We start from the raw sequence: 115343 nt of genomic DNA, 5'->3' as shown, positions 1-115343 counted from the left end.
CTTAAGTCGGGCAAAAGGTGGAACCTTGCGTATTCACATCGAGACACATGCGGAGGCTGTTCATTTTATCATTGCAGATACGGGGATTGGAATGGATGAAGCTCAAGTCAGCAAGTTATTACAGCCAAAAAGTCTTAAGGATCAAGGAATTGGTCTCCTTAATACCGATCGGAGATTAACACAATTATATGGACAAGGCTTGAAGATTCAAAGTATTTCTGGGGTGGGAACTACGGTGTCTTTCATTATTCCTGATTAGGATGGTTGTAAAACCATCCTTTTCTGTCTAGCTGTAATTGAGTGGATGTGATTTGAATGATCAATTCTTCCACGGCGGATAAGGTTGCAACTATACAGACAATGGTTGTCCAAATGGTGTGGTTACTATGGGAAAGCCATATAGGAGTTACAAATAGGAGGAGCCCGGTGAGTTTATTGCCGTAGGTATGGATGCTTGCGTAAGTTTTGAATCTGCGAAGGGCAATCCCTATCGCTGTTAAGCGGATGACCGCGATCAAGAAGATCCATAGGATGAATTCGAGTGTGAGACTTAGAAGCGGATACAAAGTAAATAAGCTGATCCCGATTAGTATTGTGTCGGCAGCAGAATCCAGCTTTGCTCCGAGATGACTTGTTGTGCCTGATTTTCGGGCAATTGGACCATCTATCAGATCGGTGACTCCGCAAAGGATATAAATTGCAAGAAAGGGCGAACTTAGGGGCTCGAAGAATAACAGCATGATTGCCAAAATAATTCTGCCAAGTGTAATACAGTTAGTTATAACTTTCAACTTCAATCCCACCTTTGTTCATGACCTCATTTAATTCTATTGTACCAGAGGCAGAGTATATGCTATATGCTATATGCTATTTGGAAAAGGATTATAAGATAGTATTGAAGAAGTAGTGAAGTAGAAGTGTAGATTAGGATTCTAGTAGTAATTTAGGAGGGATTTTATGAAGCAGAATACAAACTTAAAGGTACATACATTAGCTGATATCGAACATCTGAAAATTCACGGCAGAACAACAGGTTTACTTTCTCCACTAACGTTATTTTGGACAGGCAGTGCGGTCGAATTAAATGTTAAAAGTTCTGAGCTATGGCTTGAAGTAGAAGCAGATTATGATGTTTATGAACCTTGGATTAGCATCCTGATCAACTCCGTTCCTGTTAGCAGACAAATGTTAGTAGCAGGCCGGTACTGGATTTGTGTATTTAGAGGCATGAATGATCGTGTTGTGAAAAATGTCCGTATTGTAAAAGATGTGCAGGCAATGAGTGGAGACTCTGGCTGCTCTTTGCAGATACATGCGGTGAAGATGGATGGGGAATTTCTGCCCGTTGCGGACAAACCCCACAAGATAGAGTTCATAGGTGACAGTATAACATCCGGAGAAGGAAGTATAGGTGCCAAGGCTGAAGAAGACTGGATTCCAATGTGGTTTAGCGCCATTAACAACTATACTAGTATGACGGCAGATGCTTTAAATGCAGAATATAGAGTTATTTCTCAAAGTGGCTGGGGTGTCCTTACTAGCTGGGATAATAATCCGCATGGTAATATCCCTGATGGTTATGAACAGGTTTGTGGTCTTCTAACTGGAGCAAAAAACGAAGCTTTAGGAGCTTTTCAAGAACATTCTTTTGAATCCTGGCAGCCAGATGTTGTGGTAGTTAATCTAGGAACCAATGATGGGGGCGCTTTTCAATCGCCAGAATGGAAAGATGAGGTAACAGGGGAGAGCCATAAACAACGCTTAAATGAAGACGGGACCTATCATGAGGATGATATACAAGCTTTTGTCGATGCCGCCGAGAAATTTCTGATGAAGCTTAGAAAAAATAATCAACATGCACATCTCGTATGGGCATACGGGATGCTTGGTATCCCCATGATGCCGGCGATCTACCGAGCGATCGATGTTTATAGCAAGAAAACAGGGGACAAGCAGGTTTCTGTGTTGCAGCTTCCAAATATGACGGATGAGACCATAGGGGCAAGAAGTCATCCGGGAGCATTAGCTCATGAACAAGCGGCAAAAGAGTTGACGGGGTATTTGAAAGGGATTCTAGCGGGCGAAAGTTAATGATGAATTCATAAAAAAACAAGCCGGAGCGAAAGGAACACGCTCCGGCTTGTTTTATTTACTTTAGTCTATTTGGTGGATACAGACTTGAACCATTCGTTAACTTCTTTGGTGATTTGGTCACCACCATTTGCTTTCCAGTTGGAAACAAAGGAGTCAAAGGCATCTACTGGAAGCTTGCCGTAAATGATTTTGTTGAAGGTTTCCATTTCGGATTGACGAAGCAGATTCCATTTGGATACCATCGTTGGTGTCGCAGCACCAGTGAAATAGTTCTGTCTACGAATGTCTATTTGCGACATAACAACTTTTGCAGCGGCCCAGTTTTCCGGTTTACGGAACTCAGCCATTTGTTTTTCATAAGGAGTTACAGGTGTTTCACCATCAGCAAGTTTAACCAATGTCTTCATGAACAGATCAGGAATACGAGCCGGTCCAGTTAAGAAAGGAAACTCATTGGAGAAGTCTTTAATCTTCTCTTTATCACTAGTAGGCTTTCCATCAATCATGTCCCAATCGTAGCCTTTAGCAAAGCCGTATTCAAATTCACTACCAGCTGCAGGATTAGCTAGGTTATCAAGCAAGTAGTTGTAGTATAAGAAAATTGCTTCAGGGTGCTTAGCATCTTTGTTAATCATGATACTAGCGTTTACCCCAGAGTTCTGCCATTTGGTACCGATGAGTCCGTCTGGACCTGCTGGAACCGGATAAGCTTTGATCTTCGCTCCAGGTACATTTTTCATAAGATCGGGAGCCGGCCAGTCTGGAACCCAGTTTGCCCCTGGTAGAATACCTGCGGCGCCTTTTGTCCAGCTTTCAGCAGATTTACCTTCATCCCAAAGTGCGGAGTCTGTGTGAATATAACCTTTTTCCATCCACTCACTAAGCTTAGCAAGGGCTTGTTTAGCTCCAGGATTTATGGAACCGTATTCTAGATTGCCGTCGGCATCTTTATTCCATTGTTCTTCAATCGTACCGTAAGCACCGAATAACCAGTCTAGTTGGCCCATCCAGGTGTTAGTATTGTTTTTCAAAGAAATCGCAAGTGGGAAAACATCTTTAGGTGCTAGACCGTCAGGGTTTTCGTTCTTGAATTTGTCCATAATGATCTCAAGATCGGCGATTGTTTTTGGAGCCTGAAGGTTCAGCTTTTCCATCCAATCTTCCCGTAACCAGAGAAGGGTATCGTCATTATCGGTATATTCAAGGATCGGCATATTGTATTTCTTACCGTCTTTTGTGAATGGATACCAAAGTTCTGGGTGTGCTGCAGCATGATCTTTTAGAATTTTATTAGCATATTTGTCGAACAACTCATCAATAGCAATGAACTGACCGGAATCAATCAGTTGATTGGTCAACACTGCATTGGTTGGTACAGAAACGAAGTCAGGCAGCTTTTCGCCAGAAGCAATGGCAAGCTGAAGCTTTTGTCTGTATTGATCGTCATTGGCTGGATACCAAGTATCTTTATGCTTCATGCCCAGTGTTTCCAGCATCCAGCGATCGTGAACATTGTTTTCTTTGGTATCGCCTTGAACATATTTCTTCGGCATCAATACCGAACTGAACTCGATGGGTGGATCGTATTTACCTTTTTCAAAAGCAGCATCTGCTTCAGATAAACTAGTCTCAGACGATGTGGTATTGTTTTGTTTGGCGTTTTCATTATTTCCGCCGCCACTGCCACAGGCTGTGAGTGTGATAAGTGCTGTGACCGTTAACAACGACCACATTTTTTTGAACTTGATCATTCTTTAATTCCCCCTACTGTGTATGATCTTTACAAGTGTAACTTTAACAACTAGTCGGGGATGGCATCTATATGAGATTTTTAGTTTCGATAGGACTCTATCATGCTATTTATTATTGTCTCGATATTCCTGCGGTGTTACTCCGAACTGTCGTTTGAATACTTTTATAAAATAAGCAGGGTCCATATAGCCAATCTCCATGCTGATTTCATAGACTTTTTTAGAAGTGGTTTTCAGCTTATGGCAGGCCCGATCCATGCGCAGGCGAGAGATATAATCGCTTATTCCTTCACCCGTTTCAATCTTATAAATTTTTGATAAATGAGTCGGATGGAGGTTTACGTGGTCAGCCAGAACCCGTAATGAAACATCTAAATGCAGGTTTTTGTCTGTGAAATCTTGAATCTTTTTCACATATTCAGATCTGATGTCTTTAATTTCGTTAGACGTTCCTTCTTTCAATTTGCTCAGGATGCTGAGGGACCATTTTCTAAGTTTACCGATGGTCGAGAACGCTTCACCGCTTTGCAACCAACCGAGATCGTCTCCCACTAAGTTAGCTAGAGTATGCCCATTTCGGTGTGCGAGATTCGTGAAGGATGCAGTGATTAAAAAACCTGCCTCCATGCAATGCTCCCACGATTCAGACCATTTCTCATCCAGCTCCGCGCAGACAGCGAGTAGTTTCTCTTCCGCAGCATCCCAATGCCCACTTTCAAGCAGGTGAATTAGTGTCGGCGGGGTGTAAAGGGCATCCAAAGGTCCTTGGGTGGTGGAAGGTTCAAATTCGCTGACCCGCATTACGAATTCGCGCTCGTCTCCCACGATCTGCCGGAAATAAGCTGTAGCCTGACGGAAACGGCTCGACACCTTCTCGGGAAACTGGAACCACTCGGTGATTACTATGGACAGGGAACCTTTCAGAAATTGCTTAACCTTATACTGAAGCTGTAAAGAAAGCTTTTCTAGGATGGTTTCTTTGCCGATGTCGGATCCTTTCTCTTTAAGCTGAAGCAGAAACACAAGATATCCATGTTCTTCTTTAACGCCCCAAACCTGCATGAATTCACCCATAATCTCTTCAGCCATATTGATGATGGCATATTCAATTAAGGTTTGATCATTATTGTTATAATGGCTAAATTCTTCTTCCATGCGTACAAGCATCAAAGCGCAATCGCCAGAATGGAAGGGCAAATCATAATTTACGAGCTTCCGTTCCCATTCGCCAGCTTGAAATTGATGACCTTGCAAGGCATCAAGCAGCAGTTGACCACGTAAAAGCGGCAGATTTTCCCGTAGGGTAAACTGGGTTCGTTTAAGCGAACTGATAAGTTCCCATTCTGTGTTCAATTGCTCGATGGCAGTTTTGACTGCACCGATGATTTCATCATCGGTAGGTGGCTTAAGCAAATAATCGACTGCATTATGCTGGAGTGCTTTTTTGGCATAATCGAACTCCGAATGGCCTGATAAAATAATGCATTTAATCTTTTTATCACGTTTTCTTATCCGCTCTATTAATTCAATTCCCGTCATTTCGGGCATTTGGATATCCGAGATCACAATATCAATCGGGTTGGTATCGATAATTTGTAGCGCCTCACGTGCCGAATACGCTTTATGCACCTGTTCAATTCCTAGCGTATGCCAGGGTTTAGTCATGGCAAGATTATCTACCCAGTGCGCTTCATCGTCTACTATAATCATTTGCATGTTGTTATTCTCCTTGATGATTCTTAAATTTAGAATATTCATCCTCAGTAGGGATTTCCCAGATAATCTCTGTTCGGAAACCTCCAAGAGGGGATGGTTTAAAGGTTAGACAGGATTGATTACCGAACAGGTGCATGATCCGCTGATTCGTATTCCAGAGCCCACAGCCCATTTCTTCCTGCAATGGCTCCTGCATTTTACGATTCAAAGCTTCTAACTGCTCCGGATTCAAGCCAGGCCCGTCGTCATCAATATAAATCTTGCAGAAGCCGTTCGAAATTTCACCACTAATGCTAATCTCACCCGATGAATACGATTTGGCCACTCCGTGAATGACTGAGTTCTCCACAATAGGCTGAAGCATTAGACGTGGCACAGACTGGCTTAACATGTTCTCAGGGATTTCGATATGATAATCAATTCTGGCATTGCGCAGCTTTTGAATATCCAAATAGTTGACGAGCAGCTTGATTTCTTCATCCAGTGACGCGGTTTCCCGTTCCATTCGGGTAGTATAACGATAGTAAGCACTTAAATTATAAGCCATTGAGACAACAGCGTCCTCATCCTTCATCTGGGCCATATTGATAATATAACCAAGGCAGTTATAGAGGAAATGCGGATTGATTTGCGCCTGCAGCTGCTTAAGTGTAGCTTCGCGGGCACGGATTTTCTCATTGAACACATTCTCTATCAGGTCTTGAATTTGATGGGACATATCATTAAAGCGATGGAATAGAAACGAAAACTCGTTCCGGCCCTCGTTATGAAGACGTACAGAATAATCTCCACGCTGCACGCGCCGTAAGCCTTTAATTAGCTTTTTGATAGGGTACTGAACATTTCTGTATAGTAATATGGAAGCGGAAATTCCCATAACAAACAGCAAAATCATCGAGATATAGAACAAATCCTGACTGAGCGAAATGGGTTTTAGGATTTGATATAGAGGGACAACATCTATTAAATTCCAATCCAAATAGGAGGACTTCACAGAGCTGACCAGGTAGTTCTTGCCATTGAGTTTGACTACATCCTGGGTAGTGTTCTCAGGTGAGTGTTTATCCAGGTAAAGAATGAGTTCTTCAGATAACTGCTTGTCCGCACTGCGATTCAGAATCGGAGAGTTCCCTTTATGATAGAGAAAAGGATCACCTTGTCCACCTTCCTTGTACGTATCCAGCATGTTCTGAATATTCTCATAACTGAAGCTGGCTTCAATCACCAAGTTGCTTCCCGTCAACATCCCCGGCTGAGCTAAGGAATCTGTATAGAACCAGTAGAAGGATTTTAGCTCGTCTTTAGATTCCAAGCTATGATCGCCATACGTCCATTTTCCACTCATATTTCTTTTTAAGTAATCCTCATCATACCCAAATGCTCGATTGTAGTTGGAGATGACATCTTTATTTTGCTGTGAATGTACGGCATATCTGGCAGGCCAAATATCTGCAACCCCGGATTGAAGCACCATCTTTTCCTGAATGACATACCGGGTTTGCATCTGATCATATCGATCAGCCCAAATGTTTAATCCGTTGAAGGCTCTGACATTTGGATCTCTAGAAAGGATGAGGGTGAAGTCCATCATCTGATTAATGCGCGAATCAATTTGACTGGACAGAAAAGTGAGCTGCTTCGTATTGGACACCTGCAGTTCTTTACTCACAACATCGTAGGTGACGTTATTTGAAAAGGTATACATGATAATGATGGGGATGAACAAGAGTATGATCAGGCAGTTTATTTTGGCAAACAAACTAAACCGCGATTGTGTTAATTCTCTCAGGGATGTAAAGCGCTTCCAAATATTCATAAATGTACCCTCCAGATGATGTCCTAATAAAACCATATCAAGCCTAACAATGTTATATAGTCAAACCTGAGAAACGCCTGATACTATTTATAGCAGAGATCCCCATCACACACAAAATATTTTTTTTGGGAACAGGAGAGAGCTATGGAGGCTAATTCAATACAGCAGGTAGGCCTGGAAAATAAACCAAGTATAAAAAGAAAAAGAAAAAAAGGCTATAAACAACCATGGGTGCTCCACTTCATGGTATTACCGGCGGCAATTATGGTTTTTATTTTTTCTTATATCCCCATGTCAGGAATACTCATGGCATTTCAGGATTATAAGCCTGCATTAGGATTTTTTGATTCCGAATGGGTCGGACTTAAGCATTTCAGGTACATGTGGGAGAACGATTATTTCCTGCAAATTACTTGGAATACACTGTTTTTTGCTTGCTCCAAAATTGTTTTGAACCTGATTATTCCTTTTATATTCGCCTTGTTGCTCAATGAGGTAAGGAATATGGGTCTTAAAAGATCTATTCAAACACTCGTCTATCTACCGCATTTCTTGTCTTGGGTTACCCTTTCAGGAATTCTGATCGATATCCTAGCACAAACAGGGATCGTCAATCAGTTTATTTCGTCCGTTTTCGGCATAAAACCGATCTTTTTTCTAGGGGACGGCAACTGGTTCCGATTTACCATCATAGCCAGTGATGTTTGGAAAGAATTTGGTTTCAACACGATCATTTTCCTAGCTGCGCTATCCGGCATTAATCCATCACTTTATGAAGCTGCTGAAGTGGATGGGGCAGGTCGCTGGAAGCAAACGATGTATATTACCATACCAGCACTTATTCCAATTGCTATTGTAATTGCGACCTTGGCACTGGGCAATGTATTAAACGCCAACTTTGACCAGGTATTTAACCTATATAGTCCTTTGATCTATCAACAAGGGGATATCATTGATACCTTTGTGTACAGAGAAGGTCTTCTGAGCGGACAATTCAGCTTTGCGACCGCAGTTAATCTTTTTAAATCGGCAATTAGTTTAATTCTAATCGTTATTTCATACCGACTTGCCTATAGATTTGCAGGGTACAGAATTTTCTAGAAAGGATGACAACAAATGTACCATAAAACCCTTCCATATCGAATATTTAGCATATTCAACAATGTGCTCCTAACTATCCTTTCGGTGCTCTGCTTGCTGCCATTGTATCACTTACTCATGGTATCTCTTAGTGCGTCCGCCCCAGCCAATGCTGGATTGGTCACCTTTTGGCCAATTGGCTTTACTTTGGAGGCCTATGCAAAAACTTTTAACAACACTAATTTTCTTACATCCCTGTGGGTGTCGGTAGAGCGGACAATACTAGGAACAGCACTTGCACTGGTAGTAAATACGGTTGCAGCCTATGCTCTTTCTAAGGAAACTAGAGTTTTCCGGGCGCGTAATATCTATCTTTGGTATTTTGTCGTAACCATGCTGTTCAGTGGGGGTCTGATTCCGGGATATATCCTGATTCTAAAGCTCGGGCTGATGAATTCTTTGATGGCACTTATCCTACCTGGATTGGTAGCCGTATTTAACATCATTTTGCTGCTGAACTTCTTCCGTGGTGTACCTAAGGACCTTGAGGAAGCAGCCTTTATTGATGGGGCAGGACATTTTAAGACCTTTTTGAAAATATATTTACCAGTCTCCTTACCAGTCATTGCAACGGTTTCTCTATTCATGATGGTGGGTCATTGGAACTCTTATTTTGACGGAATAATCTATATCAGAGATTCGGATAAGCTGCCGCTGGCGACGTTTATGCAGACCATTATCGTTCAGGCAGATATGTCTAAGCTTGATCCGTCAGCCGTAGCTAACTTGTCTCAACGGACTATACGGGCTTCACAGATTTTCATAAGTGCGCTACCGATATTGTTGGTTTATCCATTCCTGCAACGTTATTTTGTGACAGGGATCGTAGTCGGCGCTGTAAAAGAATAGTCAAAAAAGAGGGAGTTACTGGACTAGTCCATGTAGCTCCCTTTTTTTGTAGGTATGGCATGAAAAATAGACACCCGAGATGAATTGCGCCTTCTAAAATACGGTGCTATACTTTTGGCATGAAATATGCTCGGAGGTGGTACAGTGCTAATGTTGAAATGCCCATTAGCTAGAAGTTCCTCACGCAAAGCCTAATATAGGGCGATACTTTGCGTGAGGTGCGATGGATGGATATATCGCCCAACTTAATTTTATCGTTTCTATAAATGGGCTTTGCACCTTATGAACTTTTAATATAAATAAGGGGCTGAAAAGCGATGTGTACACCATTTATTAGAAACCATCAATATAACTTAATTAAGAAACAAACGAAATTTGTTCTGCATACCCTGCGAACCGTTGCGGATCGCAGAGTCTTGGAGACTGTAAGATATAGTGCTGCTACGAACATTATTGAGGCATTTCCTTTTCTTACGGAGAATCACAAGCAGATACTGGAACAAATATCGACCTTCGAAACTGCAGAAGATTTCCAGAGATATCTTAGTGAATTAGAACCATACCTAGAGTCATATCCGACGATTACGCTGAAGCAGATTCAGAAGCTATTCCCTAAGAATAAGAAACTGAAAGTACCTGATCTACAACTCATCGACTATCGCAACATAACGTATTTGAGTTGGATAGATATTGCCAGTAATAAATTATTCATTATCTATCCGTACGAAGGACAGTTCATAGGTATTGAGGGTAGAATCACACCAACGCACAAAAAAGGGTACTGCATGTTCTGCAATCGGCATCAAGAGCTTGCATTCTTTTATGTTAAGACCAAGAATGTGAACGTTTCGCCGGATAATATTTCTGCTGTGGGTCAATACGTATGTCTGGATAATCAGGAATGTAATCGGAGCATAACCGATACAGCTAAGCTTGAGAGGTTCATTCTCTCTGTCCGTAAATAATGTTTAGAAAAGGCTCCCTTAGTGGGAGCCTTTTTGTTAAAAATATCGTCAGGATATAGATAATTCGTTTCATTGAAACAATGAGGCACGACATTAGTGGATATCATGAGATTCAAGAGCTGAATGAATAATATAAGCGTTTACAAACAGAAAATTTGAGTAGTTATAAGAATAGTCAGAAAATTTCCATATGACGTGCTTTGTTACTTAAGCTATAATGAGGTCTAAAAAAGAAAACGGGGCGTTATAATGAATCAAATTAAGGGTAACAAAAATCTTCTCTCGGAGAAGGAGGAACGCTTCTCTTCCGCGGGCTTTATTTTTGCCGCCATCGGCAGCTCGGTTGGACTAGGAAATATGTGGAAGTTTCCTTATATTACAGGGGAAAATGGGGGGGCAGCTTTTTTCCTTCTTTTCATCGTCTGTTTGGTGCTGATAGGGTTACCGGTGCTGTTGGCAGAACTGGCTATCGGACGCAGCGGGCGTGGTAGCGCGGCGACCTCTTTTATGCGGGCTGGAGGCGGGAAGAGTTGGTTTGCAGCTGGAATGTTGCAGGTACTTGCGCCGTTTCTAATTCTCTCCTTTTATATTATTGTTGCTGGCTGGACGCTGAACTATTCGATGATTGCTTTTAATGGACAACTATTCAGCACTACTGATTATGCAGGCGAATTCAATTCGTTTGTCTCCGGATATATGCCGATCGTTTGGCAGGGGATAGCCATTCTGATTACGGCGGGTGTAGTCATCCTTGGTGTATCAGGCGGGATTGAGAAATTTAACAAAGTATTAATTCCTGGTATGGTCGTACTCCTTGTAGTGTTAATGATTCGCGCGGTAACCTTACCGGGTGCATCCGCAGGGGTTTCCTTTTTCCTAAAACCGGACTTTTCAGTGTTGACAGCGGAATCTGCGCTAGTTGCATTGGGACATGCCTTCTTTTCATTATCGCTCGGGATGGGGATTCTCCTGACATACGGATCTTATGTTGATAAAAAACAATCGCTGGGTACCGCTGCCATCGCAATCGGTGCGGGAGATTTGTTATATGCTTTTATTGCAGGCTTGATTATTTTTCCGACGACGTTCTCATTTGGTATTGCTCCTGATCAGGGGCCTTCGCTGATTTTTATCGCTTTGCCAGCCGCTTTCTCGGCTATGCCTTTTGGTGCGCTCTTCGGCGGTTTGTTCTTTATCTTGCTGGCGATTGCTGCTCTAACCTCAGCTGTATCGCTGCTTGAAGTGCCTGTATCCTTCACAATGGAGCGCTGGAATTGGAGCCGGAAACGTTCGGTTTGGATTTTGACGCTGATCTGTTTCCTTCTTAGTATTCCTTTAGCGATGTCACTGGGAATGTTCCCGGAGCTAACGATTGGTGGCAAATCTCTATTTGACGGGCTGGATTTTATCACCTCTAACATTATGCTGCCGCTTGGAGGTCTGCTGATTACCATCTTCGCCGGTTATTTCTGGAAAGGTGCAGCGGAAGCCGCTGGACTACAGGCGCGCTGGTTCCGTGTTTGGCTGTTTATGCTCCGTTATGTGGCGCCGATCCTAGTGTTCCTAGTGCTGCTCCATACCTCGGGGATTATTTCCTTCTAATTCTGAAATTTATTTATCCAAAAATAGCTCTACGACCCTTGTTGGTTGTAGGGTTTTTTTGTGTTGAAAAGAGGGGATTAAATTGAATTTTAATTCCTACTTGACTAGGTGGAATAATTGGAATATAGTATAAAAAAGCTTGAACGGTATGGAAGGGAATGTAACTAACTAATCCATTCTTAACTAATAATTGTATACAATTATACAAATATATTATTGGGGTTCGGACCCCACAGATTAACGATGAGGAGCAGTATAGAAATGGCGATACGATCACGAAGGTTATCCAAGGATAATACCTACTATGAATTAAAACAAAAAATTATTGATAGCGAGTTTGAACCGAATCAACCTGTAAATGAAGAAAATTTGGCGGCCTTGCTCGGAGTCAGCCGCACACCTCTAAGAGAGGCGATACAGAGATTGGAGAACGAGGATTTTCTGGTTCGACAGCCAAATGGAAGACTGCGGGTAGCTTCAGTAACCCTTAAAGAGGTTGAAGAAATATTTCTTATTCGCAGCATGCTTGAAGGCTATATTGCAAGAAATGCAGCTAAGCATGCCACAGAGAAAGATATTGTGAATTTAACGACGATGATTACAAAAATGAAACACTCGTTCCAGCTTGGTGATAATCAGAATTTTGTTACATATGGATTTGAGTTCCATGATTATTTATCAGAAATCAGCGAACTAAAAACCTTCGAGAAGGTTCTGAATCAATTAAGAGATCATTCGCTTCGTTATTGTCGATTCGTCTCTATGCATGGGGATTGGAACACACAAGCGGATGAAGAACATGATCTTATTTTACAAATGATCGCTGCTAAAAATGAAGATGGTGCTGAAAAAGCCATGCAAGATCATATTTTAAGCAGTCTATCGACTGCGCTTGATCGCATCAAAGGGATTGAAGAAAAGCTGGAAGCATAACGAAAGGGGAGTACATCACCTATGAAACCACTAAATGAGGTTGAGCAAGCTTTAGCTAATCAATTAATAGAGGTTCGCAGAAACCTGCATCGTGAGCCTGAATTAGCGTATGAAGAGTTTAAAACCACAACAAAATTACGGGAATGGCTGACCCAAGCCAATATTCACATCCTTGACTTGCCTTTACAAACAGGACTCATCGCAGAGATCGGGCAGGGTCACGGACCCATAGTGGCCATTCGTTGTGATATTGATGCACTTCCCATAGAGGAACAAACTGAATTGTCCTTTGCCTCAGAGATCCCAGGAAAGATGCATGCCTGTGGTCACGATTTTCACACGGCTACTATTTTAGGTGCTGCATTATTATTAAAGGCTCGTGAAAGTGAATTACCTGGAAAGGTTAGAGTATTGTTTCAACCCGCGGAAGAAACAGGGCATGGGGCGGAAAGTGTCTTAGCCTCGGGAGGACTCCAGGATGTGGCGGCTATATTTGGTCTCCATAATTCGCCTGACTTGCCTACAGGAGCTTTTGGAACAAGAACAGGAGCTTTAACAGCCGGTGTTGACCGGTTTGAAATTACAATAAAAGGTGTCGGCGCTCATGCTGCTTATCCTGAAAAAGGTGTGGATACGATTGTAACTGCGGCTCAGATCATTACCGCACTACAAACCATCGTAAGTCGCCAAAACAGTACCACGGAACCAGTAGTGTTAAGTGTTACCAGAATTAATGGAGGCTTCACATGGAATGTATTGCCGGAAAAAGTCGAATTAGAAGGTACAGTACGAACTTACAATGAAGAGATTCGCCGCAATATTCCAATACAAATGACTCGTCTTATCGAAGGGATTGCTGCGGGAGCTGGGGCAGAGGCAGAGTTACATTGGTATCCAGGTCCACCCGCAACGATAAATCATGGGGAATGGGCGGACTTTACCAAAAAGATCGCCTCAGATTTCGGCTATGAAGTACATGATATTCCTCCACAGATGGGTGGAGAAGATTTCTCTTTTTATTTACAACAGATACCGGGTGCTTTTGTGAATATAGGATCAGGTCCAGCCTATCCCTTACATCACCCTCGTTTCGATGTTGATGAAGCTGCGATATTACCAGCTGCTAAGTACTTCGCTTTATTGGCAGAACAAGCGCTGGTAAAGCAGCAAGAGGAAGCTTAATCCTATATATGATTGAGGGGAATGGAAATGATTGAATTAAAGAATGTTTACAAATCGTTCACTCGGAAAGGGACCACTATTGATGCTCTTAAAGGGATTGATTTAAAGGTCGAAAAAGGCGATATATTTGGGGTTATCGGCTATAGCGGTGCGGGGAAAAGTACATTAATTCGTTTAGTCAATTATTTGGAAAGACCCACCAAAGGACAAGTTATGGTCGCTGGACGTGATTTGGGAACATACAACGATAAAGAGTTGCGTACCGCTAAGAAAAATATCGGAATGATTTTTCAACATTTTAATCTATTAGAATCTAAAAAAGTATTTGATAATGTGGCGATCCCTCTAGTTCTCCTAAAAAAGAATAAGAATGAAATCCGCCAGCGGGTAATGGAGCTGCTAGAGTTTGTTGGATTAAGTGATAAAGCGGGGAGTTACCCGAGTGAGTTATCAGGTGGTCAGAAGCAACGTGTCGGGATTGCTAGAGCGCTTGCCTCGAATCCGTCTATCCTTTTATGTGACGAAGCGACCTCTGCCTTAGATCCACAGACCACACATTCTATCTTACAGCTATTAAAAAAAATCAATGCTGAATACAACATTACCGTGATGATCATTACACATGAAATGTCCGTGATTCAAGAGATTTGTAACAAGGTAGCGGTCATGGAAGAAGGCCGGATTATTGAGCAAGGAAGTGTTCTAGATGTATTCGGAAGTCCAAAACATCTGACCACGCAAAATTTCGTGAAGACGGTTATTCAAAATAGCATGACCTCTAGCGTGCGGAAATCTATTAAAACAGAACCCGGAAGTCAGCTGTACAAGCTTAATTTTGTGGGAGCAAGTGCCTCTGAGCCTATCCTGTTTGAAATGATTCGCTCCTGCGATATAAAGGTCAATATTTTATTTGCGAATACGACGGAGATTCAAGAAACAACACTGGGAACAGTGATCATTCAATTCGATGGTGAGGCAGCAGAGATTAACAATGGATTATCTTTCTTAACAAGAAATGGAGTCGGTGTAGAGGAGGTAGAATCTAATGTTTTCGACCACAGTAACAGGTGATCAATTTCTGCAGGCGATTATAGAAACCATTCAAATGGTAGGGTTCTCCTTGTTTGTTGGTTCCCTGATTGGGATCCCATTTGGGATATTGCTTGTCATCACTCGTCCGGGTGGGGTTTTGGAGAACAAAGCGCTTTACGCCGTACTAAATCCGATTATCAACATCATTCGCTCATTGCCTTTTATTATTTTACTGGTTGCGATTGTGCCTTTCACACGATTGATTGTTCATACTTCAATTGGGACAAGCGCAGCGATCGTACCCTTGATTATCTATATCGCACCTTATATAGGGCGGTTGGTAGAGAACTCACTGCTTGAAGTGAATCCGGGAATCCTTGAAGCCGCTGAGGCGATGGGAGCCACTCCTTTTCAAGTCATTTGGTACTTTTTATTGCCAGAGGCGGTTGGATCCTTAATCCTGTCTCTTACAACAGCGACGATTGGTCTGATAGGTGCAACTGCAATGGCTGGAACGGTAGGGGGAGGCGGCGTGGGAGACTTGGCGATCGTATATGGATACCAACGCTTTGACACTGTTGTCGTAGTAGCCACCGTGATTATCCTCATTATTTTAGTGCAAGGGATTCAATCTTTAGGCAACACGCTAGCAAGAAAAATTCGCCGTTACTAGTTACTACATATTCTGGGAGGGACTCGACAGATGAGTGAATGGAGTAAGCAAGATCGTTTTAACGCATTATTATCTGGAGAACGGGCGGATCGTCCAATCGGAAGTGGTTGGCGCCATTTTATCGACAAAGAACAAACTGCAGATGATTTAGCAGATACTACGATTTCTTTTACGAAAAAATATGATTGGGATTGGGTCAAGATTAATCCAAGAGCGACTTATCTGGCGGAAGCTTGGGGGAATCAATACGATTTTACGGATTATCAGACCGTATTTCCGAGACAGCAAACGACGGCTATTCCAACAGCGGCTAGTCTGTGGGATATCGATGTTAAAAAGGCAGTCCATTCAGCCCCTTTGGCAGAGCATTTAGATGCGGTTAGAAAAATTCGCCAAGGGTTACCAGATACCCCGCTAATCCAGACGGTATTTTCACCATTAACAGTGTTGCTATTTATTGTAGGACGTTCTGCTTACGTTACTAAAACGGTGTTTGGTATTGAGCACCCGGTAACTTTGGAATCCTTGTTTAAAGAACATCGTGCGGCAGCACACCATGCGCTACATGCGATTTCCTTAACTTTAGCCGATTATGTACAAGAGTTACAGCAAGCGGGTTCTGACGGTTTGTTCTACGCAGTGACGGGCACAGCTCACCCAGGATTATTTGATGAAGCAATGTTTGATGAGCTGTCCAGACCTTATGATTCTATTGTGTTAGAAGCAGCAAGCTATGGAAAAAACATTCTTCATACTTGTGGAGCTTACGCCCAGCCTGAGAAGTTCAACGATTATCGGATTGACGGGATCAGTTGGGATACGATAGCCAAGGGGAATCCAGGGTTAGAGGCAAATCTCAAAGCTACTAAAGTGGGGGGAGTCGATCATGGGTTGTTTGCGGTAAACGATATTGCCCAAATTAAGCAGCAGGCTGAAGATGCATTAAAGTTAATGAAAGACCAGCCGTTTATTCTATCTCCAAATTGCGCAATCCCACTCAATGTGACGGATGAGGCGTTGGCACAATTTAAAAAATCTATATTGGAATAGGGGAAGTAAGTATGAAAAAGTTAATGTTAGTGATGATGATAGGTGTTCTTGCAGTGTTGACGGCTTGTGGCAATAAAGAGGCGGGGGATTCTGGAGATAAGAAAAAGCTTACCGTTGGATTTGGTGTTGGAACCTATGAGGAACAATTCCGCCAATCGATTCTACCGATTTTAGAGAAACAAGGGTATTCCGTTGACATTAAAACCTTCTCGCAAAATATGCAGGTCAATCCAGCAATGAAAGAAGGCTCCATTGACGCAAGTATATTCCAAAGTACAGCCTATATGGAGGCCATTAACGAAGAAATCAATGCAGATATGGTCGGAATTGCTTATGTTCCAGGTGCTCCACAAGGTCTTTATTCTGTAAATCATACCACGCTAGACGATGTTAAAGACGGTACAACCGTAGCTGTTCCGAACGATCCGGTAAACCAAGAGCGTGCACTACGTATTCTGGAAGAATTGGGTTGGGTCAAAATTAAAGAAGGGGCGGGCGTAGCGGATTTCAATATTAATAGTATGGAACCGGATAAATATAATATTGATATTAAAATACTGGACCCCGCTCAAATCCTTGTCTCCCTTCAAGATGTTGATTATGGCGTTGTAAACGGTAATTATATTGCCAATTCGGACAGAAAGATTACGGATGCTTTGAAAATAGAAAACACACCTATGGAACACAGAATTATCGTATCGGTTAATAAAAAGGATGAAAATTCACAGTGGGCTAAAGATTTGAAAGCTGCTTATGAATCCAAAGAGTTTGAAGAATATATTCATGGATTAGAAAAATATGATGGTTTCATTCTACCTGAAGCTTGGGACAACAATTAATTAAGGAAGTGAACGGAGTGACCAAAGAAAAGATTCATTTTATTGGTGGCGGACAGATGGCGGAAGCGATCATCCGCGCATGTATAGCGAATAACACCTTGTCTGTAAATCAAATTAGTGTATCGGATATTAATGAAGCGCGGCTGCAGTTTTTGAATACCAAATATGGTGTAGATACGGAGAGTTCACAAGAGCATAACCTGTCTACAGCAGATGTAATAGTAGTGGCAGTTCGTCCACAGGATGATTTAACTACACTTGGTCAAATCGTACAACAATTCGCTACAGCTTCTGCCGCTATCGTATCGATTGTGGCGGGTGTGACGAATGATCAATTAGCTGGGTATTTTGGAGCTGAACGGTCCATTATCCGGGTTATCCCCAATACTTTAACCGATACAGGATATGGCTATAGTGGTGTAGCGTTAAATGCTTATGCTACTCGTGATCAAGTGGAGCATTTCTTACTTGGCTTTGGAAAAGTACAATATCTGGATGAGGCGTTAATGGATGTTTTCACTGGATTTGGTGTGGCGGGTCCTAACTATATCTATTATTTCATTGAATCTCTCGTGGATGCAGGTGTACTTGCCGGACTGCCGCGTGAGCAAGCCTGGAAGGTTGCATTGGAGAATATGATGGGATCGGTAGCAATGCTGCAACAGACAGGGCTGCATCCACGACAGCTGCTGGATATTAATAATTCACCTGGCGGTGTCGGCATGCATGGCTTGTACGAATTAAACAACAGTGATTTCGCAGCGGGCCTGCAAAGAAGTGTTCTGGCAGCCGTAAAACGTACTACTGAGCTGGGAGTGAAGTAATCATGGCAACGATGAAATGGGATCATTTAGTTCACTATGTCAATGATTTGGCCAAACCGGTTGAGATCTTTGGAGCTCATGGATTGGTTGCTTTTAAAGGAGGATCTCATAAAGATTGGGGAACCTATAATGCCTTAAGTTACTTTGGGCTAACCTATCTCGAGTTTCTGGGCATTGAGAATCTTGAGCTGGCAAAGGCAACTGAACATAATCTAGTGGTGAAAGATGCAGTTGAACTTTTACCAGAACATGAAGTTCTAAGTAGAGTAGTTATCCGGACGGATGATATTGAAGAAGTAGCGGCTTCTCTGAAAGCAGCAGGCTTATCATTATCTCCAATTATCGATGGTAAGCGTCTAGATAACGAGGGCAGATTAATAGAGTGGCGGATGATGACCATTGCTGGTGACTTTGGGGGACTGGTCTATCCGTTCATCATTCAATGGAGCGGAACGGATACAGAGCGAGTGGAAAGATTAACATCATCTGGAGTCATTAAGCCTCATCCTGCGGGAGAAGTCGAAATCGTCCGTGCTGTATTTCATGTCTCCGATCCTGAAGCTGCAGCCAACCATTGGGGAACCATATTCGGACTGCCTGTTACGAAGTCAGAGGATGATACCTTCAGCCTTAAGATTGGCGATAGATCATTTGCTTTCGTGCAAGGAGACGAGAACCAATTCAAGCAGGTGGTTTTTGAAACGGATTCGTTAGAGCTGAAAGGGAAGACGATTCGGATTGGTGATGGGGAGTATGTTTTCGTTTAAGGGACTAGTAACGTTATAACTTTAGAAATAAAGACTTACTTGAAGGGAGCGATACCTCGAGTAAGTCTTTTTGCTGTTAATCGAAGGAACTAGTGAGGCTGGGATTTTTTTGTTTTAATCAATTTGTAAGATTTATTGAATTCCATTATATGGTACGATGTCCATGGTATAAAAGGAATGAAGATAATTTCTCTTGCTTGGCACTATGGATTTTGATAAACATAATGGATAAATTTAAATATTACATATGGAGGTAATTACGGATGAAAACTCACTATTACTTAGATTGGTTTTATGATAAGGGTTTTTCTGAGAAGTTAGTCAATGTGTTGCATGAGGATATAACAGACAGAAAATCGCTGGTTATGATTAGCGCTGAATCGTCTGATTTTAGTGATGAACAAGTTAATATTGATAGTGTTTTTGAAAGGACATGGTTTAATCAGGCTAACATTTATTTTGATGAATATCATTTCATTGATGACCGCACGCAGAAGGAAGATGCCCAGCGATTAATTCAAAACGCCTCTGTCGTTTTTTTATGTGGTGGAACCGCTCGGAACCAAAAGCACCTTTTGACGGAATATGAATTATCGGATTTGATTAAAAAAAGCAATGCTGTTGTAATGGGAACAAGTGCTGGCGGGATGAACATGTCTGATGAATATGTGGATGAATGCACTGTTTGTGAAGGTATGGCTCTTAATCACTTTTCTTTTGAAGCTCATTTTAATCATGATAACACCGCGATGATTGAGGAGCGTTTCCCTTTATCGAATAAAATGGATATTTATGTGGCGGCAGACAAAGATGGTGCTGTACGTGTGAAGGACAGCAAAATCGACATTATAGGCAATGTATATTTAATTTCCCACTCAAAGATTCAGAAATTGGCTGAGACGCTCTAATAATGGTTGAGTGGTTGTGACACTGACGGTTAACTGAATGGTATTTGTTTTGAGTCCCTATTTGACAGCACCTTACGAGCTAATCGGGTTGATTGCTCCGCGAAAAAGGAAGATTACGCATAACGCGCATACGATGTTCAAGCCATCACCATTCGATCTTGAATTTATATCATTCCAGATCCACGTAAAGTTATCGGATTCCGCGATTGTAAGGATATGAAATTTTCAAGTGAAGAAGCGTTTGATACAGTGAGAGGAGAAATCAAGTCTCTTTTCTTATATACTGGGTCTAGAAAGGAGTGAATAAGCAATGGAGTGGAAAGGCGATGCAAATGCCAATAAAAAAAGAGAGTCTCAGTTCACTGAGGAACTATCGGAGTCACAATTATCGGCTTTAGAATATGTTACGAATTACGCGCGAACTCGAAAAAGTGAAGCAGTTCAGACTATCCATGAAATTCTTCAAATGTCTAATGTGGAGCGGGAAGAGTTTGAAGATGCTGTGATCAAAATAAAGTCACAGGCGAAGATTGCTCTTCATTTCCATCCAGATCGACTAGATCCGGTAAAGAAAAGTGTTGCAGAGTCGCTATTGGAGCAAGGCGTGTACAAGAGCCAATTTGAGACCTTGTTATCCAGTGGTAGTGTATCAGTCTATCCTGGCGGTCCACGTGATTTGTGGGAGGAAAGACTATTTGGAGGGGCGTACCAACAAGAGAGTGCTTCGAATAGCGAACGCCCTAAATATGGCGCTCTTGATTTGATGCTTCATTCGGATGGGCCAGCTCCGCGCTTTGGCTCCTGCTATTTCCTCCTGTCCCCTGAGGTTTCTTATCGCAGTACATACACCTATATGGATTCGCATCAAAACCCTGTACAGAAAGGAACATTTGCAGAATTTGATGATATGATGGCGGCATTACTAGAGGAGATTTTCTTAAGAGATTCCGCTCTAGGGGAAAAAGATCTTCAATCACAAAAATTAGTCGACCATCTTCGGGTCAACCTCACAATGCCGTTTTCAGACCCTTCAAATTGTGAAGCTAAACGTAATCTTAACCACTATATTGAAGCGCAAGTTCATGGAAACATCCGTCTAAAGGAAGATGTGGAAATCTTAGTTGCCGATCCTTCATTCAAGGGTACTCCAACAGGGCAAGTCCTGGAGCAAATATGTTTACAGTATGCCATCCAACTCTATTGGCACATGGGATTCGCGATGTGGGTAGACGAAGTGCCTTCAGATTTTAGAGGTCCTACGATGCCTTCCTTGGCTGAGCGTATTGCTCTTCACGGTTATATTGATGCGAGCATGATTGGATCTGCTGCTATGCACTTAAAGCATGATCCTGCAGCTTGGCGGGACCGAGGAACCGAAAAAGAAGTACTTCAAGAATTAAAACTCTTATGGCATGTTTTGGTACGGTACGGAAAGCCGCTCCGAAACTTTAAGTTGTAAGAAGAGTTGGTACGCTTGAAGTGAGGGGGATTTAGGTAAAAGAAACAAAAAAACCGAATTTCCCTCCGTATGGGGTATTCGACTTGTCATTGATGGGATGTTTGGGTGAATCAATTATTATTAGAGCTTCTGCTGAAAAAATGGCAGAAGCCTTTTTATCGGGGACTAACTTTATACAACATCCTTAAATGTTCTATAATGAGACTATCTTATAGAAATATGGTTTTTATGGAGGTTAGTTCCTTGTTGGATGCTAGAACCGTACTTAGGTATTTTATTGAATATGAGAAAAAGACAGCGTTAATGGAAAATTCGCTTTCTAAGGTGGAAGGTGAACTCTTTAGTGATGATCATTTGAGTAATCCCAGTACTTTAAAAGAACATTCTTTCGATAAGAAAGTTTTCACTATATTCAAAAAGCTTACGGATTACAAGGATATAAAAGATCAGCTTAAGAAAGGAAAGTACAACGACGATGAGCTTAGATCAAGTATTAAACTTGTTGTCTCAGGAGAAATGGAGGTAGCCGATTTTTTATCCTGGATATCCTTCGTATATACGGATAATAGAGCAAATACTGAAGAATTTATAAAAAGTTTACTAGTAGATACCACAACAATTTGCTATCCACTTTTAAAGAAAAAAACAAAACAAGAGACAACGATAAAGCCTTTGATTACTTTTATGTGCAGATTTGAGGATCAAAACCTTAAGGTAGATAGTTTTTTTATCAATCGGGAAAGCTTAGAGATCATTATCGCTAAGCTCACAAATTGTGCAACATCTGAGATTGCTGAGCTTGAAAAAAATAATTTACAGGAATTGCTAAGTGCAAATGACTATGCACAACAAACGAATATGTTTGAAATCATAAATATTCTGAATAGAGAGTTATCGTCAAGATACGGGAAAACCCTTGAACACTTTAAATCTTATGAAGGCTGGCAGAAACTCAATCAGGCGTTTATTACATTTGAAACATTGGAGGAGATGACAAGACCGATTTTTCAAAAGGAGATTCAACGTATTATTGAATTAGTTTCAGAGAAAGTAAAGTTTCCGGAGTTGTTGTCGACTTATTTAATAGGGGGACAGTCCACTGTAGAGTATAACAACTCAGAAGATGGCAAGTTATTTCATTATGGAAGTTATACTGGTTCTTATCCGATCAATGAGAAGCAATGGCATACGCTTGATGCAGCTCAAAACTACACTCTTCTATCGGTAAACGGTCCCCCAGGTACAGGGAAAAGCACACTGCTCAAAGAAATTTTTGCCGATAATATGGTGAAAAAAGCAAGTGGGCTGATTGAGGTATGGGAGCAGCCATGGGAGCGGTTTAAGGAAAGAAGTAGCGAACTATATCGTTATCCGATCACTGGTAGTGGACGAACTTACTCGATGGTTCTAACTAGCACCAACAATAAAGCCGTGGATAATATTGGGTTAGAGCTGCTTAAAGAAGTGGCATACTTTTCTCGATTTGTAACAAACGAAGAAGAAAATGAGCAAATTAACGGCTTCTTTTGCGCAAGATTAGGAAATGCCACTAATAAAGAGTCATTCATGAAGAAATTTGTTCCAATGTTTCTTAAGGGGCTGGAAACTGAGTACAACCAATATCCCCTGCCTGAAGTGAGAACTCAATTTAATGATACATATAACAAACTTGAAAATATCTATGGTGATATAGAGCGATTCATTGAATTAAGAGAGGAGACAGTTCGTTTCTATATTGACAATAAAATAACTTCTATAAGCACCGCTGAAGATAGATCGAGATTTATAAGCGAAAGGGAGGAGTCCGAAAAAAGGGTTGTTGAACTCGAAATTTTAATGAATGCTTTGAAGGATAGACATACAGACTCCGAACAGAAAATCAGAAATTTGGAAAAGAAAGTGGAAGAAACTAAGTTGCGATTGCGAGTCATACCCGAAGAGATCAAGGAAGGCTACAGCATTTTAGAGAAATATCTAAGGTGGAAGAAGAGTAGTTGGTTTGGTTGGCTTATTCCAAAAAGAAAAATTTTTTTTAAGGAATATCCCTCTGAAACTTATATTGAAAATCGTTTGATCAAGAATAAAGAAGCCGAGGAACAAGAATTACTAGATAAGCGATTACCATCCTGCATAAACGATCTTAATGTTCAGAAATCGATTGTATTAGAGATTCAGGAACAACTTGCTGATCAAAAAAAAGAACAACTGGCTTTGAACCGGAAATTGCAATTTCTTTATAAGGTGATTGAATTGTTGGAATTACAGATGTTAAAGGAACAGGAACTCTGTGATAAGTGGGAGTTTGAAGAAATCTCATTAAACAGCAGATTTGACTTTTCGTGCAATCCTATTATTCTAAAAAAACGTCACGAGCTGTATTTACTCTCCTTGAGAGTGACAGAACAGTACATTTTACAACATGCAGAAGAAATAATACATAACTTGAATTTGATATGTGAAGGCAGCTGGTTCAATCCTTTTTTCAATGAAGGAAACAAAAGAGACATTCAATATGCAAAAGGGATTCAGAGTCTCTGGGACACAATGTTTCTTTGTTTTCCAGTCGCCACTTCTACCTTACATTCCCTCGGGGAGAGAACCTTTCATTTGTTGCCGCAACTAATTGACACCTTACTTGTTGATGAAGCAGGGCAGATTATGCCGCATTATTTGAGCAGTCCTTTGTTTCGATCCAGAAGAGCTATAATAGTGGGGGACATTGAGCAATTGGAGCCTATAAGGCTCTTAAAAAGCAATGTGATTGAGCAATTTCAGCCTATACCGGAGACATATCATGATACGCTCTGTGTGCAGCGCAATAGTGCACAAAGTTACGTTGATCTTAATTCTAATATATACGAATACGATTACCAAGGAAAAAGAAAAGGAATGATCTTAACCGAGCATCGCCGATGCGAGGAAAGTATAATGTTATTTTCGAATCAATATGTTTATGGAAACATACTTTCTATCATTAATAAAGACAACCATGACAAATTGTTTAAACGAAATTTGGTAGCAATAGACGTGCGAGGTTTAAAGGATCGCAGAGCCCACTTTAACCTTTCAGAGGTGCAGGTGTGTAAGAATTTAGTAGATGCTTATGTGAAGGAGTACGGCGAAGATGCTAAAGAACAAATCGGAATTATAACTCCATTCAGTAAACAAAAGGAAAAGTTGCAAGCAGCTATTGCTGGAGTAGATATCGGTACTGTACATACCTTTCAAGGGCAGGAAAAGAAGTATATAATTTTCAGCTCAGTCATCGATAGTAATATTTCTAAAAAACAAGGACTTACTGCATTTATTGGTGGTCGTTCTAATATGCTAAATGTAGCTTTATCCCGTGCCAAAGAACAGTTTGTGTTGGTTGGGAACCTTGATATTATTTCCAATCTCGAACATAATTATTTGCATCATGTTCTTAGGATTATTATGGAAAAGGGTGTAGGCATTAGCCCCTATGACGAACAATTTCATACTGTAAGTCCAGATATGAAAGCTATTTCTTTTGCGTTGTTTACTACTCCAACTGATAAGATGGAGAATGAAAATGATGTATTTTCAGCATATATTCGTGAGCATATACCGCAACATCTAATTATAACACCAGAAGAGCACTATCAGGTATTAATAGAAGCAATGCGTTATGCCACGAAGTCAATAGTAATCTTCTCCCCTTGGATCATGCCGTACGTGGTTAATGAAGAGTTTATTGACATTGTTGAGGCAGCGATAGCTAAAAGCGTGGAGATCCGAATTGGTTTTGGATATAGAGGGGGGAAAGGGATCGATATCCATGATATTAATAGTATTGTTATGAAGGATTATGCATTTGGAAGAAAATCAGATATTGAACTATCAATTTCAAAGCTGAAAGAGGTAATGGGGGAAGCACTTCAATATATTCCTCCTATTCATTCTAAAATTTTGTTAGTTGATGATAAGTATTTGTTTATAGGTTCTCATAACTGGTTATCCAAGATTGGGAAAGTTAGCAAACGTGATGAAGTAAGTTGTTTGATCGTTGAAGATAGTATGATTCAGTATTTAAAAGAAAGATATATTCATATTAAATTGAAATAAGAATGTATTCTGAATTTCACTGAAGTATTTGAAAAAAGCGGACCGGGAATTCATTCAAAATAACTTGAAATAAAAACAAGCCGGAGTATAAGTGGTCATGCGCTCCGGCTTATTTTATTGTGTTAAGTTTCCGGCATTGTGTGGAATGGAAGAGGTATGTCCATTTTGGACTTCGGCTTGGGCGTTTTTGCGGATGATTTCGGCAACATGCTTATGAAAATGAAACTGTCTTAACACTTTGCCGGATGGCTGATTAATTTCTTAAACTACATACTCACATTTCTTCATGGGCACTCCTTCAAAATTTTACAGTTCTCATTTTCGATAATGTGTCATCAAAAAATGCTCAACATTCTACTTGGAAGGCGGCAAACTCCTCCTAATAAATATTGGTGGGAGTTTTTTTGCATGTGGAAATTTTCTCGATTTGGTAGATTTACAAAATATGGAATATATGCTATCTTATCTATGAAAGCGCATCCAAGAGATGGTATATTGAACTTTTATTTACCATATTTAACATAGGGAGGAAAGGTGGAAATGAAAAATTTGCTCAAGAAGGCAATCACAATGATGCTGGCATTTACTCTGCTACTTGGATTGATGACAGCGCCGCCCGTTCATGCAGACAACGCACTTTTCACAATTGAAAGCGAAAACGCTCAGCTCACCTCCGATCTTCAAGTGACGACCCAAATTTACGGACAGCCCAAACCCGGATACTCTGGAAGCGGATTTGTCTGGATGCAGAATTCCGGTACAATTTCCTTCACAGTGACTGTCCCAGAAACCGGCATGTATACGATCTCCACACGTTATATGCAGGAGCTCAGTGCTGACGGCAGGCTTCAATCTTTAGCCGTTAACGGCGTTACGAAGGGGTCGTATATGCTGCCCTATACGACCACATGGTCGAATTTCGATTTTGGCTATCACAAGCTGAATCAAGGCAGCAACACCATTCAACTGAAGGCTGGCTGGGGTTTCGCTTATTTTGATACCTTCACTGTGGATTATGCCGATCTTGATCCCCTGGATGTGCAACCTGTCCTCAGCGATACTCAAGCGACTCCGGAAACTCAGCTTCTGATGAATTATTTAACGGAGGTTTACGGCAATCATATGATCTCCGGCCAGCAGGAGATTTACGGAGGCGGAAATGACGGCAATTCCGAGCTGGAGTTTGATTGGATTCACAATTTAACGGGGAAGTATCCGGCGATCCGCGGATTTGATCTGATGAACTACAATCCGCTTTACGGCTGGGAGGATGGTACGACCGCCCGGATGATCGATTGGGTGAATAACCGGGGCGGGATTGCGACAAACAGCTGGCATATCACTGTACCTCGAGATTTCACTGCCTATCAGCTCGGGGAATTTGTGGATTGGAAGAAAGCCACCTACAAGCCGACAGAAACCAATTTTAATACAGCTAATGCGGTAGTTCCAGGTACGAAAGAATACCAATATGTACAACTGGCCATTGGGGATTTGGCGGAGCAACTGCAGATTCTGCAAAATAACAACGTGCCGGTTATCTTCAGACCCTTCCATGAGGCGGAGGGCAACGGCGGATTGAATGGAGAAGGTGCATGGTTCTGGTGGGCTTCGGCAGGCTCGGAGGTGTACAAGCAGTTGTGGGACCTGCTCTATACCGAACTTACAGAAACGTATGGTCTGCACAATTTGATCTGGACCTACAACAGCTATGTCTACAGCACTTCTCCCGCATGGTATCCCGGCGATGATCAGGTGGATATTGTAGGCTATGATAAATACAACACGATCTATAACCGCTATGACGGTTTGTCTGGTGTTCCCAATGAGGACGCGATTACCTCGATTTTCTATCAGCTTGTTGATTTAACCGGCGGTAAGAAAATGGTAGCCATGACGGAGAACGACACCGTTCCAAGCGTTCAGAATCTGACAGAGGAAAAATCGGGCTGGCTCTATTTCTTACCGTGGTATGGTGAGCATCTCATGAGTTCCGCCTTTAATTATCCGGCCACCTTAACAACGCTGTACCAAAGCAATTATGTAATCACGCTCGATGAGCTGCCTGATTTGAAGGTTAACAATCCAATTCCAAGTGCGTCTATCACACCTGCGAACGTCGAATTTGATAAAAATGCCTCCAATGAGAATGACAAAGCCATCACCGTGAATTCAAACGGCAATACGTTAACCGCTCTCCGGGCAGGCGCAAATACATTAATAGAGACTCAGGATTATACCTTGAGTGGAAATACGCTGCTGCTCAAAAAAGCATTTCTGGCGACACTGCCGGTTGGCGAGCATTCGATCATCTTTGATTTTAATAAAGGACAAGATCCCGTGTTAAAAGTGAAAATTGTCGATTCCACGCCAAGCGCATCCATTGCGCCCGTGAGCGCTGCATTTGATAAAGCGGCGAATCTAACCCAGGATATTTCCGTAGTCCTTACCTTAAATGGACATCAGCTTGCAAGTATCACAAATGGAAATTCCACACTTTAGCGAGTCAGGATTATACGGCATCAAGCGCTGCTGTTGTTCTGAAAAAATCCTATCTTTCCACGCTTCCGCTGGGACAGAATACCCTAACCTTTCATTTTAATGGAGGAAATAATGCTGTTCTTACAGTGAACGTAACGGATAGCAGTGTTCCAGTACCCACTGGAGATTTGACGGTCCAAGCTTTTAATGGCAACACAAGTGCCTCCACTAACGGGATTTCACCCAAAATCAAAGTAGTCAATACCGGTGATTCAGCGATTCAACTAAGTGATGTGAAGGTCCGGTATTACTATACGATTGATGGCGAGAAAGATCAGAGTTTCTGGATCGACTGGGCCAGCATCGGAAATGCGAATGTAACCGGCAATTTCATTAAGCTGGCGACTCCTGTTGCCAGTGCCGATTATGTTTTGGAAATTGGTTTCACGAGTTCGGCTGGAACACTTAATCCAGGTCAGAGCGCAGAAATTCAAACCCGTTTCTCCAAAACCGACTGGTCCAATTTCAACCAGGTTAATGATTATTCGTTCAAGGCATCCAGCAGTCAGTTCATCAACAATGAACAGGTCACCGGGTATATGAATGGTCAGCTTGTGTGGGGGATTGAGCCATAAGCTTTTAATGAAAAAAGGTATCTTTGTGTAAAACAAAGATGCTTTTTTTCATTTTGGGAAGAAGCAGGGAGTGCAATGGGAGAACCATTTCTGAAGTAGCCAGATTGCTCGATGATCAGTTTCTGGAGAAGGAAAAGCTTGAATTGAGCGAGATTACCATCGACTGTGTTGGCTATTTTCAGAAAAGGAGCAAAGGAATTTTTGTTAAAATTAGGGATTTAGCTGCTTGTGTGGAATTTTTGTAGTCAGTTGCGGTTCTCCTGAGTCGTTCCTATGGTGTGCGATGTCGCATTAATCCGGCTGCAATGTCGCAAAAGTACATGGAAATAGAGTATGAAAATAGATTATACTCGCTTTATTGATCTGATAATGAAAATCATTATCATACATAAGGGGGAGTCAGCATGAAAAGAACAAAGAAGAGGCAAGCAACCGGTAGAAAGGTAGATGCTGCCCAAAAAGCAGGACTATTAATGATATGGATGATGGCACTGGTACTTGTGCTAACGGCTTGCGGTACTGGAGGTGGAGCAAATGCGGGCACTGCCGCACTGCCATCTGCTTCAACCGAGCCGTCACCTACATCTGAGACACAGGCTCAGACTACAGCCTTCCCGGTTACCATCTCGCATATGAAGGGTGAATATACGCTGACTGAGAAGCCGAAGGTCATCGCCGCGCTTGATGTGAAATTCGTCGATCAATTGTTAGCGATAGGCGAGCATCCGGCAGGCAGCGTTGTGGCTGGAGCGAAAGATGCAAAGTTTCCAGAATATTTAAGTGAACAATTGGGTGATGTGAAGGTCCTGGGCACACGCGATGAGCCCAATCTTGAAGCTATTGTAGCGATGAATCCGGATCTTATATTGATGACCGATTTTCAGGAGCAGGTGTATGACAGCGTCAGTAAAATTGCGCCCACAATAGTACTCGACTTCTATGAAGATTGGCGGGATACATCGGCTATCATCGGTATGATAACGGGCAAGCAGGCGGAGGCGAAGGTAGTGCGTCAAGCCTACGAGGACAAAATCGTCGGACTGCGGGAGCAGCTGTCGGCGAAGCTGGGCGACGAAACGGTAGCTCTGATTCGCCCAAGACCGGAAGGTATTCGCGTACACGGTCCCGAACATCGGACCGGAAGCATTCTTTATGAGGATTTGGGATTGAATATCCCTGCATTCGTTCAGGAGATCAAAGATGATACCTCCGTTGAAATTTCGATGGAGACCATCGCTGATATTGGAGCAGATCACTATTTCCTGTTATCGGATGAATTGTTTGCCAAAGAGGCAGAGGCAATGGCGAACAGTCCGGTCTGGAAATCTCATGATGCCGTTAAAAATAACCGCGTATACAATGTGAATTCAACGCTCTGGATCGCTTATTATGGGCCAATTGCCCTCAATATTATTGTAGATCAAACCGCGGAAGCGCTGTTGGGATCTCATTAAAATGGACAACTATCTGTCGTCTGCCACCTGGAAGCAAATGGCGGAGGAATACCGTCTGTGGGTAGGTGAACCGCCTGAAGGCAACGTTCGTACAATTGCCCTTAGCCAGTTGCACGAAGAAGCTGCATGCCGCGAATATGTAAGCTGGCTTAAAGGTTATATCGGTGCGCCTGATATGCAGGTTGCCGCTTCCATGCTGGCCAAGCGGATCGGTTATCTGTGGATCGCGCCGATGCTGACCGCTATGACCCTTCATAACCGGGAAGTCTCCATCCCGCTGGAGAACTGCTTCCTCTATCATCCGGCTTCCCCAGCTTTTAAAGGGGATACGCGTTTTCCTTTCCTTGCGCTGAACGGGCTTCGAGCGACGGCGGCACCGGAAGACAGGGAAGCGTGGCGAGAAGAGATCGTAGAGGAAATTTTCGCGGTACGTCTTGCGCCGCTGCTGCACACGCTTGCTGCAATTGGTCCCGTCTCCATGGCAGTACTTTGGGAGAATATTATGGTACGCATTGCCCCGTTGTATTCTCCTGGAACAGGTGAATTTGGGCAAGAGAGGCAACGAATGCAAGCCGATTTTGCCTTCCTGACCCGGATAGCTCCCGGACAATTGTTCGGCGCAAGACGCAATCCGTTTACCCGGTTCACAGAGAACAATGACCTGGCTCCGGTTGCAAAAAACAAGCGTATCACCTGCTGTTTTTATTACAGGATGTCGGCGGAATATTGCGGAAAATGTCCGAAAATTGACAATGAGAATGAATCTCAATTAAAATGACAACAGCAACGCACTCACTTATGTTGCGGACGCGCTTTCACTAAAGCATGTAATCCTATTCGAGTGCGCCCGTTTAACAGAGGATGCTATTGTCAGGAGATGAGAGAAATGCCGCTGAAAGAACAGGCAAGTTTATGGAGTGATACAACGATCAAGATGCTTGATGTGCGCAGCGGTACTTTGCCACCCGGCGGCGTTATGAGCGAAACCGGATTAACAGCCAATGTGTTGCTGCTGGCAGGCGGCGGGGAAGGTAGGCTTGTGATGAATGGCGAAATTTGCCATATCCAGGCCTATTTCGCTTGTCACGCAGTCAAGGGATCAGCATTTACTTTGACTGCTGGATCAGAAACCATTCATTATACCGTTATTATGTACAAGGCTTTTCCAATGTTGGGGGCTGCCCATGTTCTGTTTCCGCAGCGCAATCACCCATTACGAACTTCATTTGTTCACCGTCCTGTGCTCCTGGCTGAACTGCATCAGACTGCGGAACAAATCGAAGCCAAATGGAGCCGGGGCGAAGGGCTGGAGCGTTTCCATGCGAATGCGCTACTGCAAGGAATGCTTTACGAGCTTATTATGGAGTATGAATGTGGTCAGAAAGGCACAGAGGCGGATATGGTGGATGTTGTCGCTGCCTATATAGCGGGGCATTATCGTCAGGAGCTGGAGCTTAAGGAGCTGGCAGCGCTTGCCGGATGCAGTACAAGACAGTTACAGCGGCGATTCAAACAGGAGAAGTTACTAGGACCGATGGAATATGTAATCCAGCTGCGGATGGAGAGTGCCGAGCGGATGTTGCGTCATACGGATGCTCCCATCGGCGAAATTGCAGAAAAAACGGGCTATCGCGACATGTATTACTTTAGCAGGGCATTTAAGAAATATCATGGAGTTCCCCCGCAGATCTACAGGCGCACTGCCGCTTCAGGGATCGGTGCTCTCTCAGCATATTCTGGGCTGCCGGATCGCCTGGCCTCATCGTACCAGTCGCTGCAAGGCCCGGTAATTTGTCATATGCGAGGCGAATATTGCGTCACCGCTTCTCCGAGGCGTATCGCCGTACTCGACGTTCAATATGCAGACCATTTGCTTGCGCTTGGGATATCTCCGGCAGGGAGTGTAGGAACGGGCAGTGCAGCGTTAAAATTCCCCCAATATATCAGGGAAAGGCTTAAGACAACAGAAATGCTCGGAACTTATGAGTACCCGGACCTGCAAGCTGTCGAACGGCTGCGGCCGGATTTGATTATCTGTACTGAGGTGCATGCTCAGCATTATGAACGGTTAAGCCGGATTGCTCCAACCCTAATGTTTCAACGGAATGAGAGCTGGCAGACGATTTTGAGCCTGTTCGGTGAATTGACGGACAAGCGGACAGAGGTGGAGCGTATTATTGCGGATTACCTGCGCCGAACAGCATTGCTGTCTGAGCAGCTTGCAACGGCGCTGGCGGGTCAGAGCGTGGCCTTGATCCGTCCGCGTGAGTCGCTGGTACGGGTACATACTGCCTCCCATCGCACAGGTGCCGTGCTGTACCGTGATCTTGGTCTGCCTGCTCCTCTATTTGTCGCAGACACTTCCGACACGGTTTATCATATTACAGTTGATAGACTGCCAGCTGTGCACGCCAGTCATTATTTTTTACTTAGTAACGAGATGATGCAGGAGGAGGTATCTGCGACAGAGCAAAGCGTCCGGGGGATGTTAGATTCCAATGAGCGGCCGTATATATACCCGGTAGATGCCGCTACATGGATCGGCTGCTACGGACCGACAGGTATCAATTACATTGTGGATCAGGTAGCCCGTACCTTGCTGGCCTGAACGGTATCAAAGGGCATCCGCTAATTTTAGGCTAAGTTTTAGCCTAAACGTGAACAAGCTCCGGTGATTATCACAGGAGCTTGTTTGTGCTGCGGATTATTTTTTGTTGGGATAGCGCTTAGAACTATCTGTTGGCTCATGCAGGTGCTAAGGGCAGGGCCTCCTTTACGTTATTCCAGATCATTGACAATTATTGTAAAGATGATGTATTGTAAGTGATAAGTAGTAAGTAGTAAGTAGTAAGTAGTAAGTAAATCAAACGCTTACCATACGGAATAAATATCATCCTGTAAATACGAATTAATGGATAGGGGTGGATGGTTATGATGGATCTTAAATTAGCACCAAGTTTTTCATTGATCGCGCTTAATGCACAGAGAAGTCTTCAGATGACTACTGTTAAGAAAGTGTCTTTGCGCTGCATGGCAGCAGCGGTTATATTGGAGCTTTACTTAGAGGGATGTTTTACACAATCAGAGAACAAGTTAACTTTGCACAAGGAAGCACTTGATCAATCTCATTCAACACTCTATAGAGAAACTGTTCTACAATCCTTACTTCATAATAGTGCTGAGGTGAAGGGTGATCTAAATTGGTGGTTAAAGAAGGCTTCGAGGAAGTCTAACCATCATTTAAAAAAGTTCGAAACCGCGATTTCAGATGATCTTCAAGCCATGAATTTGCTTGAAGATATACCAAGCCTGATAGGGAGCGACATGTATTTTGATTCAGCTGAAGTTGAAATTAGAGCCTATCGCAGCAATATGGAGGCGTACACAAGCATTACAGAGAATATGCGGGCTGAGATTTTGGAAGAGGGTCCAGTAACGGATGAGGTCATTTGTATGCTATGGCTACTTCGTGAAAGTGGATGTATGCATGATTTCTTCTCGCTGAACGAATTAGAACAGGTGAATATCAAATTACATGATCTATACCAAAGTAACTTATGGGCAAAGGCATTGTTTCCTATACAAATCCGCCAGGGAGTTGAGTTAGGCATCAAACGTTTTTTAGCATTGAAGACAAAGTTTGCGAAGACATTTATCGGCAGTAGTCTCAATCTTATCTTCCCTGCCCTAGAGCGATCACGAGCTGTCTTTATAGAAACAGAGTCTTGGTTTGATAATTCTAATCAAAGGTTAGACGCAGTTATTACAAGATTAATGTCCTATGGACATGAAGTTAAGGTGCTGGAGAGAGGATCAATTGCGACCCTTAAAATTGATAATTTGCTCTACGATGCGATCCCACATTTTGTAATGATGAAAGTGCCAATTCAAGGTGTGCGTCTTATTCCGAAGCGCCCGCTGTAAAGGAGTTGGTTATCAATGTCTAGACAACGATCCATGGAGAATATTATGGCGTCAGAATATGTATCGATAGGGGAATTAGTAAGAATCACAAATGCTCGTTATAGTACACTCAAACATTACACAGAAGAAGGCATGCTGCCCTTTGAACAGGCAGAGGAGAACTTAACACGCAGATATAAAAGAGAAGAAACCGTCGCGCGCATTCTTTGGATCAAAGAAATGAAAGCAAACGGTTTATCTATCCCACAAATTAAAGAAGCTTTAGGAATGAATTAAATATTTCTTCACCTTGCAGTCAAATTTAAACCTAACTCCGCGGGAGCTTCCCCCCATACTGCGCGCGCAATTGCTGCAATTTATCCAGCTTGCTTAGACTACTGTCCCTGTTTGCTAATCCCACTCCAAGGATCAGATTCTCAATAATATAGGTGGGGCCAACCATGGAGTGGAACTCCCAAACCTCACCTCTCCCGGCATAAAGCACGATATCTGCATCTTGCGATCGCGGGTAGACGAGTCTATCTGTGATCAGGATGACCTGGTAATTTACTTCACGTGCATGGTTCAGTATGACTTCAATCTCAGGCAGTATTTGCACAAATCCAAAGACAAGCAAGACATCTTGTTTGTCAGCATGCATTAAGGTCTCTAGCAGCTCATGGCCGCTGGGGGCCATTTTTTTCATTTGAAGACCAAAACGCGCCATTCGATAGATCATTAGCTCTGCTAATCCGGCGCAAGGGCCAGGGCTGTATACATAAATAATCCGAGCTGTTGATATTGCATCTACTGCACGCTTTAGTACATCGTCGCTTAAATAGCGGCGTGTTTCTTGCAAATGATGTGAGCAATTGTCCAGCAGCAGTTGAGGGAGTGAGGTATCGTCTGATCGCTGCATGGCATCACGCATTTTTACAGAAGGTGTGGATTCAAAGCGGAAACGGAGCCGGTTTTTAAAATCTTTGGCATGTTTGTACCCCGCAGCTTTCCAGAACCGTGAAACAGAGGCGATGCTCAAATGCAGCTCGTCTGCCATTTCTTGTTCGGTCATGTAGACCACACGTTGCTCATTTTTTTGAATAAAGTCGGCAATTATCCGTTGATTAGGCGAAAAAGCGCGGTGGTTCCAATCTTTATACAATCTCTCAATCCTCCTATGATGATGCGATAGATAGAATATAACGTGCGAATATGTTGTAAATATTTTTACAACGTTAAAAATATTGAAAAAAATATTACTCTCATTTAACAAATGAAAAAAGCTGTGATGACATGGCCTTCTTATAATGAAGATAAATTCTTATTGGGAGGCCAAATATTTCATGAGCACGATAAAAACGCGTTACACACTGACTCAGTCACAAAAAATGATGATTTTTGTACTGTCGATGTCGCTTTACGGGTTGTCCAATATGTTTACCGAGCTAGTGCCTGGGATCAAACTGGGCCCGATTGAATTATCCATTGAATATTTCGCTTTCATTCCTTTGACATTATGTATGTTGTTTCACCCCTTATATGCGGCGGTCGGAGCAGCTGTTGGTGAGGTAATCTTCGGGGAATTGATGTTAGGCCAATTTGGAGGTTTAGGGGAGCTGGAGAAATTCATTACCTTCTCACTGGCGATGTATACCGCAGGCCGCATGGTATCTGATCCGAAGAATCGTAGACAGGTTGGAGTGGCTGCGATTATCGGCGTGGCGATTCACCAGTTTTTTAGCTCCGTTATAGATATTGTGAAGGTAGGGGTAGGGGTAGAAGAGCTAGAGGCTGTTAAAGGGCTGGCTGAAAGCATCGTTGTAATTGAGGGAGTAGGGTTCCTGAATGATGTACTCTTCTCCGGCATTTTGTTCGCGCTAATTCCTACTATGTATCTGGTTCCGCGTTTATATGGAAAAATTGAACCATTGCTTGGCATGAAGCCGCGTGAGCGGAATATGAAATATGCAACAGGAGCGTGGCTATCTCCTAAGCTGGTCATTGCCGGAACCTTTCTAGTGATGGTAGCGGTGGGGTCAGAATTGTTATCGGAATCGGGCTGGAACTTCGGTGATTTTGAGCTTGCAGGAGCGGAATCGAATGAAAAGACCTTGATTTGGCTCAGTATGTTGGTAGCGGCTGTTGTAGCGGCAACGGCGATTATTACACTGCTTCGGCGTTCGGCACGAAAAAGACAGGAAGCGGGTCAAGCAGATGCGTAATACAATTCTTGAATTGAACAAAATTAACTTTACGTATCCGGGAGCTGAACAACCAGTACTGCAAGACGTAGACTTACGACTGGGAGAAGGAGATTTTATTGCGATCATCGGCAGTAATGGCTCCGGGAAATCTACTCTCTGCAAATGCTTTAACGGCTTAATTCCTCATTATTACACTGGTGATTTCAGTGGAGAGGTGACAGTTTGCGGCCAATCTGCGGATGGAAAAAGTGTAGCAGAGCTGTCCAAACGTATCGGTTATGTTTATCAGGATTTCGAGAATCAATTGGTAAGGCCGACGGTGCTTGATGATGTGTCTTTTACACCTCTGAATTATGGGTTTACGGATTACAAGGAACGGGGAGAGCGTGCGCTTGCGTTAACCGGACTTAGTGATTTGAGGCATGAATTCATTTGGCAGTTAAGTGGTGGGCAAAAACATCTGCTCGCTCTGGCCGGAGCATTAGCTATGGATCCGGAAATTCTGGTTATTGACGAACCCGTAGCCCAGCTTGATCCGCAGCATGCCCGTCATATCTATGATATTTTGCAGCGTTTGAATGAGGAGCATGGAAAGACCATTGTAGTGATTGAGCATCATGCGGAATTTATTGCAGATTATTGTAAAAATGTTGTCCTGATGGATCAGGGTAAAATGCGCTGGCAGAAGCCTGTGCGTGAAGCTTTGTCATCTGTAGAAGAATTGCTAGAGCTGGGCATTTACCCAACGGATGTGACCCGGGCGGCTTGGCTGCTACAGCCTGATGATCAGAAGTCAAAGCTGCTTCCCTTAAATGCTGAGGAAGGCAGTACCCGCATGATTCTTCGTCAGGATGCTAATGTGGAGACACTTCCAATAGGACGAATTCAAGAGCAGCTCCCCATAGCAGCAAAAGAAGAAAGTTCTATCGTTCAGCTGGAGAATGTCCACCTCTCTTATCGTACGATTCATAAGGTGCCGCATCCTGTACTGAATGGAATTCAGCTAGAACTGCGGCAGGGAGAGTCCATTGCTCTTATTGGCAACAACGGAGCAGGTAAATCTTCATTAATGAAGCTGATTGCTGGTATTGTCAGACCTACAGCTGGAACCGTAAAGGTTAAAGAAATGACGGTGAACGGGCTGCCGCCTGAACGTCTCTCCGGTACGGTAGCTTATGTATTCCAGAATCCGGAGGAAATGTTTATCGAGGATTCTGTGCGTAAGGAAATCGCTTATTATCTGAAGGCGCGGAAATTACCAGATACGGATGAAAGAGTGGATGAGATGCTAAAGGCGTTTCGCTTAAGCGAGCTGGCTGAACGGGATGCCCGACTGCTAAGTGGCGGGCAGCAGCGCCGGGTATCCTTGGCGATTGGTGCCGCGGTTAAACCCGCCATCATGCTGCTTGATGAACCGACAGCTAATCTGGACATTTCGACCAAACAAGAAATGGTACATGTGCTGGAGACGCTTCGTAATCATGTGAAGACGGTCGTCATCGCAACTCATGATATGCAGCTTGTCGCTGAATGGGCCAGCAGAATAATTGTAATGCATCAAGGACGGATAATCGCGGATGGAACGAAGGATGAAATTTTCGCTGATGGGCTTCTTTTACGGCGTGCGGGTCTGGCTCAGACCCAATTGATGGAGTTAAGTCGTATGCTCGGTCTCCCTAGAATTTGCAGTAGCTTAGAAGAGTTTGTGAGTTTAGTGGAAAAGAAGGAGGTAGCTGCAATCCATGGAAGCCGTTAAACGGGCACTTGACCGTATATCTGTAGAACAAATCAAATTGGAGTTACTCGGGACCGCATATAACAGCAGCAGCACTTTTCTGGGCAGGCTGGACCCGCGAACCCTGCTGCTCTGGTATCTCTTTTTTGCCATCGTGCCTTGGTTTGTACATAACCGGACAATCCTGTTAGGGATGTTCGTGCTTATGGTTTTAACGACCGTCCTCTCCCGAGTCAGCCCTTATATTATTTTTATATTATGTCTCGGCTTAATCAGCCAGATTGGCTGGATGTTTATATTGTCGCTTTTTTTCGGCGGGGGGATTGAATCCTTGCTGCCTATGCTGACACTGACGCTTAAGCTTTCGGTGATTTCGCTGGCGAGTATAACGGTTTTCTCTAGTCTTGATCCGGAACGACTTAGTGACGGCTTACTGTCTTTAGGAATCCCTGATACCTTTGCGTTCAGCTTATCTTATGGCTATCGTATTTTGCCTACTTTACTGGAGGAATTCCATCAGATTCTACTTTCCTTTAGATTGAGAGGGCAACGACCGCTTCAACATGGAATTTTCTATTGGCGAACAATAACGTATTATTTGCGAATCGTGATTCTGGCATTTTACCCGCTCATGTTGAACACAGCTAAACGTTCTCGAACAACGATTGAAGCTCTTGAGACTCGGGGATTTAGCTACGGGCTTAATAATAAGAAAGTGAAGAAGATCAAGTTATCTTATTTGAAAATGAAGCGGTCCGACTGGTACTTTTTATCCGGATCCATTGCTTATGTCATCTTGATATTCTGTATTGGTTATCTCTACCCTGAACTGGTGTATTAACATAACTTACAAGCTCAAAGGAGACGAATTAGACATGATGAATATTGATCTGCATACCCATGGTAAATTATCTAAGAAATCTACGTTTTCCCCCGAATATTTTGCGGAGATGATGTTCGAAGCCAAAGCAAATGGATTACAGGCTGTAGCATTGACCGAGCATTTTAATACTTCTAATTTCTTTGCGATGTATGATGCGCTGGATCAGACTTATCCCTATAACGGGCATTATTACGATGTGAACGGACTTAAACTGTTTCCAGGCATGGAAGTGGATATCGCGGAGACAGGTCACATCCTGTTGATCGGACTAAAGGAGAATGTTCTAGCTGTCCGCGCTTTACTAGATGAGCATACACAGGAGGGGAATTTCATACCTTTTAAGCAGTTGCTTGATATGGCCGACGAACATAATCTTTGGAAAATCGGAGCCCACCCCTTCCGAACTTCTACGCCTTTACATCAACTGGATCCGGCCTTGCTTCAGCGATTAGACGCTTTTGATTTCAACGCTAAGGATATTTACATGCAGGGGGTGGAGACTTATAAAAACTTGATCACGCCCTTTGCTGAGAAGCTGGGTGTGCCTGTGATTGCTGGCAGTGACAGTCATCAGTGTTTGCAGTATGGCAGTGTTGTGAATCGTCTGCAAGACTCCTGCTCAACTGTGGAAGAATTGAAGGAAGCTATCAAACAAGGAAACTATGTAATAGAGGTTTCTCCGTGTCTTCATACCAAAGTAAAAGCTTCGGTAATGATGAAAAAACTATTGAAGCAGTTAATTGGCGAAGCCCCCTCCAGAGATGAAGCGGAGTTAGGATATATGGCGTAGAAAGTAGAAGAGGGTTGTTCCATAAGCCATGAAATGATGAAATGGCTACTGGGACAACCCTTTTTGTTGTTCGCTGGATTTCATTACTTTTGCATGTACAAAGATAACTATCGGACACAGATGACTCTAAACGCAGTTTTATTCCAGATTTGGGATGCTAACGGACCGCATAGTCACTAATGGCACGAAAAACACCATATATGAACCTCTTTCAACGGAATAACGGCTCTGGAGTCCGAAACTCTGCTCAGAAGGCTGGGAATTTGCCAATAACGTTATCTGGGTCCTCAAATCTCAGAATGTATGAATTATCGTTTGTCTTTCGAATCTTTATTGATGACTCGGGTGGGTCTGGTCACCCAATTCGTGCGATTCATCGGTTTTACAGTATCAATTCTTGAATTGGAAGGTTCCTTCGAAGGTTCTGTGGATTCAGTTTCAGTAGAAGCTGTACCCTCTTGATCTACGGTTTTTTTTCTCGATAGTCCTGTACCATCATGTTTGCCTCTGTTCCATACTCTTCCCTTACTCATACATACACTCCATTTCTATACGCTTATTCATAAACCATATCATATAAGGACAAGTTAAGGAAGAAAGACATAGCACAGATCGAAGAATTTTTCAAGTTATAAAGGATACTGGAGATTTCATTTTATGGTGGCTATAATAGTACTGATATTGAAAGGAGAGTACTTATATTATGGCAATCAAGATCATAACAGACAGCGGTTCAGACCTACCCTTTGACTACATGGAGAAGTATAATGTTTCCGTGATCCACCTACCGGTTCATTTTGGGCATGAGTTAATGCCGGCAGATACGGACACGAAAAGCTTTTATGCTCAAATGCGCGAATCCAAGGAGCTGCCTACCACAGCTAGTCCAAGTCCCAACGAATTCCTTGAGAAGTTCAAGCAAGTGGAGGAGGGAACTGACATTATGGTCATTTGTATGTCCTCTAATATTAGTAGCACTTATCAGACGGCTATGATTGCTATGGAAATGTATAAGGATGAAGGACATACCAATGCAATAGAGGTTATAGATTCCAAAAACTTCTCAGGCGGGCTGTCATTGATTGTCGGCCTGGCGGCGCAGTGGTCTTTAACTTGTTCAAGCTTGCAAGAGCTTAAGGAAAAGGTACTTCAGCAGATAGAGGAAGTTAACGCTTATTTTACGCTGGACACTCTGGAGAATGTAATGAAAGGCGGACGTCTAAGTCGGCTTTCGGGAGCCGTAGCGTCTGTACTCAATATAAAGTTGCTGCTCAAAATCAGCGAAGAAGGCACTGTCGAAGTAGTGGAGAAGACCCGGGGTCTTCCAAAAGCACTGAATCGTCTGCTTGCGCATTTGGATGAGAAGCAGCATGATTACGAGAAAGCGGTTATCGCTATTGTACACAGTAATTGTGAGAAGCTGGCACTCGAGATTAAAGAACGCATTTTACTAAAGCATCCCTTCAAAGAAGTCTTACTCTCAAGCATGGGTCCGGTAATGGGAACCTATGCTGGGGAAGGCGGAATTGGCGTAGCTTTTTAAAGTAGTGATCCTCACAATCCAGACAAATTACGATCGTACATGGGACGGTTTCCCGTGTGCGATTTTTATTTTATTCCTATGTGATAATTTAGCTATTCTTTAGATTGTGTTTAGGCTCTGTTAATAATCACAGAATATAGTTAGATGGGGGGATTATCATGTATACAATATTGATCGCTGATGATGAAGCAGAAATTGTGGAATTGCTAAGATTATATTTAGAGAAAGAGTACAACATTTTGGAAGCGAACAGTGGGACTGAAGCCTTAACGCAGGTGCAGAACCATAAGGTTGATTTGGCAATACTAGATATTATGATGCCGGGTCTGGATGGACTGCAATTATTGAAAAAGATCCGCGAGGTGCATCATTTTCCAGTGTTATTTTTATCCGCCAAAAGCGAACATCATGACAAGATTCTGGGTCTTGAACTAGGAGCCGACGATTATATTTCCAAACCGTTTAATCCATTAGAAATAGTAGCCCGTGTTGGAGCACTGCTGCGGCGTGTACATCATTTCGATGCGCAAGTCGTTGAGGAAAAAGAAGCTGAACAGATTGTATTAGGTGAATTAATGCTGGATCAAAGCCAGTGTCTGCTCTATCGTTCTGGTGAACCTGTGGTGCTTACTTCTACCGAGTACAAAATTTTGGAACTAATGATGAAGCAGCCTGGACGAGTCTTTACACGCAAAAAAATATATGAGGCCGTGTGGGAAGATTTTTATGTGTACGAAGATAATAGTATCATGGTACATATCAGCAATATCCGGGAAAAAATTGAGGAAGACTCCAAAAAGCCAGTATATTTAAAGACTATTAGAGGGCTGGGATACAAAATTGAAGCGCCTATGGAGCAATAGAGATCAACGACCTTTACAATCATCGCTGACGCTGGATTTTTTGTTGTTTATCTGTATTTTGTTTTTTCTCGTGATTGTATATTATTTGTTTATTAATCTTGATGTGACCCATATTTTTGAAAAAAATAAAATCGCTGATCCTGATTTGAAGGTGGAAGCTAGTGCTTATCGAGATAATCTGGAGCATGGGGTAGAAACCAAACGTCTTCTGCGTAGCGGGGGATGGATCGAGGTCTTGGATCAAGACATGAAGGTCACCAAGGTTGTTGGAGAAAAAAAAGACGGTGTAACCCAATATACCAGTAACCAGCTTTTAAAAAGTTTGGAAAATGGAGAAGATCAAGCTTACTATTACTCGTTGACCACGGTAAATGCTCAGAGCGAATCGGAGTGGCTGCTGCTGAAGCTGCCGCGGGAAGCTATCACCATCACCATTAATAGTGATCCCTTCGTGGCCTACTTTAATCATTCGCTTTCATACTATGTCTTTTTGGGTGTGGGAATGATTCTTTTGCTAATTATCGTGTACAGCTATTGGGTGGCGCGGCGAATCAGGAAACCACTGCGTATCATCACGCTTGGATTGAAGCAGATGATTCAGGGGAATTATGATACTCGAATCGCTTTATATGCAGAGAAGGAATTTTCGCAAATTGGAGAGACTTTTAATTATATGGCAGACGTAATTGAAAAGACGACCAAAGAAAAACGCCAGGCAGAGGAAAGTAAGAAACGGATGATGGTTGATCTGTCCCATGATCTGAAGACGCCGATAACGAGTATACAGGGCTTTGCACAGGCGCTTGTAGAGGGTAGAGGCGAGGATGAAGAACGCCAAAAAAGATATTTAAGCTATATTTATAATAAATCCTCACAAGTTACTAAGCTGATTCAGAATATGCTGGAGCTGTTAAAAATAGATTCACCGGATTTCTTGCTACGAATGGAGCGTCAAGAACTGGGCGAATTTATTCGTGAAATCATTGCAGATACCTACGGAGAGATTGAACAAAAGAATTTTGTTTTGCATCTAAATGTTCCCGAAGAGGATGTGTTCTTGAACTTTGATGCGGAGCTGCTCTCGAGTGTGGTTCATAATTTGATCTCCAATGCACTGATCTATAATCCTCCAGGTACACATTTGCGTGTGGAGGTGATTCCTTTGGAGAAAGAAGTCACGATTGAAATCGCTGATACTGGAGTGGGTATTCCAGAAGAGCTGTGGTCCACAATGTTTGATCCATTTGTTCGGGGAGATAAAGCGCGGACAGCTTCGGGAGGAACAGGGCTAGGTCTCTCGATAGCTATGAAAAATACAGAGAAAATGGGGGGTACGCTTCATCTCAGTCGCCGAAAGAAGGAACCTACGGTATTCACCATCCGGATTCCGAAATAACGAGCTGGAAGACATCCAAATCAGAAGACGGGAGAGAAAATATGGCTAAACTGAACAATTTCATCAGAGTTTGTCTAGCGATCCTTTTAGTGTTAGGCATTGTATTTTTAGGCTCACGCGTAGATTTTTTATTCACACCGATCCTGTCTTTGTTCAGTGTCATTATAGTGCCTTTAATGCTGGCGGGTTTCTTTTATTACCTGCTGCGGCCACTGATCGATACCTTGGAGAAATATAAGCTGAATCGTTCTTTGGCGATTATCATCGTATATGTAGTTATTTTAGTGCTTCTGTTTGCTTTTATTATCGGCGTTTGGCCTTCACTTCGCACACAATTAGTTAATTTCGTCGATAATATGCCAAATCTCATTGCCTCCTTGAATCAACAGCTGTTGAAACTAGAAGATAATGAATTTCTGTCTGCGTTGATCCCTGCTGATGCGAATCCAGCCTCCACATTGACGGATTATTTGAATAAAGGGTTTACGCTGTTAACGAATTATGTTTCAGGACTGTTCTCTTTTGTTTCGAATTTCGCGATCATTTTATTCACCTTTCCGATTATGTTATTCTACATGCTTAAGGAAGGTGGGAAATTCGGACGTAAGATTGTAAGTTTCTTCCCAAAGAAGTATCGTGAAGAAGGAACTACAATGATGACTGAAATCGACAGTGCGCTTAGTGGCTTTATCGTGGGCCGGGTGCTTGTTAATTTAGCCTTAGGTGTGCTGATGTATATTGGTTTCCTTATTATCGGCCTGCAATATGCATTGCTGTTGACTGTAATCGCAGTTGTGATGAACTTCGTGCCTTTTATTGGTGCGATACTGTCTAGTATCCCTATTTTCATCATCGGATTCATTCAATCCCCGTCTATAGCCGTCTGGTCCATCATCATTGTTCTGGTAGCGCAGCAGATACAGGATAATTTAATCGCTCCCTACATCTTTGGGAAAAAGCTCGATATTCATCCACTGACAACGATTATCCTGGTATTGGTTGGCGGTGATTTAGGCGGGATCATAGCGATATTGCTGATTATTCCACTGTATATGATTGTTAAAATCGTCTTGACCAAGGCCTATTATTTGTTTGTCAAGCAACGCCGGGTAGAGATAGAGGTAGAGGAGAGTCCGGATATCTCTTAAGTTAATAAAACATTATGGAGGGATTTCTATGAATGAAGGAACGGAGCAAGGACTGATTCATATTTCAGATGATGTGGTGACTTCGATCGTCGGGCAAGTGGTTCTGGACACACCGGGTATTGCCGGCATGTCAGGAAGCAGTATCTCGGACAACTGGGCTAAACGTCTAAGCGGTAAAAATGTAAAAAAAGGAATGTCCGTTGAAGTAAAAGAAGTGGATGTTGCCATCGATCTTCAGGTCATAGTTAATTACGGATGTGTGATTCAAGAGGTCTGCTATATGCTGCAGCAAAATGTAAGAAATGCTGTTGAAAATATGATGGGACTGTCTCTAGTTTCCGTAAATGTTAAGGTTGAGAAGGTCGCTCTGCCATTCTAAGAATAGCCCATTTAATAGGCACCGTAATCTAGGCTTCTGCATAGAATGGAGCAAATCCATTTACGGAGGTCAGAACATCCATGTCGACATTTAACACTGGGCAGCAACAGAATGTGATTTATCAGGCCGATCCTGCTGTGATCCGGCACCTGCACGGTGTCCGTGATTCCCTACATCAATCTTGCAAGCCATACCTTAACCATAAGGTGAACGTACAGACAATAGATGGCTTTGTACATGAAGGCGTTATAGCCGGAGTAGATAATAAACACTTGTATCTGAACGTTGCAGCTAATGGGCAAATGCCCCGCGGGTTTTACAACCCTCATCAGCCTTATCATCCTCATCCGGGCCCCGGACCTGGCCCATATCCAGGACCATATCCAGGACCTTATCCAGGTCCCCCATACAATAATAATGTGATTTTACCGCTTGTGTTGTTTGAACTGCTTGCTATCTCTTTAATCTAGTGCTTGGGTTTAATTGAAGAAGGACATGTGCAGGATTTGTGGTCATACGTTGACGCATCCCGCCAGGTCCTTTTTTTGTAGGCGTAAAGTATGTGTTAGAAGGAGGTGTTCTCATTATCACTTTAGGGATATAATGGGTACAAACTCTGGGAGGTGGCATATGATTAGATACCCTTTTTTGAAAAAGAATGCGACGATAGGCGTTACAGCACCTTCATCTGGAGTAGGCATTCAAAATGCAGAACTTCTTACACTGGCCTCCAGCCGGTTGAAGTCGCAAGGATTTAATGTCATTATCGGCGAAACGGCATGGAAGCAAGATAAGGCTAAATCTGCACCAGCCAATGTTCGTGGTCATGAGTTTAATGAGATGATCAATGATGACGGAATCGATGCCCTTATTCCGCCTTGGGGCGGGGAATTGTTAATTGAAGCTCTGGAATATATTGATTTTGATGCTTTGCAGGACAAATGGATCGTGGGATATTCAGATATAAGCGTCTTGCTGCTTGCGGTCACGCTGACAACCGGTCTGGCTACTGCTCACGGAGCGAATCTCATTGATTTACGGGGAGAGTATTCAGATGATACTACAGCCCTCTGGCAGGCGGTTCTAGAGACACCAGTGGGTGAGTCCATTGTCCAGCATTCATCTCTTAAATATCAGCGGGAATGGCAACATGATGTGCCTTCGCCATGCGTTTTTCATTTGACAGAGGAGACTTATTGGAAGTCTCTAACTGCAGATGCTGTAACGATGAAAGGACGTCTGTTGGGTGGCTGTATAGATGTAATTAGGCATTTGATCGGCACACCTTATGGAAAGCTCCAGCATTTTCAGCAAGAAATGATTCATGACGAACCAATTGTTTGGTATTTGGAAAATTGTGAATTGAACACAGCGGATTTACGCAGATCGCTAGTGCAGATGAAGCTGGCAGGGTGGTTTGAGAATTGTTCGGGGATTATGTTTGGCAGAAGTCCAGCTAATCGGCCTGTGGATAACTATACTGTCGAGGATATCTATGCTGAACTTTTTGAAGAGCTTAAGGTGCCGATCGTTTATGATATCGATTGTGGTCATGTCCCGCCGCAGGTTACTTTTATTAATGGAGCTTATGCAGAAATTGAAGTGGCAAACGGGGTAGGGACGGTAAAGCAATATTTCTATGAATAACGTTATATCAAAAAGGACAACCCCTTGGGTTGTCCCTTTTACTATCATTAGTTCCCTGTATTTACAATCGCTGTGATTTCCTCATCCAGGTCCAGTCTTACATCTTCACGATAGGCGCGAACACCATATTCGCTGAGCATGTAACGCAGGATCGCTTCAATCATATTGGACTCCACTAGAAATTGACTGCGGCCCTGTACCCAAACCTCTGCAGAGTAACCGGTATCTTCTTCCCAGCTCAGTTCCACCTGAACATCCTCTGGGCGAACAGCCTTTCGTTCCGCCATGTGCAGACAGAGGGCATTGATGATCTCATCCATGCTTAGAACGATTGTAGACATTAGTAACGACCATTCTGTTCTTCTAAGCGGCGACGTTCTTTTCTACGACGGAAGAAGGACATCACGAGCATAACCAGTACATAGATAGCTAGCATATTAACGGCAAAGCCTAGGAAGTCACCAAAAGCTCCCATTCCACCAAACATTCCACCGAATAATAATCCGGCCAAACCACCAATCATCATGCCCTTCATTAAGCTGCCGCCGCTGAAGAATCCACGTTTCGTATTAGCAGCAGATCCTGCTGTGGAGCTTTTAGTGCTGTCACTTTTTTTGATGTTATTTGTTGTTGTTGATTTTTTTGGAGTTGTTGAATAGCTGCGAGTGCCGGATTTGAAACCGCCGCCACCTCGACGTGCATCGGCAAAGTCTGGAGCAGCCACTGCAAAAAACAGAGTGAAGGCCATTAGAATCATCATTACGCGTTTCATTGGTTTCATTTAGTACGAAAACCCTCCTGTGAGCATGAATTTTTGTGTATGGTCGGTAATACGCAGACATGCCCCACAAGGTTTCAATTTTATTTATCATAATTTATACTTTTATGCACAAAAAAAGCGTGGATCCAGGATCCACGCAAACAGCAGTTAGAGAGTCGTCATTCGTTACTTATACCCATCAGCGACAAGCTCAAGCGCTCCGGTTGCCGGATCGATGATCATGCCATGGATAGGTACATTAGGGGGAAGCAGTGGATGACGTTTAATCAGGTCCACAGTCTGAATTACCCCTTCTTCGACATTGTCAAACCCACGCAGCCATTTTGTAAGTTTGATTCCGGAATTCTCCAGTGTAGACAGCACTTCTTCAGATACTCCACGTTCTTTAATGGAATTGATCATATGGTCCGCATTTAGGGAGGCCATACCGCATTCATAGTGTCCAACCACGATTACTTCTTCAGCATCTAGTTCATATAGAGCTACCATTACACTACGCATAACACTACCAAAAGGCTGAGAAATAACCGCACCAGCATTTTTGATAATTTTGACATCACCGTTTTTGAAATTCATGGCTTTCGGCAATAATTCAACGAGTCTAGTGTCCATACAGGTGATGATCAGCATTTTTTTGTCGGGATAACGACTGGTTAGATAGGCTTCATAGTCCTTATTCTCTACAAAACTTTTATTAAAGTTAATAATTTCTGATACGTGGCTCATATTAGCTTCCTCCCTTAAAATCCTTGAATTGTACTTACGTTGCGCATATCTCTTACCATGATATTGTTGCCATAAATCTGAGAATCACTGACCAGCTTATAGGAAGAGAAACGTTCCTCTGCATCGAGTCGCATCTTGTCTTCATAAAAGATTTCCTGTTGCCGGCTTACGATAAAGGGGAGAGAATTCGTCTCTATCCTAGAATCGCCTTCCTCCACTTCAGAAACAATTAGTAATACATTAATTCCGTCACACCCGCAGCCTACCGTATCATAAAAGAGCTTGAAAAATCCTGGCTGATCTCCAAGCCTTTCCTTCAACTTCCTTTCTGCGAGAGGTGTAACTTGAATCATCATAGCCCTGTTCACGCTCCTTAATTTTTGTTCGAAGCAAGCTCTGCTTCTTATGTAACTCATTAAATATTTCAAATTAGAGATGTAATCTCTGAAGTTGATTATACTCATTCAAAAAAGTATCATCAAGAGGAGTCTGTAAAACAGAGAAAGCAGGTGGAGTAGAATGGAACAACAAGTAAAGGAACGATGGGAACAATTCAGTGAGTTATTAGCAAAAATTAGTGGATATTCAGAGGCCATAGAATTAATGCACTGGGATTTGCGCACAGGTGCACCGCGTAAGGGAGTAGAAGTTCGTTCCGGTACGATTGGGATGCTGAGTGGAGAATTGTTCAGACTTGAGATTTCACAGGAGATGGGTGACTTCACAGCATTTTTCAGCCGTCCAGAAGTGTTGAGCCAGCTTACAGCTAATCAACAAAAGATCGTCAACGATTGCCGCAAAGAGTATGAGCGCAGTAAGAGTATTCCTTCCAAAAGATTTGAAGAGTACGCTGTCCTGTCTGCTCATTCCCAAACGATCTGGGAAGAAGCTAAGGAGAACAATGACTTTGCTACATTTGAACCTTATTTGAGCAAAATCGTAGCTCTGAAACAAGAGTTCATCGATTATTGGGGTGTAAATGGCACACGTTACGATACGCTACTAGATATGTATGAGCCTGATCTCACGGTAGAGAAGGTGGATGAAGTGTTCAGTCGCCTCCGCAGCCGCTTGGTTCCGTTAGTGGAAGCTATCGCTGCTTCACCTAATAAACCTGATACCAGCTTCTTGCAGCAGATTTTCCCTAAAGAGCAGCAACAAAAGTTTGGTAACTTTATTCTGAAGCAAATGGGCTATGACTTCGACGCAGGCCGCTTGGATGAGAGTGTGCATCCTTTTGCTACAGGGCTGAATCCAGGTGACGTTCGTATTACGACCGCTTATTTACTTGATAACGTGACTAGTGCCGTCTTCAGTTCACTGCATGAAGGTGGACATGCGCTTTACGAACAAAATATCAGCCAAGATTTAGTGGGAACACCACTGGCTCAAGGCGCATCGATGGGGATTCATGAATCTCAGTCGAGACTATGGGAGAATATGATCGGCCGCAGCCGTGCGTTCTGGCAACGTTATTACGGTGATCTACAGCAGCATTTCCCAGAGCAGCTTGCTAATGTAGATGTAGAGGATTTCTACCGGGCTATTAACAGTGTGGAAAATTCATTCATCCGAATTGAAGCAGATGAGCTTACATACAATCTGCACATTATTGTGCGTTACGAGATCGAAAAGCTTATTTTTAATGAAGGTCTATCTGTCAAAGATCTGCCTCAGGTATGGAATGCTAAATATCAAGAATATTTAGGTATTACACCGCCTAATGATGCGCTTGGTGTATTGCAGGACGTGCACTGGTCCGGTGGAGACTTCGGATATTTTGCATCCTACTCTTTGGGAAATATGTATGCTGCCCAAATCTTGAATACACTCCGCAAGGAGCTGCCGAACTACGATGAATTGATTGCTGCGGGAAATCTTTTGCCGATTAAAGAATGGTTAACAGAAAAAATCTACCGTTTCGGAAAAAGTCTGACCCCTTCGCAAATTATCGAACAAGTAACAGGTGAGCCGCTCAGTCCAGATTATCTGGCTGATTATTTGGAGGAGAAATACACGGAGATTTACAAACTGTAATCCAGTGAGGTCCGCGTGGTATAATAGAAAGAAAGCTTAGACGGAAGGATATGGATATGGCAAATACTCACACCTACACCCGGAGAGAAGAAGTCGCGAATGCGATTACGCACGGGATTGGAGCTGTATTAAGCGTCGCTGCACTTGTCCTGCTTGTTGTTTTTGCAAGTCTGAAAGGAACGGCATGGCATGTGGTCAGCTTCTCCATTTATGGAACGACAATGCTGCTTCTGTATCTCAATTCAACACTTGTGCATAGTCTCAAAGAGGGCAAGGCGAAGGATTTGTTCGAATTTTTCGATCACTCCTCTATTTATCTGTTTATCGCAGGCACGTATACACCCTTTTTGCTAGTAGCTATTCGGGGAACACTTGGCTGGAGTTTATTTGGAGTCATTTGGGGGATCGCAGTATTTGGCGTTTTCTTCAAAGCGTTTTTTGTTAAAAAGTTTCTGTTCATGTCTACGGTATTCTACATTGCTATGGGGTGGCTGATTGTTATCGCCTGGAATCCTCTTTCGGCAGTTGTAGCGGACGGTGGTATGATTCTGCTGATGGCTGGCGGAGTGCTTTATACTTTAGGTACAGTTTTTTATGTATGGAGAGGGTTTCCGTTCCATCACGCGATCTGGCATGTATTTGTTCTTGCAGGCAGTGTCACACATTTCTTCGCCATATTGATTTATGTACTGCCAATCCAATAATTTCAAGCGGATTTATCGCGGAAAATATGGATTTTTAATAAAGAAAGAGATGACAAGCAAAAGTGCTTGACATCTCTCTTTCTTTTAGGTATCATAAGGGACGTTGTGAAGGTGTAAAGTGTTTTTCCTTGACGAAGGGGTTGTCCTTAATGAGTCAGGAGAATAGGCTCGAGAAAACGAATCGTATCAATTTGCTTTTTGCCTTCTATGAACGACTGCTTACAGATAAGCAGCAAACGTTTCTTAAATATTATTTTCACGATGATTTTTCCTTGGGAGAAATCGCCGCTGAATTTGAAATCAGCCGCCAAGCTGTTTATGAGCATATTAAGCGGGCTGAGCAAGTCCTTGAGAATTATGAAGAAAAACTTGGACTATTAGTGAAACATGAGAGTCGTACTAAATATTTAGAAGAGCTGCGCAGACTGCCGGAGAATGGGATGCTGCCTGAGCAATATAAACTTCGGTTCGCGGAGATCGTGGATCGCTTGCAGAGGTTAGAGTAGCACGAAGGGAGAAATCTGCATATGGCGTTTGAGGGTTTAACCGGAAGATTGCAGAATGTGTTCAGCAAGCTACGCGGTAAAGGTAAAGTATCCGAAGAAGACGTAAACGAAGCTATGCGTGAAGTGCGGTTAGCCCTTCTGGAAGCCGATGTTAACTTCAAGGTAGTTAAAGAATTCGTAGCTAAGGTGAAAGAAAAGTCCATAGGCAAGGAAGTCATGGACAGCTTTACGCCTGGCATGGTAATTATCGACATCGTCAACAAGGAACTAACCGAGCTGATGGGCGGAAGCCAAGCGAAGCTGGCCAAGTCGAACAAGCCACCGACCGTCATTATGATGGCGGGTCTACAAGGGGCTGGTAAGACAACCACTTCGGGTAAGCTAGCTAAGCTGTTACAGAAGGGCAATCATCGTCCGCTCCTGGTTGCGGGAGATATTTACCGGCCTGCTGCTATCAAGCAGCTGCAAGTGCTGGGAGAACAGATTAAGGTTCCGGTATTCTCGCTGGGTGATCAGACTAGTCCGGTAGAAATTGCCAGACAAGCTGTACAACATGCGAAAGATAACGGACTGGATTATGTTATTATCGATACTGCAGGCCGCCTGCATATTGATGAAGAACTAATGGAAGAACTCAAGCAGATTCACAATGTTGTAAATCCTGATGAAGTACTTCTTGTAGTAGATGCTATGACAGGTCAAGACGCCGTGAATGTAGCCGAGAGCTTTAATAAGCAGCTTGAGCTTACAGGGGTCGTATTGACGAAACTCGACGGCGACAGCCGTGGTGGTGCTGCACTGTCAGTAAAAGCTGTTACCGGTTGCCCGATCAAATTCGCCGCTTTAGGGGAGAAGATCGACGCGCTGGAGCCGTTCCATCCGGAACGTATGGCTTCGCGGATTCTGGGTATGGGCGACATGCTGTCGCTGATTGAGAAAGCCCAGGCGAACATTGATACTGACAAGGCTAAAGAAATGGAACGTAAGATGCGTAATGCAGAGTTTACGTTCGATGATTTCCTTGAGCAAATGGATCAGGTGAAGAAGCTAGGCCCTATCGATCAAATTCTTGATATGCTTCCGGGTATGAACAAAGCCAAGGGCATTAAAGATTTAAAGGTCGACGATAAGCAAATGGGACGCGTTGAAGCCATAGTTCATTCTATGACTAAGGCGGAGAAGCAACAGCCTGAGATCATTAACCATAACCGCCGCAAGCGTATCGCAACCGGCAGCGGAACCTCAGTCGCTGAGGTCAACCGCCTCATCAAACAATTTGATGAGATGCGTAAGATGATGAAGCAATTCTCCGGCATGATGGGCGGAGGCGGCAAAGCCTCCAAGAAAAATGCCATGAAGCAGCTTAAAGGTCTTGGTGGTGGAAAAGGGCTGAAATTCCCTTTTAAATGATCTTGAATGTCTGTCCAACTCATGTTGGAAACTATTATAAGGAGGTGATTTTTCGTGGCAGTACGTATTCGTCTAAAAAGAATGGGAGCGCATAAAGCGCCTTTCTATCGTGTAGTGGTTTCCGATTCCCGGTCCCCTCGTGACGGTCGTTTTATCGAGGAAATCGGTTATTATAATCCGATTGAACAACCGGCAGTAGTTAAGATCGATGAGGAAAAAGCTCTTAAATGGCTTCAAACAGGTGCGCAAGCATCTGATACCGTCCGCAACTTGCTTTCCAAAGCAGGCGTGATGAAGAAGTTTCATGAGCTTAAGCAACAGAAATAATGACTGATTGCGAGGGTCCTCTATGGAAGAATTAGTTGGAGTAATTGCTAAGGCTTTAGTGGATCATCCAGAAGATGTGACGGTACGGGCTGTGGAGAAAGAACACTTGATTGTCTATGAGCTGTCCGTACATCCAGATGATGTAGGAAAGGTCATCGGCAAGCAAGGCAGGATCGCCAAGGCGCTCCGTACAGTAGTCACATCTGCAGCAGTCAAGAGCGATAAACGCGTAACTGTAGATATTTTATCTTAAATAATGCGTACAATGAGGGGCTAGGGATAGTATATCCCGGCTCCTTTTTGTTCAAATATATAGATGAAGCTTGTAAAGGAGAGGGTTATATGACGGAAGAATTAACCGTAGGCCGGCTTGTGAATACACATGGAATTCGCGGGGAGATTAAAGTATTATCCCATACCGATTTTCCTGAGGTTCGTTTCGCTAAAGACAAGAAGCTGTTCGTCATCCCTGCGGATGGCAGTGCAAAATTCGAAGTGACTGTAGAATCCGCTCGAGAGCATAAGGGTATGTTTATCGTTAAGCTTAAGGGATATACCAATATTAACGAAGTGGAAAAGTATAAGGGAAGTTTGCTTAAGGTGCCAAGTAATGATCTGGTTGATCTGCCAGAGAACGAATATTACTTCCATCAAATCGTTGGCTGTGAAGTTTATACGGATGATGCTGGAAATGAACCGCTTGGCACAATTACGGAAATTTTACAGCCAGGTGCAAATGACGTGTGGGTTGTTAAGCCTGCTAAAGGGCAAGACATCCTTATCCCTGTAATTAACGATGTAGTGCTGAACGTGGACATTGAGGCCAAACGAATTACGGTTCACTTAATGGAAGGACTATTGCCATGATCAGAATTGATGTGCTAACGCTCTTTCCGGAGATGTGCGAAGGCGTATTTAGCACAAGCATTCTTGGTAAGGCACGCGAAAAAGGGATTGTATCTTTGAATGCAGTGAACTTTCGTGATTTTTCAGGCAATAAGCACAACAGTGTGGATGATACACCGTATGGCGGGGGCGGGGGCATGGTACTGAAGCCTGACCCGATCTTTGCAGCGGTAGAACATGTATTGGGGATCGAGGCTAGTCCTTTGGAGAATGGTTCTGAATCTGCAGTCCCGACGCCTTCCTCTGTGAAGCCGCGCATCATTCTTATGTGCCCGCAAGGAAAGACGTATAATCAGAAGATTGCTGAGGAACTGGCACAAGAGCAGCATCTAATCTTTATATGTGGTCATTATGAGGGCTACGATGAGCGGATACGGGAGCATCTGGTTACAGATGAACTGTCGATTGGCGATTACGTGTTAACAGGTGGAGAACTACCAGCACTGACGGTTATTGATTCAGTAGTTCGGCTACAGCCAGGAGCGCTTGGAAATGAAACCTCTGCGATCACGGATTCGTTCAGTACAGGGCTGTTGGAATATCCTCACTACACTCGACCCGCTGAGTTTCGCGGCTGGAAGGTACCAGATATGTTGCTGAGTGGCCATCACGCCAACATCGAAGTATGGCGGAGAGAGCAAGCGTTACAGCGTACACTTGAACGTAGACCTGATTTGCTCGAAAGTGCAGAACTAACGTTGAAAGACAAGAAAACACTGGAACGTCTGAAAAATGAAATCAAGCCGGAGTAAAATTTTAATAAAACAGGCATATTTTACGTCTTTTTAACGTATCTTACGTTAAGGAGGCGTTTTTGTTATGTTTACCTAATATAAGAGGGGTTATAATCTCGTATTTTTTTTGCGTAATTTCCAAAACAAATGAGCATAGGTGCGTTGAACTCTTCTATTTGGGGTAATAGATAGAGGTGGCGTAATACTATATGCAGCTTACGATGCAGCAAGCTTAACTATTGAAAGGAATGAACTGAAGTGACTACGAAGACGCGTGAAGAATTCAAGCCTAGCGTGGACACGATCCACAAAGAAGCGGAGCCGCTCCGCACCGTGAATGATATTATCGATTATTATACAAATCGCAAATCGTAATTCCCATTCGCCCTTTAAAGCTTGAACATATAAGATTAATAATTAAGTATGAATAAGCAAGTCCAATAAAACCATTAGAGTATAGCGAACGAAAGTTCACTACATCTAATGGTTTTATTGTTCCTACTAAGAGAGGTCAAACCCTGTGACTCTGATCAGAATGTAAACACCCCCTCTTCAAGGAAAATTAAAAACTCTTTGGAAAGGGGGGGGTTGGTTAACTATAAAAATTCGTGGAGGCGCATTCTACTCTTTGCGAAAGAGGCGATATACTCCTGTAAGTAGAGCGTAAAGCGCAAAACATACGAGAACAGTAACTGCCCATGCATAGTTGCGAACGGTATAGGTAAGCGATGATAAAATAATAAAGATGGTAATACGCAGTACGCCTTCCTTAATAAACTGTTTACGTGCTACATTCATTCGATTGGCCTCCTTGAATGGATAGGATGGTACGGATAACAAGCCGAAAATATGTCTTTCCTTATATATAACCTTTGGGAATACAAAAAATGCAGAGAACGGAAAGTAAATATCGATGCAAACAAATGACCTATGTAACTTAGCCGTTACCGACCTGTACTCCTCACCATAGAGTATATCATTACGAATGAGGAGGAGTACACTAGTGGAGGCTTATTATAATTGCTTACGTTGTAAGAATAGAAGGGTACGTATCCTGACTACTGATGGCAGACAGCATGAAGGTGTGATTACAGATGTGGACAGATATAATGTTTACTTAAGAACAGGATCCAATGGACCTGTGCAGACTTCTGCATTTTTTGGTTACCCATATGCTGCAGACAATATTTTAACTCTCAGCTTGTTCACGCTGTTGGCTATTGCATTAATTTAATCATGATGATGCAAAAACAGACCGTCCGCTCATCCGGACGGTCTGTTTATTAGTGGTTGGTTACTCTACTGTAATTGCGCCTATATCAGAGCCTAAGGACAACAATGGACCTCCTCCGTTAACATCACGTTTGCCACCCTCAACCCCGGTGATCTGGCCTAGATCACTTTTAGCCACCAAGCTACATTTCACGCCATCGGCTAGAACAGCATTGAGGCTACCTACATTTGTTGTCGCTTTAAGACGGCTATCACTCTTCATTCCGGCTATATCCATGCGTATGCTTCCTGTATTAGACTCTAGAGTGGACTTACCGGTGATGTTAGCTCCTTCGATATCAATAGCTCCAACGTTGCTGACGATGCGGTAGTTTCCGTCCAGATTGCGGAGACGAATTTGCCCGACATTATTGGTGATTTGATATTCATCCATACGGGTGGGGATCTCAATGGTATAGTTAATGCTAAAATCTGAATAACCGTATTTGTCTTGAGCCCAAGTCCATAAATCCTTCTTCGGATTTGATTTGGAATTTGTAGATACCTTCAGAGTATCGCCACTAACGTCTATTGAAATCTCAGCGTCATCCAAAATTTTCTGGCGGTCAGCTTTATGAGCGGAGCCGTTATGGGCTAAGATTGTCGCACTCACATTAATTTGATCACCCTTGGTTGATGTAACCTCTATTTCTCCCACTGCATTGTTCATGCTAAGCACTGAAGCAGAGCCGATCTCTTTAGATAAGGATAGTTCTTTGCTAATGCTGTTTGCTTTAACTTCGTCGGCCACCTTGGTAGCTGTATCCTGAACGGCCTGCTCCACGCTTGCAGCGGCTTTACCCAGCTCTTGCTTCACAGCCTCACCAATATTTTGCTGCACATCTTCAGTGATATTCTTTCCTAATTCATTATTAGCGGATTGCCTACCCGGTAATTCTGTGCATCCTGCCAGAAGTACGATGGACAAGACGGCTACAGCTGCCATTACGCTAGTTGTATTACTCTTTTTCATTGAATAAAATCCTCCTTATTTTTGGGTATATGTGTTTTTCCCTAAGCGCTACGTTATGTACGTACTTCTGTAAGTATAGCCTACGGGGATTTATTGTAAAAACGGCTGTAGACGGGTTAATATACTGGACCAAAGACTAGGTATTTAAAAAGTGTTCACTACACTTCAAATTTCAATTGTGCTAAAATGTAATATAGATCTTACGCTGACATTAAAATGGGTAAGGATACATATAAAAAGAGCGAAGATGCTCTCATATATAATCTTCAGCAGCTACTGAAAAGCGCTTTTTAAAGTGAGATGTGCTAGGGCTAGTTTGCGAATACGATATAGACCGTTGCCTTACTTGCATCACAGGGCGGTCTTTTTATTTTCTTACCTCAATTAAATCATGAAGAGCGGAGGGAGCCAGATGCAATATGTAGTTATTTTGCTTGCCTTGCTAGCGCTGGGTGTTGGGTATTATATAGCTCAGAAAAAGAAAACAAGCAGCTCAAGCAATCCTTTGCGCACCACTAGCAGTAATGTGATCTCAATGGATAGTCATCGCAAAGCCAAACAGAGTCCAGGGGAGCAGCCTTGCTCTTCTTGCAAGAAGAAGAATGGAAAGTTGATCTTCTATGCTCAAGACAACGGAACCGTGGTCGGCTTGTGTAAAGACTGCCAGTCTAAGGCAAAAAAAAGAGATATGTTGCCGTTATAAAATAGAAAAATAAGTTGTATTAGCCCGTCCTTTATGATATTATTAACTCTGTTGTGTGGAATACGGTGGTCCGCTGCGGATAATGAGGGAGAGCTTAGATCTCTCCGGAAGAGGCAAGAACACCTGTACGGAAGGAGGAAGTCCTTAATGAATATCCTACAAGCTATTACGCAAGAGCAACTTCGTAAAGATATCCCTAGTTTTCGTCCGGGTGACACTTTGAAGGTGCATGTAAAAGTTATCGAGGGAACTCGTGAGCGTATCCAGTTGTTCGAAGGCGTTGTAATCAAACGTCGTGGCGGTGGAATCAGTGAGACTTTTACGGTTCGTAAAATTTCTTACGGTGTTGGTGTGGAAAGAACATTCCCAATCAACTCGCCTAAACTCGAAAAAATCGAAGTGGCTCGTCGTGGTAAAGTGCGTCGTGCTAAGCTTTATTACCTTCGTGAACTACGTGGTAAAGCAGCGAGAATTAAAGAAATTCGTCGCTAGAATAGTGACAGAGGAGAGGGGCTTGAGTTCAAGCCCCTTTCGCTTTATTTTTTTTTGAAAATATAAGAAAAGCATAAGTTTTACGTTATACATTATTCTTAAATTTCTCGCATAAACGCTTACCGTCCTTAAAAGGACGCTGAGGGCGTTTTAGCTTGGTATACAATGCGTGTGACATATACGCTTGGGGATAAGCTTCTCCGAAAAGGCCTCCTGAAGGAGTATCTGTGGAGGGGTTTTTGGCAGGAGTTTTTTTGTGTTGTATAGTAAGAGTAGTATTAAGAGAGGACGGTGAACTATGCAGCAGGAACAAAGCGAAACTTTGGAATCAAGCGAGCAGAACCCACGTAAACAGAAAAATGAAGTGCTGGAATGGGTCAAGGCCATTGCGATTGCTTTAGTTCTGGTTATACTGATTCGCTGGCTTTTATTCAAGCCTTTTATTGTAGATGGACCTTCCATGCAGCCTAATTTCCATACGGGAGAACGTGTTATCGTTAATGAAATTTTATACGATATAAGATCACCGCAGCGGGGTGAGGTTATTGTATTCCACGTGCCATCTGAAGGTAGAGATTTTATTAAACGTGTAATTGGTGTGGCTGGAGATACTGTGAAAGTAGAAGGAGATGTAGTTACAGTTAACGGTGAGGTTGTTAACGAGACTTACATCCAAGGCGCTATTGATGCTGCGCATAGTAACAACGCTCTGTATAATAATAAAGATTTCCCAAATGAAAAATTCACGGATGGTACTGTACCAGAAGGACATATTTTCGTTATGGGGGATAATCGCTCGGATAGTACAGACAGTCGGATGATTGGCTATGTGCCGCTGGGTGATATTGTGGGTCGTGCAGATTTAATCTTCTGGCCGATAAAAGATATTACACTGATTAACCATTAAGTTGACAGAAGTCAAAGGAGGTGACGGCAATGGCCATTCATTGGTTTCCTGGTCATATGACGAAGGCTAGGCGGCAAATCGAGGATAAGCTGAAGCTGATTGATGTTGTTATAGAGTTGCTCGATTCCCGTCTGCCGCTTTCCAGCCGCAATCCGATGATTGACGATATTTTGCGGGACAAGCCGAGATTAATTATTTTGAACAAAGCGGATCTGGCGGATCCGGAAATTACTCGGAAGTGGCTGGCTTACTTTAAGGAACAAGGGCATGTTGCCCATCCTGTGGATGCATCTACTGGAACAGGCGTCAAGGAGATTCCGGAGCAGGTCAAGCTGCTGCTGAAGGAAAAAATTGATCGGCAGATCGCAAGAGGAATGAACCCACGAGCTATGCGCGCATTGATCGTCGGTATTCCTAACGTCGGTAAATCAACGCTGATTAATCGAATGGCTGGTAAGAGTATCGCTGCTACGGGTGACCGCCCGGGGGTTACTAAGGGCCAGCAGTGGATTAAAACAGGAGGTAATCTGGAGCTTCTGGATACTCCTGGTATCTTATGGCCGAAGTTTGAGGATCAAGACGTGGGTTACCGCTTGGCAGTGACGGGTGCGATCAAAGAAGAAATCCTGAACATTGAGGACATTGCTTTTTATGCAGTGAAGTATTTGGTGAAGGATTATGGTTCCAGATTTCAAGAACGCTTTGGTATTGAGAAGCTTCCTGAGGATCTTGAGAACCCTGATGAGATCGTCGCAGTTATGGAAGCCGTGGGCCGCAAACGCGGTTGTCTGATTAGCGGTGGACGTGTTGATCTGGAAAAAGCTTCACGTGCTTTGCTGCATGAGCTGCGGGCAGGTAAGCTTGGTCGTTTTACGCTGGAAACACCTTAAAGGCGTTTAAATGAATGGGTATGGAAGAGCCATCCGGAATTTTTCGGGGGCTCTTTTTTTTGCCGATTTGGATCAAATTGGAGTGGTTATTTGTACATGACCATGTGAGCTTTACTATGGTAAGCTGACTTATGTAGTTTATAGAATAAATTATAATTGGCGGTGACAGATTCGTGAGTACGATAGATATGTTGAGTTATGAAAAAGAGGGCTGGGAACAGTCTTATCGCCGTATAGCCGGCGTAGATGAAGTAGGCAGAGGTTGTTTGTTTGGGGATGTTGTTGCAGCAGCGGTGATTTTGCCGGAAGGGCTTATTATTGATGGCGTCAACGACTCTAAGAAGCTTACAGCGAAAAAAAGAGATGCCTTATTCGAGATTATTATGGAGCAGGCGATAGCTATTGGTGTAGGTTATGTGGATTCCCGCATGATTGATGAAATTAATATTAAGCAGGCTTCTCGTCTGGCGATGAAAAAAGCGGTAGAAGGTCTTAGTCATACCCCGGACTATATGTTAATCGATGCTGAAAAAGTAGATCTTCCGTTGCCGCAGCAGGCGATCATAAAAGGGGATGCTAACAGCCAGTCCATTGCGGCAGCTTCGATTATAGCTAAAGTAACAAGAGATAGACTGTGTGAAGGGGTGTGGGAGGAATTATACCCTGATTATGGGATTGCGATACATAAAGGTTATGCGACCAAGCTTCACAGGGAACAAATTACGGCGTTAGGTCCGACACCTATGCATCGGCGCAGCTTTATTGGGAAGATTCTTGCTGAACAGCAAACCCTTTTTTAAAATATCAGAATATAAAAGACGCCAAAGGCGCTTAAGCTTGGATAAATTCACCGCTCAAAAAAGTCGGATTAATACCGATATAGTAAGAAGAGAGAAAATGGAGGGAGGAGAAACGGTATGAATATCGGAACATTGATCCGCGGATTGCTCGGGGATAATAAACCGGGAGCGGCCAAGTCTTTGGAATTAAAAGAAGGGCAAGTTGTACGTGGTGTTGTTTTGTCTGTATCGGATTCGGGAAAAGAAGCCGTTGTGCAGATTCAAGGTACACCTGTTCGTGCGGAGTTGGAAACACCACTACTGCCAGGAGAGACCCTGAACTTGCAGGTTGGAGCACCCGGAGAAGGCGGATTGCCCGTATTGAAGCCGGTCTCCCTCGGCGAAACGGTGTTAGCTACCCCGCAAAACATGGGCGAGGCGTTGGAATCGCTTGGGCTTACTGACTCCAAAGCGGGTCGGGAAATTGTGTTGGCGATGCAGTCGGGTGGTATTCCGCTTACCAAAGAGACAGCAGCGATTCTGGATGCTGTAATGAGTGCGAAACCTGCGGGCGTGCCGACCTCAGAGTGGCTTGATGCAGCTGTCATTTCTGTAAAGCGGGGCCTGCCGGTTACCCCTGAAAGTGTGAAAGGATTGCAGCAGGCGGTTTTTGGTCCGCAGCTTCATCAGCTTTTGTCAGCGCTCGAAGAACAGATTACGATTTGGGCAGGTCAAGTCGCCGGTGAAGAAACAACAACAGCTGAAGCTAAAGCTGAAATGGGTACCCAAACCGGAAAGCTGAATGCTCCTGTAACGACAGGTACAGGCGCTGTGATTAACGGGGAAGCGGTATCAGCAGGTGATGCTGATGCGGAAATGGACCAGGTGGCGGTTAAAGGGACTGGACAACCTGTAAGTAAACCTGCTGAAGGTAGCACTGGTGTTACTACTACAAGCGGAAGTGCTGCTGCAACAGGAGGGGCAATGGGAGCCGGAGTTATTTCTGACGAAACTGCAATTCCTTTGAATTCAGTGAAATCAGAAATATCGGGAAGTGCAGCTGCGAGTACAGCTGAAGCTCCTGAGAATGAAACCGGTATTGTAACTGCTAAGCCACTGGTGCCCGAAGAGGCTGGTGAGGTTGTTCAGCTCTCGAAGAGTGGAAATACTGGTGAACCTTTGGCTGGGAAGACAACTTCTACGATTGCTGCCGGGACTCAGAGTAGTGCCGCTAACACGCAAGGGGACGGGATTGTAAACAATCAAAATAGTTCTAATGGGAGCGAAACTCATGGCAATGAAATGAGTCTAAATAAAGATAGAGCGCAGGGCAGTGTCAGTGGCGCGAATACAAGCGCCACTGGATCAGTTGGGGCAGATAGCCAAGCTGCTGCGGCAAACCAAGCTGGTGCAGCAAGCCAAGCTGCTGCGCCTAGCGGGGCTGCCCTGCTCGCGAAGCTGCAGAGCGTGCTCACCGAGCTGCGCGGCAGCATGCCGCAGCTCGCGAACGTCCCGCCCGCTGACGCGGCGGGACAAGATCCTGCCCCCGCGCCGGCAGCGCCGCGCGGGGAGACCACGGCTGCTGCGGCTTCGCCGGTGCAGCCAGACACCGCCCCACCCGCGGATGCGGAGTCGTGGGTGGGGCGGGTGTTGAAGCTGCTCGGTGCGGAGCACGAGCAGCAGGCCGTGCGCGGCGGCGCTTTGCCGGCCGCGGAGACGGCGCGAGTGGCAGCGGGGACAGCTGCAGCCGCGCTAGGCAGTGTCGGCGGGGAGCAAGCTGCCGACACGTTGAAGGGCGTGCTGCTGCAGCTTATGAGCAGCAGCGAGGTGCCGCCCGCGGTAAAAGATGCCGCGAGCGGGCTAGTGCAGCAGCTGACAGGCCAACAGCTGCTGCTGAATACAGACCGGACTGCTCCCTTCGCGCAGGTTACACTGTTCTTGCCGCTGCAAGGTCCAGATGGGCAGGAAACTGCATCGGTTCATATCCAGTCCAGGCGGGGCCGCAAAGGGGAGTTGGATGCAGCTAACTGTCGATTATGGTTCGATTTGGACATGAAGCAGCTAGGGCAGACATTGGTAGACGTGCAGGTTGTAGATCGAATCGTTAGTCTTAAGCTTCATAATGATCATCCGTGGGTGCTTGAGCTGCTGGAGACGCGGCGTGATGATATAAAAACTGCAGTAGAATCCATCGGTTATCAATTATCAGGTTTAAGAACCGAACCCTTGCCAGAATTGAATTTACCTAAAGAGCTTGCTGGTTCCAATACTAATAAGTTTGTTGATTATGTTCCTGAGGCTTACAAAGGAGTGGATTACCGTATATGAATGAGCCTGTACAGCCAATTTCACAAGGGCTCAAAAAAGCGGTCGCTCTCAAATATAGTCCCGGACAAAACGAGGCTCCTGTCGTAGTAGCCAAGGGACAAGGCGCGATAGCAGACCTTATTCTGCAAAAGGCTAAGGAGAGCGGGGTTGCTGTTCAGGAAGATGCAGCCCTCGTGGAGGTTCTTTCAAAGCTTGATCTGGACCAACAGATTCCGTCTGAGCTCTATCAGCTGGTGGCGGAAATCCTCAGCTTTGTGTATCAAAGCGATCGTTCTGCTGGTGAACGGGGACAAGAATGAAAGAGCCATATGTAAGAAAACACTATAACCGCAAAGAGAAAGGAACTGCTGCAGAGAACGGAGCTGTGCAGTACCTATCTTCTAGTGGATATATGATATTGGAACGGAATTGGCGTTGTCGTACTGGAGAGCTTGATATCATTGCGGAGCGTGAAGACTGTATTGTTGTTGTCGAAGTTCGTAGCCGCAGTGGAGAGCTGCTTCAGGGAACTCCAGAAGAATCGGTGAATGCTCGCAAAATAAACCAGGTTCGGAATACAACACAGGTTTATTTGCATATGAAGGGTTATGAGGAACGGCGGGTTTCTTTTGATGTAATTAGCGTCTTGTTAAATGACGATCTTAGCCTAGCTTCACTTAGTCATATTCGCGAGGCGTTTTAAGAGTAACTCTATATTCTCATGCGATTCTTTATGAATTTACTGCTGTTCTGATAAAAAAGTCTTTACATACCTTCCGCACTGTGGGTCATTTCTCAAAAGAAATGGGTAAACATTAGGAGTAACTTTTTAATGTCATCATGAGGAGGGCTGTCTAGTGAAGAATAAACCTTCTGAAATGCAGGTTAGTTTTACATGCCAATATTGCCAGCAGAAGATTGAAGTGAAATTTAAAGCAGAGCCAATATCTGTCGTCTGTTGCGATAATTGCAATAAGACCTTCACGGTAATGCGGCCCACTATAGCGGAGGAAATATTAATAGATTGGGAAAATGAAGCGTTATTTCAAAAAATCCGGGCTGAAAAGTCGCAAAACAGCAATAGTAGTCTCTTAGCGCTTGTAATTAGAGTTATTGAACTGCTTACATGGCGTGACAAAGGCAATGGACAGGTGGAAGCGATCAAGGAGATGCGTGGCTGGCTTATTGACAATGAGGAGGCGCCTCCTTTAGCTGAACTGATTCAGAGTGATGTTAATAAACGTTCGAGTAAGCGGCGCGACTGGGAAAAGTAACATTAACAATAAAGAGGTATTCCGTCATCGCCTCATGACATAGAATGATACGTATAATTTCGTGAGAAATTAGGCGGAAAAGTCCTCGGGGCTCCGAATTTCCTAGGGTTTATGGGTAGTCGGAGCTTTTTTCATACATACTGTCATTAGAATAGGAACAAAGGGAGGGTGCAAATGGCTAAGGTTTTTTTCACATCAGATCATCATTTTGGGCATAAGTTGATCATTGATTTTGAATCCAGACCCTTCAACGATGTAGAGCAAATGAATGAAGTTATGATTGAAAGTTGGAATTCGGTAGTGAATCCGGACGATAAAGTATTTCATTTGGGAGACTTTTCTTTTTTTAATAAGGAGGCGACTCGTGCGATTGTGGCCAGGCTGCATGGATACAAAATCCTGATCCTTGGCAATCATGATCGCGGCCGCAGCCGAAGCTGGTGGCTTGAGGCAGGTTTTGATGAGGTTAGTGAATATCCTTTGATTTATAAGGATTTCTTTTTCCTCTCACATGAGCCTATGTACATGAATAAACATATGCCTTACGTAAATGTGCACGGCCATATTCATGGGCAAAAATATGAGGGAAACAATCATTTTAACATTTGTGTAGAGCATTGGAACTATAAACCGTTGACTTTTGAGCAGATTAGGGACTCGGTCGTAGTTAAAGAAGGAGATTGATGTAGGTCTTTAGAGATGCGCTTTCGCTTTTATGTAAAACTTGAATTTCTTATTCTAAAAGATAAATTGCTCACAGATTGCGTTAGGACACAACTTCTATAATGTACTTAACAGCTAATATGTATTTGGAAAATAAGGAAGCACCTTTTTTCTTGAAGCTATGACACCCCAAATTAGGGTGTATTTCAGGAGATGAGGTGTTTTTATTATGTATGGGAAAATGTTTAGCGCGTGTCTGTATGGGATTGAAGGGGTAATGATTGGTGTGGAAATCGATCTTGCAAATGGATTGCCGCAGACGAATATCATTGGCTTACCAGATTCAGCAATTCGCGAGGCTGTTGAACGAGTTAGGGCTGCCGTTAAAAATTGCGGTTACCGCTATCCACAGCAGCGTATTACGATCAATCTTGCCCCAGCTGACCTGCGTAAAGAAGGTTCCGCTTTTGATCTAGCGATTGTTTTAGGCATACTGATAACTAGTGGCCAGTTGATTATGCCTTCAGCTCAAGAGATGCTTTTAATTGGAGAGCTTGCGCTCGACGGCAGTCTGCGTCCGGTATCGGGTGTGCTGCCGATGGTTGAAGCAGCGCGTAAAAGCGGGTTTAAAGCCGTTCTGCTCCCGCAGGGCAATGCGGCAGAAGCTGCTTTAATCAGTGGCATGAATGTTTACACCCTCAACCATTTGCAAGCGTTAGTGAATGCTGCTGAACCTGTGGCCAGCTTTGGTCCGATTATAGATAAGCTAGTTCCTATAGAAGAATCTGAAGGATCACTACTTCCTTTTCCTGTATCCGTGAGTATGGGGGCGGGGGCAAAAGAACAACCTCCGGTGCTTGTTCTTTCTGTAGAGCATCTCAAATATAACCCTATATATTCTGATTCTGAGGCTGCTTCTTCCGAAGCGAATGAAATAATGGATGATTACAGTGATGTGCTTGGACAGCAACATGTGAAAAGAGCACTAACTATCGCGGCTGCAGGAATGCATAATATTATGCTCATCGGTCCACCTGGCACAGGCAAAACGATGCTGATCAAACGCCTTCCCAGTATCCTTCCGCAATTGTCGGACAGTGAGGCGCTGGAGGTAACCAAAATTTTTAGTGCGGCTGGAAATTTGAAGGATGCACACAACGGTTTGCTGCGAAGTCGTCCATTTCGTTCTCCACACCACACGATATCTTCTGCCGGATTAATTGGAGGGGGCGGAATTCCCAAGCCAGGTGAGGTAAGTCTTGCACATCGAGGTATTCTGTTTCTGGATGAATTGCCAGAATTCTCCCGGAATGTACTTGAAGTGCTGCGACAGCCCCTCGAAGATGGGGTGGTTACTATAAGTCGTGCCCGAGCTTCCTTTACTTTTCCTGCCAAATTCATGCTCGCTGCATCGATGAATCCGTGCAGCTGCGGCTTTTTTGGAAGCGGTATCTCCCAGCAAAATTGTACCTGTAGTCCTGCCAGGATTGCCCAATATCGGGCAAAAATATCTGGTCCTTTATTGGATCGGATCGACTTACAGGTTGATGTTCCCCGCCCGAAGGAATGGGATCGGCAGGGGCATGTTTTATCGTCAGCAGATATGCGTGCGGAGGTGTTGGCTGCTCAGGCCATCCAAGCTAAACGTTACAAACGACTTGCGATTTCATGGAACAGTGAACTTTCCGGTGCTTCCCTTCGGAAATATGCGAGCCTAAACCGAGAGAGTGCTCAAATGCTGTATGACATTTTGGAGAATTTAGGTCTAAGCATGCGAGCGCATGATCGGATTATTAAGCTATCCCGTACCATAGCTGATCTAGAGGGTGCACAGGATATTTCTTCTGCACATCTCGCGGAAGCTGTGCAATACCGTAATCTGGATCGGCAGGTAATAGCGGAGGAATAAAGATAAAAGAGCAGCGATTCCCGTTATGGGAGAATCGCTGCTCTATATTATGGACCGTTAGTTACGAACACCGCCGAATCATTATTATCCTCTGATGTTTACGGAACGGACCTAGAGGACGTTATTTGCAAGTTTTTAGCCCTTGGAGCGTAGGTTCGGACTCTGGAGTCGCTATTCCTTCGGAAGAAGGTTATATTGGGTGATTTTCATTCCAATAGCTTCCATGAGGTCCGATAGCATTCCAAATATGGGATTAAGTTGCGTTTAAGATCAACTGTGTCCGTTAGCTACTTCGAATGCGAAATGCCACGTATTCAAACGAAGGTTAGATCGTTTAGTGAATTTCACATACATTTTTCTCTATAATTTCTTACAGTACATTCAATTCTACTTCGATATTGCCACGAGTAGCACGGGAGTAAGGACATGCGCCATGGGCAGCTTCTACCAAAGATGTTGCGGTTTCTCTGTCAACGCCTTTAACCAGCACGTCAAGCTTAACCGCAATGCCGAACCCGCCATCTTCAACTTTACCAAAGCTAACAGTAGCCGTAACTTCGCTGCCTTCAATCTTCACTTTGCCAAGTCGAGCAACCATGTTTAGGGCACTGTCAAAACAAGCGGAGTAGCCAGCTGCAAATAATTGTTCAGGATTAGTACCTTCACCACCGGCGCCACCCATTTCGCGTGGTGTACTGATCGTAAGGTTGAGTTTAGGACTTTCTGATTCTATATAACCGTTTCTTCCCCCAACCGCTTTAACTGTTGTTTCATACATCTTTTGTTGAATTGTCATCATAATAAATCTCTCCTATTCATTAATTAGTTTGTGTACAATCTAATTTATCACAATTAATATAAAAGTCAAATTAATTTTTTGCTATTATTATGATGTGTGAGTGAATTATGATAAAATAAAGAGATAAGGCGGGTGAATAAATATGAAAATGAGTGAAGAAGATATGCAGAAAATGACTACAACCCCAGAGCTGCTGATCGAGAATCAGCTCTGTTTTACCATTTATGCTTGCTCGCGTGAGATTACAAAGCTGTACCAACCGTATTTGGATAAGATCGGTTTAACTTACTCCCAATACCTAGTAATGCTTGTGTTATGGGAACGGCAGCAATGTACAGTGAAAGAGATTGGTGAGGCGTTATTTTTGGATTCAGGAACGCTGACTCCGCTATTGAAGCGCTTGCAAGCCGCAGGCCTAATTATACGTGAACGCTCGATGCAGGATGAGCGAAAAGTATTAATCTCACTAACGAAACAAGGCTGGGCACTCCAAAGTGATGCCGTGTGTATTCCCGGCAAAATGATGGAAGAAACGACACTGACAAATAATGAATCCATAGAGCTACTTGATCAGTTTAAAGACTTATTGAATCGTGTTCACGAAGCTAATATCCAAGATAGTAAAAAGTAAGCGTAGTAAGGAGTCAATGCGATCGTTCGCATTTCGGCATGAAATCAAGCGAAAAAATGTGTACAAATCATGAATATATTTAAGGTAAGCGTTTTAAAAACATGTTACACTATTCTGGGTTCCTTTGTATGGCATATAGGTAAATATAAGCTTAGTCTTATAGATTTACACAATGTCTCTTGCAGAAATAGTGCCATTCTTTTTACGAGTGGTAGATCAGTTTCTGCTGGTTCCGGAATAGTGCTGCATGTATAACATCAGCCTATCCCTAACCCCGCGGCAATCAAAACGGAAAGCGAGATGACGACAGGCTGCCTGTTTAGTCACCACGCTACTTTAGGAGGCTACCGCTATGAATATCCACGAGTATCAGGGAAAAGAAGTGCTTAAGAAGTACGGTGTAGCCGTACCGAATGGAAAAGTAGCTTATACAGTGGAGGAAGCGGTAGAAGCCGCAGAGTCACTGAGCACACCAGTTGTTGTAGTTAAAGCTCAGATTCACGCAGGTGGACGCGGTAAAGCTGGAGGAGTAAAGGTTGCTAAGAATATCGATGAGGTGCGTAGTTACGCAACTGAGATTCTTGGAAAGACTCTAGTAACTCACCAGACTGGACCGGAGGGTAAGGTAGTAAAAAGACTGCTCATTGAAGAGGGTTGTCAAATTGTTAAGGAGTATTACATTGGTATCGTAGTTGACAGAGGAACTGGCCGAGTGGTCATGATGGCTTCTGAAGAAGGCGGTACTGAGATTGAAGAAGTAGCTGCAACACATCCGGAGAAAATTTTTAAAGAGATCATTGATCCGGCAGTGGGTTTGCAGACTTTCCAGGCGCGCAAGCTGGCTTACAGCATCTCTATTCCCAATGAGCTGGTAGGCAAAACTGTGAAATTCATGCAAGCGCTATATTTAGCTTTCGTGGATAAAGATTGCTCTATTGCCGAAATTAACCCATTGGTAGTGACTGCGGATGGGAATGTGATGGCACTGGATGCCAAACTGAATTTTGATTCCAATGCCTTGTTCCGTCATAAGGATATTCTAGAGCTGCGGGATTTGGATGAAGAGGATTTAAAGGAAATCGAAGCCTCGAAGTATGACCTTAGCTATATTGCGCTTGATGGCAATATTGGGTGCATGGTAAACGGTGCAGGTCTCGCGATGGCGACTATGGATATTATTAAGTATTATGGGGGCGAACCCGCCAACTTCCTGGATGTAGGGGGCGGTGCAACGACCGAGAAGGTAACAGAAGCCTTTAAAATCATTTTATCGGATGAAAAGGTGAACGGGATTTTTGTTAATATTTTCGGCGGTATTATGCGCTGTGATGTTATCGCTAACGGTGTTGTAGAAGCGGCTAGTCAACTGGGTTTGACCAAACCGCTGGTTGTGCGTCTTGAGGGAACAAATGTTGGATTAGGCAAGCAGATTTTGGCTGGATCGGGACTTAATATTGTTGCTGCTGATTCTATGGCGGACGGTGCCCGTAAGATTGTGTCTCTTGTGCAATAATGGCCTGATTTAGGAAGCCAGTTATCGTATTTGACAATATAAGTAGGGATGTGACTTAAGGCATGAGCATTCTTGTAGATAAAAATACGAAAGTTATCACGCAAGGAATTACAGGATCAACGGGTTTGTTCCATACTAAAGGTGCGCTGGATTATGGAACACAGATGGTTGGAGGGGTAACACCGGGTAAAGGTGGAACATCTGTCAATATCACGCTTGAAAATGGCAGTGAGGTTAGCCTTCCGGTATTCGATACTGTTGTAGCTGCTAAGGCGGCTACAGGCGCAACCGCTAGTGTAATCTATGTACCGCCAGCATTCGCAGCAGACTCCATAATGGAAGCCGTGGACGCAGAACTCGACTTGGTGATTTGTATTACCGAAGGGATTCCAGTGCTTGATATGGTAAAGGTGTCCCGTTATATGGAGGGGCGCTCTACTGTATTGATCGGACCCAACTGTCCGGGAGTTATCACTCCTGGGGAATGCAAAATAGGAATTATGCCGGGTTATATTCATATGCCAGGGTATGTAGGTGTTGTCTCGCGCAGCGGAACTCTAACCTATGAGGCTGTTCATCAGCTGACCACGCGTGGAATCGGGCAATCTTCAGCTGTAGGTATTGGCGGAGACCCTGTTAAAGGCTCGGAGTTTATTGATATTCTGAAGCTTTTTAATGAGGATCCGGGTACAAAGGCAGTCATCATGATTGGTGAAATTGGCGGAACCGCAGAGGAAGAAGCAGCAGAGTGGATTCGTGAGCATATGACTAAGCCGGTTGTAGGGTTTATTGGCGGTGCTACTGCCCCTCCTGGCAAACGTATGGGGCATGCGGGTGCTATTATTTCCGGAGGCAAAGGAACAGCGAGTGAGAAAATTGCCGTACTTGAATCGTGCGGAATCAAGGTCGCTCCTACACCTGCCGAAATGGGCTCAACGCTTGTGAGTGTGCTTGAAGAACGCGGTATTCTTAGCGCATTTACAACGCATTAATTATTTTATATAATTGAAGGAATTCACTCTACGCGAGTGGGCTTCTTTCGTGTATAATTATTTCAGAGGTAAGCAACCTTTTGTTCCTATCCAAGGGATGAAAGGTTGCTTTTTTTGTTTTTTTAACATAGAAAAATATTGAATTACAAGATAATATTGCATTCATCAAATTCATGTTACAAAATAGGGAAGGCTAACCCTTCCATTAAAGGAGAGTAAGCTTATATGGAAGAAAAAGATCTGCTGTTTGGTTTTAATGAAGTGGAGGGGATTGGCTGGAAGAGTATCGACAAGATCCGCAGAGCCGGCTTAATGTCAGAACGAGCATTTTCCTGTAGTGCAAAAGATTGGGAAACGATCGGATTGAACAGAAAGCTGTCGAATTATCTTGCTTCCATATATACGTTAGAGTGGATCGCCAAAAGGCGCTTATTAATGGAAGAATGTGCAGTGAAGATGGTAACTGTGTTTGATGCGGCTTATCCTGTTTTGTTGAAGGAGACGACACAGCCACCGTGGATCCTTTATTATCGAGGTCGATTGGAACTGTTATCAACTCCTAGTGTGGCGATGGTTGGCACTCGTGTGCCAACAGCATATGGACGAAAGGTAGGGGAGATTCTCGCGGAGGAGCTTAGTGCAGCAGGTCTAACGGTGGTTAGCGGGCTTGCGAGGGGGATCGATAGCATTTGTCATGAAGCGGCGCTAAGAAGCGGTGGAGGGACGATAGCGGTAGTGGCAACAGGGTTGGACAAAGTCTATCCAACTGAGAATATTGAGCTGGAGCGGCGTATCTCTCAGGAAGGGCTTGTCATCACAGAGTATCCTCTTGGAACTAAAAGTCATCCTGGATTATTTCCACAGCGTAATCGGATCATAGCAGGTTTATCACGGGGGACAGTGGTCGTGGAGGCTGACAGTCGCAGTGGATCACTTATTACAGCCGATGCTGCCTTGGAAGCTGGAAGGGATGTCTTCGCAGTGCCTGGACCTATTACATCACCTAAAAGCAGAGGGGCGTTAGAGCTTATCAAACAGGGTGCAAAGCTGGTAACCAGTGGATTAGATATTATAGAAGAATATACTTCTTATTTGCCGACAAACGTAATAAAAACAGGGAATAATAGCACTACCGAACAGACAGCAGACGACTTTATGATTGAAAAGAAATTGACAAATGAGGAGTCTCACCTATACCATATACTGCATCAAGGCCCTTTTATATTGGACGATCTGCTTGTAAGAACAGGATGGGATTTTGGACATTTGCATTCAGTTCTGTTATCTTTAATCATAAAAAAAGCGGTAACACAATTACCAGGAGCTATTTATAAGGTAATTTAATATAGAGGTGCGAGTGTTAACGAGGAGGAAGAGTCTATGGCAGATGCATTAGTTATTGTCGAGTCGCCTGCAAAAGCGAAGACAATTGGCAAATATCTAGGTAGTAAATATATTGTAAAGGCATCAATGGGACATATTAGAGATCTACCGAAGAGTCAAATTGGTGTTGAGGTGGAGAATGATTTCAGTCCCAAATATATTACTATCCGCGGTAAAGGATCTATATTGAAGGAATTGAAAGACGCTAGTAAAAAAGTTAAAAAAGTTTATCTCGCAGCTGACCCTGACCGCGAAGGGGAAGCAATTGCTTGGCATTTGGCGCATGCGCTGGATTTAGATAATACACAAGAATGCAGAGTTGTTTTTAATGAGATCACCAAACAAGCGGTAAAAGATGCTTTTAAGACACCGCGTAAGATTAATATGGATCTCGTGAATGCACAGCAGGCTAGACGTATTCTGGATCGACTGGTAGGGTACAAGATTAGCCCTCTATTATGGAAGAAAGTCAAAAAAGGTTTATCTGCTGGACGTGTACAATCCGTTGCCGTGAAGATCATTATGGATCGTGAGAATGAAATCTCCGCTTTTGTACCCACCGAATATTGGAGCATAACAGCGAAGCTTGGAATCCGGGATTCCGTCTTTGAAGCTAAGTTTCATAAGCTGAATGGTGTGAAAAAAGAACTGAACCAGGAAAGTGATGTTCAGGAGGTTCTTGAAGCCATTAAGAACGCATCTTTTAAGGTGAGTGATGTGAAGGAGAAGGAAAGACAACGTCATCCTTCGGCTCCTTTTACCACCAGCTCCCTACAACAGGAAGCAGCTCGAAAGCTTGGATTCCGTGCCGCTAAGACAATGTCTGTTGCACAGCAGCTATACGAAGGTGTGGAACTCGGTAAAGAAGGTACCGTAGGTTTGATCACTTATATGCGTACAGACTCCACGCGTCTCTCTGTCACCGCTCAGGATGAAGCTAAAGAGCTTATAACAGCTAAGTATGGTGAGAAGTTCTTGCCAGAATCCCCACGGCAGTATTCTAAAAAGGCAGCTGGAGCACAGGAAGCGCATGAAGCGATTCGTCCTACCTCGGCATTACGCGAACCTGAAATGGTCAAAGAGTTCTTGAGCCGTGATCAATTCCGTCTCTACAAGCTAGTGTGGGAGCGATTCGTATCAAGTCAGATGTCTTCTGCCCTGCTGGATACGCTTTCGGTCGATATTGCTGCAGGTACTGCTACATTCAGAGCTGTTGGTTCGAAGGTTTCATTCCCCGGGTTCATGAAGGTTTATGTAGAAGGCAACGATGACGGAACTACAGATGAAGACAAGTATTTGCCGCCGCTTCAAGCGGGAGATGCTTTAAATAAGCAGGAGATCGAGCCTAAGCAGCACTTTACACAACCGCCTCCACGATATACGGAAGCAAGACTTGTAAAGACGCTTGAGGAGCTGGGTATAGGCCGTCCAAGTACATATGCCCCAACGCTGGAAACCATCCAGAAGCGTGGGTATGTGGCTATTGAAGAGAAAAAATTCATGCCAACCGAACTTGGCGAGCTTGTTATAGAGCAGATGGAGCAATTTTTCCCGGAAATCCTAAACGTTGAATTCACCGCGAACATGGAAGGTGATCTTGACCATGTGGAAGAGGGCTCAGAAGACTGGGTAAAGGTTCTTGCAGAGTTTTACGAATCGTTTGAGAAGCGTTTGGTATTCGCGGAAGAAGAGATGAAAGAAATTGAGATTGAAGATGAAGTCTCTGATGAGATCTGTGAGAAATGCGGCAAACCTCTCGTGTATAAGCTGGGTCGCTTTGGGAAATTCCTAGCATGCTCTGGCTTTCCGGATTGCCGAAACACGAAACCGATTATCAAGGATATTGGCGTAACTTGCCCTAAATGTCATGAAGGTAAGGTTGTGGAGCGACGCAGCAAAAAAGGGCGTGTTTTCTATGGCTGCGATCAGTACCCTGGTTGTGATTTCGTTTCATGGGATAGACCTTCTATAAAACCATGTCCATCATGTGGATCTTGGATGATTGAGAAACGTAATAAGCAAGGAACCAAGCTACAATGTACGTCTTGTGATCATACAGAGGCGGTTCTAGACAACGAAGAAGAATTAGCAGATTAATAGTCTCTATGGGAGGAAAAAAGACAGTGTCAGATACAGCAAAAGTAACAGTAATTGGAGCGGGCCTCGCAGGAAGCGAAGCCGCTTGGCAAATAGCATCACTAGGAGTACCGGTAAGATTATATGAGATGAGACCTGTAGTAAAGACGCCAGCCCATCACACGAATCAATTTGCTGAACTGGTATGCAGCAACTCCTTGCGTGCGAATGGATTAGGAAATGCTGTAGGTGTATTGAAGGAAGAAATGCGGCGTTTGAACTCTCTTGTATTAGGTGCTGCTGACCGACACGCGGTACCCGCAGGAGGAGCACTCGCCGTAGATCGGGACGGATTCTCAGGTGAGATCACCCATACTTTGCATAATCATCCGCTCGTTGAAGTCATAAATGAAGAACTTACGCATATACCGGAGGAAGGGATTGTTGTTATTGCAACGGGCCCACTAACTTCACCGGCATTATCTGCTGAAATAAAAGGGCTGCTGGGTGAAGAGTATTTCTACTTCTATGATGCAGCAGCACCGATTGTTGAGAAAGACACCATTGATATGAACAAGGTGTATTTGGCTTCCCGTTATGATAAAGGTGAAGCGGCTTATCTGAACTGTCCGATGACAGAAGAGGAGTTCGACGTGTTCTATGATGCGTTGATTTCTGCTGAGACAGCAGCACTCAAAGATTTTGAGAAAGAAATATACTTTGAGGGCTGTATGCCTATCGAAATCATGATGAAACGCGGCAAGCAAACAGCGTTATTTGGCCCAATGAAGCCAGTAGGACTTATCAATCCGCATACAGGTAAACTTCCTTACGCGGTTGTGCAACTCCGTCAGGATAACGCTGCCGGCACACTTTACAATCTTGTTGGTTTTCAGACCCATTTGAAATGGGGCGAGCAAAAGCGTGTATTCTCGCTGATCCCAGGTCTTGAGAATGCTGAATATGTTCGTTATGGTGTGATGCACAGAAATACATTTATTAATTCTCCTAAACTTCTGCACCCTACCTATCAGATGAAAGGCAAGGAAAGACTCTTTTTTGCTGGACAGATGACAGGTGTAGAAGGTTATGTTGAATCAGCTGCTTCCGGGCTCATAGCTGGTATTAATGCTGCACGGGCAGCACTCGGACAGGAAGGACTGATCTTCCCGCAGGATACTGTTCTAGGCAGCATGCCAGCTTATATTACTTCAGCCGATCCAGAGCATTTTCAGCCTATGAATGCCAATTTCGGTCTGTTGCCGAAGGTAGAGAAGAAGATCCGCAATAAGAAGGAAAAGAATGAAATGTTAGCTCATCGCGCTCTGGACAGTCTTGCCGAGTATGCCAACCGTACAGGACTCGCTTATTCGGAGCCGGAGGTTGTCGATAGCGAACAAAGCCCATCTTAAGGAGGTAACTTACAATCATGGTACCCAGCTTTCATGCGACTACAATTTGTGCTGTAAGACATAACGGACAGGCAGCTATAGCAGGTGATGGACAGGTTACATTCGGAGAGAGTGTTATTATGAAGACGACGGCCAGAAAAGTTCGTCGCCTGTACAGAGGACAAGTAATAGCAGGTTTTGCGGGGTCCGTTGCGGATGCTATTACCCTATTCGAAAAATTCGAGGGCAAGCTGGAGGAGCATCATGGGAACCTGCAGCGGGCTGCAGTTGAATTAGCGAAGGATTGGCGTCAAGATCGTATTCTTCGGAAGCTTGAAGCTTTGATGATTGTTATGGATAAGGAAGGAATGCTCCTGATCTCCGGAAATGGTGAAATTATCGAACCGGATGATGACGTTCTTGCGATTGGTTCCGGTGGTAATTTTGCGCTGGCTTCAGGTCGAGCACTCAAACGTCATGCATCCAATCTTTCCGCTGCGGATATTGCTAGAGAATCGCTTCAGGTAGCATCTGAAATTTGTGTGTACACTAATTCCAACATTATTGTTGAACAATTATAGACTCAGTGCCATAGAGACAAGGAGGAATTCACGATGGTGAATCAATCGCTTACACCCCGTCAAATTGTAGCCGAATTGGATAAATATATCGTAGGTCAGAAGCAAGCTAAGAAATCGGTAGCCGTTGCGCTTCGTAATCGGTATCGGCGCAGTCTGCTAGCAGAGGAACTGCGTGATGAAGTCGTCCCTAAGAACATCCTGATGATCGGACCTACAGGTGTGGGTAAGACAGAGATCGCCCGGCGTCTAGCAAAGCTTGTTAATGCACCGTTCATCAAAGTGGAGGCTACTAAATTCACTGAGGTCGGTTATGTAGGTCGAGATGTGGAATCTATGGTTCGTGATCTGGTAGAGACTTCTATTCGTATGGTGAAGCTTGAGCGCACCGAGAAGGTTAAGGATCGTGCGGAAGAACTGGCTAATGAGCGGATCGTTTCTATATTGGTACCTTCCTCTTCCAAAAATAAATCACAAAAGAATCCTTTCGAGATGATTTTTGGAGGGAATTCTGCACAAGAGGACTCTAAAGAAGACACTGAGCAGGATGGAAGCCTAAGTGAACGCCGCCGTGGGGTTAGATTTAAGCTGTTGGCTGGTCAGCTGGAAGATGACATCATTGAAATTGATGTTGAGGATACAGCGCCAACTATGCTGGATATGTTTGCAGGTCAAGGAAACGACCAAATGGGTATGAATATGCAAGAGATGTTCGGCAATTTGCTGCCTAAGCGGACGAAGAAACGTAAGCTTCCTATTCGCGAAGCGCGCAAGGTACTCATTCAGGATGAGGCGGCCAAGCTGATTGATATGGATGATGTGATCCAGGAATCCGTGACTCGGGCTGAACAATCAGGCATTATTTTTATCGATGAAATCGATAAAGTAGCAAGTCAGGGAAAAGGGTCTGGACCGGATGTGTCGCGTGAAGGTGTGCAACGGGATATTTTGCCGATTGTAGAGGGCTCGACCATTATGACGAAATACGGTCCTGTGAAGACGGACTATGTACTCTTTATGGCTGCCGGAGCTTTCCATATTGCTAAGCCTTCAGATTTGATTCCAGAACTTCAAGGTCGTTTTCCGATTCGCGTAGAGCTGAGCAGTCTAACGTTAGAGGATTTCGTTTCTATTTTGACGGAACCGGAGAATGCTTTAACTAAACAATATGTGAATCTGCTTAAAACAGAAAATTTAGAAGTGGAATTCCAGAAGGATGCTATACATGAGATTGCCAAAATAGCGGCTTCAGTGAATCAAAATATGGAGAATATAGGTGCACGGCGTCTTCATACTATTTTGGAGAAGCTGTTAGAGGATCTTTCTTTTGAAGCACCTGAGCTGACTTTGGAGAAAATGGTTATTACCCCGGAGTATGTGCGCGAGAAATTGGCAAGTATAGCTCAGGATCGTGATTTAAGTCAGTATATTCTTTAAAGTGACAAAAAAAACAAAAAATCTATGTATTTTGAATTTGGGCATAACGGATTAGATAAATTACAAATTGGTGTCGTGAAAACGTAAAAATATGTCAAAACATGCAATTAAAAAGAAAATAATGAGTTAAAAATGTAAATAAATAGTAATAAAGTGCTAAAAGCCCTGTCTTTTCTAAAAAGATAGGGCTTATTTCTTATTGTAATAATATACAAATTAAATGAAAATCAATGTATGTGAAAATGCTAAATGTTATTCATTGCGACAGCGTTCGACGGAATACCGTAAATTTTGAGTATTTTTCTTCTTTATTTGTCGAAAGCAAGCAGGTTTTTTGATGGAAGTTGTGGAATTCTTTTCATTATGATAGCTTTGAAAGGAGGAATTGTCTTGGGATTGCTGAATAGTGTCAGTTTTCAACGATTGCAGGGAGGCATTGATGCTGCCTATAAACGACAAAGTGCTCTAGCAAATAACGTGGCTAATCAAGATACGCCCAATTTCAAACGTTCTGATGTTTCATTCGAAAGTATCCTGCAACAACAGGAAAGTGGAATCCAATCTACACTTAGAGCGAAAGTTTCGGATACCCGGCATTATCAATTTGGCAGCAACACAATTGTTCCCGCTGCTGTTGAGAATACTGATGAAACTACCTCTATGAACAATAACGACAATAATGTGGATGTAGATCGCGAAATGGCGTTAAGCGCAGAGAACCAGCTTAGGTATAGTTCTTATGTTGAACAGATTAACAGCCAGATTTCGATGATGCGAGCCGTAATTCAAGGAGGATAAGAGAGTATGAACTTTGGTAGTAGTTTTGGGATCAGCGCATCTGCATTAACGGCTCAACGGTTGCGGATGGATGTAATTTCTTCCAACGTAGCCAACGCTGAAACTACAAGAGCATCCGTGGTTGATGGCAAGGCTGTTCCTTACCGACGTAAGTTGGTTGTTTTGGAAACGAACGAAAGTAATAAATTCTCGAATATACTAAATTCGAAAATGAACAATAGCAATGAAGGGGTTAAGGTGCAGTCGATCATAGAAGATACTTCACCATTGAAACCGGTATACAATCCGAGCCATCCTGATGCGGATGCTGAAGGATATGTCTATATGCCAAACGTAGACATTACCAAAGAAATGGTTGATATGTTATCTGCATCTCGTTCTTATGATGCCAATGTCACGATGCTTAATGCATCCAAGGCTATGGTAAGCAAGGCACTCGAAATTGGTAGATAAATGAATGTTAATTAACTTAAGGGGGGGAAACAGTTGATACAGAATATATCTAATGGGGTTCAGGCTGTACAGCAGCTTGCTATGAAACCGACATCTTCCGAAGTTTCATCCACTCCTGCTAATTCGATGGAGAGCTTTGGCTCTTATCTTGAGGATGCGCTCAATAAAGTGGCTGATCAGGAACAACAAGCTAAGGATATGAGTAATAAATTTGTATTGGGAGAAGTGAACATTGACGAAGTGATGATTTCTTCCCAACAGGCTCTACTGAGTTTACAGTTGACTACACAAGTCCGGAACAAAGTGATTGAAGCCTATCAAGAAATTATGAGAACTCAAATATAATAAATCCTAGCTTAGTTTCGGATGGGGTGACACTGTGAATGAAAGATTTGCCCAATATCGGGAGAAGGTTCTCTTGTATTGGAACAGATTTAGTGGTAAACAGAAGATTTTATTCTTTTCAACATTGTTTATCATTCTAATAATAATCGTAGTTATGACCATGCAGCTTTCAAAAACAGAATATGAAGTAGCATTTCAAGATTTGGACAGTACGGATTCGGCTGGAGTAATGAAAGCCTTAGATTCAGCAGGTGTTTCATACCGATTAAGTCAAGATGGAAAGAGTATTTCTGTACCAAGTACAGAAGCAGCTCGGGTCAAGGTGGATATCGGTTCTCAGGGGATTGTTCAAGGTGGTTCTATCGGATATAAAGTCTTTGATGAAAACTCATCGATGATTGGTACAACAGATAGCGAGTTTAACGTGAAGTACAATAATGCATTAAACGGTGAAGTTGAACAGTTAATGAGACGCATGCAAGGGATTAAAGATGCAAAAGTGCTGATTAATTTGCCTAAAGAGACAGTTTTTGCCTCACAGGCTGATCAGGAGCAGGCATCTGCATCCGTTGTGCTTTCATTTGATCCAGGATTTAGACCTACTCAAGACAATATTGACGGGTATTTCAATCTTGTGAAAACTGCTGTGCCCAATTTGCCAATTGACAACATTACCATTGCAAATAATGAAATTGAATTAATGCCAACAGCTAAAGGTGGACAGGCTGGTGTCACAAACCAAGTTGAAGAAAACTTCGCTCTTCAGAAAAAATTCGAAGAAGAAGTAAAGAAAAATGTGAAACAATTCCTTAGCACTCTTACCGGTCCTGATAAAGTGGATGTTCTTGTGTTCTCAAAGTTGAACTTTGACAAGGAAAACCGGAAGGAAGATCTTGTTACCCCTGTGGATACAGAGAACATGAAGGGGATTGAGATCAGTTCACAGATAATTAGTAATTCGTATTCGGGTCAAGGAAACACGACTGGCGGAGTGGCTGGCACTGGTTCTCAAGATGTTACGGGCTATCCTTCTGATGCGGGTGCGGATACTTCTACCTCGGAGGAATCTTCTGAAACGAGGAACTACGAAGTTAACCGAATTACTAAAGATGTTATTGCTAGTCCGTATACTGTTAAAGACTTAACCATAAATGTTGCAGTTGAACCACCTTCAGGAGAAAAAACTTTAGATGATGCAACATCAGCTGCAATTCAAAATATTTTGGTGAATATTGTTCGCGCTTCTCTTGCAGATTCAGGTACTACATATACAGACGCTGATTTGACCAAAAAGGTTTCGGTCTACTCGCAACAATTTGGTGGCACCGATGCCAACACCGTTAAAGGTGGTCTCGCTTCTTGGATGATATGGGCTATCGGAGCAGCAGCATTGCTGGTTGGAGCAGGTGGAGGATATCTAATCTACCGGAGTCGTAAACAGACTGTGGAAGAGGAAGATGAAGACATTCCATTGCAGGTTCCTACTGAATTTCCTTCTATTAACTTGGAGAGCGTGACGAATGAAAGTCAAGTTCGTAAGCAATTGGAAAGTTTGGCCAAGAAGAAGCCAGACGAATTCGTAAATCTGCTGCGTACATGGCTTGCAGACGAACAGAGGTGAACTAATGGCAAAGGCTAGCCAGCAGGGACTTAGTGGCCGTCAAAAAGCTGCGATCCTGCTTATCACACTAGGGCCCGAGGTATCGGCGCAAATTTTCAAACATTTAAGAGACGAGGAAATTGAACAGCTGACTCTTGAAATTGCCAATGTTCGCAAAGTGGACAGCGGTGAAAAAGAGTCGATCATGTCTGAATTCCATCAGATATGCCTCGCCCAGGAATATATATCACAAGGCGGTATTAACTACGCTAAGGAAATTCTGGAGAAAGCGCTTGGGTCAACAAAAGCAATGGAGGTCATTAATCGTCTGACTGCAACATTGCAAGTAAGACCTTTCGATTTTGCACGAAAAGCGGATCCTAATCAGATTCTCAACTTTATCCAGAATGAAAATGTACAGACTATTGCACTTGTATTGTCTTATCTGCAATTTGAACAAGCTGCTGCAATCCTTTCCTCGCTTCCTCAAGAGAAACAGGCAGAGGTGGCGAGAAGAATTGCTGTGATGGACAGTACCTCTCCAGAGGTAATTACGCAAATTGAACGTGTGCTGGAGCAGAAGCTTTCCGCTACAGTAACCCAGGATTATACAAATGCTGGTGGTATCGAATCAATTGTACAAATCTTGAATGGGGTTGACCGGGGGACAGAGCGTACGATTCTGGATTCTCTCGAAATTCAAGATCCAGAGCTTGCCGAAGAGATCAAAAAACGGATGTTCGTATTTGAAGATATTGTTAATGTGGACAATCGTTCAATACAGCGCATTGTTCGTGATATCGATAATGCGGATTTACAGCTTGCACTCAAGGTTGCCAGCGAAGAAGTACGGGATGTTATTTTCAGAAATATGTCCAAGCGTATGGCAGAAACGTTCCGAGAAGAAATGGAATACATGGGTCCTGTGCGGCTGCGTGATGTTGAAGAAGCACAGACTCGTATTGTAGGTACGATCCGCAGACTCGAAGAGTCTGGTGAAATTATCATCGCTCGTGGCGGAGGAGATGACATCATTGTCTAAGCTGATCAAACACTCCCAGTATGTTCCGGTTGATGTCTTTAAAAGATTGGAACAGGCCCGGCAATATGCGGGCCTAACTGAGGAGCCCGTTCCCGAGGAGACTTTAAGCGAGACTGACTATCATGATCCCGCACGTGAAGAGGCAGAAGAGACGCGTAAGCAAATGCTTAAGGACGCTCAGGATTTTGCTGAAGAGCAGGTTCGGAATGCATCTCTTGAAGCGGAACAGATTGTAGAGTCCTCGAAAGCGGAGGCTGAAGAGTGGTGGAAACAACGGCGTGAGCAGGATGAACATCTGATCGAAGCTATCAAAGCTGAAGCTCATCAGCAAGGTTATGAGGAAGGTGTTTCTCAGGCTGAGGAAGAGATGAAGCATAAGATCGCAGAGATGATGGAAGAAGCGCGTGCTGTTTTGACTGAGGCGTATAAAGCAAGAGAAGTGATTATTCAGGAAGCGGAGCCTTTTTTAGTAGAGTTAAGCTGTGATATTGCAGAGAAAATTGTGGACAAGCAGTTAACGGTAGAACCACAATTCGCAATGGACTTAATTCGCAAAAATCTGGCTCGTAAGCGAGAACAGGGTTTGATCTCACTTTGTGTATCCCCAGCGCAGTTCGCTTTTGTGAATGCTGCCCGGGAAGAATTATCACTAGCTGTTGATTCACAGGCTGAACTGCAAATCTTGCCCGACTCAACGGTAAAAGACCAAGGATGTGTTATCCGCTCTTCCTTTGGCAGCATTGATGCTCGAATCGACACTCAGCTCGCAGAGATCAAGAAAGAGCTGGTAAGAATTGCGCTGGACACCGATGAGCAGAGAAATGGGGAAGACGATGCTTAATAGCAACCGTTATAAGGAGCAACTTCGTAATCTCGATCCGGTGAGGATCAATGGGAAAGTGACGCAGGTAATCGGTCTAATGGTTGAATCGGAAGGCCCTGACGCAAGTATAGGTGATGTATGCTACATCTACCCTTCCAAAGGAAACAAACCGCTGCAAGCTGAGGTCGTTGGTTTCCGTGATAACAAGGTACTATTGATGCCACTTGGTGAACTGCAGGCGATTGGACCTGGTTGTGATGTAGTGGGCACTGGTAAGCCGCTTAGCGTGCAAGTAGGTTCTGAATTATTAGGAAAAGTACTGGATGGTCTGGGGCAGCCGCTTGATGGCTCTCTCATTCCAGCACGAATGCCACATAGCTCTACCTTTAATATTCCTTCCAATCCACTTAATAGACCGCGGGTGCAGGAACCCATCAGTATTGGTGTGAGAGCGATTGACGGTTTGCTAACGATTGGCAAGGGACAGCGGGTCGGTATTTTTGCTGGCTCGGGGGTCGGCAAGAGTACTTTGATGGGGATGATTGCCCGGAATACATCGGCTGATGTAAATGTTATTGCTCTGATTGGTGAGCGTGGCAGAGAAGTATTGGATTTCATTGAACGAGATTTAGGACCAGAGGGCTTGCAGCGATCCGTAGTAATTGTTGCTACCTCAGACCAACCTGCTTTGATTCGCATAAAAGGTGCGCTTATCGCTACAACGATTGCCGAGTATTTCCGCGATCGTGGCCTTAATGTAATGCTGATGATGGATTCGGTCACCCGTTATGCCATGGCCCAACGTGAAGTTGGACTTGCAGTTGGAGAGCCGCCAGCCATGCGGGGATATACACCTTCGGTGTTTGCCAGCTTACCCAAACTGCTGGAACGTGCCGGTACAGGTCCTACAGGCTCTATAACAGCCTTCTACACGGTACTGGTTGATGGTGATGACATGAACGAGCCCATCGCAGATGCAGTCAGAGGAATACTTGACGGACATATCGTACTCAATCGAAACATTGCTAACAAAGGACACTTTCCAGCAATAGATGTTCTTTCCAGCATAAGTCGAGTAATGAAGGATATTGCTCCAGAAGAACAGATTGCAGCAGCGGAGAATGTGAAGCGCCTTATGGCCGTTTACAAGGATTCAGAGGATTTGATTAATATTGGAGCTTATCAGAGAGGCTCTAATGCTCAAATCGACGAGTCGATGGAATTTATCGACAGTATATGGGATTTCACCAAACAAAAGGTGAATGAAAAAGTTACGCTGGCTGAAGTTCAACAGTCTTTAATTTCACAGTTCTCAAGGAGTTGATTCGGTATTATGAGGTTTCATTATACTTTTCAAAAAGTCGTTGACTTGAAGGGCAATGAGAAGACACAGGCAGAATGGATGCTCTCAAGCGCGCTTGGAGAATTGCAGGCACAGGAAAGAAGCCTGGATGAACTCATCTTTCAGCGGAGTGCTATCATGCTATCCTTACAAAATGCCGCAGAGCAAAAGACACCTATGGTTAAGATTCGTGAAATGCAGGAGTATGTGGAATATCTGGATAAATGCATTGCCCGTAAGCATACGGACATTAGCCGTGCACATCAAGAAGTCCAGAAGAAACAAGATCAGTTAAGCACTAAGGTTTTAGATGAAAAAGTATGGTTGAAGGCAAAAGACAAGGCTGAGACATTGTTTCAGCAAAGTATGATTTTACGGGAACAAAACGAACTGGATGAGATGGCAACCGTCCGCTTCGCGATGAAATCCCTCTAACCCGGGAGGTTTCCGCTAGTGGCTAATATTGATAATGATATGGAACTTGAAAATGAAGGGTCAGCGGGGAAATTTGAGCGGTTCTTATTCTTAATGATACCGATTATATTCACGCTAGTACTGCTTGGAGTACTGTTGACGCTTTTTAATATGGACATTCGTAATAATGTACTTGAAGTTGCGAATAAAATTCCTATCCTGGAAAAATGGGTTCCTGATCCGCCTGCAGATCCTTCTAAACCGAAGGAAGAAAGCAAAAAGCAGGAAGTGAGCTCAGCGACAACGATTAAGGAGCTTAAAGCTCAGCTCGCCCAGCAGGAAGAAAACCTGAAGAAGGTTACAGATGAAAAAACTGCCCAGGATACCAAGGTTCAGGCGCTAGAGTCACAGATTGAAGGAATGAAGAAGGAAGCTGAAACCGCAGAGGCAAGCACAGAAGAAGCTGAGGATCCTTATCAGAAACAGGTTTCTGATTTGGCTAAGCTGTATGCGGGCATGAAAGCTTCAAAGGCTGCACCGATCATGGAGAATTTAACTACAGAAGAAATGGTGCAGATCTTCAGTGTCATGAGTAAAGCGAGTAAAACTGCGATTTTGGAAAAAATGGATCCGCAAAAAGCTGCAGATGTAACGATAAAGTTAAAAGAAACTACATCTTCGAGTGACATGGCGGTTGCAGCTCTTCAATCTAGATTGAAGAAAGACGCCGGTACAACAGCAACTGCGACAACCAGTACGAATTTGGATAAGGAAAAGTTGAATCAGACCTTCAGTTCAATGACTCCTGCTAATGCAGCATCGTTACTAGGAGAAATGTACAAGATTAGCCCTGATAAGGTTGTGACGATTATGAATACCGTAAGTGATAGTGTTCGTTCATCTATTTTGGGAGAAATGACTAAAAATGATAGCGCGCAAACTGCGAAAATTGTTAATCGTCTGATGGGTGCTAAATAGATAGGGAAAGGAGGTGAAAAATAAATGAGTTTAGTCGTTCAATCGCTTGTGAGTGCAAACACAACTGCAGTAAATGGGAGTACATCGACTACAACGGGCACAACAACGACAGCTGCACCATTTGCTCAAACCCTGGTACAAACCATGGGAGGCAATGCCAACACCTCGTCGACTCCAGCTGAACCCCTATTGGCAAATCTAGCTTCTTTGCTGCAAGGCCTGTTAAAGGAAGTGCAGCCGACTGGAGAAGAGCAAGCAGGGCAAGACACTCAGAAGGGTGATCTCCTTGAAAAACTTGCTGCTGATGTTGAGAAGCTGGATGAAAGTATCAGTAGTGATCCTGCTCTGTTGGTAGCCTTACAGGCTTGGATTCTTCAGGTATCTGCACTTTTATCTGGAAGCCATGCCGCAGAGGATGGCACTGCTACAACGGAAGCAGAAGTGGCTGGAAGCTTGTCCCCATTGGCACAGAATGCTGATACATTGAGATTTGCAGTTCAAGACGACCTGCAAAGTTTAGTTTCTATGATTCAGGAAGCTGCAGTGAGTGGCAATGAGGAAGTAGCAACTAAGGGAATCAGTTTATTGAATAATTTCACAGCGCTTTTAGAAGAGTCCTCCTCTAACACTAATAAAGGGAAGGGAAAGACGAGCAATGTGAATGCTGCTTCTGTTTCTTCCGTAGAACAGCCCGCTATCACTGAAAGCAAAAATAATCCAACGGATAAAACACTTCAGAATGTGAGCAATCGTTCCGGAGAAGCTGTTGTAGTGAAAAATGATACGGTTGTCAGCTCGCCAGTGACCTCAGGAACTGTGCAAGAAGCTGAAGCAGAGACTGCGAACACGCCGTTAATCAAGACAGGTGTAACCGGGGAAACGAAGTCAACAGAATCCACTCTAGATTCCACGCTAGGAATTACAGCTAACGAAGGGGATCATGAGGTTGTTACTGCGGGTCAGTTATCTCTGCGCGGAGGAATTACAGCACCGCTGAAGGCTGAAGTGCCAGCAGCGCCTGTTCCGGTTCAGCAATTTGCTCAAGAAATGACAGGTTTCATTACAGGCAAATTAGAGATTGTGCAAAAAGGTGGGATCGCTGAAGCGACTATATCCCTTTTTCCAGAAAATCTCGGACAAGTTGATGTTAAGATCACAATGCAAAATGGTCATTTAGTTGCCCAGTTCATGACTGAACATACCGGTGCTAAAGATATGCTGGAGCAACAAATGAACCAGCTTCGCGCTGCATTGCAATCTCAGGGTCTTCAAGTGGAGAAGCTGGAAGTTACGCAAAATAATACCCCACTTAATTCGCAATGGGGGCAGGAAGGACGCCAACCTAATTCCGGAAGTGGACAGCAGGGTAGACGTTCCAAAGAAAGCAGAGAGGAAGCCAGTGATGCCGTTCTTGCCGCAGAGCTGAATGGTGAATGGAAGGACTGGGTTTCAAATGCGGGACAAGAAGATCAGTCCCAAGGTGGATCTTTTTCTGCTAAGGCTTAACTCTAATAACAAACGAAAGAGAGGTGAGTGGTTATGGCGACAACAGTTCCGGTCTCTACTAAAGATCAGTGGAATTATACAACTCCCGACTCTAGTGCACGCACAACGGGTAATTCTACTTTAGGTAAGGATCAGTTTTTGAAGATTTTGATTACTCAGCTGCAAAATCAAGATCCGATGCAACCGATGGAAGATAAAGAATTTATTGCGCAAATGGCCCAGTTTACATCCGTGGAGCAATTGATGAATATCTCTACTCAGCTTAATGCTATGAATCAGTCCCTTGGATCTGTATCCGGGTTGATTGGTAAAGATATTACTTGGACAGACACCGCCACAAAGCTGCCTAAGACAGGTAATGTTGAATCTATCGTTGTTAGCAATGGTATTCAATATGCGGTTGTGGGAAAAGACAGAATTGCTTTAACCGATATTACACAAATTCAGAATGCCGCAGCAACGCCAGAAAGCGGTTCTGGTACAGATAGTAATACTCCGGAGAATAGCGGAGGAAGCGGGGCGAGCATATGAGTGACAGGCTTACTATAGGCCAGCTGTATCCTGCGTCCCTGCATTCTACAACGTTACAACGATCTTCGCTGCCTAAGCAGTCTGTGGCGGGGGAAGCTTCTTTTGAGAGTTTGCTGCAACAGAAACTATTAAAATTCAGCAATCATGCTGCTAAACGCCTAGAACAAAGAGGGATAGAGCTTGGTAGCGGTCAGCTGGATCAAATTTCATCTGCTGTGGACAAAGCTGCTGCTAAAGGAAGTAAAGAATCCTTGATATTAATGAAGGATTTGGCGTTTATCGTTAGCGTTCCTAATCGCACAGTAGTTACTGCTATGGATGGTAACTCGATCAAAGATAATGTATTTACACAAATCGATAGTGCAATAGTGATTTCATAATAGGCTGGTCCTAACGGAAAGCCGAGGCGGCCGCTGACCGACTGACGCGGTCCCAATTCACTTGGAAAGTTATTAGGACTCTATAATCTGGGAGGACATTAAACATGTTAAGATCAATGTATTCAGGGGTTTCAGGAATGAGAGGCTTTCAAACTAAGCTTGATGTAATCGGTAATAATATTGCTAACGTCAACACTATCGGGTTTAAATCCGGACGTGTTATGTTCAAGGATATTATGAGCCAAACCGTTTCTGGTGTTACTGCACCGGGTGAGGATGGTCAAGGTGGGGTAAATGCGAAACAAGTTGGACTAGGTGTTAGTATTGCTTCTATAGATACCCTACATTTGGCTGGTAGTGCTCAAACCACCAACAACCCAACAGATTTACGTATCGATGGAGATGGTTTTTTTCTGGTTAAGCTTACTGAGGATCAAGATACTGCATTTTTGACCCGCGCCGGAGATTTCCACATTGACGCTGCGCGTAATCTTGTTACCGCTGACGGACTTCATGTTTTAGATTCCGACGGTGGGATCATTCAATTAGGTGACGATGTAACGGCGTTTTCTATCTCTAATGATGGAACAATTGTTCAGACCATGGAAGATGGAACGACTGGAGCTGGGGTGAAGATTGGTGTAGCCAAGGTTACTAACCCATCTGGTCTGGAGAAAATCGGAGGCAATCTGTATCGTATGACACTTAATGCGAATGCAGAAGGCGAACTAGTTCCGACTACAGCGAACAATACAGAAGATGGCACCGGGGCAATCATCTCTGGACAGCTGGAAATGTCCAATGTGGATCTTACCAATGAATTTACAGAAATGATCGTATCACAGCGTGGATTCCAGGCGAATTCCCGTATCATCACAACTTCTGATGAAGTGCTGCAGGAAGTAGTAAACCTGAAGCGTTAATTTAATCAATAAATTCTATATTTTCTTAAATGGTTCATGCGGAGTCGTGGGGGAGTTACTCCTCCCCCTATTTTGTTAGGAGGCCTGTTATGATATCGGTAACAAGATTAAATGGAACACCGATGTGGATCAATGCCCTACTGGTCGAAATGGTAGAAGAAAGCCCGGATACATACATTACGCTCGTAACCGGAAAAAGACTGATCGTTCTCGAAAAAGCCGATGAGGTTATTACGAAGATCCGGGATTATAACAGGGACATAGGCACATATGCTGCCACCATTAAAATCCAGTCAATGGAGGAGCTAACATGAAAAAGATGATGCCGTGGCTCATCACGATATTACTAGCGATTACTCTGATCGTGGTCGCCGCATTTTTACTATTGGACAGGATCTTTCCGAAAGATACGAACGAGGTAAGTGCTGCTGTTCAAAATGTGGAAACAAAACATTTAACTGCAGATGAAATCGTCGAATTGACGGCAGAGATCATTGATATCAAAACAAATCTTGCTGATCCCGATTTTATCCTTCAAGTAGATTTCGCCTTCCAACTGAGTTCTGCGAAATCAAAGGAAGAATTCGAAAAAATAAAAGAGATCAAAATCAAACCAATAATTATCAAGACGCTTGCAGATACCAAACCTGAGGACCTTAATGGAGCGAATGGAAAAGATCAGCTTAGCAGTAAGCTTATTAATCTGATCAATAAGACATTGACTGAGGGCCAAATTACTCAGATCGAAATCACCAAATTCCTTTTGGCTTCTGTGTAGCTTTATTCCTGATAATTCTTTGATAGGGGGGTGATTGAATTGGTTGATGTACTATCACAAAACGAAATTGATGCTCTACTTGCTGCACTTTCTTCAGGTGAGATGGACGCCGATGAACTTAAAAAGGAAGAAACTCAGAAGAAAATCCGCTCTTATGACTTTAAACGGGCTGTCCGCTTTTCCAAAGATCATATCCGCAGTCTTACACGGATACATGACAATTTCGCCCGTTATCTTACAACGTATTTTTCAGCCCAATTGCGCACCTTCGTTCAGATTAATGTCGTTCAAGTAGAGCAGCTCCCTTATGATGAATTTATTCGCTCCATACCGAAAATGACGATATTGAACATTTTTGAAGCTGAACCTTTAGAGGGCCGCATGGTAATGGAAGTTCATCCAAACATTGCTTTTGCTATGCTGGACAGGTTGCTTGGGGGCTTTGGAACTGCACCTTCTAAGATTAATGCTCTAACTGAGATCGAAACAACGATTATGGAGCGTATCTTTAGTAGATGTTTTGAGAGTCTGCAGGAGGCTTGGAAAACGGTGCTGGATATTCATCCGCGGATGGAAGCTCTTGAGACGAACCCGCAGTTCATGCAGATTGTATCGCCCAATGAGACCATTGCATTAATCTCTCTAAGTACCAAAATTGGAGATACAACAGGCATGATCAATCTTTGTATACCGCATGTCGTTCTAGAGCCTATCATGTCCAGACTTTCTGTTCACCAATGGTTTGTGACAGAGAAGAAGACGCGGGATGAAGATGAGCTACTGGCCATTAGAGCTAGAGTTCATAAAGCGAAGCTGCCGATTGTTGCTGAACTTGGAGAATCGAGCTTATCCATATCTGAATTCCTAGGGCTTAGTGTCGGTGACGTGATTTCTCTCAACAGAAACGTAGATTCTGGACTGTCAATTAAGGTAGGGGAGAAGCTTAAGTTCATCGGAAGTCCCGGAATGGTTAAAGATCGGGTAGCCGTGCAAATAGACGAAATTGTCAATGAAGGAGTTGAAGAATTTGACGAGTAAAGATTATTTATCCCAAGAAGAAATCGACGCCCTTCTGAGACAATCTGCGGAGGGCTCATTAGCTCCTACGGAGAAAACGGTAGATGACTATCTAACACCGTTTGAACAGGATGCTTTGGGCGAAATTGGTAATATAACGTTTGGCAGTGCAGCAACAGCACTTTCCACTTTACTAGGGAAAAAAGTAGATATTACAACCCCTCAAGTTTCGATCATTACACGCGGGGAGTTTGAAATTGCTTTTCCTAAACCGCATGTAGCTGTTCACGTTCAATATGTGGATGGGTTTCAAGGGATTAACTCACTTGTTATTAAGATTAGGGATGCACAGGTCATTGCCGATCTGATGCTTGGCGGTGCCGGCGAACCTAAGGATGAAGAGTTGAATGAAATTCATATTAGCGCTGTGCAAGAAGCTATGAATCAAATGATGGGTTCTTCTGCTACATCGATGTCTACGATTTTTAATCGTTTTGTTAATATCTCGCCTCCGGGTATCGACATTTTGAATATGTCCAGCGGAGAAGGAGTAGGCAGTCTGCCAGACGATGAAACCCTAATTCGTATTTCGTTCCGGCTTAAAATTGGTGATTTGATAGATTCTACTATTATGCAGCTCTTGCCTGTTCAGTTCGCAAAAGATATGGTATCCATGCTACTTGGTGATGTTAGTCCGGCAGAGGAGGAGGCAGCGGTCACAATGGCTGAAACACCTGCTATGACTAATTCTGCGGAGACACCACCTCCAGCACCTCCGGTGCAACAGGCGCCCTCACAGCCCGCAGGAGGAACGCAACCACCATATCCACCGCAGGGTATGCCAGCGTATCCAGGGATGCCAGAAGGCGGGTATTATTATCCTCCAGCGGGTATGCCAGCGTACGGAATGCCTGGGATGCCACCATACGGTATGCCACCGCAAGGGATGCCATATGGACAGACACCACCGCTTAATTCTGAGGCAAATCGCAATGTAAATGTACAGCCTGTGCAATTTGCAAATCTGAATGGTGGGGCCTTTGGTCATATTGATGAAAATAATTTAAATTTATTGATGGACATACCGCTTAGAGTAACCGTAGAATTAGGAAGGACCCAGAAGCAGATCAAAGATATTTTAGAAATGTCACAAGGCTCAATTATTGAGCTGGACAAGCTCGCAGGTGAGCCTGTAGATATTTTGGTTAACAACAAGCTTATTGCCAAAGGTGAAGTCGTTGTTATCGACGAAAACTTTGGCGTACGCGTTACGGATATCGTCAGCCAGTGGGACCGAATTCAGAAATTACAATAAGCATACTTAGGGAGGATTTTGTAAAAATGGCTAACCGAATTCTAATCGTGGACGATGCAGCATTTATGAGAATGATGATCCGTGACATTTTGTCGAAAAACGGATTTGAAGTAGTGGGCGAAGCTCAGGACGGTTCTCAAGCGATAGAAAAATTCAAGGAACTGCGTCCGGACCTCATCACGATGGATATTACTATGCCTGAGATGGACGGAATCGCCGCCCTGAAAGAAATCAAAAAAGTAGATCCGGCTGCAAAGGTTATTATGTGTTCAGCCATGGGCCAGCAGGCTATGGTTATCGATGCAATCCAAGCAGGAGCTAAAGACTTTATAGTGAAGCCTTTCCAAGCTGACCGGGTTATCGAAGCTATTAACAAAACGTTGGGCGTGTAGGATAAAGTCATGTTATATTCCGAAACGCTCGGAAGCAGTAACACCCTGCTGAATTTGTTTAAAGTTATTATTGTCCTGGCGATAATCATTGTACTTATAGTGGTACTGATTCGTTTTCTTGGACGACGTAATCAGACCTTTATGAGCAACCGTTCTATAAGAACGCTTGGTGCAATAGGGCTTGGACCTAATAAGTCGATGCAGGTTATCGAACTGGGAAGCAGTCTTTACTTAATCGGGATTGGTGAAAATATATCCATTTTGGATAAAGTCACCGATCCGGATGAGGTAGCATTGATCATTGCGGCATTTGAGGATCAGTCCTCTAACCAGAATAATTTCCTCGCACCGCTTATTGCCAAGGTAAAGGTAAAGCTGCGTGGGGAGGTTCCATCTCAGGAAATTGAACTTAGTGAAACATCATCTTTTTACGAGACTCTGCAATCCAAGCTTCGTTCTGCACCAGAGCGCAAAGAGAAAATGGAAGAGCTGCTTCGGGATGATGTTACTAAGGATGAGTCGAGGAATATATGAAAAAGAAGCTAATTCTTGCTATTCTGCTGTTCGGTATTATCAGTGTGGTTATGATGACGCCGATACATGCTGATCCTATACCTAATGTTAATATTCAGGTCGGTAATGAAGGTTCAAGCAGTGGTACCAGTTCCATATCAATTCTTCTTCTTGTTACGGTTCTGAGTATTGCTCCGGCGTTTCTGGTTCTTATGACTAGCTTTACTAGAATTGTAATCGTATTAGGTTTTGTGAGAACCTCGCTGGGTACTCAGGCTATGCCTCCAAACCAGGTGCTGGTAGGACTTGCTCTGTTTCTGACCCTGTTCATTATGTCACCAACGCTGGCCACAGTGAATGAAAATGCGTTGCAGCCGTATATGAAGGGGACAATCACACAAACTGAGGCTTTTGATAAAGCTGCTGATCCGATGAAAGAATTTATGTTTAAACAGACGAACACCAAAGATCTTCTGTTATTTATGAAATACACCGGTTATACCGGATCTACTAAACCGGCTACATACAGTGATATTCCACTGACGGTGATGGTGCCAGCTTTTGCAATTGGCGAATTGAAAAAGGCTTTTACAATGGGCTTCTTAATTTTCATACCATTCCTGATTATTGATATTGTTGTGGCGAGCACACTGATGGCCATGGGGATGATGATGCTTCCCCCGGTTATGATTTCATTACCTTTTAAAATAATGCTCTTTGTACTGGTAGACGGCTGGTACTTAGTCATTAAATCACTACTTCTTAGTTTTAACACCTGACCTAAAGAGGAGGCATGAGGGATGAGTACGGAGTTTATAATCGGGCTAGCAAGCCAAGCCGTATATTTAGTGCTGGAAGTCAGCGCACCCATGCTGATTCTTGGTCTGGTGGTAGGGCTAATAATCAGTATTTTTCAGGCTACGACACAGATTCAGGAACAGACGCTAGCGTTTGTTCCCAAAATCGTCGCAGTGCTATTGGCTTTATTGCTATTTGGTCCGTGGATCATCACGAAGCTGATTGACTTTACAAGCCAAATTTTGGGTAATCTCTATATGTATATTGGTTAATCAATGAACATGGAGACCATACTGCAAAGTTTACCCGTCTTTTTGCTTATTTTTTGTCGAATAACCGCTTTTTTTGTTGTCGTTCCTGTATTTTCTTCACAAGGGGTCCCGACAACCTTTAAGATTGGCATTTCTTTTTTTGTAGCATTGGTTGTCTTTAGTGCTAACGGAACAGGGCTTACGATCCCGCAGGATTTCAGTTATATTTTGCTGATTGCCAGAGAGGCATTAATAGGATTATTGCTAGGTTTCGTTGGATATTTGATGTTTATGGCGATTCAGACAGCAGGTTCATTTATTGATATTCAGATTGGCTTCGGTATTGCTAATGTTATCGATCCTATGACTGGAACATCTGCACCAATTCTTGGTAATTTCAAATATATGATAGCCCTGCTAATGTTTCTGAGCATGAATGGTCATCACCATCTGCTAGATGCTATTGTGTACAGTTATAAATGGGTTCCTATGAATAACGATTTATTTCTAGGCATGATTGACGGTAGTTTATCAGAGTTTCTGGTTCGAACATTTGCTCAGTCCTTTGTACTCGCTTTTCAAATGTCGGCTCCTTTAGTAACTGCGCTGTTTCTGACTGATGTTGGCCTTGCTTTCTTGGCGAGAACGGCTCCGCAATATAATGTATTTGTTATTGGGGTTCCGCTCAAAATCATTATAGGTCTTGCACTGCTTTTAGTGCTGATGCCTGGTCTGGCTGTGCTGTTTCAGAATCTCTTCGATATCATGTTCGAATCCATGGAGAATTTATTGAATCTCATGGGGAAGAGTCCGTAGGTGACCGTAAGGGGAGCGTATTATGCCTAAGACGAAGCGGTATAGACTGGATCTTCAACAATTCGCCGGTGAAAAGACGGAAAAAGCAACCCCGAAGAAACGGCAAGATGCTCGTAAAAAGGGTCAAGTAGCCAAAAGTGCTGAGCTATCCGGTGCAGTTGTATTGTTATCAGCAGTAGTTAGCTTGATGATGTTTGGTGGTTTTATGAAAGAACGCTTCATGAAGCTATATATGGATGTATTTCAGAATCAAATGACACTGGAGGTTACTCCTGAGAATATAACGCTGCTATTTAATCAATATGGACTACAAATACTGATTTTGCTAGCTCCATTACTTGGAATAGTTTTTGTTATGGCGCTGGTAAGCAATCTGGCGCAGGTGGGCTTTATGACCACGGGAGAGGGGATCACCCCTAAATTCAGCAAGCTTAATCCGATAAAAGGGTTCAAAAATATTTTCTCCATGCGTTCGTTTGTCGAGTTCCTGAAATCCATATTTAAGCTTCTAATTATCGCTTATCTGGTATATAGCACTTTATGGGGAGAAAAGAAGAACTTTGCATCCCTGTCGCATATCAGTGCGGAGGGGATTTTTAAATTTGCGGCCAAGCTGACGATGAGTCTTGGTTTGAAAATCGGGGCTGCCCTATTGGCTATGGCTTTTCTGGACTACATGTATCAGAAGTACGAGCATGAAAAAAGCCTGAAAATGTCCAAGCAGGATATCAAGGATGAATACAAAAAAATGGAGGGTGACCCTCTAATCAAAGGTAAGATCAGGGAACGCCAACGTAGAATGGCCATGCAGCGTATGATGCAGGAAGTTCCAAATGCGGATGTAATCATTACGAATCCTACGCACTTTGCTGTTGCGCTTAAATATGACGGTACCAAGATGGAAGCGCCGCAGATTATAGCAAAGGGTCAGGATTATGTAGCACTTCGCATCCGGGAGCTGGCTAAAGAGCACGGCGTCGTGACTATGGAAAACAAACCGCTGGCACGGGCATTATTCCAAAGGGCAGAGATTGGAGATGTCGTTCCAAATGATCTGTTCCAGGCTGTGGCTGAAGTGCTGGCATATGTATATAAGCTTAAAGGTAAGAGGAGATAAGGCGGGGGGGTTAGGACATTGAAAGCTAAAGATTTAACAGTTTTGCTAGGCATCATCGGGATCGTGCTTATGATGATTCTGCCTATCCCGTCCTGGCTATTGGACGTTTTGCTTGTTATTAACATCTCAATCGCATTAATTATCATTCTGGTTGCTATGAATACGAAAAATGCACTCGAATTCTCAATTTTCCCTTCATTGCTCCTAGTAACCACACTGTTTCGTCTGTCACTTAACATCTCGACTACAAAACTGATCCTGACTTACGGAGATGCCGGTTCAGTGGTATCTACTTTCGGTAGCTGGATCGCTGGCGGACAAATTGCTGTTGGGTTTATCGTGTTTCTGATCTTGGTAGTAGTTCAGTTTATTGTTATCACCAAAGGTTCAGAGCGCGTAGCTGAGGTAGGCGCTAGATTTACCTTGGATGCGATGCCCGGTAAGCAAATGAGTATTGATGCCGATCTTAACGCAGGCATGATTAACGAAACCCAGGCACGTGAGCGTCGTCGTAACGTAGAACGCGAAGCGGATTTTTTCGGAGCCATGGACGGTGCGAGTAAATTCGTTAAAGGAGACGCGATTGCGAGTATTATCATCTTGCTGATCAATCTCATCGGTGGATTTATTATCGGTATGATGGTTCACGGGATGGACTTTGCTACTGCGTTATCCACTTATTCTGTATTGACCATCGGGGACGGTCTTGTCAGTCAAATTCCAGCTTTGCTTATTTCGACAGCAGCCGGCTTGATTGTTACTAGAGCTTCTTCGGAAGGTAATCTTGCAGAAGAGCTGACAGGACAGTTGTTGTCCTATCCGAAATTGTTGTATATTGTCGCAGTTACGGTAGCTTTTCTTGGACTCTTTACACCCATACATATGATTACAACGCTCCCATTGGCCGGATTGCTGGCTTTTGCAGCCTACCGTATGGGACAAAATTTAAATAAGAAACAGATTGCCGAAGAGCAACTTGTTGAAGAGAAGCAGATTGAAGAGGTACGAAGTCCGGAAAGTGTCATTAATTTGCTTTCAGTTGATCCCATTGAATTCGAGTTTGGTTATGGTCTTATTCCTTTGGCGGATACAGGTCAGGGAGGCGATCTGCTAGATCGTATCATCATGATTCGACGGCAATGTGCCCTAGAAATGGGTCTTGTAGTACCTGTTATTCGCATTCGCGACAATATTCAACTAAAACCGAATGAATATGTCATAAAAATTAAAGGAAATACAGTTGGCGGTGGTGAATTATTACTTAATCATTACCTTGCAATGAGTCCAGGATATGATGATGAATCTATAAACGGTATTGAGACCATCGAACCATCCTTTGGGCTTCCAGCATTATGGATTGATGAATCGGTTAAAGAGCGGGCTGAATTGTCCGGCTATACTGTAGTAGACCCTCCATCTGTTGTCGCAACACATCTGACGGAGTTAATCAAACGTCATGGACATGAGCTGATAGGAAGACAAGAAACTAAGATGCTGGTGGACAACCTTAGGGATAATTATCCAGTGCTCGTCGACGATCTTATTCCTTCCGTATTGGCGATTGGGGATGTGCAGAAGGTTCTTGCTAAGCTGCTTCGTGAAAAAATATCGATCAGAGATTTGGTTACGATTTTTGAGACATTGGCGGATTATGGGACATACACCAAGGATCCTGATATTCTCACTGAATATGTTCGTCAGTCCTTGTCCAGACAGATTACCCAGCAATTCTCACAAGTAGGAGAGACGCTGAAAGTCATCACGGTGGGGCCTAATCTTGAAAAGAAAATTTCCGAGAGTGTGCAGCAATCTGAACAGGGAAGTTATTTGGCACTAGATCCAACTTCGACACAAACGATCTATCAGCGGTTAAGTGAACAGATTAATCGATTGCTGCAGACAGGGCAACAGCCAATAGTGCTCACATCACCAACCATTCGTATGTATTTGCGGCAGGTGATTGAACGAACGATGCAGGATATTCCTGTACTGTCTTATAGCGAGCTAGAGCCTAACATTGAAATACAAAGCGTCGGAGTGGTGAATTTATGAGAGTGAAGCGTTACGTGGTCGATTCGATGCCTGACGCCATGCTTTCCATTCGCAACGAGCTTGGGAGCGAGGCCGTCATTTTAAGTACAAAGGAAATCAAAATCGGCGGATTTTTAGGGTTATTTAAGAAGAAAAAAATAGAAGTTGTAGCAGCAGTAGAAAAGGCAGAGAAGAATAATGTTCCAAAAAAGCCGGCTGCGCCAGCGATGAACATTCCACGGAGTGCAGTACCACAGGCTTATCAAAAAGCTTCATCTGCTTCCACTACACCTTCTATACCTTCCGTACCTTCTGTTTCATTAGAAAAACCAGAAGAGTCACGGACGTTTGCAGAGATTGCTGCAGCCTTATCGGAAGCTATCAATGTACAAGAATCGATAGCCAAGCATCCGGAGCCAGAACCTGAGCAAAAACTTCCTGAATTAAATCTGGAAGATGCACCTTCTATATCAGCGTTGTATGAATCATTAGGATTAGAACAATCGCCAGAGGTTGCCACTGCTCTCGAAAATGATGTTCTTCGTGAGATTAGAGATATGAAGCTCTGGATGGAGCGAATTGCCAGACAATCCTCAGGTGGAAGAGAACTGCCAGACAGTCTGCAGGAGCTACGGGATCTTTTATTAGAGCAAGAAATGGATGCTGTGCTTGTTGAGGAATGGATCAGTAACATCTCGGAACGTTGGGTGGATGAAGGGCGTACTTGGGGACCAGAGAAATTTATGGGATCTCTTAAAGAACAGATTGATGGTTTCCTGACGGGACGAATTGCTGATGGAATTGCCCGGGATACTCAAATTGTATATATTGCCGGACCCACTGGAGTTGGAAAGACCACAACCATAGCTAAGCTTGCGGCAGAACAGCTATTTAAGCACGGACGCAAGGTAGGTTTTATCACCTCCGATACGTATAGAATCTCAGCTGTGGAACAGTTGCGAACCTACGCTGCTATTCTCAATGTTCCATTGGAGGTTGTCCAATCGCCAGGAGATTTGCAAAGAGCACTCTTTCGCTTGGAGAGTTGTGATCTAGTATTAATGGATACAGCTGGCCGAAATTATCGTAATGATATGCTAGTAGCCGAACTGCAAAGCTTGCTTGCGAAGGAATTGAGAAGTGAAACTTATCTTGTGCTTAGCTTGACCTCGAAAAGCCGTGATATGAAACTTATTGCAGAGCATTTCGGCAGATATAGGCTGGATAAGGTTATTTTCACAAAGCTGGATGAGACGGGGAGTTACGGCCCGCTCTTTAATGTACTGAATGACTTCCCACTTACCTTGTCTTATATGACCGATGGTCAAAATGTTCCTGATGACCTGCTTATGGCTACCAAAGGACAGCTGAGTGAGTTGCTTCTTGGAACAGGTGAAACATGATGGATCAGGCACAATCCTTAAGACAGCTTGTATCCAGTCAGGATTCTAAAGTAGCTGTAAGAGGGGGATCATCCGCCAGGATCATTACGGTGTGTAGTGGTAAAGGGGGCGTTGGTAAGTCGAATTTTACACTTAACTTCGCTCTAACTTTAAAGGCTATGGGCAAACGGGTTTTGCTGTTCGATGCAGATATCGGCATGGCTAATATAGATGTGTTGATGGGCGTATCGGCGAGATATAATCTTTATCATTTGTTAAAAAGAGAAGCGGATATCGAGCAGATTATTCAATACGGTCCGAATTCGCTCCCTTTTATAGCAGGTGGCTCTGGAATGGATGAGCTATTCACGCTTTCAGAGTCTGATCTTGATTATTTCACAAATCAGATAACACTTATCGCGGACAGCATGGATTTTATTTTGTTCGATACAGGCGCTGGATTATCTAAGGAAACGATGAAGTTTATAACTTCTGCCGACGATTGCCTAGTGGTTACTACACCAGAACCAACAGCTATCACAGATGCATACGCATTAATGAAGGTTGTGAATCGTTCCTATCCTGAGACTTCCTTTAAATTGATTGTGAACCAGGCAGGTGATGAAAGGGAAGCCATAGCGACAAGCGATAAGATCCGAATGGCCGCCAGTCGTTTTTTGCAATTAGATATTTCTTATCTTGGTCATATAAGCTCAGATGCCCATGTAGTGCAAGCTGTCAAAAGGCAAACGCCATTCACATTGGCTTTTCCAAACAGTATTGCTGCAAAAGATATACATCGTCTTGCCCTAAGTTATTTGACCATTGATTCTAAAAAGACCACAAAAGTCCAAGGGATTAAAGGCTTTATCCATAAATGGTTAAAGCGGAGTAAATAGTTGTTCTGAATTTGGGACAGAGGTGGAAATGATATGAAGCCATATAAAGTATTGGTTGTTGATGATTCGGCATTTATGCGCAAGATCATTTCCGATTTAATTGAAAATGACGCTGACTTTCAGGTGACGGCAACAGCAAAAAACGGTCGTGAGGCTATCGAAAAAATCAATGAGCTTCGTCCAGATCTGGTTACTATGGATGTAGAAATGCCAGAAATGAACGGCCTGGAAGCGCTGAAAATAATAATGGCCTCAGACCCTCTGCCAGTGATTATGCTGTCAGGGATCAATGAAGAGGGCATGAAGGAAACCATTCTTGCACTGGAATGGGGCGCTTTTGACTTTATTCGTAAACCTTCGATTACCAACTCTCAGGATATCATGGGAGTGGGAGAATCCTTAAGGGAACAAATGAAAGAGGCTATGATGGCCCGGGAGCAGCGCGAAGCACGTGCTTCTGCATTTAAGTTGCCAGACATACCGCCAGTAGAAGTCGCACCGCCAACTGTACCGAGAGTGATGCCCGGCAAACCCAAGGTAGAACCTAAAGCTTCACTCAAAAATGAAGTGATCAAAAAACCGCGGGTGAAGCAGCCGTTAGATCATTCTGTTCCTAAAAGAGCAGCCAAACCATTAATCTCTACTCCACCACCTTTATCAGAAAAGACTAATGCAAGGTCAAGAGTAGAGAATAACGCTACCCCACCAAAACCGTTGCCTAAACCTAAAGTGGAAGTGTCTTCTGACGCTCCTGCAAATCCTCAGGTCCGGAAGTATGGGAGTAATGATCTGCAAAAGTTGGTTGCCGTGGGGTGCTCTACAGGTGGACCACGTGCTCTAAAGGTATTTCTGGAGAAGATTCCTGCGGATTTTCCAGCGCCTATTGTTATCGTGCAGCATATGCCGCCTAACTTTACCAAATCACTAGCCCAGCGACTGAATACCTTTAGCCCGCTAGAAGTGATTGAAGCTGAGCAGGGGATGATATTGCAAAAAGGAACTGCTTATATAGCACCTGGAGGCTATCATTTACAAGTTGTCCCATCCTCTAGAGGGCAATATGCGGTTGTACTCACAAAGGAGGAGGCGCGTAATGGCCATCGACCTTCTGTGGATGTTTTATTTGAATCATTGCTGCCGCTCACATCGTTAGAACGTCATTTGTTACTAATGACAGGGATGGGTAGTGATGGGGCAAGAATGATGAAATCCTTATACGACTCTGGGGTAACCTCAACCTTTGCTGAAAGCGAAGAAACTTGTGTCGTATATGGAATGCCGCGATCTGCGGTGGAATTACAGTGCGTCCAGCACGTACTGCCTTTGCAAGAAATTGCTCCAAGGCTGGTGCAAGCTGTTAAATAACAGAAAAGCGAACTCAAAGGGGAGGTGCTCACTGATGGACATGAACCAATATTTATCCATGTTTATTGATGAGTCGAACGATCATCTGCAGTCATTGAACGAGAGCATGATGGGGCTGGAAGCGAATCCTGAGGACATTAGTATTGTACAGGTAATATTCCGCTCTGCGCATACCTTAAAAGGTATGGCAGCAACTATGGGCTTTGAAGATTTGGCTTCACTCACACACCAAATGGAAAATGTTCTTGATTTGGTACGCAACAACAAACTGCGCATGCAGGATTTCATTTTTGATACGTTGTTCAAAAGTTTGGATGCCTTGGAGTCTATGGTTGAGGATATTACGGGAGGAGGCGAGGGTAAAGCGGATGTTTCGTCTATCGTCTCCTCCTTACAGGCTATAGTCCGGGGAGAGATTCCTGTTGCGGGTGGTGAGGCAGCTTCTGTCTCAGGACCTGCTGCACAAGCGGTTGAAACCCCGATTCATTTAGATGAGTTTCAATTTTCTGTTCTAGAACAGTCGATTCAAGAAGGACATCAAGTATTATATGTGGACGTAACCATTCGCAAGGATTGTCAGCTTAAGGCAGTACGTGCATATATGGTGTTTGATCTTTTGGAGCGTTCAGGTGAAGTGGTTAAATCCTTCCCATCCGTTCAGGATATTGAACAAGAGAAATTTGATCAAAGCTTCTCTCTCTATTACATAACTCAAAAAAGTGCTGATCAAATTCAGGCTATGATTCTAAATCTGTCTGAGATTGACAAGGTATCGGCAGTAGCATTGGATCAAGATTCTCTGCAACAGCTGGGTCAGGAAGCAGCAGCAGCCTCTGAAGTGGCAGCCACGACTACTGAGGCGCCAGCAGCAGCTGTACCTGCCGCTTCTGCCGCTAAACCCCTGCCAACCAAAGAAGAGGGTAACAAACCTGCAACTCACAAAACAGGTGGGGCACCGTCACGTACCATTCGTGTAGATATTGAACGTTTGGACGTGTTGATGAATTTATTCAGTGAACTTCTTATCGACCGTGTTCGTTTGGAACAGCTGGCTTCTGAGGTTCAAAACGGTGATCTCACGGAAACGGTTGAGCATATGGGCCGGGTAAGTGGAGATCTCCAGAATATTGTAATGAAGCTGCGGATGGTTCCAGTAGATACAGTATTTAACCGATTCCCACGTATGATTCGTGATCTAGCCAAGTCACTAGACAAAAAAGTAGATCTTATCATCACAGGAGCAGAAACTGAGCTAGATCGTACGGTCATTGATGAAATCGGTGATCCGCTGGTGCATTTATTGCGTAATGCAGTTGACCATGGTATCGAATCTATTGCAGATCGTGTTGCTGCTGGTAAGCCGGAGACCGGAACGGTCTATTTGCGGGCTTTCCACAGTGGTAATCACGTCTTTATTGAGATCGAGGAAGATGGAACAGGGATTTATCCAGAGAAGGTTCTGAAATCTGCTGTGAAGAAGGGTGTTATAACACAAGAGCAGGCAGCCAGTATGTCGGATGATGAAGCTTTTCAGTTGTTGTTTGCACCAGGTTTCAGTACAGCAGAGGTTATTTCTGATGTTTCAGGCCGCGGGGTAGGGCTGGATGTAGTTAAATCTAAGATTTCTTCTTTAGGCGGCAATGTAACGATTTATTCTGCTCCAGGTAAAGGAACAAATTTCTCAGTGCAGCTGCCTCTAACTCTATCAATCATTGCTGCAATGCTTATCCGATTAGGTTCCGAGAAGTATGCCATTCCTTTGACCTCTATAGTGGAAACGGGAATCGTGAAGCAATCTCAGATCCGTACAATCCATGGAAATAAAATGGTAGAATTCCGTGATTCGCATATTCCTCTGGTTTCACTAAGCCGCCTCTTCTCTGTACCAGATTATGATGAGAGTACCGAAGAAGAAACAGAAATCGTAGTTGTGCGCAAGGGAGAAAGATTAGTTGCCTTAGCAGTACAGGATTTTATTGGCCAGAACGAGGTTGTGATTAAGAATCTGGGTAAATATTTGCCTGATGTACAAGGAATATCTGGCGCAACCATTCTTGGTGATGGTCAAGTAGCACTTATTATTGATCCCAACGCTTTTATTAAATAACTAGGATAGAACAGGGAGGTTCATTCCATGGCTGAAGATATTAAAGTGATAGTGTTCAAATTAGGCGTAGAGGAATATGGAATTGAAGTTGAGAAGGTACAAACTATTGAGCGCATGATGCCCATTACTCGTGTACCTAAGACCTATTCATTTATCAAAGGTGTAATTAATTTACGTGGTGTTGTTATTCCTGTAATTGATTTACGGGGCCGTTTCGGCATCGAAGAGGCTGAACACACCGATCAGACAAGAATCATCATCGTATCTGTTAATGAAATGGAAGTAGGCTTCATTGTAGACTCTGCAAATGATGTTATAGATCTGAACAGAGATTCTATTGATACACCTCCTGATGTTGTTGGCGGCATCAAGGCGAAGTATTTGGATGGGGTGGCCAAGATTGGAGACGAGCGCTTACTGATTATGCTCAACTTGTCAGAAGTGCTTAACAAAAGCGAAATCGTTCAATTAGAAAGCCTAGAGGGCTAACCTGTGGAACTATTTAAGCACTATAAGGATTTCAAAATGGATGTGCTTAAGGAAGTTGGGAACATTGGAGCTGGAAATGCAGCCACCGCATTATCACAGCTCTTGAACAAGCCGATAGATATGGCTGTTCCTAAGGTACAGCTCCTTAACTTTGAAGAAATTACTGATAAAGTTGGCGGAGCCGAAGAACTAGTATATGCGGTGTTTCTACGTGTGGAGGGTGAAGCTCCAGGTAACCTGTTTTTCATTCTGTCACCAGAAGCGGCAATGAACTTGCTTAGTCGTATTGCAGGCATTGAGCTGTCGAGTGATGAAGAGCTTGGAGAAATGGAACTTTCTGCGCTAAGCGAAATTGGCAATATTTTGGCAGGTTCGTATCTTTCTTCTCTAGCAGACTTCACCTCACTTTCTATGTATCCAACGGTTCCGGCCCTTGCTATGGACATGGCTGGCGCCATCCTTAGCTACGGTCTGCTGCAATTCGGGCAGATGGGGGACGATGCATTGTTGATCGACACTACCTTCTTTGAGGGGAAAAACGAAATTGAAGGGCAATTTTTCCTTATTCCCGATCCGGAATCATTCCCGAAAATCTTCAAATCGCTAGGAGTTCCTTTTGAAAATGATTGAAGAACAAAGCATTATTAAAGTAGGGATGGCGGATCTTAACGTTGGCAGCCAAGATAGTTTAATTCGTACCACAGGTCTTGGCTCCTGCGTGGGATTAACATTGTTTGACCCTGGAAAAAAGCTCGCAGGGATGGCGCATGTGATGCTCCCATCATCTGAGATTGCTAGGGAAGGGCAGTTAAACATCGCTAAGTTTGCAGATACCGCAGTGCCGGAGCTCTTATCCCGTCTGCTAGAGCTTGGGGCGGTTCGGAGCCGGATCGTAGCCAAGATGGCCGGAGGTTCACAAATGTTTGCCTTTGCCGGGGGGAGCGACACCATGAGGATCGGGCCTCGTAATGTTGAATCTTGTAAACTAGCACTTGAAAATTTAAAAATTCCGTTAATCGCAGAAGACACAGGCGGCAATTATGGCCGTACGATAGAAATAGCCTGCAACACTGGTATATTGTTTATTCGCAGTGTGCAAAAAGGCGCTAAGGAACTATAATTATGAATATGATTGGAAACATTTTGATAAACTTGGTGTCGGGTTTGGTAGGTTTCATATTTACCTTTTTTGTAACCTACAGTAACAATGTATTGGGTACTAGTTTATTAAGAAGCCTAATTGCATTTATCATCTGGTTTCTGCTTGCTTTTCTCTTAAGATGGGTATTGGGTTTTATTATGATTCAAACATCGCCTCCGGATGAAGTGGACACTGGCGGTGAAGAACTTGGGGCGAAGCTGGACATCAGCACCCCTAATGAGGATGAAGAATTAATCAATCTACTAAAACCGAAGCCAGGACAAGGAAACGAGAATAGCGAGGGATTTAAGCCTCTTACACCTCCTAAGCTAGTTTCGATGAAGGATCCTGAAGAATTGGCCAAGGCCGTTCGTCACCTGAAAGAAGAATAAGTGAGGGCTGAGGCGGAATCGGTGATCTTATTGGAAGGTACATTTCGCCGCGAATGCTCGCTGACTAAACTTTGGGAAGGGTGAAAGCTATTGAACGAGCGTAAAGCTTCTCAATTGGAAACTGACGAGCTATGGGAACAGTGGAAAGAACACAGAGACCCTGAAGCCAAAAAGAAGCTGATAGAGAGTTATCTCCATATTGTTGATTATGTATCCAGTCGTTTGGCTGTGGGATTACCAAAAAATGTATCCAAAGATGATTTAGCCAGCAATGGGGTTATGGGACTAATTGATGCGATTGAGAAATTCGACTACAAACGAGGATTGCAATTTCAGACCTATGCGTCCTGGCGTGTGCGTGGTGCGATATTAGATTCATTACGCCAAAGTGATTGGGTACCTAGATCCGTTCGGGAAAAAGCTAAAAAAATCGAGGACGCTTATCAGCAGCTGGAGCAGAAGCACTTAAGGTCAGTTAGTGACGAGGAAATGAGCCAATACCTTAATATTAGTGAACTGGAATTTCAAAATATGTTGCAGGATGTGGCTGTGATGTCACTTTGCTCACTGGAAGACCCGATTCGTGAAGAGGAATCAGAGACCCGAATGTCCATACTGGTGGACGATAAAGCTAAGAATCCGGATAGCAAGGTAAATGAATTCTACTTGCGCGAAGCGCTCACCAAAGGTATTGAGAAATTAACGGTGAAAGAAAGGACCGTTGTGTCCCTTTTATATTATGAAGATTTATCTTTAAGTGAGATTGCTGAGGTCATGTCGTTATCTCCTTCAAGAATTTCGCAGTTGCATTCCAAAGCTATTTTGCGGCTGAGGGGAACGCTCGAGAAGAACCGTGATCTCCTTATGCAGAACGATTAACCGTTAGCGGTGACAAGGGGGAGCAAAATTTGATCGGTCAATATGCTTTGAATCAGTACTTGAGTATAACTTTTTCGGAGGACAAAGGAATCGCGTATTTGCAGTTCTCCAAAAAGGATGAGAATTTTTCCTGCTCATCTACAGAACTGGAAGCCTTCCTGCACAGTCACAATATTCGCTACGGTATCAAGAGTGATGTTGTCGAACGTATTAGTAGTCATCCTGAGGAGTTTTTTTGGAGTAAAGTTCCGATTGCTGCAGGTTATCCTGCTGTGCATGGCACGGATGGACGAGTTATGCTTACAGTAGATCTGGAAGAGGACCGCAAACCGCTTGAGAAAGCGGATGGTAAGGTCGACTACAAGGACTTGGTCCGGCTTCGTAATGTGCTTAAAGGAAAGTTAATAGCTAAAATTATCCCTGCCCAGCCTGGAAAGCTAGGGATGACTGTAACTGGTGATGAGCTTGCTTTCAAGGCTGGAAAGGAAGCTCATTTTAAAATCGGGAAAAATGTACTCATTGATAATGACGGCACTTCGATGTATGCAGCGATTGATGGACTGGTAACGTTAACTGATAACGGGAAAATCAATGTGTTTCCTGTATATGAAGTGAATGGTGATGTGGATTACAGCACTGGAAATATTGATTTTGTAGGTACAGTCGTCATACGCGGGAATGTCCTTTCAGGCTTCACTGTAAAGTCTGCCGGTGATATTCGGGTTGTAGGCGGCGTTGAAGGTGCAGAGTTAATCTCTGGGGGTTCCATTGAAATTACTGGTGGAATTATCGGATATAACAAAGGCCAAGTTACTGCTGGGAAAAGTGTGAAGGTTTCTTTTATTCAAGATGGAAACGTAACCGCTGGGGAAGATGTAATTGTTTCTCAGAGTATTATGCATTCCAATATACGTGCGGGTAGAGATGTTATCTGTAACGGCTCTAAAGGTTTGATTGTGGGTGGAATCGTTCAGTCTGGAGAAAGAGTTGTAGCACGAACTATAGGTAACACCATGTCCACTGCGACTGTGATTGAGGTAGGCGTGGTTCCAGAGCTTAGAAATGAGATTAACGAGCTTCGTCAAGAGTTGCGGCAGCTGCTGGAGAACGAGGATAAAACCTCTAAAGCTTTGTATCTATTAAATCAATTGGCTACTAACGGTCAGCTCCCTGCGGATAAAGTGGCGCTTCGCGTCAAATTAAATGCTACTAAACAATCCCATCAACGTGAAGAAAAAAGAATTAAAGAACGAGTGCTAGAGATAGAAAGAATGTTAGAAGATACAGGTAGAGCGAGAGTTGAGGTTATCAAAACCATTTATGGCGGTTCAAAGATCATGATCGGCAGATATACCCGATTTGTTAAGGATGCTACGGAGCGGGTTGTGTTTATTTACAGTGATGGGGATATATCTTTAACGCCGTACAATTAATCGGGCGGGCAGCATTTGCGGCCGGCCATTACTTGTGAGAGAAGGGTTAAGATGAGCCTAAAACCGGTAGAACTGCAAATTGCTTTGCCTCGCACCACGGAGGCGGGCAAGCTTCAGAATGAATCTCAGCAACGTCCTGCTATCGACCAACATCAATTGGCTGGGCAAAATGTAAAACAAAGTCAGGAATTGGCCATGCGGAGCACTGAAGTGGATGAGTCTTCTGAATCAGCTTTACGGGATGGCGGTGGAAAAGGCAATCCTCATTCAGGTGGAAATTCTTCTTCAGATAAACACTCGAACTCGCCTGCAACCCGTGATGCCGAGCATCCTTACAAAGGCCAACGCATTGATCTAAGTCTTTAATAAGAATCCACATGAATCTACATCTGAAATGTAAAAGGAGATAAGGCACTTGCAACCATGGGTTTATATTGTGCTAGTAGGTGTCGCTGCTATTCTTTATGCCCTTTTACTTCCCGCACGTGTAAAGGAAGGAAAAGCTAATCAGCAAAGCCTCAAGGAAACAGAGGCTGCGCTTGAGCTATATATGGCAGACATAGAGCGCGAGAATGAGGAACTGGTACAATTAGTTAGTAGTATTAAACAACAATCGCAAACTAATCATAATTTACTGCAGGGACAGGTTAATGAATTACAGAGTCAAGTGGTAGAGTTGCAGAACAGCTCTTTAAAGCTAGAAGCACGAGTGGCCGAGGAAGAGAAGGGTTTGAAAGAACTTGCAGTGACGGTTGAACAAGGTTCGAAGGTTAAAGTTGGTGTTAACGAAGATACGTCTCTGCCAGCAGAGATGAGTTCAGTGTCGCCAGATGTGAAAGCGAAACCTATTAGTTCGATAAAATTACGTTACCCAAGATTGTTTGAACTGCATGAGCAGGGCAAATCGATAGACTCCATTGCCAAGACGGCTGGACTTCAGCGAGGGGAAGTGCAACTGATTCTGCAACTTGCCAAACAGGAGGAATCGGTATGATTAAGAACCGTTCATTCTTGTTCGGACTAGGCACAGGACTAATTACTGGCGCTTTATTACTTCAGTTAATGATCTCCGGTGGAGCGGCTCCACTTACCAAAGAACAAGTTCTACAGGGTGCTGAAAAATTGAATATGAAAGTCATCGATGAATCTGCAAAATCTGCCTCGGGGGAAGCTGAGAATGATAATAAAGAGGAAATCACAGAGACCGAGGGATCGACAGTAGTAAGCAAGGAGAACATCAGCCCCTCTGCGCCGGCTGCTGCAGCCTCCCCCACGCCGGTAGTGTCACCTACAGTACCTGAGAGCTCTGATAAAGCCATTGCGCCAAACAAGCCATCTACGCCTACTGACGGGAAGGTTGAGCAGCCAAAGATCACTCCAAAGGCTAGTGCCGCTCCAACCGCTGTAGCACCTGTAACGCCTAAAGTCACAGCAAATGCTAGTGTTTCTGTTCGAATTCCATCTGGCAGCACATTGACCGCAACAACAGATATTTTAGCGAAGGCTGGCGTCATTAAGGATAAGTCTACTTTTCTAGAGGCTGCAAACAAACGAAAGATTAATACGAAAATTCAATCCGGTTCTTATAGCTTTAATAAGGGAGAGAGTATTGACTCCATAATAGAGAAATTAATAACTTTAAAGTGATCGTTGCATACACTGAGATAATATGGTATAGTAATTGACGGTGTTAAAACACACGCCGGTTGATTTCGACAAGGGGTGCTTTCTTCAGAAGAAAGTCTTGCTGAAAGATGACGCATGGCGGAGGAGACACACAATAAACCAAACTTAGGAGGTGTGTGAAGATGGCAGTAATCTCCATGAAACAGCTTCTAGAAGCTGGGGTACACTTCGGTCACCAGACTCGTCGTTGGAACCCAAAGATGGATCGTTATATCTTCACTGAAAGAAACGGAATTTACATTATTGACTTGCAAAAAACAGTCAAAAAGGTAGAGGAAGCTTACAACTTTGTAAAAAGCGTCGCTGGTGACAACGGCACAATCCTATTCGTAGGAACAAAGAAACAAGCTCAAGATTCCGTAAAAGAAGAAGCAGAACGTTCCGGTATGTTCTTCATTAACCAACGTTGGTTGGGCGGAACGCTTACTAACTTCCAAACTATCCAAAAGCGTATTGATCGCTTGAAGAAATTGGAATCTTGGGAAGAAGACGGTACTTTTGAAGTACTACCTAAGAAAGAAGTTATCCTTCTTCGCAAAGAGAAAGATCGTCTTGAAAAATTCTTGGGCGGTATCAAGAACATGAAAGGTCTTCCAAGCGCGTTGTTCATCATTGACCCGCGTAAAGAGCGTATTGCAGTTGCAGAAGCTCGCAAATTGGGTATTCCAATCGTAGCTATCGTTGATACTAACTGTGATCCAGACGAAATCGACTACGTAATTCCAGGTAACGACGACGCTATCCGCGCTGTTAAATTGTTGACTGGTAAAATGGCAGACGCTGTTGTTGAAGCTCACCAAGGCGAAGACACAACTACTGCTTAAGTAGCGACTAGCACATACAAGAACTTAAATGAAAAGGGTGGTTGGCAGGTGGATAACCTCTCACTGCCCTTTTTTTAGGATAAAGGCCTCGAATAATGTAAGAAAACGACAATTACCTGGAGGGAATAAACAATGGCAGTTGATGCAAAAGCAGTAAAAGAACTTCGTGAAAGAACAGGCGCTGGTATGCTTGATTGTAAAAAAGCGCTTGAAGAAGCTAATAACGATATTACTAAAGCAGCAGAATTGCTTCGTGAAAAAGGTCTGTCCGCAGCAGCAAACAAAGCAGGACGTATTGCTACTGAAGGCGTTGTAGAATCTTACATCCACGCTGGCGGCCGCATTGGTGTACTTGTAGAAATCAACTGCGAAACTGACTTTGTTGGTAAAACAGATTCCTTCAAGGAATTTGCTCGCGATATCGCTATGCAAATCGCTGCAGCAAACCCTCGTTATGTTCGTCGTGAAGAAGTACCACAAGAAGATGTTGAAAAAGAAAAAGAAATCCTGAAAGCTCAAGCTTTGAACGAAGGTAAGCCTGAGAAAATCATTGAAAAAATGGTTGAAGGACGTATTGGTAAATATTACGAAGAATATTGCTTGCTTGAGCAAACTTTCGTTAAAGACCCAGACAAAACAATCTCCCAATTGTTGAATGAAAAAATCAGCACCATCGGAGAAAACATCTCGATCCGTCGTTTTGCTCGTTTTGAACTAGGCGAAGGTTTGGAAAAGAAAGTGGATAACTTTGTTGAAGAAGTTATGGCACAAGTTAATCAATAATAGCTTCATCATAAATATGAAGAATTGAATAAAGGCAAGCATCAGAAGAGCGGAACACGTACACGTAGTGTTCCGTCTTTTGCAGAAAGTGAGGGTATACATTTGGAACAGCCGGTATTTAAGAGAGTAGTCCTTAAGGTAAGTGGAGAGTCTTTGGCAGGACAAAACGGATATGGTATTGATGCCGACATGATTATTTCCATCGCTGAACAGATCAAGGAAGTTGTAGAACTTGGCGTTCAGGTTGCAATTGTTTGTGGCGGGGGTAACATTTGGCGCGGGATCGCGGGCAGCGCAAGCGGCATAGATCGCGCTACTGCAGATTATATGGGCATGCTGGCAACAGTAATGAACTCACTTGCTCTTCAGGACGCATTGGAGCAAATTGATGTGCCAACAAGAGTGCAGACTTCGATCTCGATGCAGCAAATTGCTGAACCATATATTCGTCGTCGTGCGATTCGCCACTTGGAGAAGGGCCGGGTTGTTATTTTTGCAGCAGGCACAGGTAACCCATTCTTCTCAACAGATACTACTGCAGCACTTAGAGCGGCAGAGATCGAAGCAGAAGTTATTCTGATGGCGAAAAATAAGGTTGACGGAGTATATTCTGCTGATCCGTTCAAAGATAGTACAGCTGAGAAATTCGAACAGCTTACTTATATGGATGTTCTGAATAAAAACCTCGGTGTTATGGATTCAACAGCTTCATCTTTATGCATGGATAACAATATACCGCTCATTGTATTCGCCATTACAGAACAAGGCAATATCAAACGTGTCGTTCTCGGTGAGAAGATCGGAACGATTGTTAAAGGGAGTGTAGATTAATGCCACAATCGGTCAAAAAAAATGCCGAAGAGCGTATGGACAAAGCGATTTCATCGCTGAAACGTGACTTGGCAACATTACGTGCAGGACGTGCAACAACATCGCTTCTCGATCGTATTCAAGTTGAATATTACGGAGCACCTACTCCAATTAATCAGCTGGCCAACATAAGTACTCCGGATTCCCGGACACTGTTGATTCAGCCGTGGGACAAAACATCGATGTCTGATATTGAACGGGCGATCATGAAATCCGATATCGGATTGACGCCAGCCAATGACGGCACCATTATTCGTCTTTCTATCCCTCCGCTGACTGAAGAGCGTCGGACGGACTTGGTTAAGCTGACTAAGAAGTTTGGTGAAGAAGCGAAAGTAGCGATCCGCAACATTCGCCGTGATGCCAACGATGATATTAAAAAGATGGAGAAAAACGGTATCTCTGAAGATGAGTCCCGTGGCCATCAGGAAGACATTCAAAAAACAACGGATAAGTTCATAGCCGAAGTTGACAAAGTGCTTGTCTCCAAAGAAAAAGAGATTATGGAAGTTTAATGATATTCAAGAGACTTAAGGCCCCTCCGTTAATGGTGGGGTTTGTCTCTTTCTGATAAGAGCTTGGAGGAAACGGAAATGATCAAACGGATTCAAGCGTGGCTGAGCCGTAAAGACAGGCAACAGTCAGTCGAGATTTCACCGGATAACATTCCCCGGCATGTGGCTGTGATTATGGATGGTAATGGACGCTGGGCTAAACGGCGCGGCTTACCGCGCGTTATGGGTCATCAAAACGGCATGAAGGCTGTCAAACGTGCTACGATCGCTGCAGACGAATTAGGTATTAAATACTTAACGATGTATGCGTTCTCGACAGAAAACTGGATACGCCCGAAAGAAGAAGTCGATTACTTGATGCGTTTGCCTGGGGAGTTTCTGGCGATTGAGCTTGATGAGCTAATCGAGAAGAATGTTCAAGTACGCATGATGGGTGACGCTGACGCTTTACCTTCATATACCCGTAAGGCTATGGAAGAGGCGGTAGCTCGAACAAAAGAGAATACTGGATTGATCTTAAATTTTGCTCTTAACTATGGTGGACGCAATGAAATAGAAGGCTGTATGCGCAGTTTAGGGAAAGATATCCAAGCTGGTATATTGTCGCCAGAAGAAATTACATCAGAGTTGATTAACAACAGACTATTAACTGCTGGTTTACCCGATCCTGATTTGTTGATACGAACAAGTGGAGAAATTCGGCTTAGCAATTTTATGTTATGGCAGATTGCCTATAGTGAATTGTGGTTTACTGATGTGTACTGGCCTGAGTTCGACAAAGAGCATTTGCATCAGGCCGTTGCTGAATATCAACGACGAACACGCCGTTATGGTGGACTGAAGTAGCTTGTTAGGAGATGGAACCTTTGAAGCAGCGATTGATTACCGGAATTGTTGCCGGAGTATTATTTTTAGGGTTATGTGTACTGGGAAACTGGCCGTATCAGGTTCTGCTTATTGCTATGGCTCTTATAGGTTTTTATGAATTTGTCAAAATGATAGGTATTCCTACGCTTTCCGGTACTACTGTTCTGGGTTACGCAGCTATTCTAAGCTTCATGATCCCATGGAATTTGCTTGGTGTTACTGCGCCGTTGTCCTGGGAGCAAGGGATTTGGATTCTGCTGTTATTGTTCCTTCTGGTCACCGTTTTTACTAAAAATAAATTAGATATTCGAGTAACAGCCTTGCTGTTTACTGGTATAGTATACATTGGAATGGGCTTCTCTTATATGGCCGTGGCTCGTGCATCGGATGACGGACATGGTTTGTTCTGGACTTTTTTGCTCCTGTTCTGCATTTGGGGCAGTGATGCGGGGGCATATTTTGTAGGCAGAAGCTTTGGCAAGAACAAGCTCTGGCCGGCCATCAGTCCTAACAAAACGGTGGAAGGTGCTGTTGGCGGGGTACTGATCTCGATGCTTATTTCTATCGTGTTTGCGCTGCTTGCTCCTGAACACTTGACGATAGGACGAGCGTTGCTTATTGGGCTTTCTTGTGCGATATTAGGACAGCTTGGAGATCTTGTGCAGTCAGCTTATAAACGTGCGTATGGCATTAAAGACTCAGGTACACTTTTGCCAGGGCATGGCGGTATTCTTGATCGATGTGACAGCTGGATTATCGTATTTCCATTCGTACATATTGTAATGCTTATGCCTTACTATTAAACGAAGGGAGAGAGAGTATAACTATGAAAAAAATAAGTGTTCTAGGTTCGACGGGTTCGATCGGCACTCAGACTCTAGATGTCATCGCAATGCACCCAGACTCTTTTGAAGTAGATGGCTTGGCGGCCGGAACAAATACAGCATTATTACTGGAACAAGTTCGTCGTTTTAACCCGCGTAGAGTCTCAGTGGCAACGAAAGAGCTGGCAGATGAGATTAGATCCAGCCTACCTTCTGGTATAGAGCTTTACAGCGGGAATGAAGGGCTTGTTGAAGTGGCGGCTGGCGGCGATGCCGAAATGGTCGTAACGGCTGTTATGGGAAGCGTAGGGCTTCAATCAACACTAGCGGCAATTGAAGCCGGCAAACATATTGGACTCGCCAATAAGGAGACATTAGTAACGGCCGGACATTTGGTCACTGATCTTGCTAATCGTAAGGGAGTTAAGCTGTTGCCGATTGATAGTGAGCATTCAGCTATTTATCAATGTCTCAATGGCGAGAATATCTCAGATATTGCCTACATCACTTTAACAGCATCCGGCGGCTCATTCCGTGACTTTACGCGTGATCAGCTTAAGGATGTGACGGTAGAAGATGCGCTTCGTCATCCGAATTGGAGCATGGGCGCGAAAATAACGATAGATTCTGCTACAATGGTGAACAAGGGCTTAGAGGTTATTGAAGCGCATTGGTTATTCGGTCTTCCGTATGAACAAGTGAATGTGCTGCTGCACCCGGAGAGCATCATTCACTCTTATGTTGAATTCCGTGACAGCAGTATTATTGCCCAGCTTGGCAATCCCGATATGCGTGTCCCGATTCAATATGCACTTACTTATCCAGATCGTTGGGAATCTCCGGCACAGCGTTTGTCGTTAGCTGAGATAGGACGTTT

120 protein-coding genes (2 of these 120 cut by a window edge) are annotated in these 115343 nt (G+C 43.6%); 107 read left to right on the top strand and 13 right to left on the bottom strand.

The genetic code is table 11. From position 1 onward, the window contains the following. Positions 1 to 259, top strand: the final stretch of a protein-coding gene (locus MKX34_RS19950; protein WP_339203217.1) for an ATP-binding protein. Its footprint begins 2822 nt before the window's first position; 259 of the gene's 3081 nt are visible here — the last part of the coding sequence; its start codon lies off the left edge, out of view; the stop codon is at positions 257 to 259. Here MKX34_RS19950 and MKX34_RS19945 read toward each other — a convergent pair. Then, on the bottom strand, positions 246 to 791 hold the full coding sequence (locus tag MKX34_RS19945; RefSeq protein WP_076297632.1) for a CDP-alcohol phosphatidyltransferase family protein: 546 nt from the start codon (positions 789 to 791) through the stop codon (positions 246 to 248). The genes MKX34_RS19950 and MKX34_RS19945 overlap by 14 nt on opposite strands. A gap of 166 nt (positions 792 to 957) precedes the next feature. Here MKX34_RS19945 and MKX34_RS19940 point away from each other — a divergent pair, with 166 nt between their 5' ends. Further along, on the top strand, positions 958 to 2091 hold the full coding sequence (locus tag MKX34_RS19940; protein WP_076297631.1) for an SGNH/GDSL hydrolase family protein: 1134 nt from the start codon (positions 958 to 960) through the stop codon (positions 2089 to 2091). A 68-nt stretch (positions 2092 to 2159) separates the two neighbouring features. On the opposite strand, the gene MKX34_RS19935 is transcribed toward MKX34_RS19940, so the two are convergent. From MKX34_RS19935 to MKX34_RS19925, 3 genes are all read right to left on the bottom strand, one after another. Further along, positions 2160 to 3845, bottom strand: coding sequence for an ABC transporter substrate-binding protein (locus MKX34_RS19935; RefSeq protein WP_036688689.1), 1686 nt, complete (start codon positions 3843 to 3845; stop codon positions 2160 to 2162). 105 nt (positions 3846 to 3950) lie between these two features. Beyond that, positions 3951 to 5561 carry a response regulator gene (locus MKX34_RS19930; RefSeq protein ID WP_036688687.1) on the bottom strand — a complete coding sequence of 537 codons (1611 nt, stop codon included), beginning with the start codon at positions 5559 to 5561 and terminating at the stop codon, positions 3951 to 3953. A 4-nt stretch (positions 5562 to 5565) separates the two neighbouring features. Beyond that, positions 5566 to 7377: a sensor histidine kinase gene (locus MKX34_RS19925; protein ID WP_076297630.1), complete on the bottom strand. Its 1812-nt coding sequence runs from the start codon at positions 7375 to 7377 to the stop codon at positions 5566 to 5568. 144 nt (positions 7378 to 7521) lie between these two features. Between MKX34_RS19925 and MKX34_RS19920 the strand changes: the two genes are divergently transcribed. The 22 genes from MKX34_RS19920 (at position 7522) to MKX34_RS19815 (ending at position 34456) form a co-directional block, all read left to right on the top strand. Further along, on the top strand, positions 7522 to 8478 hold the full coding sequence (locus MKX34_RS19920) for an ABC transporter permease subunit (RefSeq protein WP_036688682.1): 957 nt from the start codon (positions 7522 to 7524) through the stop codon (positions 8476 to 8478). A gap of 15 nt (positions 8479 to 8493) precedes the next feature. Then, positions 8494 to 9366 (top strand): carbohydrate ABC transporter permease, encoded by an 873-nt coding sequence (locus MKX34_RS19915; protein ID WP_036688680.1) that lies wholly within the window; start codon positions 8494 to 8496, stop codon positions 9364 to 9366. Between the two features lie 317 nt (positions 9367 to 9683). Continuing rightward, positions 9684 to 10331 (top strand): FusB/FusC family EF-G-binding protein, encoded by a 648-nt coding sequence (locus MKX34_RS19910; protein WP_076201656.1) that lies wholly within the window; start codon positions 9684 to 9686, stop codon positions 10329 to 10331. A gap of 249 nt (positions 10332 to 10580) precedes the next feature. Beyond that, positions 10581 to 11933 carry a sodium-dependent transporter gene (locus tag MKX34_RS19905; RefSeq protein WP_036688675.1) on the top strand — a complete coding sequence of 451 codons (1353 nt, stop codon included), beginning with the start codon at positions 10581 to 10583 and terminating at the stop codon, positions 11931 to 11933. Positions 11934 to 12194: 261 nt separating this feature from the next. Beyond that, complete coding sequence (locus tag MKX34_RS19900; RefSeq protein ID WP_076201659.1) at positions 12195 to 12866, top strand: GntR family transcriptional regulator; 672 nt, start codon at positions 12195 to 12197, stop codon at positions 12864 to 12866. Between the two features lie 21 nt (positions 12867 to 12887). Next, on the top strand, positions 12888 to 14048 hold the full coding sequence (locus tag MKX34_RS19895) for an amidohydrolase (protein ID WP_038572049.1): 1161 nt from the start codon (positions 12888 to 12890) through the stop codon (positions 14046 to 14048). Positions 14049 to 14075: 27 nt separating this feature from the next. Then, the gene (locus MKX34_RS19890; protein ID WP_076297629.1) at positions 14076 to 15119 is read left to right on the top strand and encodes an ATP-binding cassette domain-containing protein; all 1044 of its coding nucleotides are present in this window, start codon (positions 14076 to 14078) and stop codon (positions 15117 to 15119) included. Beyond that, the gene (locus MKX34_RS19885; protein WP_036688669.1) at positions 15094 to 15753 is read left to right on the top strand and encodes a methionine ABC transporter permease; all 660 of its coding nucleotides are present in this window, start codon (positions 15094 to 15096) and stop codon (positions 15751 to 15753) included. Before MKX34_RS19890 ends, MKX34_RS19885 begins: the two co-directional genes overlap by 26 nt. 30 nt (positions 15754 to 15783) lie before the next feature. Continuing rightward, positions 15784 to 16803 (top strand): uroporphyrinogen decarboxylase family protein, encoded by a 1020-nt coding sequence (locus MKX34_RS19880; RefSeq protein ID WP_076297628.1) that lies wholly within the window; start codon positions 15784 to 15786, stop codon positions 16801 to 16803. An 11-nt stretch (positions 16804 to 16814) separates the two neighbouring features. Then, the gene (locus tag MKX34_RS19875; RefSeq protein ID WP_036688665.1) at positions 16815 to 17642 is read left to right on the top strand and encodes a MetQ/NlpA family ABC transporter substrate-binding protein; all 828 of its coding nucleotides are present in this window, start codon (positions 16815 to 16817) and stop codon (positions 17640 to 17642) included. 17 nt (positions 17643 to 17659) lie between these two features. After that, positions 17660 to 18466, top strand: coding sequence for a pyrroline-5-carboxylate reductase (gene proC / locus MKX34_RS19870; RefSeq protein ID WP_076106412.1), 807 nt, complete (start codon positions 17660 to 17662; stop codon positions 18464 to 18466). Positions 18467 to 18468: 2 nt separating this feature from the next. Then, a complete protein-coding gene (locus MKX34_RS19865) occupies positions 18469 to 19233 on the top strand; it encodes a VOC family protein (protein WP_076223167.1) in 765 nt (254 codons plus the stop codon). A gap of 263 nt (positions 19234 to 19496) precedes the next feature. Further along, on the top strand, positions 19497 to 20141 hold the full coding sequence (locus tag MKX34_RS19860) for a Type 1 glutamine amidotransferase-like domain-containing protein (RefSeq protein ID WP_076297627.1): 645 nt from the start codon (positions 19497 to 19499) through the stop codon (positions 20139 to 20141). 310 nt (positions 20142 to 20451) lie between these two features. Then, a complete protein-coding gene (locus tag MKX34_RS19855) occupies positions 20452 to 21600 on the top strand; it encodes a DUF3626 domain-containing protein (RefSeq protein WP_076297626.1) in 1149 nt (382 codons plus the stop codon). A gap of 243 nt (positions 21601 to 21843) precedes the next feature. Next, positions 21844 to 25686 carry an AAA domain-containing protein gene (locus MKX34_RS19850; RefSeq protein ID WP_076297625.1) on the top strand — a complete coding sequence of 1281 codons (3843 nt, stop codon included), beginning with the start codon at positions 21844 to 21846 and terminating at the stop codon, positions 25684 to 25686. 540 nt (positions 25687 to 26226) lie between these two features. Then, on the top strand, positions 26227 to 28188 hold the full coding sequence (locus tag MKX34_RS19845; RefSeq protein ID WP_256715533.1) for a glycosyl hydrolase: 1962 nt from the start codon (positions 26227 to 26229) through the stop codon (positions 28186 to 28188). 125 nt (positions 28189 to 28313) lie between these two features. Further along, on the top strand, positions 28314 to 28802 hold the full coding sequence (locus MKX34_RS19840) for a cellulose binding domain-containing protein (protein ID WP_256715532.1): 489 nt from the start codon (positions 28314 to 28316) through the stop codon (positions 28800 to 28802). 404 nt (positions 28803 to 29206) lie between these two features. After that, positions 29207 to 30256 carry an iron-siderophore ABC transporter substrate-binding protein gene (locus MKX34_RS19835; RefSeq protein WP_076106392.1) on the top strand — a complete coding sequence of 350 codons (1050 nt, stop codon included), beginning with the start codon at positions 29207 to 29209 and terminating at the stop codon, positions 30254 to 30256. Position 30257: 1 nt separating this feature from the next. After that, positions 30258 to 31034, top strand: a complete 777-nt coding sequence (locus tag MKX34_RS19830) for an IucA/IucC family C-terminal-domain containing protein (RefSeq protein WP_076106390.1) — start codon at positions 30258 to 30260, stop codon at positions 31032 to 31034. 108 nt (positions 31035 to 31142) lie between these two features. Beyond that, positions 31143 to 32864: a helix-turn-helix domain-containing protein gene (locus tag MKX34_RS19825; RefSeq protein WP_076297624.1), complete on the top strand. Its 1722-nt coding sequence runs from the start codon at positions 31143 to 31145 to the stop codon at positions 32862 to 32864. A 323-nt stretch (positions 32865 to 33187) separates the two neighbouring features. Beyond that, on the top strand, positions 33188 to 34180 hold the full coding sequence (locus tag MKX34_RS19820; protein ID WP_076106386.1) for a hypothetical protein: 993 nt from the start codon (positions 33188 to 33190) through the stop codon (positions 34178 to 34180). 15 nt (positions 34181 to 34195) lie between these two features. Next, positions 34196 to 34456 carry a helix-turn-helix domain-containing protein gene (locus MKX34_RS19815; RefSeq protein ID WP_036688642.1) on the top strand — a complete coding sequence of 87 codons (261 nt, stop codon included), beginning with the start codon at positions 34196 to 34198 and terminating at the stop codon, positions 34454 to 34456. A 31-nt stretch (positions 34457 to 34487) separates the two neighbouring features. Here MKX34_RS19815 and MKX34_RS19810 read toward each other — a convergent pair whose 3' ends face one another. Beyond that, positions 34488 to 35321 carry a MurR/RpiR family transcriptional regulator gene (locus MKX34_RS19810; RefSeq protein ID WP_036688639.1) on the bottom strand — a complete coding sequence of 278 codons (834 nt, stop codon included), beginning with the start codon at positions 35319 to 35321 and terminating at the stop codon, positions 34488 to 34490. A 181-nt stretch (positions 35322 to 35502) separates the two neighbouring features. On the opposite strand from MKX34_RS19810, the gene MKX34_RS19805 reads away from it, so the two are divergent. The 4 genes from MKX34_RS19805 to MKX34_RS19790 are packed head-to-tail and all read left to right on the top strand — an operon-like array spanning position 35503 to position 39771. Continuing rightward, a complete protein-coding gene (locus MKX34_RS19805) occupies positions 35503 to 36381 on the top strand; it encodes a cell division protein FtsQ (protein WP_076297623.1) in 879 nt (292 codons plus the stop codon). Beyond that, a complete protein-coding gene (locus tag MKX34_RS19800; protein ID WP_076106382.1) occupies positions 36374 to 38119 on the top strand; it encodes an energy-coupling factor transporter ATPase in 1746 nt (581 codons plus the stop codon). Before MKX34_RS19805 ends, MKX34_RS19800 begins: the two co-directional genes overlap by 8 nt. After that, a complete protein-coding gene (locus tag MKX34_RS19795) occupies positions 38106 to 38939 on the top strand; it encodes an energy-coupling factor transporter transmembrane component T (RefSeq protein ID WP_038572018.1) in 834 nt (277 codons plus the stop codon). The genes MKX34_RS19800 and MKX34_RS19795 overlap by 14 nt, the downstream gene beginning before the upstream one ends. A gap of 34 nt (positions 38940 to 38973) precedes the next feature. Continuing rightward, a complete protein-coding gene (locus MKX34_RS19790) occupies positions 38974 to 39771 on the top strand; it encodes a PHP domain-containing protein (RefSeq protein WP_305953646.1) in 798 nt (265 codons plus the stop codon). Positions 39772 to 40079: 308 nt separating this feature from the next. Here the strand turns inward: MKX34_RS19790 and MKX34_RS19785 are convergent, their stop codons facing one another. Further along, positions 40080 to 40304 carry a hypothetical protein gene (locus MKX34_RS19785; RefSeq protein ID WP_038572016.1) on the bottom strand — a complete coding sequence of 75 codons (225 nt, stop codon included), beginning with the start codon at positions 40302 to 40304 and terminating at the stop codon, positions 40080 to 40082. Between the two features lie 170 nt (positions 40305 to 40474). Between MKX34_RS19785 and MKX34_RS19780 the strand changes: the two genes are divergently transcribed. From MKX34_RS19780 to MKX34_RS19750, 7 genes are all read left to right on the top strand, one after another. Beyond that, positions 40475 to 41314: a DegV family protein gene (locus tag MKX34_RS19780; RefSeq protein WP_076106380.1), complete on the top strand. Its 840-nt coding sequence runs from the start codon at positions 40475 to 40477 to the stop codon at positions 41312 to 41314. A 155-nt stretch (positions 41315 to 41469) separates the two neighbouring features. Beyond that, positions 41470 to 42177, top strand: coding sequence for a response regulator transcription factor (locus tag MKX34_RS19775; RefSeq protein ID WP_170914177.1), 708 nt, complete (start codon positions 41470 to 41472; stop codon positions 42175 to 42177). A 70-nt stretch (positions 42178 to 42247) separates the two neighbouring features. Then, the gene (locus tag MKX34_RS19770; RefSeq protein WP_256717892.1) at positions 42248 to 43573 is read left to right on the top strand and encodes a HAMP domain-containing sensor histidine kinase; all 1326 of its coding nucleotides are present in this window, start codon (positions 42248 to 42250) and stop codon (positions 43571 to 43573) included. Positions 43574 to 43614: 41 nt separating this feature from the next. After that, positions 43615 to 44721, top strand: a complete 1107-nt coding sequence (locus MKX34_RS19765; protein ID WP_036688627.1) for an AI-2E family transporter — start codon at positions 43615 to 43617, stop codon at positions 44719 to 44721. Positions 44722 to 44749: 28 nt separating this feature from the next. Then, complete coding sequence (locus tag MKX34_RS19760; protein ID WP_036688625.1) at positions 44750 to 45100, top strand: Asp23/Gls24 family envelope stress response protein; 351 nt, start codon at positions 44750 to 44752, stop codon at positions 45098 to 45100. Positions 45101 to 45180: 80 nt separating this feature from the next. Then, positions 45181 to 45570 (top strand): hypothetical protein, encoded by a 390-nt coding sequence (locus MKX34_RS19755; RefSeq protein WP_076100355.1) that lies wholly within the window; start codon positions 45181 to 45183, stop codon positions 45568 to 45570. A gap of 160 nt (positions 45571 to 45730) precedes the next feature. Further along, positions 45731 to 46747: a S66 peptidase family protein gene (locus MKX34_RS19750; RefSeq protein ID WP_076297622.1), complete on the top strand. Its 1017-nt coding sequence runs from the start codon at positions 45731 to 45733 to the stop codon at positions 46745 to 46747. A 47-nt stretch (positions 46748 to 46794) separates the two neighbouring features. Here MKX34_RS19750 and MKX34_RS19745 read toward each other — a convergent pair whose 3' ends face one another. From MKX34_RS19745 to MKX34_RS19730, 4 genes are all read right to left on the bottom strand, one after another. Beyond that, entirely contained in the window at positions 46795 to 47079 is a 285-nt protein-coding gene (locus MKX34_RS19745; RefSeq protein WP_036689115.1) for a YxcD family protein, read from the bottom strand. Positions 47080 to 47087: 8 nt separating this feature from the next. Continuing rightward, positions 47088 to 47519 (bottom strand): hypothetical protein, encoded by a 432-nt coding sequence (locus MKX34_RS19740; protein WP_036689112.1) that lies wholly within the window; start codon positions 47517 to 47519, stop codon positions 47088 to 47090. 174 nt (positions 47520 to 47693) lie between these two features. After that, positions 47694 to 48254: a carbonic anhydrase gene (locus MKX34_RS19735; RefSeq protein ID WP_036688619.1), complete on the bottom strand. Its 561-nt coding sequence runs from the start codon at positions 48252 to 48254 to the stop codon at positions 47694 to 47696. Between the two features lie 14 nt (positions 48255 to 48268). Continuing rightward, the gene (locus tag MKX34_RS19730) at positions 48269 to 48610 is read right to left on the bottom strand and encodes an iron-sulfur cluster biosynthesis family protein (protein ID WP_076136365.1); all 342 of its coding nucleotides are present in this window, start codon (positions 48608 to 48610) and stop codon (positions 48269 to 48271) included. A gap of 163 nt (positions 48611 to 48773) precedes the next feature. Between MKX34_RS19730 and MKX34_RS19725 the strand changes: the two genes are divergently transcribed. The 8 genes from MKX34_RS19725 to trmD all read left to right on the top strand — a co-directional run bounded on the left by MKX34_RS19725 (position 48774) and on the right by trmD (position 54896). Further along, entirely contained in the window at positions 48774 to 50291 is a 1518-nt protein-coding gene (locus tag MKX34_RS19725; protein WP_036688614.1) for a carboxypeptidase M32, read from the top strand. A gap of 56 nt (positions 50292 to 50347) precedes the next feature. After that, positions 50348 to 50995, top strand: coding sequence for a hemolysin III family protein (locus MKX34_RS19720; protein WP_036688612.1), 648 nt, complete (start codon positions 50348 to 50350; stop codon positions 50993 to 50995). A gap of 149 nt (positions 50996 to 51144) precedes the next feature. After that, positions 51145 to 51501, top strand: a complete 357-nt coding sequence (gene ylxM / locus MKX34_RS19715) for a YlxM family DNA-binding protein (protein ID WP_036688609.1) — start codon at positions 51145 to 51147, stop codon at positions 51499 to 51501. 21 nt (positions 51502 to 51522) lie between these two features. Beyond that, positions 51523 to 52911 carry a signal recognition particle protein gene (gene ffh, locus MKX34_RS19710; protein ID WP_036688607.1) on the top strand — a complete coding sequence of 463 codons (1389 nt, stop codon included), beginning with the start codon at positions 51523 to 51525 and terminating at the stop codon, positions 52909 to 52911. A 54-nt stretch (positions 52912 to 52965) separates the two neighbouring features. Beyond that, positions 52966 to 53238, top strand: coding sequence for a 30S ribosomal protein S16 (gene rpsP / locus MKX34_RS19705; protein ID WP_036688604.1), 273 nt, complete (start codon positions 52966 to 52968; stop codon positions 53236 to 53238). Between the two features lie 22 nt (positions 53239 to 53260). After that, positions 53261 to 53491 carry a KH domain-containing protein gene (locus MKX34_RS19700; protein WP_036688600.1) on the top strand — a complete coding sequence of 77 codons (231 nt, stop codon included), beginning with the start codon at positions 53261 to 53263 and terminating at the stop codon, positions 53489 to 53491. 89 nt (positions 53492 to 53580) lie between these two features. After that, the gene (rimM, locus tag MKX34_RS19695; RefSeq protein WP_038572005.1) at positions 53581 to 54105 is read left to right on the top strand and encodes a ribosome maturation factor RimM; all 525 of its coding nucleotides are present in this window, start codon (positions 53581 to 53583) and stop codon (positions 54103 to 54105) included. Beyond that, entirely contained in the window at positions 54105 to 54896 is a 792-nt protein-coding gene (trmD, locus tag MKX34_RS19690) for a tRNA (guanosine(37)-N1)-methyltransferase TrmD (protein WP_076100428.1), read from the top strand. Before rimM ends, trmD begins: the two co-directional genes overlap by 1 nt. Positions 54897 to 55499: 603 nt before the next feature. Here trmD and MKX34_RS19685 read toward each other — a convergent pair. Then, complete coding sequence (locus tag MKX34_RS19685) at positions 55500 to 55676, bottom strand: hypothetical protein (RefSeq protein WP_155288145.1); 177 nt, start codon at positions 55674 to 55676, stop codon at positions 55500 to 55502. Between the two features lie 205 nt (positions 55677 to 55881). On the opposite strand from MKX34_RS19685, the gene MKX34_RS19680 reads away from it, so the two are divergent. Continuing rightward, a complete protein-coding gene (locus tag MKX34_RS19680; RefSeq protein ID WP_036688596.1) occupies positions 55882 to 56112 on the top strand; it encodes a hypothetical protein in 231 nt (76 codons plus the stop codon). A gap of 60 nt (positions 56113 to 56172) precedes the next feature. Here MKX34_RS19680 and MKX34_RS19675 read toward each other — a convergent pair whose 3' ends face one another. After that, a complete protein-coding gene (locus tag MKX34_RS19675) occupies positions 56173 to 57123 on the bottom strand; it encodes a hypothetical protein (protein ID WP_076297621.1) in 951 nt (316 codons plus the stop codon). Between the two features lie 412 nt (positions 57124 to 57535). Here MKX34_RS19675 and MKX34_RS19670 point away from each other — a divergent pair, with 412 nt between their 5' ends. From MKX34_RS19670 to MKX34_RS19620, 11 genes are all read left to right on the top strand, one after another. Beyond that, positions 57536 to 57826, top strand: a complete 291-nt coding sequence (locus MKX34_RS19670) for a hypothetical protein (protein WP_076297620.1) — start codon at positions 57536 to 57538, stop codon at positions 57824 to 57826. A 147-nt stretch (positions 57827 to 57973) separates the two neighbouring features. Continuing rightward, positions 57974 to 58318, top strand: a complete 345-nt coding sequence (gene rplS / locus MKX34_RS19665; protein ID WP_036688590.1) for a 50S ribosomal protein L19 — start codon at positions 57974 to 57976, stop codon at positions 58316 to 58318. Positions 58319 to 58616: 298 nt separating this feature from the next. Continuing rightward, entirely contained in the window at positions 58617 to 59225 is a 609-nt protein-coding gene (lepB, locus tag MKX34_RS19660; protein WP_036688589.1) for a signal peptidase I, read from the top strand. 29 nt (positions 59226 to 59254) lie between these two features. Beyond that, positions 59255 to 60115: a ribosome biogenesis GTPase YlqF gene (gene ylqF / locus MKX34_RS19655; protein ID WP_036688587.1), complete on the top strand. Its 861-nt coding sequence runs from the start codon at positions 59255 to 59257 to the stop codon at positions 60113 to 60115. A gap of 188 nt (positions 60116 to 60303) precedes the next feature. Continuing rightward, a complete protein-coding gene (locus tag MKX34_RS19650; protein WP_076100429.1) occupies positions 60304 to 60915 on the top strand; it encodes a ribonuclease HII in 612 nt (203 codons plus the stop codon). A 117-nt stretch (positions 60916 to 61032) separates the two neighbouring features. Next, the gene (locus MKX34_RS19645; protein WP_076297619.1) at positions 61033 to 63222 is read left to right on the top strand and encodes a hypothetical protein; all 2190 of its coding nucleotides are present in this window, start codon (positions 61033 to 61035) and stop codon (positions 63220 to 63222) included. Beyond that, entirely contained in the window at positions 63219 to 63521 is a 303-nt protein-coding gene (locus MKX34_RS19640) for an EscU/YscU/HrcU family type III secretion system export apparatus switch protein (RefSeq protein WP_038571992.1), read from the top strand. The genes MKX34_RS19645 and MKX34_RS19640 overlap by 4 nt, the downstream gene beginning before the upstream one ends. Further along, positions 63518 to 63904: a YraN family protein gene (locus tag MKX34_RS19635; RefSeq protein ID WP_038571990.1), complete on the top strand. Its 387-nt coding sequence runs from the start codon at positions 63518 to 63520 to the stop codon at positions 63902 to 63904. Before MKX34_RS19640 ends, MKX34_RS19635 begins: the two co-directional genes overlap by 4 nt. Positions 63905 to 64058: 154 nt before the next feature. Continuing rightward, a complete protein-coding gene (locus tag MKX34_RS19630) occupies positions 64059 to 64475 on the top strand; it encodes a hypothetical protein (protein WP_051491578.1) in 417 nt (138 codons plus the stop codon). Positions 64476 to 64649: 174 nt separating this feature from the next. Next, positions 64650 to 65159 (top strand): metallophosphoesterase, encoded by a 510-nt coding sequence (locus tag MKX34_RS19625; protein ID WP_076100363.1) that lies wholly within the window; start codon positions 64650 to 64652, stop codon positions 65157 to 65159. Positions 65160 to 65367: 208 nt separating this feature from the next. After that, complete coding sequence (locus MKX34_RS19620) at positions 65368 to 67047, top strand: YifB family Mg chelatase-like AAA ATPase (RefSeq protein WP_076297618.1); 1680 nt, start codon at positions 65368 to 65370, stop codon at positions 67045 to 67047. Between the two features lie 370 nt (positions 67048 to 67417). Here MKX34_RS19620 and MKX34_RS19615 read toward each other — a convergent pair whose 3' ends face one another. Beyond that, on the bottom strand, positions 67418 to 67846 hold the full coding sequence (locus MKX34_RS19615) for an organic hydroperoxide resistance protein (RefSeq protein WP_076100366.1): 429 nt from the start codon (positions 67844 to 67846) through the stop codon (positions 67418 to 67420). Positions 67847 to 67988: 142 nt separating this feature from the next. Between MKX34_RS19615 and MKX34_RS19610 the strand changes: the two genes are divergently transcribed. The 52 genes from MKX34_RS19610 to MKX34_RS19355 all read left to right on the top strand — a co-directional run. Next, positions 67989 to 68477, top strand: coding sequence for a MarR family transcriptional regulator (locus MKX34_RS19610; protein ID WP_235219564.1), 489 nt, complete (start codon positions 67989 to 67991; stop codon positions 68475 to 68477). Between the two features lie 352 nt (positions 68478 to 68829). Continuing rightward, positions 68830 to 69990 carry an ADP-forming succinate--CoA ligase subunit beta gene (sucC, locus tag MKX34_RS19605; protein ID WP_038571984.1) on the top strand — a complete coding sequence of 387 codons (1161 nt, stop codon included), beginning with the start codon at positions 68830 to 68832 and terminating at the stop codon, positions 69988 to 69990. A 62-nt stretch (positions 69991 to 70052) separates the two neighbouring features. Next, a complete protein-coding gene (sucD, locus tag MKX34_RS19600; protein ID WP_036688571.1) occupies positions 70053 to 70982 on the top strand; it encodes a succinate--CoA ligase subunit alpha in 930 nt (309 codons plus the stop codon). A gap of 225 nt (positions 70983 to 71207) precedes the next feature. Then, on the top strand, positions 71208 to 72326 hold the full coding sequence (dprA, locus tag MKX34_RS19595; RefSeq protein WP_076106365.1) for a DNA-processing protein DprA: 1119 nt from the start codon (positions 71208 to 71210) through the stop codon (positions 72324 to 72326). Positions 72327 to 72362: 36 nt separating this feature from the next. Then, positions 72363 to 74462: a type I DNA topoisomerase gene (gene topA, locus MKX34_RS19590; RefSeq protein ID WP_036688567.1), complete on the top strand. Its 2100-nt coding sequence runs from the start codon at positions 72363 to 72365 to the stop codon at positions 74460 to 74462. 8 nt (positions 74463 to 74470) lie between these two features. Next, complete coding sequence (gene trmFO, locus MKX34_RS19585) at positions 74471 to 75853, top strand: FADH(2)-oxidizing methylenetetrahydrofolate--tRNA-(uracil(54)-C(5))-methyltransferase TrmFO (RefSeq protein WP_076100371.1); 1383 nt, start codon at positions 74471 to 74473, stop codon at positions 75851 to 75853. A gap of 17 nt (positions 75854 to 75870) precedes the next feature. Further along, positions 75871 to 76413, top strand: a complete 543-nt coding sequence (gene hslV / locus MKX34_RS19580; protein ID WP_076106363.1) for an ATP-dependent protease subunit HslV — start codon at positions 75871 to 75873, stop codon at positions 76411 to 76413. A 33-nt stretch (positions 76414 to 76446) separates the two neighbouring features. Then, positions 76447 to 77847: an ATP-dependent protease ATPase subunit HslU gene (gene hslU / locus MKX34_RS19575; protein ID WP_076106361.1), complete on the top strand. Its 1401-nt coding sequence runs from the start codon at positions 76447 to 76449 to the stop codon at positions 77845 to 77847. Positions 77848 to 78237: 390 nt separating this feature from the next. Further along, positions 78238 to 78645, top strand: a complete 408-nt coding sequence (gene flgB, locus MKX34_RS19570; protein ID WP_038571975.1) for a flagellar basal body rod protein FlgB — start codon at positions 78238 to 78240, stop codon at positions 78643 to 78645. A 6-nt stretch (positions 78646 to 78651) separates the two neighbouring features. After that, on the top strand, positions 78652 to 79098 hold the full coding sequence (gene flgC / locus MKX34_RS19565) for a flagellar basal body rod protein FlgC (protein WP_036688555.1): 447 nt from the start codon (positions 78652 to 78654) through the stop codon (positions 79096 to 79098). A gap of 33 nt (positions 79099 to 79131) precedes the next feature. Further along, positions 79132 to 79443 (top strand): flagellar hook-basal body complex protein FliE, encoded by a 312-nt coding sequence (gene fliE, locus MKX34_RS19560; RefSeq protein ID WP_036688553.1) that lies wholly within the window; start codon positions 79132 to 79134, stop codon positions 79441 to 79443. Positions 79444 to 79477: 34 nt separating this feature from the next. Next, entirely contained in the window at positions 79478 to 81064 is a 1587-nt protein-coding gene (gene fliF / locus MKX34_RS19555) for a flagellar basal-body MS-ring/collar protein FliF (protein ID WP_076106359.1), read from the top strand. 4 nt (positions 81065 to 81068) lie between these two features. Continuing rightward, positions 81069 to 82085 carry a flagellar motor switch protein FliG gene (gene fliG / locus MKX34_RS19550; RefSeq protein WP_036688550.1) on the top strand — a complete coding sequence of 339 codons (1017 nt, stop codon included), beginning with the start codon at positions 81069 to 81071 and terminating at the stop codon, positions 82083 to 82085. After that, a complete protein-coding gene (locus MKX34_RS19545; protein WP_036688548.1) occupies positions 82078 to 82926 on the top strand; it encodes a FliH/SctL family protein in 849 nt (282 codons plus the stop codon). Before fliG ends, MKX34_RS19545 begins: the two co-directional genes overlap by 8 nt. After that, complete coding sequence (fliI, locus tag MKX34_RS19540; RefSeq protein WP_036688546.1) at positions 82919 to 84232, top strand: flagellar protein export ATPase FliI; 1314 nt, start codon at positions 82919 to 82921, stop codon at positions 84230 to 84232. The genes MKX34_RS19545 and fliI overlap by 8 nt, the downstream gene beginning before the upstream one ends. Positions 84233 to 84241: 9 nt before the next feature. Continuing rightward, the gene (gene fliJ / locus MKX34_RS19535) at positions 84242 to 84685 is read left to right on the top strand and encodes a flagellar export protein FliJ (RefSeq protein WP_038571963.1); all 444 of its coding nucleotides are present in this window, start codon (positions 84242 to 84244) and stop codon (positions 84683 to 84685) included. Between the two features lie 39 nt (positions 84686 to 84724). After that, positions 84725 to 85642, top strand: a complete 918-nt coding sequence (locus MKX34_RS19530; RefSeq protein ID WP_076106445.1) for a kinesin — start codon at positions 84725 to 84727, stop codon at positions 85640 to 85642. 24 nt (positions 85643 to 85666) lie between these two features. After that, entirely contained in the window at positions 85667 to 87148 is a 1482-nt protein-coding gene (locus tag MKX34_RS19525) for a flagellar hook-length control protein FliK (RefSeq protein WP_076106357.1), read from the top strand. A gap of 33 nt (positions 87149 to 87181) precedes the next feature. Further along, positions 87182 to 87679: a flagellar hook capping FlgD N-terminal domain-containing protein gene (locus MKX34_RS19520; protein ID WP_036688543.1), complete on the top strand. Its 498-nt coding sequence runs from the start codon at positions 87182 to 87184 to the stop codon at positions 87677 to 87679. Further along, entirely contained in the window at positions 87676 to 88059 is a 384-nt protein-coding gene (locus tag MKX34_RS19515; RefSeq protein WP_036688541.1) for a TIGR02530 family flagellar biosynthesis protein, read from the top strand. Before MKX34_RS19520 ends, MKX34_RS19515 begins: the two co-directional genes overlap by 4 nt. A gap of 104 nt (positions 88060 to 88163) precedes the next feature. After that, positions 88164 to 88982 (top strand): flagellar basal body rod protein FlgG, encoded by an 819-nt coding sequence (flgG, locus tag MKX34_RS19510; RefSeq protein ID WP_036688538.1) that lies wholly within the window; start codon positions 88164 to 88166, stop codon positions 88980 to 88982. Between the two features lie 89 nt (positions 88983 to 89071). Continuing rightward, a complete protein-coding gene (locus tag MKX34_RS19505; RefSeq protein ID WP_036688535.1) occupies positions 89072 to 89296 on the top strand; it encodes a flagellar FlbD family protein in 225 nt (74 codons plus the stop codon). After that, positions 89293 to 89760 (top strand): flagellar basal body-associated FliL family protein, encoded by a 468-nt coding sequence (locus tag MKX34_RS19500; RefSeq protein ID WP_036688532.1) that lies wholly within the window; start codon positions 89293 to 89295, stop codon positions 89758 to 89760. Before MKX34_RS19505 ends, MKX34_RS19500 begins: the two co-directional genes overlap by 4 nt. 39 nt (positions 89761 to 89799) lie before the next feature. After that, positions 89800 to 90798 (top strand): flagellar motor switch protein FliM, encoded by a 999-nt coding sequence (gene fliM, locus MKX34_RS19495; protein WP_036688529.1) that lies wholly within the window; start codon positions 89800 to 89802, stop codon positions 90796 to 90798. After that, positions 90788 to 92092, top strand: a complete 1305-nt coding sequence (fliY, locus tag MKX34_RS19490) for a flagellar motor switch phosphatase FliY (RefSeq protein WP_036688526.1) — start codon at positions 90788 to 90790, stop codon at positions 92090 to 92092. Before fliM ends, fliY begins: the two co-directional genes overlap by 11 nt. 26 nt (positions 92093 to 92118) lie before the next feature. Beyond that, complete coding sequence (locus MKX34_RS19485) at positions 92119 to 92484, top strand: response regulator (protein WP_036688523.1); 366 nt, start codon at positions 92119 to 92121, stop codon at positions 92482 to 92484. A 9-nt stretch (positions 92485 to 92493) separates the two neighbouring features. Continuing rightward, positions 92494 to 93018 (top strand): flagellar biosynthetic protein FliO, encoded by a 525-nt coding sequence (locus tag MKX34_RS19480; RefSeq protein ID WP_036688521.1) that lies wholly within the window; start codon positions 92494 to 92496, stop codon positions 93016 to 93018. Next, a complete protein-coding gene (fliP, locus tag MKX34_RS19475; RefSeq protein WP_036688518.1) occupies positions 93015 to 93776 on the top strand; it encodes a flagellar type III secretion system pore protein FliP in 762 nt (253 codons plus the stop codon). The genes MKX34_RS19480 and fliP overlap by 4 nt, the downstream gene beginning before the upstream one ends. Positions 93777 to 93797: 21 nt before the next feature. Next, positions 93798 to 94067 (top strand): flagellar biosynthesis protein FliQ, encoded by a 270-nt coding sequence (gene fliQ / locus MKX34_RS19470; RefSeq protein WP_036688516.1) that lies wholly within the window; start codon positions 93798 to 93800, stop codon positions 94065 to 94067. Between the two features lie 9 nt (positions 94068 to 94076). Then, a complete protein-coding gene (fliR, locus tag MKX34_RS19465; protein WP_076106355.1) occupies positions 94077 to 94862 on the top strand; it encodes a flagellar biosynthetic protein FliR in 786 nt (261 codons plus the stop codon). A gap of 22 nt (positions 94863 to 94884) precedes the next feature. Further along, positions 94885 to 95979 carry a flagellar biosynthesis protein FlhB gene (gene flhB / locus MKX34_RS19460; RefSeq protein WP_036688512.1) on the top strand — a complete coding sequence of 365 codons (1095 nt, stop codon included), beginning with the start codon at positions 94885 to 94887 and terminating at the stop codon, positions 95977 to 95979. 18 nt (positions 95980 to 95997) lie between these two features. Next, on the top strand, positions 95998 to 98031 hold the full coding sequence (gene flhA, locus MKX34_RS19455; RefSeq protein ID WP_036688509.1) for a flagellar biosynthesis protein FlhA: 2034 nt from the start codon (positions 95998 to 96000) through the stop codon (positions 98029 to 98031). After that, complete coding sequence (gene flhF, locus MKX34_RS19450; protein ID WP_036688507.1) at positions 98028 to 99413, top strand: flagellar biosynthesis protein FlhF; 1386 nt, start codon at positions 98028 to 98030, stop codon at positions 99411 to 99413. The genes flhA and flhF overlap by 4 nt, the downstream gene beginning before the upstream one ends. After that, positions 99410 to 100291: a MinD/ParA family protein gene (locus MKX34_RS19445; RefSeq protein ID WP_076106353.1), complete on the top strand. Its 882-nt coding sequence runs from the start codon at positions 99410 to 99412 to the stop codon at positions 100289 to 100291. Before flhF ends, MKX34_RS19445 begins: the two co-directional genes overlap by 4 nt. Before the next feature lie 33 nt (positions 100292 to 100324). Beyond that, the gene (locus MKX34_RS19440; protein WP_076106351.1) at positions 100325 to 101656 is read left to right on the top strand and encodes a chemotaxis response regulator protein-glutamate methylesterase; all 1332 of its coding nucleotides are present in this window, start codon (positions 100325 to 100327) and stop codon (positions 101654 to 101656) included. A 34-nt stretch (positions 101657 to 101690) separates the two neighbouring features. Further along, positions 101691 to 103763, top strand: coding sequence for a chemotaxis protein CheA (locus tag MKX34_RS19435; RefSeq protein WP_076106348.1), 2073 nt, complete (start codon positions 101691 to 101693; stop codon positions 103761 to 103763). 27 nt (positions 103764 to 103790) lie between these two features. Next, the gene (locus MKX34_RS19430; protein WP_036688501.1) at positions 103791 to 104252 is read left to right on the top strand and encodes a chemotaxis protein CheW; all 462 of its coding nucleotides are present in this window, start codon (positions 103791 to 103793) and stop codon (positions 104250 to 104252) included. A gap of 3 nt (positions 104253 to 104255) precedes the next feature. After that, a complete protein-coding gene (locus MKX34_RS19425) occupies positions 104256 to 104882 on the top strand; it encodes a chemotaxis protein CheC (protein WP_036688500.1) in 627 nt (208 codons plus the stop codon). Continuing rightward, positions 104875 to 105372 carry a chemotaxis protein CheD gene (locus MKX34_RS19420; protein WP_036688499.1) on the top strand — a complete coding sequence of 166 codons (498 nt, stop codon included), beginning with the start codon at positions 104875 to 104877 and terminating at the stop codon, positions 105370 to 105372. The genes MKX34_RS19425 and MKX34_RS19420 overlap by 8 nt, the downstream gene beginning before the upstream one ends. 8 nt (positions 105373 to 105380) lie before the next feature. Next, positions 105381 to 105785 carry a hypothetical protein gene (locus MKX34_RS19415; protein WP_036689092.1) on the top strand — a complete coding sequence of 135 codons (405 nt, stop codon included), beginning with the start codon at positions 105381 to 105383 and terminating at the stop codon, positions 105783 to 105785. Positions 105786 to 105875: 90 nt separating this feature from the next. Further along, entirely contained in the window at positions 105876 to 106664 is a 789-nt protein-coding gene (locus MKX34_RS19410; RefSeq protein ID WP_036688498.1) for a FliA/WhiG family RNA polymerase sigma factor, read from the top strand. A 29-nt stretch (positions 106665 to 106693) separates the two neighbouring features. Continuing rightward, positions 106694 to 108097, top strand: coding sequence for a FapA family protein (locus MKX34_RS19405; RefSeq protein WP_076106347.1), 1404 nt, complete (start codon positions 106694 to 106696; stop codon positions 108095 to 108097). Between the two features lie 51 nt (positions 108098 to 108148). Then, positions 108149 to 108463 carry a hypothetical protein gene (locus MKX34_RS19400; RefSeq protein WP_036688496.1) on the top strand — a complete coding sequence of 105 codons (315 nt, stop codon included), beginning with the start codon at positions 108149 to 108151 and terminating at the stop codon, positions 108461 to 108463. A 49-nt stretch (positions 108464 to 108512) separates the two neighbouring features. Further along, positions 108513 to 109091 carry a hypothetical protein gene (locus MKX34_RS19395; RefSeq protein WP_038571941.1) on the top strand — a complete coding sequence of 193 codons (579 nt, stop codon included), beginning with the start codon at positions 108513 to 108515 and terminating at the stop codon, positions 109089 to 109091. Then, positions 109088 to 109744 (top strand): endolytic transglycosylase MltG, encoded by a 657-nt coding sequence (locus MKX34_RS19390; protein WP_076106345.1) that lies wholly within the window; start codon positions 109088 to 109090, stop codon positions 109742 to 109744. Before MKX34_RS19395 ends, MKX34_RS19390 begins: the two co-directional genes overlap by 4 nt. Positions 109745 to 109905: 161 nt before the next feature. Continuing rightward, positions 109906 to 110607: a 30S ribosomal protein S2 gene (gene rpsB / locus MKX34_RS19385; RefSeq protein ID WP_036688493.1), complete on the top strand. Its 702-nt coding sequence runs from the start codon at positions 109906 to 109908 to the stop codon at positions 110605 to 110607. Positions 110608 to 110739: 132 nt separating this feature from the next. Continuing rightward, positions 110740 to 111390, top strand: coding sequence for a translation elongation factor Ts (gene tsf, locus MKX34_RS19380; RefSeq protein WP_036688492.1), 651 nt, complete (start codon positions 110740 to 110742; stop codon positions 111388 to 111390). A gap of 102 nt (positions 111391 to 111492) precedes the next feature. Beyond that, on the top strand, positions 111493 to 112221 hold the full coding sequence (gene pyrH / locus MKX34_RS19375) for a UMP kinase (protein ID WP_036688491.1): 729 nt from the start codon (positions 111493 to 111495) through the stop codon (positions 112219 to 112221). Continuing rightward, positions 112221 to 112775, top strand: a complete 555-nt coding sequence (frr, locus tag MKX34_RS19370) for a ribosome recycling factor (protein ID WP_036688489.1) — start codon at positions 112221 to 112223, stop codon at positions 112773 to 112775. Before pyrH ends, frr begins: the two co-directional genes overlap by 1 nt. Before the next feature lie 78 nt (positions 112776 to 112853). Continuing rightward, entirely contained in the window at positions 112854 to 113621 is a 768-nt protein-coding gene (locus MKX34_RS19365; RefSeq protein WP_036688488.1) for an isoprenyl transferase, read from the top strand. Between the two features lie 20 nt (positions 113622 to 113641). Beyond that, positions 113642 to 114445, top strand: a complete 804-nt coding sequence (locus tag MKX34_RS19360) for a phosphatidate cytidylyltransferase (RefSeq protein WP_038571935.1) — start codon at positions 113642 to 113644, stop codon at positions 114443 to 114445. Positions 114446 to 114468: 23 nt separating this feature from the next. Then, a protein-coding gene (locus MKX34_RS19355; protein ID WP_076106343.1) for a 1-deoxy-D-xylulose-5-phosphate reductoisomerase crosses the window boundary here: on the top strand, positions 114469 to 115343 show its 5' portion. 265 nt of this gene lie beyond the right edge of the window; only the first 875 of its 1140 coding nucleotides appear in the window; the start codon lies at positions 114469 to 114471; its stop codon lies off the right edge, out of view.

This window comes from Paenibacillus sp. FSL R5-0636, from assembly GCF_037974255.1.
GTDB lineage: Bacteria > Bacillota > Bacilli > Paenibacillales > Paenibacillaceae > Paenibacillus_AQ > Paenibacillus_AQ odorifer.
The sequence above is the reverse complement of the archived record's forward strand: the minus strand, read 5'-3'. Positions and strand labels throughout refer to the sequence as shown.

Bases quoted from the DNA above. Each gene is read 5' to 3' on its own strand.
- MKX34_RS19940 (WP_076297631.1), top strand. From the start codon at position 958: ATGAAGCAGAATACAAACTTAAAGGTACATACATTAGCTGATATCGAA.
- MKX34_RS19935 (WP_036688689.1), bottom strand. From the start codon at position 3,845: ATGATCAAGTTCAAAAAAATGTGGTCGTTGTTAACGGTCACAGCACTT.
- MKX34_RS19930 (WP_036688687.1), bottom strand. From the start codon at position 5,561: ATGCAAATGATTATAGTAGACGATGAAGCGCACTGGGTAGATAATCTT.
- MKX34_RS19925 (WP_076297630.1), bottom strand. From the start codon at position 7,377: ATGAATATTTGGAAGCGCTTTACATCCCTGAGAGAATTAACACAATCG.
- MKX34_RS19920 (WP_036688682.1), top strand. From the start codon at position 7,522: ATGGAGGCTAATTCAATACAGCAGGTAGGCCTGGAAAATAAACCAAGT.
- MKX34_RS19915 (WP_036688680.1), top strand. From the start codon at position 8,494: ATGTACCATAAAACCCTTCCATATCGAATATTTAGCATATTCAACAAT.
- MKX34_RS19910 (WP_076201656.1), top strand. From the start codon at position 9,684: ATGTGTACACCATTTATTAGAAACCATCAATATAACTTAATTAAGAAA.
- MKX34_RS19905 (WP_036688675.1), top strand. From the start codon at position 10,581: ATGAATCAAATTAAGGGTAACAAAAATCTTCTCTCGGAGAAGGAGGAA.
- MKX34_RS19900 (WP_076201659.1), top strand. From the start codon at position 12,195: ATGGCGATACGATCACGAAGGTTATCCAAGGATAATACCTACTATGAA.
- MKX34_RS19895 (WP_038572049.1), top strand. From the start codon at position 12,888: ATGAAACCACTAAATGAGGTTGAGCAAGCTTTAGCTAATCAATTAATA.
- MKX34_RS19890 (WP_076297629.1), top strand. From the start codon at position 14,076: ATGATTGAATTAAAGAATGTTTACAAATCGTTCACTCGGAAAGGGACC.
- MKX34_RS19885 (WP_036688669.1), top strand. From the start codon at position 15,094: ATGTTTTCGACCACAGTAACAGGTGATCAATTTCTGCAGGCGATTATA.
- MKX34_RS19880 (WP_076297628.1), top strand. From the start codon at position 15,784: ATGAGTGAATGGAGTAAGCAAGATCGTTTTAACGCATTATTATCTGGA.
- MKX34_RS19875 (WP_036688665.1), top strand. From the start codon at position 16,815: ATGAAAAAGTTAATGTTAGTGATGATGATAGGTGTTCTTGCAGTGTTG.
- MKX34_RS19865 (WP_076223167.1), top strand. From the start codon at position 18,469: ATGGCAACGATGAAATGGGATCATTTAGTTCACTATGTCAATGATTTG.
- MKX34_RS19860 (WP_076297627.1), top strand. From the start codon at position 19,497: ATGAAAACTCACTATTACTTAGATTGGTTTTATGATAAGGGTTTTTCT.
- MKX34_RS19855 (WP_076297626.1), top strand. From the start codon at position 20,452: ATGGAGTGGAAAGGCGATGCAAATGCCAATAAAAAAAGAGAGTCTCAG.
- MKX34_RS19845 (WP_256715533.1), top strand. From the start codon at position 26,227: ATGAAAAATTTGCTCAAGAAGGCAATCACAATGATGCTGGCATTTACT.
- MKX34_RS19835 (WP_076106392.1), top strand. From the start codon at position 29,207: ATGAAAAGAACAAAGAAGAGGCAAGCAACCGGTAGAAAGGTAGATGCT.
- MKX34_RS19830 (WP_076106390.1), top strand. From the start codon at position 30,258: ATGGACAACTATCTGTCGTCTGCCACCTGGAAGCAAATGGCGGAGGAA.
- MKX34_RS19825 (WP_076297624.1), top strand. From the start codon at position 31,143: ATGCCGCTGAAAGAACAGGCAAGTTTATGGAGTGATACAACGATCAAG.
- MKX34_RS19820 (WP_076106386.1), top strand. From the start codon at position 33,188: ATGATGGATCTTAAATTAGCACCAAGTTTTTCATTGATCGCGCTTAAT.
- MKX34_RS19815 (WP_036688642.1), top strand. From the start codon at position 34,196: ATGTCTAGACAACGATCCATGGAGAATATTATGGCGTCAGAATATGTA.
- MKX34_RS19805 (WP_076297623.1), top strand. From the start codon at position 35,503: ATGAGCACGATAAAAACGCGTTACACACTGACTCAGTCACAAAAAATG.
- MKX34_RS19800 (WP_076106382.1), top strand. From the start codon at position 36,374: ATGCGTAATACAATTCTTGAATTGAACAAAATTAACTTTACGTATCCG.
- MKX34_RS19795 (WP_038572018.1), top strand. From the start codon at position 38,106: ATGGAAGCCGTTAAACGGGCACTTGACCGTATATCTGTAGAACAAATC.
- MKX34_RS19790 (WP_305953646.1), top strand. From the start codon at position 38,974: ATGATGAATATTGATCTGCATACCCATGGTAAATTATCTAAGAAATCT.
- MKX34_RS19785 (WP_038572016.1), bottom strand. From the start codon at position 40,304: ATGAGTAAGGGAAGAGTATGGAACAGAGGCAAACATGATGGTACAGGA.
- MKX34_RS19780 (WP_076106380.1), top strand. From the start codon at position 40,475: ATGGCAATCAAGATCATAACAGACAGCGGTTCAGACCTACCCTTTGAC.
- MKX34_RS19765 (WP_036688627.1), top strand. From the start codon at position 43,615: ATGGCTAAACTGAACAATTTCATCAGAGTTTGTCTAGCGATCCTTTTA.
- MKX34_RS19760 (WP_036688625.1), top strand. From the start codon at position 44,750: ATGAATGAAGGAACGGAGCAAGGACTGATTCATATTTCAGATGATGTG.
- MKX34_RS19755 (WP_076100355.1), top strand. From the start codon at position 45,181: ATGTCGACATTTAACACTGGGCAGCAACAGAATGTGATTTATCAGGCC.
- MKX34_RS19750 (WP_076297622.1), top strand. From the start codon at position 45,731: ATGATTAGATACCCTTTTTTGAAAAAGAATGCGACGATAGGCGTTACA.
- MKX34_RS19740 (WP_036689112.1), bottom strand. From the start codon at position 47,519: ATGAAACGCGTAATGATGATTCTAATGGCCTTCACTCTGTTTTTTGCA.
- MKX34_RS19735 (WP_036688619.1), bottom strand. From the start codon at position 48,254: ATGAGCCACGTATCAGAAATTATTAACTTTAATAAAAGTTTTGTAGAG.
- MKX34_RS19730 (WP_076136365.1), bottom strand. From the start codon at position 48,610: ATGATGATTCAAGTTACACCTCTCGCAGAAAGGAAGTTGAAGGAAAGG.
- MKX34_RS19725 (WP_036688614.1), top strand. From the start codon at position 48,774: ATGGAACAACAAGTAAAGGAACGATGGGAACAATTCAGTGAGTTATTA.
- MKX34_RS19720 (WP_036688612.1), top strand. From the start codon at position 50,348: ATGGCAAATACTCACACCTACACCCGGAGAGAAGAAGTCGCGAATGCG.
- ylxM (WP_036688609.1), top strand. From the start codon at position 51,145: ATGAGTCAGGAGAATAGGCTCGAGAAAACGAATCGTATCAATTTGCTT.
- ffh (WP_036688607.1), top strand. From the start codon at position 51,523: ATGGCGTTTGAGGGTTTAACCGGAAGATTGCAGAATGTGTTCAGCAAG.
- MKX34_RS19700 (WP_036688600.1), top strand. From the start codon at position 53,261: ATGGAAGAATTAGTTGGAGTAATTGCTAAGGCTTTAGTGGATCATCCA.
- rimM (WP_038572005.1), top strand. From the start codon at position 53,581: ATGACGGAAGAATTAACCGTAGGCCGGCTTGTGAATACACATGGAATT.
- MKX34_RS19685 (WP_155288145.1), bottom strand. From the start codon at position 55,676: ATGAATGTAGCACGTAAACAGTTTATTAAGGAAGGCGTACTGCGTATT.
- MKX34_RS19675 (WP_076297621.1), bottom strand. From the start codon at position 57,123: ATGAAAAAGAGTAATACAACTAGCGTAATGGCAGCTGTAGCCGTCTTG.
- MKX34_RS19670 (WP_076297620.1), top strand. From the start codon at position 57,536: ATGCAATATGTAGTTATTTTGCTTGCCTTGCTAGCGCTGGGTGTTGGG.
- rplS (WP_036688590.1), top strand. From the start codon at position 57,974: ATGAATATCCTACAAGCTATTACGCAAGAGCAACTTCGTAAAGATATC.
- lepB (WP_036688589.1), top strand. From the start codon at position 58,617: ATGCAGCAGGAACAAAGCGAAACTTTGGAATCAAGCGAGCAGAACCCA.
- ylqF (WP_036688587.1), top strand. From the start codon at position 59,255: ATGGCCATTCATTGGTTTCCTGGTCATATGACGAAGGCTAGGCGGCAA.
- MKX34_RS19650 (WP_076100429.1), top strand. From the start codon at position 60,304: ATGTTGAGTTATGAAAAAGAGGGCTGGGAACAGTCTTATCGCCGTATA.
- MKX34_RS19645 (WP_076297619.1), top strand. From the start codon at position 61,033: ATGAATATCGGAACATTGATCCGCGGATTGCTCGGGGATAATAAACCG.
- MKX34_RS19640 (WP_038571992.1), top strand. From the start codon at position 63,219: ATGAATGAGCCTGTACAGCCAATTTCACAAGGGCTCAAAAAAGCGGTC.
- MKX34_RS19635 (WP_038571990.1), top strand. From the start codon at position 63,518: ATGAAAGAGCCATATGTAAGAAAACACTATAACCGCAAAGAGAAAGGA.
- MKX34_RS19625 (WP_076100363.1), top strand. From the start codon at position 64,650: ATGGCTAAGGTTTTTTTCACATCAGATCATCATTTTGGGCATAAGTTG.
- MKX34_RS19620 (WP_076297618.1), top strand. From the start codon at position 65,368: ATGTATGGGAAAATGTTTAGCGCGTGTCTGTATGGGATTGAAGGGGTA.
- MKX34_RS19615 (WP_076100366.1), bottom strand. From the start codon at position 67,846: ATGATGACAATTCAACAAAAGATGTATGAAACAACAGTTAAAGCGGTT.
- MKX34_RS19610 (WP_235219564.1), top strand. From the start codon at position 67,989: ATGAAAATGAGTGAAGAAGATATGCAGAAAATGACTACAACCCCAGAG.
- sucC (WP_038571984.1), top strand. From the start codon at position 68,830: ATGAATATCCACGAGTATCAGGGAAAAGAAGTGCTTAAGAAGTACGGT.
- sucD (WP_036688571.1), top strand. From the start codon at position 70,053: ATGAGCATTCTTGTAGATAAAAATACGAAAGTTATCACGCAAGGAATT.
- dprA (WP_076106365.1), top strand. From the start codon at position 71,208: ATGGAAGAAAAAGATCTGCTGTTTGGTTTTAATGAAGTGGAGGGGATT.
- topA (WP_036688567.1), top strand. From the start codon at position 72,363: ATGGCAGATGCATTAGTTATTGTCGAGTCGCCTGCAAAAGCGAAGACA.
- trmFO (WP_076100371.1), top strand. From the start codon at position 74,471: ATGGGAGGAAAAAAGACAGTGTCAGATACAGCAAAAGTAACAGTAATT.
- hslV (WP_076106363.1), top strand. From the start codon at position 75,871: ATGGTACCCAGCTTTCATGCGACTACAATTTGTGCTGTAAGACATAAC.
- hslU (WP_076106361.1), top strand. From the start codon at position 76,447: ATGGTGAATCAATCGCTTACACCCCGTCAAATTGTAGCCGAATTGGAT.
- flgC (WP_036688555.1), top strand. From the start codon at position 78,652: ATGAACTTTGGTAGTAGTTTTGGGATCAGCGCATCTGCATTAACGGCT.
- fliG (WP_036688550.1), top strand. From the start codon at position 81,069: ATGGCAAAGGCTAGCCAGCAGGGACTTAGTGGCCGTCAAAAAGCTGCG.
- fliI (WP_036688546.1), top strand. From the start codon at position 82,919: ATGCTTAATAGCAACCGTTATAAGGAGCAACTTCGTAATCTCGATCCG.
- fliJ (WP_038571963.1), top strand. From the start codon at position 84,242: ATGAGGTTTCATTATACTTTTCAAAAAGTCGTTGACTTGAAGGGCAAT.
- MKX34_RS19530 (WP_076106445.1), top strand. From the start codon at position 84,725: ATGGAACTTGAAAATGAAGGGTCAGCGGGGAAATTTGAGCGGTTCTTA.
- MKX34_RS19525 (WP_076106357.1), top strand. From the start codon at position 85,667: ATGAGTTTAGTCGTTCAATCGCTTGTGAGTGCAAACACAACTGCAGTA.
- MKX34_RS19520 (WP_036688543.1), top strand. From the start codon at position 87,182: ATGGCGACAACAGTTCCGGTCTCTACTAAAGATCAGTGGAATTATACA.
- MKX34_RS19515 (WP_036688541.1), top strand. From the start codon at position 87,676: ATGAGTGACAGGCTTACTATAGGCCAGCTGTATCCTGCGTCCCTGCAT.
- flgG (WP_036688538.1), top strand. From the start codon at position 88,164: ATGTTAAGATCAATGTATTCAGGGGTTTCAGGAATGAGAGGCTTTCAA.
- MKX34_RS19505 (WP_036688535.1), top strand. From the start codon at position 89,072: ATGATATCGGTAACAAGATTAAATGGAACACCGATGTGGATCAATGCC.
- MKX34_RS19500 (WP_036688532.1), top strand. From the start codon at position 89,293: ATGAAAAAGATGATGCCGTGGCTCATCACGATATTACTAGCGATTACT.
- MKX34_RS19485 (WP_036688523.1), top strand. From the start codon at position 92,119: ATGGCTAACCGAATTCTAATCGTGGACGATGCAGCATTTATGAGAATG.
- MKX34_RS19480 (WP_036688521.1), top strand. From the start codon at position 92,494: ATGTTATATTCCGAAACGCTCGGAAGCAGTAACACCCTGCTGAATTTG.
- fliP (WP_036688518.1), top strand. From the start codon at position 93,015: ATGAAAAAGAAGCTAATTCTTGCTATTCTGCTGTTCGGTATTATCAGT.
- fliQ (WP_036688516.1), top strand. From the start codon at position 93,798: ATGAGTACGGAGTTTATAATCGGGCTAGCAAGCCAAGCCGTATATTTA.
- fliR (WP_076106355.1), top strand. From the start codon at position 94,077: ATGGAGACCATACTGCAAAGTTTACCCGTCTTTTTGCTTATTTTTTGT.
- flhB (WP_036688512.1), top strand. From the start codon at position 94,885: ATGCCTAAGACGAAGCGGTATAGACTGGATCTTCAACAATTCGCCGGT.
- flhF (WP_036688507.1), top strand. From the start codon at position 98,028: ATGAGAGTGAAGCGTTACGTGGTCGATTCGATGCCTGACGCCATGCTT.
- MKX34_RS19445 (WP_076106353.1), top strand. From the start codon at position 99,410: ATGATGGATCAGGCACAATCCTTAAGACAGCTTGTATCCAGTCAGGAT.
- MKX34_RS19440 (WP_076106351.1), top strand. From the start codon at position 100,325: ATGAAGCCATATAAAGTATTGGTTGTTGATGATTCGGCATTTATGCGC.
- MKX34_RS19435 (WP_076106348.1), top strand. From the start codon at position 101,691: ATGGACATGAACCAATATTTATCCATGTTTATTGATGAGTCGAACGAT.
- MKX34_RS19430 (WP_036688501.1), top strand. From the start codon at position 103,791: ATGGCTGAAGATATTAAAGTGATAGTGTTCAAATTAGGCGTAGAGGAA.
- MKX34_RS19420 (WP_036688499.1), top strand. From the start codon at position 104,875: ATGATTGAAGAACAAAGCATTATTAAAGTAGGGATGGCGGATCTTAAC.
- MKX34_RS19415 (WP_036689092.1), top strand. From the start codon at position 105,381: ATGATTGGAAACATTTTGATAAACTTGGTGTCGGGTTTGGTAGGTTTC.
- MKX34_RS19400 (WP_036688496.1), top strand. From the start codon at position 108,149: ATGAGCCTAAAACCGGTAGAACTGCAAATTGCTTTGCCTCGCACCACG.
- MKX34_RS19390 (WP_076106345.1), top strand. From the start codon at position 109,088: ATGATTAAGAACCGTTCATTCTTGTTCGGACTAGGCACAGGACTAATT.
- rpsB (WP_036688493.1), top strand. From the start codon at position 109,906: ATGGCAGTAATCTCCATGAAACAGCTTCTAGAAGCTGGGGTACACTTC.
- tsf (WP_036688492.1), top strand. From the start codon at position 110,740: ATGGCAGTTGATGCAAAAGCAGTAAAAGAACTTCGTGAAAGAACAGGC.
- frr (WP_036688489.1), top strand. From the start codon at position 112,221: ATGCCACAATCGGTCAAAAAAAATGCCGAAGAGCGTATGGACAAAGCG.
- MKX34_RS19365 (WP_036688488.1), top strand. From the start codon at position 112,854: ATGATCAAACGGATTCAAGCGTGGCTGAGCCGTAAAGACAGGCAACAG.